Annotated in this window: 90 protein-coding genes, 4 tRNA genes and 3 riboswitches (2 of these 97 only partly in view); of the genes, 59 read left to right on the top strand and 35 right to left on the bottom strand. The window is 48.0% G+C overall.

Annotated features, from left to right (window positions below):
- Nucleotides 1-917 carry the 3' portion of a glycosyltransferase gene (locus FMS18_RS01190; protein ID WP_163291908.1) on the top strand. It extends 730 nt beyond the left edge of the window, so the window shows 917 of its 1,647 coding nt (coding positions 731-1,647); its start codon lies off the left edge, out of view; its stop codon occupies nt 915-917.
- 55 nt (nt 918-972) lie between these two features.
- Here FMS18_RS01190 and FMS18_RS01185 read toward each other — a convergent pair whose 3' ends face one another.
- From FMS18_RS01185 to FMS18_RS01155, 7 genes are all read right to left on the bottom strand, one after another.
- Complete coding sequence (locus FMS18_RS01185; RefSeq protein WP_163291907.1) at nt 973-2,970, bottom strand: methyl-accepting chemotaxis protein; 1,998 nt, start codon at nt 2,968-2,970, stop codon at nt 973-975.
- Nucleotides 2,971-3,236: 266 nt separating this feature from the next.
- Nucleotides 3,237-3,857, bottom strand: coding sequence for a flavodoxin family protein (locus tag FMS18_RS01180; RefSeq protein WP_163291906.1), 621 nt, complete (start codon nt 3,855-3,857; stop codon nt 3,237-3,239).
- Between the two features lie 177 nt (nt 3,858-4,034).
- On the bottom strand, nt 4,035-5,510 hold the full coding sequence (locus FMS18_RS01175; RefSeq protein WP_203544478.1) for an adenylate/guanylate cyclase domain-containing protein: 1,476 nt from the start codon (nt 5,508-5,510) through the stop codon (nt 4,035-4,037).
- A gap of 106 nt (nt 5,511-5,616) precedes the next feature.
- Complete coding sequence (locus FMS18_RS01170) at nt 5,617-8,757, bottom strand: S8 family serine peptidase (protein ID WP_239060914.1); 3,141 nt, start codon at nt 8,755-8,757, stop codon at nt 5,617-5,619.
- 621 nt (nt 8,758-9,378) lie between these two features.
- Entirely contained in the window at nt 9,379-9,621 is a 243-nt protein-coding gene (locus FMS18_RS01165) for a hypothetical protein (RefSeq protein WP_163291904.1), read from the bottom strand.
- A gap of 418 nt (nt 9,622-10,039) precedes the next feature.
- Nucleotides 10,040-10,115: transfer RNA gene (locus tag FMS18_RS01160), tRNA-Ala, on the bottom strand.
- A 106-nt stretch (nt 10,116-10,221) separates the two neighbouring features.
- Nucleotides 10,222-12,237: a molybdopterin-dependent oxidoreductase gene (locus tag FMS18_RS01155; RefSeq protein WP_163291903.1), complete on the bottom strand. Its 2,016-nt coding sequence runs from the start codon at nt 12,235-12,237 to the stop codon at nt 10,222-10,224.
- 330 nt (nt 12,238-12,567) lie between these two features.
- Here FMS18_RS01155 and FMS18_RS01150 point away from each other — a divergent pair, with 330 nt between their 5' ends.
- Nucleotides 12,568-13,656, top strand: coding sequence for an ABC transporter substrate-binding protein (locus FMS18_RS01150; protein ID WP_163291902.1), 1,089 nt, complete (start codon nt 12,568-12,570; stop codon nt 13,654-13,656).
- 35 nt (nt 13,657-13,691) lie between these two features.
- Nucleotides 13,692-16,298, top strand: coding sequence for a PAS domain S-box protein (locus FMS18_RS01145; protein WP_163291901.1), 2,607 nt, complete (start codon nt 13,692-13,694; stop codon nt 16,296-16,298).
- Nucleotides 16,299-16,361: 63 nt separating this feature from the next.
- Here the strand turns inward: FMS18_RS01145 and FMS18_RS01140 are convergent, their stop codons facing one another.
- Complete coding sequence (locus FMS18_RS01140) at nt 16,362-17,162, bottom strand: EFR1 family ferrodoxin (protein ID WP_163291900.1); 801 nt, start codon at nt 17,160-17,162, stop codon at nt 16,362-16,364.
- Nucleotides 17,163-17,296: 134 nt separating this feature from the next.
- On the opposite strand from FMS18_RS01140, the gene FMS18_RS01135 reads away from it, so the two are divergent.
- Nucleotides 17,297-17,872, top strand: coding sequence for a TetR/AcrR family transcriptional regulator (locus tag FMS18_RS01135; RefSeq protein WP_163291899.1), 576 nt, complete (start codon nt 17,297-17,299; stop codon nt 17,870-17,872).
- A gap of 222 nt (nt 17,873-18,094) precedes the next feature.
- Here FMS18_RS01135 and FMS18_RS01130 read toward each other — a convergent pair whose 3' ends face one another.
- The gene (locus FMS18_RS01130; RefSeq protein WP_163291898.1) at nt 18,095-20,185 is read right to left on the bottom strand and encodes a methyl-accepting chemotaxis protein; all 2,091 of its coding nucleotides are present in this window, start codon (nt 20,183-20,185) and stop codon (nt 18,095-18,097) included.
- Nucleotides 20,186-20,496: 311 nt separating this feature from the next.
- Between FMS18_RS01130 and FMS18_RS01125 the strand changes: the two genes are divergently transcribed.
- Nucleotides 20,497-20,766, top strand: coding sequence for a hypothetical protein (locus FMS18_RS01125; RefSeq protein WP_163291897.1), 270 nt, complete (start codon nt 20,497-20,499; stop codon nt 20,764-20,766).
- Between the two features lie 84 nt (nt 20,767-20,850).
- Complete coding sequence (locus FMS18_RS01120; RefSeq protein WP_163291896.1) at nt 20,851-21,513, top strand: YaaA family protein; 663 nt, start codon at nt 20,851-20,853, stop codon at nt 21,511-21,513.
- 86 nt (nt 21,514-21,599) lie between these two features.
- Here the strand turns inward: FMS18_RS01120 and FMS18_RS01115 are convergent.
- Nucleotides 21,600-21,675 (bottom strand) — tRNA-Ala (locus FMS18_RS01115).
- A 250-nt stretch (nt 21,676-21,925) separates the two neighbouring features.
- On the opposite strand from FMS18_RS01115, the gene FMS18_RS01110 reads away from it, so the two are divergent.
- The 18 genes from FMS18_RS01110 (at nt 21,926) to FMS18_RS01025 (ending at nt 40,099) form a co-directional block, all read left to right on the top strand.
- Complete coding sequence (locus tag FMS18_RS01110) at nt 21,926-22,918, top strand: ABC transporter permease (protein WP_163291895.1); 993 nt, start codon at nt 21,926-21,928, stop codon at nt 22,916-22,918.
- Nucleotides 22,918-23,763: an ABC transporter permease gene (locus FMS18_RS01105; RefSeq protein ID WP_163291894.1), complete on the top strand. Its 846-nt coding sequence runs from the start codon at nt 22,918-22,920 to the stop codon at nt 23,761-23,763. The genes FMS18_RS01110 and FMS18_RS01105 overlap by 1 nt, the downstream gene beginning before the upstream one ends.
- 10 nt (nt 23,764-23,773) lie before the next feature.
- Nucleotides 23,774-25,333 (top strand): AAA family ATPase, encoded by a 1,560-nt coding sequence (locus FMS18_RS01100; RefSeq protein WP_163291893.1) that lies wholly within the window; start codon nt 23,774-23,776, stop codon nt 25,331-25,333.
- A gap of 66 nt (nt 25,334-25,399) precedes the next feature.
- Nucleotides 25,400-25,500: riboswitch (SAM riboswitch) on the top strand.
- A gap of 327 nt (nt 25,501-25,827) precedes the next feature.
- Nucleotides 25,828-26,100, top strand: coding sequence for a hypothetical protein (locus tag FMS18_RS01095; protein ID WP_239060912.1), 273 nt, complete (start codon nt 25,828-25,830; stop codon nt 26,098-26,100).
- A gap of 127 nt (nt 26,101-26,227) precedes the next feature.
- On the top strand, nt 26,228-26,818 hold the full coding sequence (locus FMS18_RS01090) for a hypothetical protein (protein ID WP_163291891.1): 591 nt from the start codon (nt 26,228-26,230) through the stop codon (nt 26,816-26,818).
- A gap of 14 nt (nt 26,819-26,832) precedes the next feature.
- Nucleotides 26,833-27,351, top strand: coding sequence for a nitroreductase (locus FMS18_RS01085; protein ID WP_163291890.1), 519 nt, complete (start codon nt 26,833-26,835; stop codon nt 27,349-27,351).
- Nucleotides 27,351-27,977 carry an MBL fold metallo-hydrolase gene (locus tag FMS18_RS01080; protein ID WP_163291889.1) on the top strand — a complete coding sequence of 209 codons (627 nt, stop codon included), beginning with the start codon at nt 27,351-27,353 and terminating at the stop codon, nt 27,975-27,977. Before FMS18_RS01085 ends, FMS18_RS01080 begins: the two co-directional genes overlap by 1 nt.
- 257 nt (nt 27,978-28,234) lie before the next feature.
- On the top strand, nt 28,235-28,840 hold the full coding sequence (locus FMS18_RS01075; protein ID WP_163291888.1) for a flavodoxin family protein: 606 nt from the start codon (nt 28,235-28,237) through the stop codon (nt 28,838-28,840).
- Nucleotides 28,833-29,216 carry a response regulator gene (locus tag FMS18_RS01070; RefSeq protein ID WP_163291887.1) on the top strand — a complete coding sequence of 128 codons (384 nt, stop codon included), beginning with the start codon at nt 28,833-28,835 and terminating at the stop codon, nt 29,214-29,216. The genes FMS18_RS01075 and FMS18_RS01070 overlap by 8 nt, the downstream gene beginning before the upstream one ends.
- Before the next feature lie 3 nt (nt 29,217-29,219).
- Nucleotides 29,220-29,963, top strand: coding sequence for a ComF family protein (locus FMS18_RS01065; protein ID WP_163291886.1), 744 nt, complete (start codon nt 29,220-29,222; stop codon nt 29,961-29,963).
- Nucleotides 29,964-30,037: 74 nt separating this feature from the next.
- Nucleotides 30,038-33,124 carry a DUF5714 domain-containing protein gene (locus tag FMS18_RS01060; RefSeq protein WP_163291885.1) on the top strand — a complete coding sequence of 1,029 codons (3,087 nt, stop codon included), beginning with the start codon at nt 30,038-30,040 and terminating at the stop codon, nt 33,122-33,124.
- Nucleotides 33,125-33,193: 69 nt separating this feature from the next.
- Nucleotides 33,194-33,505, top strand: coding sequence for a 50S ribosomal protein L21 (gene rplU, locus FMS18_RS01055; protein ID WP_163291884.1), 312 nt, complete (start codon nt 33,194-33,196; stop codon nt 33,503-33,505).
- Nucleotides 33,506-33,538: 33 nt separating this feature from the next.
- Nucleotides 33,539-33,808, top strand: a complete 270-nt coding sequence (gene rpmA, locus FMS18_RS01050) for a 50S ribosomal protein L27 (RefSeq protein WP_163291883.1) — start codon at nt 33,539-33,541, stop codon at nt 33,806-33,808.
- Nucleotides 33,809-34,030: 222 nt separating this feature from the next.
- Nucleotides 34,031-35,080, top strand: a complete 1,050-nt coding sequence (obgE, locus tag FMS18_RS01045) for a GTPase ObgE (protein WP_163291882.1) — start codon at nt 34,031-34,033, stop codon at nt 35,078-35,080.
- On the top strand, nt 35,055-36,197 hold the full coding sequence (gene proB / locus FMS18_RS01040) for a glutamate 5-kinase (RefSeq protein WP_163291881.1): 1,143 nt from the start codon (nt 35,055-35,057) through the stop codon (nt 36,195-36,197). Before obgE ends, proB begins: the two co-directional genes overlap by 26 nt.
- 288 nt (nt 36,198-36,485) lie before the next feature.
- Nucleotides 36,486-37,724: a hypothetical protein gene (locus tag FMS18_RS01035; RefSeq protein ID WP_163291880.1), complete on the top strand. Its 1,239-nt coding sequence runs from the start codon at nt 36,486-36,488 to the stop codon at nt 37,722-37,724.
- A gap of 2 nt (nt 37,725-37,726) precedes the next feature.
- On the top strand, nt 37,727-38,872 hold the full coding sequence (locus FMS18_RS01030; RefSeq protein ID WP_163291879.1) for a hypothetical protein: 1,146 nt from the start codon (nt 37,727-37,729) through the stop codon (nt 38,870-38,872).
- A 12-nt stretch (nt 38,873-38,884) separates the two neighbouring features.
- On the top strand, nt 38,885-40,099 hold the full coding sequence (locus FMS18_RS01025; protein ID WP_163291878.1) for a hypothetical protein: 1,215 nt from the start codon (nt 38,885-38,887) through the stop codon (nt 40,097-40,099).
- Here FMS18_RS01025 and FMS18_RS01020 read toward each other — a convergent pair.
- Complete coding sequence (locus FMS18_RS01020) at nt 40,096-40,878, bottom strand: potassium channel family protein (RefSeq protein WP_163291877.1); 783 nt, start codon at nt 40,876-40,878, stop codon at nt 40,096-40,098. The two genes, FMS18_RS01025 and FMS18_RS01020, sit on opposite strands and share 4 nt — an antisense overlap.
- A gap of 139 nt (nt 40,879-41,017) precedes the next feature.
- On the opposite strand from FMS18_RS01020, the gene FMS18_RS01015 reads away from it, so the two are divergent.
- A complete protein-coding gene (locus FMS18_RS01015; RefSeq protein ID WP_163291876.1) occupies nt 41,018-42,196 on the top strand; it encodes an MFS transporter in 1,179 nt (392 codons plus the stop codon).
- A 257-nt stretch (nt 42,197-42,453) separates the two neighbouring features.
- Here FMS18_RS01015 and FMS18_RS01010 read toward each other — a convergent pair whose 3' ends face one another.
- Nucleotides 42,454-42,810, bottom strand: a complete 357-nt coding sequence (locus FMS18_RS01010) for a PilZ domain-containing protein (protein ID WP_163291875.1) — start codon at nt 42,808-42,810, stop codon at nt 42,454-42,456.
- 103 nt (nt 42,811-42,913) lie between these two features.
- The gene (locus FMS18_RS01005) at nt 42,914-44,125 is read right to left on the bottom strand and encodes a cation:proton antiporter (RefSeq protein ID WP_163291874.1); all 1,212 of its coding nucleotides are present in this window, start codon (nt 44,123-44,125) and stop codon (nt 42,914-42,916) included.
- Between the two features lie 388 nt (nt 44,126-44,513).
- Between FMS18_RS01005 and satP the strand changes: the two genes are divergently transcribed.
- From satP to FMS18_RS00960, 10 genes are all read left to right on the top strand, one after another.
- A complete protein-coding gene (gene satP, locus FMS18_RS01000; protein WP_163291873.1) occupies nt 44,514-45,071 on the top strand; it encodes an acetate uptake transporter in 558 nt (185 codons plus the stop codon).
- A gap of 203 nt (nt 45,072-45,274) precedes the next feature.
- Complete coding sequence (argB, locus tag FMS18_RS00995) at nt 45,275-46,153, top strand: acetylglutamate kinase (protein WP_163292253.1); 879 nt, start codon at nt 45,275-45,277, stop codon at nt 46,151-46,153.
- Between the two features lie 29 nt (nt 46,154-46,182).
- On the top strand, nt 46,183-46,887 hold the full coding sequence (locus FMS18_RS00990; RefSeq protein WP_163291872.1) for a molybdopterin-guanine dinucleotide biosynthesis protein MobB: 705 nt from the start codon (nt 46,183-46,185) through the stop codon (nt 46,885-46,887).
- A 34-nt stretch (nt 46,888-46,921) separates the two neighbouring features.
- On the top strand, nt 46,922-48,166 hold the full coding sequence (gene glp / locus FMS18_RS00985) for a gephyrin-like molybdotransferase Glp (RefSeq protein ID WP_163291871.1): 1,245 nt from the start codon (nt 46,922-46,924) through the stop codon (nt 48,164-48,166).
- Between the two features lie 127 nt (nt 48,167-48,293).
- Nucleotides 48,294-50,225 carry a molybdopterin biosynthesis protein gene (locus tag FMS18_RS00980; RefSeq protein ID WP_163291870.1) on the top strand — a complete coding sequence of 644 codons (1,932 nt, stop codon included), beginning with the start codon at nt 48,294-48,296 and terminating at the stop codon, nt 50,223-50,225.
- Between the two features lie 26 nt (nt 50,226-50,251).
- Entirely contained in the window at nt 50,252-50,734 is a 483-nt protein-coding gene (locus FMS18_RS00975) for a hypothetical protein (RefSeq protein ID WP_163291869.1), read from the top strand.
- Between the two features lie 29 nt (nt 50,735-50,763).
- The gene (locus tag FMS18_RS00970; protein WP_163291868.1) at nt 50,764-50,964 is read left to right on the top strand and encodes a 2-hydroxymuconate tautomerase; all 201 of its coding nucleotides are present in this window, start codon (nt 50,764-50,766) and stop codon (nt 50,962-50,964) included.
- A gap of 88 nt (nt 50,965-51,052) precedes the next feature.
- Nucleotides 51,053-52,162: an amidohydrolase family protein gene (locus FMS18_RS00965; protein WP_163291867.1), complete on the top strand. Its 1,110-nt coding sequence runs from the start codon at nt 51,053-51,055 to the stop codon at nt 52,160-52,162.
- Nucleotides 52,163-52,487: 325 nt separating this feature from the next.
- Nucleotides 52,488-52,766 (top strand): methyltransferase domain-containing protein, encoded by a 279-nt coding sequence (locus FMS18_RS20610; protein WP_239060909.1) that lies wholly within the window; start codon nt 52,488-52,490, stop codon nt 52,764-52,766.
- Nucleotides 52,767-52,819: 53 nt separating this feature from the next.
- Complete coding sequence (locus FMS18_RS00960; RefSeq protein ID WP_239060908.1) at nt 52,820-53,518, top strand: hypothetical protein; 699 nt, start codon at nt 52,820-52,822, stop codon at nt 53,516-53,518.
- Between the two features lie 99 nt (nt 53,519-53,617).
- Here the strand turns inward: FMS18_RS00960 and FMS18_RS00955 are convergent, their stop codons facing one another.
- Together FMS18_RS00955 and FMS18_RS00950 are read right to left on the bottom strand one after the other, a co-directional pair.
- Nucleotides 53,618-54,082: an iron-sulfur cluster-binding protein gene (locus FMS18_RS00955; protein ID WP_163291866.1), complete on the bottom strand. Its 465-nt coding sequence runs from the start codon at nt 54,080-54,082 to the stop codon at nt 53,618-53,620.
- Nucleotides 54,075-55,061, bottom strand: a complete 987-nt coding sequence (locus FMS18_RS00950; protein ID WP_163291865.1) for a 4Fe-4S dicluster domain-containing protein — start codon at nt 55,059-55,061, stop codon at nt 54,075-54,077. Before FMS18_RS00950 ends, FMS18_RS00955 begins: the two co-directional genes overlap by 8 nt.
- Before the next feature lie 256 nt (nt 55,062-55,317).
- Here FMS18_RS00950 and FMS18_RS00945 point away from each other — a divergent pair, with 256 nt between their 5' ends.
- From FMS18_RS00945 to FMS18_RS00910, 8 genes are all read left to right on the top strand, one after another.
- Nucleotides 55,318-56,691 (top strand): sigma-54-dependent Fis family transcriptional regulator, encoded by a 1,374-nt coding sequence (locus FMS18_RS00945; RefSeq protein WP_163291864.1) that lies wholly within the window; start codon nt 55,318-55,320, stop codon nt 56,689-56,691.
- A 415-nt stretch (nt 56,692-57,106) separates the two neighbouring features.
- Nucleotides 57,107-58,396, top strand: coding sequence for a citrate synthase (locus FMS18_RS00940; protein ID WP_163291863.1), 1,290 nt, complete (start codon nt 57,107-57,109; stop codon nt 58,394-58,396).
- 212 nt (nt 58,397-58,608) lie between these two features.
- Nucleotides 58,609-58,695: transfer RNA gene (locus FMS18_RS00935), tRNA-Leu, on the top strand.
- Between the two features lie 152 nt (nt 58,696-58,847).
- Nucleotides 58,848-58,982: riboswitch (cobalamin riboswitch) on the top strand.
- 288 nt (nt 58,983-59,270) lie between these two features.
- Nucleotides 59,271-61,955: a ribonucleoside-diphosphate reductase gene (locus FMS18_RS00930; RefSeq protein ID WP_163291862.1), complete on the top strand. Its 2,685-nt coding sequence runs from the start codon at nt 59,271-59,273 to the stop codon at nt 61,953-61,955.
- Between the two features lie 190 nt (nt 61,956-62,145).
- Nucleotides 62,146-63,093, top strand: coding sequence for an alpha/beta hydrolase (locus FMS18_RS00925; RefSeq protein ID WP_163291861.1), 948 nt, complete (start codon nt 62,146-62,148; stop codon nt 63,091-63,093).
- 146 nt (nt 63,094-63,239) lie between these two features.
- Nucleotides 63,240-63,953, top strand: a complete 714-nt coding sequence (locus FMS18_RS00920; RefSeq protein ID WP_163291860.1) for a hypothetical protein — start codon at nt 63,240-63,242, stop codon at nt 63,951-63,953.
- A gap of 14 nt (nt 63,954-63,967) precedes the next feature.
- Entirely contained in the window at nt 63,968-65,581 is a 1,614-nt protein-coding gene (locus FMS18_RS00915; protein WP_203544477.1) for a hypothetical protein, read from the top strand.
- 584 nt (nt 65,582-66,165) lie between these two features.
- On the top strand, nt 66,166-67,737 hold the full coding sequence (locus FMS18_RS00910; RefSeq protein ID WP_163291859.1) for a DEAD/DEAH box helicase: 1,572 nt from the start codon (nt 66,166-66,168) through the stop codon (nt 67,735-67,737).
- 56 nt (nt 67,738-67,793) lie between these two features.
- Here FMS18_RS00910 and FMS18_RS00905 read toward each other — a convergent pair whose 3' ends face one another.
- Both FMS18_RS00905 and FMS18_RS00900 read right to left on the bottom strand, forming a co-directional pair.
- Nucleotides 67,794-70,259, bottom strand: a complete 2,466-nt coding sequence (locus tag FMS18_RS00905) for a cytochrome ubiquinol oxidase subunit I (RefSeq protein WP_163291858.1) — start codon at nt 70,257-70,259, stop codon at nt 67,794-67,796.
- A 2-nt stretch (nt 70,260-70,261) separates the two neighbouring features.
- Nucleotides 70,262-71,302, bottom strand: a complete 1,041-nt coding sequence (locus FMS18_RS00900; RefSeq protein WP_163291857.1) for a hypothetical protein — start codon at nt 71,300-71,302, stop codon at nt 70,262-70,264.
- Nucleotides 71,303-71,536: 234 nt separating this feature from the next.
- On the opposite strand from FMS18_RS00900, the gene FMS18_RS00895 reads away from it, so the two are divergent.
- The 4 genes from FMS18_RS00895 to FMS18_RS00880 all read left to right on the top strand — a co-directional run bounded on the left by FMS18_RS00895 (nt 71,537) and on the right by FMS18_RS00880 (nt 75,121).
- Nucleotides 71,537-71,623, top strand: a tRNA-Leu gene (locus tag FMS18_RS00895).
- A gap of 370 nt (nt 71,624-71,993) precedes the next feature.
- Nucleotides 71,994-73,190, top strand: coding sequence for a glycine betaine/L-proline ABC transporter ATP-binding protein (locus FMS18_RS00890; RefSeq protein WP_163291856.1), 1,197 nt, complete (start codon nt 71,994-71,996; stop codon nt 73,188-73,190).
- Between the two features lie 21 nt (nt 73,191-73,211).
- Entirely contained in the window at nt 73,212-74,222 is a 1,011-nt protein-coding gene (locus FMS18_RS00885) for an ABC transporter substrate-binding protein (protein ID WP_163291855.1), read from the top strand.
- Nucleotides 74,223-74,260: 38 nt separating this feature from the next.
- On the top strand, nt 74,261-75,121 hold the full coding sequence (locus tag FMS18_RS00880) for a proline/glycine betaine ABC transporter permease (RefSeq protein WP_163291854.1): 861 nt from the start codon (nt 74,261-74,263) through the stop codon (nt 75,119-75,121).
- A gap of 63 nt (nt 75,122-75,184) precedes the next feature.
- Here FMS18_RS00880 and FMS18_RS00875 read toward each other — a convergent pair whose 3' ends face one another.
- Nucleotides 75,185-75,865: an ABC transporter substrate-binding protein gene (locus FMS18_RS00875; protein ID WP_163291853.1), complete on the bottom strand. Its 681-nt coding sequence runs from the start codon at nt 75,863-75,865 to the stop codon at nt 75,185-75,187.
- Between the two features lie 218 nt (nt 75,866-76,083).
- Between FMS18_RS00875 and FMS18_RS00870 the strand changes: the two genes are divergently transcribed.
- Complete coding sequence (locus FMS18_RS00870) at nt 76,084-76,743, top strand: hypothetical protein (protein WP_163291852.1); 660 nt, start codon at nt 76,084-76,086, stop codon at nt 76,741-76,743.
- A gap of 97 nt (nt 76,744-76,840) precedes the next feature.
- Here the strand turns inward: FMS18_RS00870 and FMS18_RS00865 are convergent, their stop codons facing one another.
- The 4 genes from FMS18_RS00865 to FMS18_RS00850 all read right to left on the bottom strand — a co-directional run bounded on the left by FMS18_RS00865 (nt 76,841) and on the right by FMS18_RS00850 (nt 82,480).
- On the bottom strand, nt 76,841-77,722 hold the full coding sequence (locus FMS18_RS00865) for a methylenetetrahydrofolate reductase (RefSeq protein ID WP_163291851.1): 882 nt from the start codon (nt 77,720-77,722) through the stop codon (nt 76,841-76,843).
- Nucleotides 77,723-77,787: 65 nt separating this feature from the next.
- Nucleotides 77,788-80,061 (bottom strand): 5-methyltetrahydropteroyltriglutamate--homocysteine S-methyltransferase, encoded by a 2,274-nt coding sequence (gene metE / locus FMS18_RS00860; protein ID WP_163291850.1) that lies wholly within the window; start codon nt 80,059-80,061, stop codon nt 77,788-77,790.
- A gap of 64 nt (nt 80,062-80,125) precedes the next feature.
- Nucleotides 80,126-80,316: riboswitch (cobalamin riboswitch) on the bottom strand.
- A 143-nt stretch (nt 80,317-80,459) separates the two neighbouring features.
- Complete coding sequence (locus tag FMS18_RS00855; protein ID WP_163291849.1) at nt 80,460-81,032, bottom strand: DUF4136 domain-containing protein; 573 nt, start codon at nt 81,030-81,032, stop codon at nt 80,460-80,462.
- A 158-nt stretch (nt 81,033-81,190) separates the two neighbouring features.
- Complete coding sequence (locus tag FMS18_RS00850; protein ID WP_163291848.1) at nt 81,191-82,480, bottom strand: diguanylate cyclase; 1,290 nt, start codon at nt 82,478-82,480, stop codon at nt 81,191-81,193.
- A 278-nt stretch (nt 82,481-82,758) separates the two neighbouring features.
- Between FMS18_RS00850 and FMS18_RS00845 the strand changes: the two genes are divergently transcribed.
- Together FMS18_RS00845 and FMS18_RS00840 are read left to right on the top strand one after the other, a co-directional pair.
- Nucleotides 82,759-83,106, top strand: coding sequence for a pilus assembly protein PilZ (locus FMS18_RS00845; RefSeq protein WP_163291847.1), 348 nt, complete (start codon nt 82,759-82,761; stop codon nt 83,104-83,106).
- A 57-nt stretch (nt 83,107-83,163) separates the two neighbouring features.
- Complete coding sequence (locus tag FMS18_RS00840) at nt 83,164-84,159, top strand: glycosyltransferase (RefSeq protein WP_368854136.1); 996 nt, start codon at nt 83,164-83,166, stop codon at nt 84,157-84,159.
- Nucleotides 84,160-84,312: 153 nt separating this feature from the next.
- On the opposite strand, the gene metC is transcribed toward FMS18_RS00840, so the two are convergent.
- The 3 genes from metC to FMS18_RS00825 form a co-directional block, all read right to left on the bottom strand.
- Complete coding sequence (gene metC, locus FMS18_RS00835) at nt 84,313-85,476, bottom strand: cystathionine beta-lyase (RefSeq protein WP_163291846.1); 1,164 nt, start codon at nt 85,474-85,476, stop codon at nt 84,313-84,315.
- A 177-nt stretch (nt 85,477-85,653) separates the two neighbouring features.
- Complete coding sequence (aroB, locus tag FMS18_RS00830) at nt 85,654-86,742, bottom strand: 3-dehydroquinate synthase (protein WP_163291845.1); 1,089 nt, start codon at nt 86,740-86,742, stop codon at nt 85,654-85,656.
- On the bottom strand, nt 86,742-87,833 hold the full coding sequence (locus tag FMS18_RS00825) for a bifunctional 3-deoxy-7-phosphoheptulonate synthase/chorismate mutase type II (protein ID WP_163291844.1): 1,092 nt from the start codon (nt 87,831-87,833) through the stop codon (nt 86,742-86,744). Before FMS18_RS00825 ends, aroB begins: the two co-directional genes overlap by 1 nt.
- 462 nt (nt 87,834-88,295) lie before the next feature.
- Between FMS18_RS00825 and FMS18_RS00820 the strand changes: the two genes are divergently transcribed.
- Nucleotides 88,296-88,736, top strand: coding sequence for a flavodoxin (locus tag FMS18_RS00820; RefSeq protein ID WP_163291843.1), 441 nt, complete (start codon nt 88,296-88,298; stop codon nt 88,734-88,736).
- Nucleotides 88,737-88,818: 82 nt separating this feature from the next.
- Here FMS18_RS00820 and FMS18_RS00815 read toward each other — a convergent pair whose 3' ends face one another.
- Nucleotides 88,819-89,220: an Hpt domain-containing protein gene (locus FMS18_RS00815; RefSeq protein ID WP_163291842.1), complete on the bottom strand. Its 402-nt coding sequence runs from the start codon at nt 89,218-89,220 to the stop codon at nt 88,819-88,821.
- Nucleotides 89,221-89,499: 279 nt separating this feature from the next.
- On the opposite strand from FMS18_RS00815, the gene FMS18_RS00810 reads away from it, so the two are divergent.
- Genes FMS18_RS00810 through FMS18_RS00800 form a run of 3 tightly spaced genes read left to right on the top strand, consistent with a single transcriptional unit; the run spans nt 89,500 to nt 93,496 of the window.
- A complete protein-coding gene (locus FMS18_RS00810; RefSeq protein ID WP_163291841.1) occupies nt 89,500-91,422 on the top strand; it encodes an ATP-binding cassette domain-containing protein in 1,923 nt (640 codons plus the stop codon).
- A 41-nt stretch (nt 91,423-91,463) separates the two neighbouring features.
- A complete protein-coding gene (locus FMS18_RS00805; protein WP_163291840.1) occupies nt 91,464-92,825 on the top strand; it encodes a TrkH family potassium uptake protein in 1,362 nt (453 codons plus the stop codon).
- A gap of 14 nt (nt 92,826-92,839) precedes the next feature.
- Nucleotides 92,840-93,496 carry a TrkA family potassium uptake protein gene (locus tag FMS18_RS00800; protein ID WP_163291839.1) on the top strand — a complete coding sequence of 219 codons (657 nt, stop codon included), beginning with the start codon at nt 92,840-92,842 and terminating at the stop codon, nt 93,494-93,496.
- 3 nt (nt 93,497-93,499) lie between these two features.
- On the opposite strand, the gene FMS18_RS00795 is transcribed toward FMS18_RS00800, so the two are convergent.
- The gene (locus tag FMS18_RS00795; RefSeq protein WP_163291838.1) at nt 93,500-94,483 is read right to left on the bottom strand and encodes a tetratricopeptide repeat protein; all 984 of its coding nucleotides are present in this window, start codon (nt 94,481-94,483) and stop codon (nt 93,500-93,502) included.
- A gap of 175 nt (nt 94,484-94,658) precedes the next feature.
- On the opposite strand from FMS18_RS00795, the gene FMS18_RS00790 reads away from it, so the two are divergent.
- The 4 genes from FMS18_RS00790 (at nt 94,659) to traT (ending at nt 102,776) form a co-directional block, all read left to right on the top strand.
- Nucleotides 94,659-95,447, top strand: coding sequence for a glutaminyl-peptide cyclotransferase (locus FMS18_RS00790; RefSeq protein ID WP_163291837.1), 789 nt, complete (start codon nt 94,659-94,661; stop codon nt 95,445-95,447).
- Nucleotides 95,448-95,466: 19 nt separating this feature from the next.
- Nucleotides 95,467-99,693 carry an acyl-CoA dehydratase activase gene (locus FMS18_RS00785; RefSeq protein WP_163291836.1) on the top strand — a complete coding sequence of 1,409 codons (4,227 nt, stop codon included), beginning with the start codon at nt 95,467-95,469 and terminating at the stop codon, nt 99,691-99,693.
- A gap of 306 nt (nt 99,694-99,999) precedes the next feature.
- Complete coding sequence (locus FMS18_RS00780; RefSeq protein WP_239060907.1) at nt 100,000-102,021, top strand: S1C family serine protease; 2,022 nt, start codon at nt 100,000-100,002, stop codon at nt 102,019-102,021.
- An 11-nt stretch (nt 102,022-102,032) separates the two neighbouring features.
- Nucleotides 102,033-102,776 carry a complement resistance protein TraT gene (traT, locus tag FMS18_RS00775; protein WP_239060906.1) on the top strand — a complete coding sequence of 248 codons (744 nt, stop codon included), beginning with the start codon at nt 102,033-102,035 and terminating at the stop codon, nt 102,774-102,776.
- Between the two features lie 102 nt (nt 102,777-102,878).
- Here the strand turns inward: traT and FMS18_RS00770 are convergent, their stop codons facing one another.
- From FMS18_RS00770 to lgt, 4 genes are all read right to left on the bottom strand, one after another.
- Nucleotides 102,879-103,460 (bottom strand): hypothetical protein, encoded by a 582-nt coding sequence (locus tag FMS18_RS00770; RefSeq protein ID WP_163291835.1) that lies wholly within the window; start codon nt 103,458-103,460, stop codon nt 102,879-102,881.
- A 178-nt stretch (nt 103,461-103,638) separates the two neighbouring features.
- Entirely contained in the window at nt 103,639-105,735 is a 2,097-nt protein-coding gene (locus tag FMS18_RS00765) for a FecR domain-containing protein (RefSeq protein ID WP_163291834.1), read from the bottom strand.
- Between the two features lie 260 nt (nt 105,736-105,995).
- Nucleotides 105,996-109,655 (bottom strand): FecR domain-containing protein, encoded by a 3,660-nt coding sequence (locus FMS18_RS00760; protein WP_163291833.1) that lies wholly within the window; start codon nt 109,653-109,655, stop codon nt 105,996-105,998.
- Nucleotides 109,656-109,907: 252 nt separating this feature from the next.
- Nucleotides 109,908-110,720: a prolipoprotein diacylglyceryl transferase gene (gene lgt / locus FMS18_RS00755; protein WP_163291832.1), complete on the bottom strand. Its 813-nt coding sequence runs from the start codon at nt 110,718-110,720 to the stop codon at nt 109,908-109,910.
- 109 nt (nt 110,721-110,829) lie between these two features.
- Between lgt and FMS18_RS00750 the strand changes: the two genes are divergently transcribed.
- On the top strand, nt 110,830-111,576 hold the full coding sequence (locus FMS18_RS00750) for a hypothetical protein (RefSeq protein WP_163291831.1): 747 nt from the start codon (nt 110,830-110,832) through the stop codon (nt 111,574-111,576).
- 180 nt (nt 111,577-111,756) lie between these two features.
- On the opposite strand, the gene FMS18_RS00745 is transcribed toward FMS18_RS00750, so the two are convergent.
- The 4 genes from FMS18_RS00745 to dsrA all read right to left on the bottom strand — a co-directional run.
- A complete protein-coding gene (locus FMS18_RS00745) occupies nt 111,757-113,202 on the bottom strand; it encodes a cobyrinate a,c-diamide synthase (RefSeq protein WP_163291830.1) in 1,446 nt (481 codons plus the stop codon).
- 181 nt (nt 113,203-113,383) lie between these two features.
- On the bottom strand, nt 113,384-113,620 hold the full coding sequence (locus FMS18_RS00740) for a dissimilatory sulfite reductase D family protein (protein WP_203544492.1): 237 nt from the start codon (nt 113,618-113,620) through the stop codon (nt 113,384-113,386).
- Nucleotides 113,621-113,696: 76 nt separating this feature from the next.
- Entirely contained in the window at nt 113,697-114,842 is a 1,146-nt protein-coding gene (gene dsrB, locus FMS18_RS00735) for a dissimilatory-type sulfite reductase subunit beta (RefSeq protein WP_163291828.1), read from the bottom strand.
- 15 nt (nt 114,843-114,857) lie between these two features.
- Nucleotides 114,858-115,343: the final stretch of a dissimilatory-type sulfite reductase subunit alpha gene (gene dsrA, locus FMS18_RS00730; protein ID WP_163291827.1), read on the bottom strand. The gene runs 828 nt beyond the window's last position; only the last 486 of its 1,314 coding nucleotides appear in the window; its start codon lies beyond the right edge, outside the window; the stop codon is at nt 114,858-114,860.

The following is a 115,343-nucleotide window of genomic DNA, read 5'->3' as shown; positions in this document are numbered from 1 at the left end:
CTTTCGACCTGATAAGCGAAACCGATCTGCAAAATAGCTTTCCTCCGGGAAAAGTGGCTATTCTTATTTACAGCTACAACAAAGCAGATGAACTGGACGCCACCCTCGAGGCAGTATTCGAAACCAAGTACGAAAACGCATTTCTGGCTGTGCTGGATAATGGCAGCAGTGACGGAACTTCGTCAGTCATCGATAAATGGGAAGCTGTTGCAAAAGGGCGCGCAGACCTGCCCATGGTAAGGTTCGACCTGCATGTGAATATAGGTGCACCAGCGGCCCGCAACTGGCTGCTGTTTCATCCTAAAATTGCAGAAGCGGACTTTGCCGCCTTTCTTGATGATGACGCCCTGCCTCCGCAGGACTGGCTGCTCAAACTGGGGGCGGCTATCAAAAGATATCCTCATGCCGGGGTCTGGGGCTGCAAGGTTGTGGACGCGCCAAATCCGCGCAAGTTGCAAAGCATAGACCTGCACATCAAAAATGAAAGCAGTCAGGACGGTCCCAGACTACGCACCACAGACATCCAGCTCCAGACCATGGATTATGGACAATTTGATTATATGCGACCCTGTGGATCTGTAACAGGATGCTGCCACATCATGCGTATTGCCGACCTTGAAAAAACAGGCGGATTCGATATCCGCTTCTCCCCCTCCCAGTTCGATGACCTTGACCGAGATTTAAGACTCTGCCTGCAAAAAAAAGCTCCTGTCTATCAGGGTCATTTGCGGGTAAGGCACCTTAAACGCACCGGAAGTGTCGGAGCCACGAGCAAGAAGGCAGCAGCCATACAAATCGGCAATCTGGCCCGGCTGGATATGAAATATTCCGCCCTTGAAGCCCGCGATATCAATAGTGCTGATTTTGAAGCTACTCTTTCCGATGTATTGGAAAAGATCAAAATATTAAGCAATTAAAAAGGTCTCCGAAAACAATTCCGAAGACCTTTTTTAGATTATCTGAAATCAAACTTTAGAACTTTTCAAAGTCACTGTCATCAGCTTCCATATCCAGACTGAGACCACCCATATCTGAAGATTCGGATTTTACAGGCCTGGGAGCAGGCCTGGCCGGAGCAGCAGGGACTGCTGCGACAGGAGTGGACCGAACATTACTGACAGGCAATGCTTTGGGCTGTGAATACGCTGAGCTTCCGTAACCGCTGACCTTGAAGAATGACATGGTATTTTCCAGCAATGCACTCTGAGAGGACAGTTCTTCACTGGTGGAGGCCATTTCCTCGGAAGCGGAAGCATTCTGCTGAATCACTGAATCGAGCTGGGTAATGGCCTTGCTGATCTGTTCCGCACCGGAATTCTGCTCAGTGCTGGCGGAAGAAATCTCCTGTACCAGCTCTGCGGTTTTCTGGATATTGGGAACCAGATTATCAAGCATATCCCCGGCCTTTTCCGCCACCGAAACCGTGGAAGTGGAAAGCTCGCTGATTTCTCCGGCGGCATTACCGCTTCGCTCAGCCAGTTTGCGTACTTCAGCTGCAACAACGGCAAATCCTTTACCGTGTTCACCGGCGCGGGCGGCCTCAATAGCGGCGTTAAGGGCCAGAAGGTTAGTCTGGCGGGCGATTTCTTCAATGATGGATATCTTTTCGGCAATATTCTTCATTGCTGTCACCGCTTCTGAAACAGCACTACCACTCTCTTGAGCATCTGACGCAGATTTAAGGGCTATGTCCTCAGTAGTCTGGGCATTGAGGGTATTCTGTTTGATATTACTGGCCATCTCCTCAATAGAGGCGGAAACCTCCTCAATGGAAGCAGCCTGTTCAGTAGCCCCTTGAGAAAGACCTTCAGCAGAAGCTGAAAGTTCAGTACTTCCGGAAGCAACATTACCGGCTCCGGCACGTACATCCGAGACCACCTGAGTAAGCTGCGCAGCCATATTACGCATATTTCCATAAACACCTATGGCAGGCTCAACGAATTTAAGATCCAGATCACCACCGGCAATACGCTGGGCCACTTCGGCAATTTCAGCCGGATCGCTACCAAGCTGCCTGTTCACGGTCCTGATGATGAATCCGGCAGTAAGAACACCCACGACAAGGGCAATTACGCTGATCATTACCGCCATCATAATAGCCTGATCATTAGCAGCCTGAAGCTTAGGTCCAAGCACATCCTGATCTGCCATGACAGAAAGTTTCACGTCTTCAACATTCCTAGCGATTGAAGGTCCGATCTTATCAAGATGATTTGCGATTACATCATTGCGGGTAAAAATAACCTTGGTCAGACCGCTGAAGGCAGTCACGTACTTACCTTTCAGGTCAATAATTTCCGCAAGCAAGCGACGTCTTTCAGGATTTTGCAGACTGCGGTCCAGATCTTCAAGAAGCTTATTAAAATCTTCCATCTCACTGTGAACTCTATCCACAGAAGCCTGCGCGTTGTCATCCAGAAATTTTATAACATAAAGTCTGGCCAATAGCAGGTTGCGCATGGCATGCCCGCTTAAAACTGCCGCATCCATATCGTTGTCCCGCTCTGCGGTTTCCAAAATGCGGGTCAACTTCTGCTCCATCAGCGGGCCGTTTGCATTAAGGACACCATTTACATAATTATTCCGCTCGACCCTAAATTTCTTAACTTTATCAAAATACTCACCATATTCCCTGACCTCTGCGTCAGCCTTTGCAATTAAGCTGGCACGTTCAGGTTTCTGAATCTCGCTAATAGCTTCGTCCATAAAACTACGCATTTTAGCAAAATAATCATCATACTGCTTAAGATCCTGATCGCTGCCGGTAATTATGAAATCCTTAACATTCATGCGCACCATAAGCATGTTGGCCTGTAGCCGCCCACTTAGATTTGTATCCCTTGCCAGCCCCCGGTATTGAGTAAAGCCTTCACTGGAATTTTCAAGTGCCCAAAAAGAAATCACCGCCAATACAAGCAGCAAACCAAGTACAGAACCAAAACCGAGCATCAATTTTGCCGACAACTTCATATAGTCCCCCAAAAGTAGTAAATAGAAACCAGCTTAAAAAGCCAAAAAAGCTAACCCATACTTTTTTAGAAATTTCATACTATATTAAATGTTGCTTAATTTGAAATAAAAATATGCTTTTTATTTATCACCTTCAAAACAGTTTAAGCATACTGCATTCTTAAGCAATCACTCACTCTCATCTATACACCTCTCTCCCCCCAAAAAAAAGACCGACTGAAAAAAACAGCCGGTCTGCAATTCGCAAAAAGGGTAAGCTACTTTTATTATCCTTCCCCATGTGCTGGGTCAGCCTTGGGAAAGGAGCCCAGATGGGGCTGAATAGCCTTGCCCAGCCAATCAATTGAGCGTCCGAGGTTCACCATATTTGCAATACCCTCAGCGTCTTCAAGCACTTCTCCCTTGTTCAGACCGTAGCCCATGTTCCAATAGGTAGCACCGGGAATAATCATACCGTTGATTTGGTAAAGATGGTTGATGGTATCAAATACATGCGTTGCACCGCCACGGCGAACCGCAACAACCGCCGCGCCGATTTTGCCCTCGAACTGACGGTCATTGGCAAGGGCCACAAAACCGGAACGGTCGATCAGGGCTTTGATCTCGGCAGTTACATCAGTGAAATATGTGGGGGAGCCGATGATAATAGCATCAGCACGGACCATCTTTTCGTAAACTTCATTAAACTTGTCATTATCAACGACACATTTGTTATCTTTATTTTCCCAGCACTTCATACAGGCCATGCAGCCACGTATTTTTTTTCCGCCCAGCTGGTACAATTCGGTTTCCCAACCTTCATTTTCCAGTGGTTCAAGAGTCTTTTTAAGCAGACATTCGGTATTTCCGCCCTTACGCGGGCTGCCGTTGATTGCAAGTACGTACATTGTTCTCTCCCTCTATTTGTTCTGAGTTAAGCAAATGGAATCCTGTTTAGCGAAGCCATTCTTATATACTATGAAAACACAAAAAGTGCGTATTTAGAATACAACCGCAGATAACAGAATTGCACATCATACTTTTGGTTGATTATCCATACGCAATTAAACTGAGAAGAGAAAAATTTATGAACCTGAATTCAAAATTCCCTGCATCAGGCAACGGACTGAAACCAGACCGATAAATTCCCCATTTCTGGTCACGGCAATGGGATCGAAAGTATAACTTCCTTCACGGGCAAGTGCGCTTTTGGCAACCTCATCCAAATGGGATTCAGCAGAAAGGACAAGCAGTTCCATATCCATAACCGCTGAAACAGGCCGATCCAGAAACAACGCTTTGTCGGTTTCCCCGCGAACAATCTCATCCATGCGTCCTTTAGTGACCATCCCCACCGGTGAAAGTCCATCCAGAACCACTAGACAAGCCCATTCACCACTGTCGCGCAGCCTCATAAGGGCATCGGAAACTTTGCTGTCAATGGAAATAGTCTGGGCGGGCCAGGCCATTTCCCCCAGTGATCCCGCTAACTCCTGCTCAATGACATCAGCCTTACCGACAACCTGATAAGTACGGATGGAATGCTGGATGCCTTTTACGGAAATAGGAGCCCGCCCCAGACACCGGAAATCATCCTTCACCAATGCCCAGGTCTCGTGTGAAATAAGAATCTGATCCGGCGGTGCATTTTGTTCCAGCCGGGCGGCAACATTCACCTGCCCGCCGATGATGGTATAGTCCATGAGCTGCTTGGAACCGAAATTACCTACTGTGCAAAATCCGGTATTAATCCCCATGCGAACCTTGAAAGGAGTGGAAATACCCAGCTCAAACCACTCCTGCTGCATTTCCTTTAAGGCATCGCGCATATCAATAGCCATATTCAAACAGGCTACAGCGTCCTCTTTTTGCCCTTGGGAGACCGGATCGCCAAAAAAGATAAGCACGGCATCACCGATGTATTTATCGATGGTCCCGCCATGCTTGAGGGCAATAGAGGACATACGGTCGAGATAATTGTTAAGCAGCGCGGTCATGTCTTCCGGTTCCATACGCTCTGTGGTGGAAGTAAAGCCGACAATGTCTGAAAAAAAGATGGTCAGCTTCTTACGCTTGGCCCCGATAAGCGTATCCTGTGTGCCTTCAAAAATAGATTCGTACACCTGAGGGGAAAGGTATCTGCCCAGTTTGTCGGAAAGTTCGGCAAGCCTGTCGGCCTGCTCTTTCTGAACCAATGCGGAGGCAACGCGGCGCATAATCATGGGAGGACTCAAAGGACGGTAGATAAAATCAACTACGCCGGACTCAAAACAGCCCATCTCTTCGTCAGGAGTGGTCTCCCCTGAAATCATGACCACCGGGATATTGCGGGTTACTTCGGTGAGCTTAAGTTTCCTGACCAAATCCCGACAATCAATTCCCGGTATATCCGCATCCAGAAGGATAAGGTCGGGGTGTTCTTTGACTGCAAGTTCAAAAGCATGCGAGCCGCTCATGGCCATCAGCAGAGCATAATCATCGCGCAGGATTTTCGCGAAAACGTCCATCTCCGGTTTGATTGCATCGACAATAAATATTTTTGGACGACTACTTTTATGCACGACAACTCTCCTTTTCCGGCCAGCCTTTTATGACAACGTACTTAACTGTGAAGTATATTAAAACAAAAACATTTTGGGTGAAGTCTTTCTTATCCAACCAAGGACTTCATCCGTTCTTTCTTCGTAATAACAAAGAAATCAATGCAATCGCCAGTAAAAGAAGCAGACTATACTCGTCATTCATTCCCACAGTGCATCCTGTTCCGTTACTCCCTGCTCCGTTCATGCCAAGTATCTGAGGATCATCCACCACCCCTGCTTCTGGGTTTTCATCATAAAGACCGTTATCTTTAATGACTGAGATCACATAATATGAACTGGTTGCATTCAGTATATTGACCGGATCAATAAATTTTCCCGAAACATCTGTAAGCCACCAATTTCCATCCGTATAATCCTCTAAATTAGCGTAATTAAAATTCTTATTGGTGCCGTTATTGAAAAGTTTTGCGAGGGTTAATTCATTTGCTTTAACAGAAGGCAGTCCGGTTGCAGCATAGCGAACACTGACGGCACTATTTTCTTCCGTCTGTATGCTGAATGCAGACTGATCGCTATACACGGTCTCAAGCGCAGTTCCATATACACTGTTTACATTTTCAACTGTACGGGAAGAATGGGTTTTGCTCAAAAAAGTTGATTTCGGCGCATTAGGCTGGTCAGTATTAAGTTCAAGACTACCCGCTGTCGGAGTATCACCAACCATTGCGCTCATCACTAATGCATACGGCTGTGGCCCAACAGGAATGTTATTCGCCGTAACTTCCGCCTTATATGTGCCCACCTGCGGTTTATCGATAGTCACAGATACAGTGTTATTCAAACGATCAAAATTTGTTGCTGCAACCTTTGTCCTGAAAGAAACTCCCATAGCCGGAGTGACTGTAGCCTCCTGCCAAACATCCCCAACTTTAATCAAACTGCGGGTAGTCGGATTTCCATCCTGATAATAAAGACCGTATGAAGCGCCGCTCTGCTCAACAGCGACCACAACACTACCTTCGGCAATAGTCAGCCCAATGGGTAATGCCTGTTCTCCCCCCGGGATATATGCAAACGATTTTCTATAAACTTCATCCCCGACCCCACCATCATATCGATATATAACAATGGAAACCTCTTCAGTCATACTACTGCCTTGGGCAAAGAAAAGAACGACCGATTCAAGGGTGCTGGGATAGGAAGGCGGAGTAACTCGAAGACCAATTACGTCATCCTCATAAATACCATTAACACCGGTAACATATACATATTTAGTCAAAGGACTGAGGCTGATGGCATTATCAGGATAAACCCATGTTCCGTCAGGCTGCTGAACCCTTAAATCCAAATCATTAACCAGACCGCCCGAAACAGCGGTCGATCCCGGATAATCAGTCCAGCCAAGTGTTGCCTTAAATGGCTTTTCATCATTTTCAACATCAAAGGTAAAATTTTTCAAATAAGTATCATCAGCAGGAGGTGAATCCTTTATGTCGTGGTACTCAACCTCATACCGACCATCGGAATTAATGGATGCTTCAAGGTTCACCCGTCCCCAGCCCTGCACATCATCAGGAGCATCGTGAACTTCCTGTGCTGCTCCTGTTCCATACTGACCGGGAGCAAGTGAGATTGCCCCATGAATAAGACTTGTTTTAATCAGAGCTGCACTTGGAGCAGTTAATTCTTCTTCCCTGATCAGATATTCACGAAAAACAGCCGCTGTACCGGAAACCAGCGGGGTTGCCATGCTGGTTCCCCCGGACCAGTAATAATAATCATTGAAAGCACCCCACCCATTACCGGACTGCTTCGAAGACCGGGTTGAAAGAATATTTGTGCCCGGAGCGATCACCTCCGGTTTGTAACGACCATCGAGAGTTGGACCTCGACTGGAAAAAGCGGCTACGCCGTACGGCTCATCAGAAGTCAGGTCAGGACCGACAGGATCAGCATAGGACCTGAATGAATCCCAGCGTCTGGCAGCAAAACCCTCACTGATTCCAGTGCGGTATGACTCGGAAGCACCTACAGTGAGGCAATTCTTGGCTGTGGATGGAGTATCAATGCAGTAAAGATCAACAATACCGTCTTGATCTTTGTCATATCCGGCATTACCTGCTGCAAAAAGAATCAAAAAATCTTTATTACTCCACATGAATTGATCAACGCTGACGCATTCACTATTATAATCCCCGGCCCCGGAGGTCCCCCAACTATTACTGTGAATACGGGCTCCGGCATCAAAGGCGGGTTGAAAGAGCTTTGACAAATCCGAGGGAATACCCGGCAAACTGGAACCGCCTCCTACAGCCCCCACGCTCTGGACATAAAGTTGGGACTTAGGAGCAATCCCGGCATAGCAATTAGCGGAGAAAGAATTTTCAACAGGTGAAGATCCTGACTTCATACCATTTCCAGCAATAATCCCAGCCACATGAGTTCCATGCCCACTGCAATCTTCAGTACTAGAAGCCGAAAATACAGTATTGTTTATGACCCTGCTTGCCCCTTGTCCGTCGCTGAAATCAGCATGAAGATTATCAACATCTCCAGTATCAATTCCACTATCACAAACAGCGACAATCTGCCCCTCACCAAAAAGATTGCTGCCTGAAACAGGCCACTTTTTATCCTGCACTGAACGGGCTTCGATTATGCCCACTGCAATATTATTATCCGTGCGATGCTCAGGTGCTTTTTCAATCCATTTCACACCCTTTATGTCTTTAAGACCACCAACATTTTGAATGGAAATTTTAACTTCAAGCTGAACATTCCATTCAGAGGAAGAACTCGAGAGGACAGACCCTCCTGCCGAACGGATTTTGCTTGCCAGTGAATCCACATCTTCACCGGGAAAAGCAATCACCCGAACATTTAAAAGGCTGCCCTGCGCCTGAAGTTTTCCGGCAGTGATGTCATACACAGCACTGGACAACCTTAAATCAGTAGCATATTTGCCAATCCAGCGAACGAAACTAAGTCCTTCAACAGCACTGACCTTTGCCGTACCAAGCTTGATGATGAACGCATACTGCGGAATATAGTCATAAAAGACAGCACCCTGCTTTGATAAAGAGGTCTTCCATGCAGATTGCACAGGACCGGAAAATTGCACGACATAGTAATCATATTCTTCCACTGCAATTGGGGCGGAAAAGAACAACCGTTTCGAAAAGGCTTCTTTCGAAGCCGGCTTAGAATCATCAGATTTTACAGAGGATGGATGAAGAGTATTTGATCGCAGAATGGAAGAACCCAAAGCGGACTCCAAAGGATCTACCTGCTGGTTCTGAAAAAAAAGTTTAGGCGTGGATGCAGCACTATCTTCAGCAATAACGAAGCAAGGCAACAGCAAAAAAGCGATAGTAAAAGACAAAAACAATTGTAAAATTGCAGCAAAGCGAGATGAGCGCACTATATATTTCCTTAGTAATGATTGTCATGCTGCAATATTCAACAACAGACTACCATGTCAAGGGATATAGGTTTTAGACTTACAAAGACACAATCAATCAATACTGCAATAATTGGATAATTTATGAGATATGGGCGGTTCGAATTGTTAGGAACATTGTATTGCGTGTAGAGCCTCTCACCAATTCAACAAATCGAGCTATAGCGACCAAACGAGATGAAGGAAGACTAGAAATATTCATAATATATTTTAATCGTTGAAAAACTAAACAACAGTCAGAAATATAGTTAGCTGGGCTGCCGCCCCTTTAATGGAATGGACCCCGTGTTTTGTACGTAAGGCACAAAAAGAGGACTTACAATTTGCATTGTAAATCCTTGAAATATACGGTGGAGTTGGAGGAAACTGAACCCACTGAACCCCTTACAATTTATGAACTAATCGAAAGACAAGTTCTGGATGAAATTAGAGGTACTGCCAGACTTTACCGATTTTGTCCTCCATAACGGTAACAGCGCAAAGATCGCCGCTGAAGAAGGCGATTTCGACAACCTCAGCCCGCAAACTACCTTCACCCTGCTTTTTGTTGAATGCGTCCATAATCGCAATGGAATCGCTACGGCTGCGTGATTGTGGAGAGCTGCCGTCATGCGCCCGAGGGTGGTAGCCTATATAAATGCTTTTAAGTTCTTCATGTTCTTTGTTCATTTCCTGTCCTCGTTGTTTTGTATTCCATTATTTCAGAAACTTCATTATCAGCAAGAGCTTGAATTATTGCCCCTCTCTGTTGTTCTTAACAAAGAAATTCTGCCTTTTAAAGCATATTAACAAAAGAAGAATTGGAATTGAATTTACAGGGTTTTATTCACCCTCTTACACTAAAATAAGTTGTACTCTGGTTGTATGGCAATCGATCTGAAAAACTTTTCGGGAGGCATGTATCAAGGCTGGTTACGGTAAATCCTTCATATCCTACGACGGCTCTACCTACCTCCTTATAGGGGGCAGACCACACCCAGCCCCCCCCAACAAATGTTGACGACCAATTGACCGACAGATTCACCACAACGAAAAAAGCCTAGTTATCAAAATACTGATAACTAGGCTTAATTCTTAGAAAAAATCTTGGTGGAGCTGGAGGGAATTGAACCCACGGCCTCTTGAATGCCATTCAAGCGCTCTCCCAACTGAGCTACAGCCCCACTTGTGTTGGGTGAAGATGTGTTTATAGAATCCTGCGCTGGCTGTCAACACCCTTCATCCAATTAAATCAAAAAACTTCAACCCAAACACTACCTTCAATATGATCTAAGGCTTTAATTCACGCCGAATATCGACAGTATTATCATTTAGCGTGGTTGCCTCACCAATATCCGAAAGCCGTTCGTGATGCAGAGTATTGACCAGATTACCGTTGGCGGACTGGCGGGCCATGAAGATGCCCGCAGCAGCGACAGCCCCTTTTGCCACATGCGCAGTGACTCTGGCTGTGAATGTAACCTCGCCCAGATCATTATAGGCAACAATGCTATCGCCGTCGTTAATTGACCGGGCTGCAGCATCATCAGGATGAATATCCAAAAACATGTCTCCCCGGCTTTCAACAAGTTCCTCTCGCTCAAGAAAAACAGAATTGAGTGTCTCGGTACTGGGTACCGCAATCAACCGTAGCGGAAAAGATCCTCCGTGACACTCTTGATAATACGGGACAGGTTCGTCCAGCTCTTTACTTATGATATTTATCCTGCCTGAAGTAGTCTGCCAGTCTGTGTGATCGGCAAAAGGCAAAGATATCATGCCCCCGGTTTTCAGCCTATCCCGCTGATCAGCAGTTATACCTTGCAATCCTTCCATGGGATTATCCAAAAGCTCCTCAAGCAATTCATCTTCACTGCGCTCAAAATGGCTGTCATCGTACCCCATAGCTTTGGCGAGAAGACAAAAGATATCCCAGTTACTTTTACACTCTCCGGGGGTGGGAACAATTTTATATGCCGCGCCGAATGAGCAATACCCGTATGAACTGTAACAATCAGACTGCTCAACAGAAAAGGTCGCCGGAAGAATGATATCCGCATAACGTGCGGTGTCGGTCATGAACCGTTCATGGACCACAGTGAAAAGATCAGGATTAAGCAGCCCCTGCTGAATGCCAAGCTGATTGGAAACAGAACCCACCGGATTGCTGCCGTAAATATGCAGACAACGAATTGGCTTCTGACCCTCTTCCTCTTTTAAGGCCATGGCAAGCTGATTGATATTTACTTTGCGCCCTTCCCTTTCACGGAAATCAGGATGGGTAATGCGCGCAGCATCCACACACGTTCTACTTCCCGGATGACAACCGCAAAGCCCTCCGCCGGGCTGTTTCCATGCTCCTGTAAAAGCAGAAAGAATGGTTATCAAACGAACAGTCATACCGCCGTTCCGGTAACGGGAATTGCCGCTGCCGAGAATTATTGCCGGGGCCGAAGCTGCTGCGTATTCACGGGCAAGTTCAACGATCACCTGTGCCGGGACGCCGGTCACTGATTCGGCCCATTCCGGGGTATATTGATCTAACGTGGCCTTGAATTCAGCATACCCAACGGCCTCAGCTTGTAAAAATTCCGCATCATCCAGCTCTTCCTTCGCCAGCACATGCATTATGCCGAGAGCCAAGGCTCCGTCTGTTCCGGGCTTAACGAGCAACACCTGATCGCAATATTCAGCCATCTCCCCGGCAAAAGATTCAATGAGTACAACCCGCTTGCCCTGCTTACGTCCTTTGACCAGATCGGGCATACTCTGCAAACGGGTAGCCTTCATGTTGCTGCCCCAGACAATATACAAATCACTGTCCGCAAGTTCGCGGGGGTCAAGCCCTCCGGTATTCCCCATCACGGCCCCATATCCGGCACTCTTGGCTGAAGAGCAAAGAGTCTTGATCAGCTGACATGATCCCATCTTATTAAATAAGGCATCACCGCAATTACGCTGAATCATACTCATTACCCCGGAATAATAAAACGGCAGGATGGAATCCGGGCCATGTTCATTCAAGGCCTGTTTCCATTTTCCGGTAATGGTATCAATGGCCTCATCCCATGAAATTGGTTCAAAAGTCCCTTCCCCATTATTTCCAGTACGTTTCAGGGGCGTGAGTATACGATCCGGAGAATGGATGGATTTTTCGTACCGCTGCATCTTACGGCAGATCAGTCCGCCGCAGATAGGGTCAGCAGGATCGCCTTTCACTTTGGTAATTTGTATCCCGTCACTCTCCACAAGGAGTCCGCAAGTTGTTGGACAGTCGTAGGGGCAGATGGATTTATATATCGACATGAAATTAACCTCTAGATAAGATATGAAAAATCAAAGGAAAAGACTCCTTCAATGTCATCAGATAAATCAATTTATACCAGAACCTGCGCTTAATCCAGCTGGCATTATTGCCCGGTAAAATTTCGACAGGTAAAAGCAAAATGTACATTATGCGAGATTTTTATCAATAGTTATGGTATTTAAATGGAGTACAGATTAAAAATAAATCATATGTTTCAATCTACTCAATTGTCCCTGCCCGAGAGTGATATCCCGGCGGCAGCCTGCAACAAACAAGAGAGAATTATGGAAAAATCTATCCGCAATATCATATTTCCACGGTGCGCCATAATGTTAACTCTTTTACTGATATTAACATCATGCTCAGACACTTCTCCTATTAAAATCGGCTTTGTAGGCAGCATAACAGGACGTTTTTCAGAACTGGGAGTAACAGCCAGAAACACCCTGCAACTGATGACAGATGAACAAAACAAAGCAGGGGGAATAAATGGTAGGAAAATCGAACTGGTGATCCGGGATGACAAAAGCTCCCCGGAAGAAGCCAAGGCTGCCATAATAGACCTAGTCCAAAACAACGTCCGCCTGATCTTAGGCCCAATCACCAGTGCCATGGCCCAAGCCACCACCGAAGCCATAGCAGGACGAGATGTATTGGTCATGAGCCCGACCATGAGCACGGACTTCCTTGCCGATAAGGATGACAACCTGCTGCGTACGGCAACCTCCAGCACCGGACAGGCGAGCACCCTCGCAGACCGTGCTATTTCTCTGGGGCTGGGTAAAACTGCCATTATCGGTGACATGGAAAACAAAAAATATGCTACTGCCATTGCCAATCGATTTAAAAGCATAATGAAGAAAGCCGGTAAGGAAATCCCTGTTGAAATTGCTTTCCTCAGTAGTCAAAACCCGGATTTCACTTCTATAGCCGAAAAGATATCCGCCAAAAATCCAGATTCCATTCTCTTCATTACTAACGGCTTTGACGCTGCCATGCTTTCACAGGCCCTGCGCAAGACCAAACTGAAAAAAGAGCCTTTTTTCGGGGTCAGCTGGGCCCAGTCAAATGATATTATCACCCATGGCGGAAGGGCCGTAGAAGGCATGCGGCTTATCGGACTGCACGACTATGATAATGTCGCCCCGGAAATAATTGCTTTAAAAAAACAATACATCTCCAGATACAATAAAGAGCCGTCATTTATTTATACCTGCTATGCCAAAATATTTAAGATTGCTGTTTACGGCCTTGAAAAGGCAAAGTCAGACAACTCCGCTCAAATAAAACACAGCATTCTGGACAAAAAAACATTCCATGTTGTCGGTACAGAAATAGTATTTAATAAATATGGCGATGTTAAAGAAGAGTTCAACATCCTCGTCATCAAAAACGGTAAATTTGTTAACGATATCTAATTCGTATGAAAAATAAAAAATCATTAAGGAAAATAATGTCGGTACATTTCATAGTATCGACATCAATTCCTTTTCTGCTTTTTGCAGCACTGGTATATTTTTATACTTTGGATCAATTTAAAGATAATATTGAAGCCATAAACAATTCTTCTACAAAACTCATTGTAAATATTGTTGAAGAAGAAATGCATAATATTCAAAGCACCCTGCAAGGCTGTGCAGCAGCTATAGAGAAGAACAAAAGCACACCGGCACAAACCGATATGTATTTGCAAGCCATCACTGTCGCCAGCAGGGCAATACATCAAGTCCGACTGCTTGACAGCAACGGGATTGTCTATGCCCTTTCACCTTTTTCCAAGGATGTTCTAGGCTTGGACATGTCCAACTATCCTTCTTTCAAAAATGCACATTCAAAAGGTACAACCTATTGGTCCCCGGCTATAATTTCAGACACTCACAGAACCCCTGTGTTTCAGATCTCCATTCCTGTCCAAAATGAAGTGCTCATTGCCAACGTAACATTTCCCAACCTCAACTCGCTGATAAAAGAACTGAACATAGAAAAAAACAGCATTTTTGCAATTACAGACCAGACCGGGACCTACATTGCCCACACAGATGAAACTCAGGTGCAACAAAGAAATGAAGACCCGCATTTTAAACTTATTAAAGATATTTCCGGCTCAACAGTCAAAAAAATACAAATCAAAGACGACAGACTTTATGACACAGCCTACGCAGCGTCTATCGGCCCATCCCGCTGGATAGCTTCGATTTACCAGAATTCGCAGGATGTATACCGCAATCTGGTTGTCTACACGATCGCCTTCATCACTCTTGCCCTGCTGATACTTTTTCTGGGCATGCTTTTTCTAATTTTTAAACTTAAGACAATAACCTCCCACTTTGATGAACTTGTGGCTCTTGCAGCGCAGGTCTCACGAGGGGATTACACTCCATCCCCCACCCCGAAAGAGATCAAAGAATTTGACAAAATAGCATCAGCTTTCGAAAAAATGTCATCCAGTATCCAACTGAGAGAAAAAGAAATTAACAACCTCAATCGTGATCTTGCACAAAAACTCCATGAAATAACAACGTTGCACAACATGAATGAAATGGTACTTTCCTCGGCCGCCGAAGCTATCTTCGGATTAAATCACGAGGGAAACATTATTTTCATCAACACCGCAGCCTGCAAAATGCTGGGATACAACAAGGAAGAACTCATTCACCGAAACCATCACGAAATGTGTCATTCCACTAAAAAAGACGGTAGTCCTTATTCTATAGATGAATGTCCGCTGCACTCTACGCTCAGGGATGGACAACCACAGCGGGGTACCGATGCATTCATTAAAAAGGATGGAACATTCGTCCCGGTCGATTATTACTCAATGCCCGTCTTTGACGATGGTGACCTGCAAGGTATTGTTGTTTCCGCCATCGATATCAGCGAACGGTTAAAATCAGAACAGGAAATGCAAAAACTGCGCAGCCTGTTAAGCAATATCATCAACTCCATGCCTTCCGTACTCATCGCGGTGGATAGCTCAGCGAAGGTAATCCAGTGGAACGCACAAGCAGAACTTGAATCAGGGATCAAGAGCGAAAAAGTATCCGGGCGTGACCTTGAAGAAGTCTACCCAAAGCTCTCTCCAAAAATAGCGGACATCCATACAGCCATGCAAAGCTCAACCCCTCGCAGTGAAAGTAGACTTACCTATCAGCAGGACGGCAGAACACTCTACGAGGATATCACCATATACCCCCTTAAAAGCAATGAAATTGAAGGAGCCGTTATCCGTCTGGATGATGTAACTGACAAGGTGCATCTGGAGCAGATCATGGTCCAATCCGAAAAGATGATGTCACTTGGAGGACTTGCGGCAGGAATGGCCCATGAAATAAACAACCCGCTGGCCGGTATTTCCGGCAACATATACAATATGCACAAGCGTATTTTCGGAGACCTTCCAGCCAATCGAACAGCTGCCGAACACTGCGGAGTATCTCTTGAAAAAATACGCAGCTATCTGGATCAACGCGACATACCTAAAATGCTGGAAGCCATTAAGTCTTCCACTGAACGAGCCTCCACCATTGTCCGCAATATGCTAAGTTTCAGCCGCAAAAGTGAACAGAACATGGGGCTGCACAACATGGCGGAATTACTTGACGAAACAATCGATATTGCTGCCAGTGACTATGACCTGAAAAAACAGTTTGATTTTAAAAAAATCAAAATCACACGTGATTACGGTGCAAACATTTCCAAAGCCTATTGCGAGAGAAGCGAGGTTCAGCAGGTATTTTTCAATCTCTTGAAAAACGGGGCTGAAGCCATGAAAGAAAAGCAATATATTAAATCTTCCCCCGAATTATCCTTAAAAACATTTCAGGAAGGGCAGGAAGTTGTAATCCAAATAGAAGACAACGGACCTGGGATGGACGCAGAAACCAGATTACGAATATTTGAACCTTTTTATACTACCAAACCAGTTGGCAAAGGAACCGGCCTTGGTCTTTCGGTTTCCTATTTTATTATCACCGAACAGCACGGAGGCTCCATGACCATTGACTCGGAGCCGGGCAACTGGACCCGTTTCACCATCAAACTCCCGGTCAATCGAAAATAACAAAAGAGACGGGCGTGTCCCATTCGTTTCCCGCCCCCCTGATATCTTTCAATCACCGCACAGCTATAAAAACAACTCCGGTTTTTTAGGCTCCGCAAAAAGCTTATTCAGCCTTTTGCGGGCATCTTTTACCGGGCTGTCCTTCATTGTTCTGGCCTGCTGGGGACATTTTTTAAGACATGCACAACAGGTAATACATTTAACCTGATCAATAGCCGCGCTGTCTTCATCATCTATCGCTCCTGTGGGGCAGATATCCACGCAAAGCCCGCATTGAACGCAAGTATCGCTTACTGCGATAAAATCGACATTCCACAATTCAGTAATCCCCCGATACGGAAATTCACCGGGAACATCCGGCACATTGGTTTCGGAAAGTTCTGCGATTGAATCAAGTTTTTCTCGAATATCTATTCCGAACATTTCAGCATGCTTCAGATCACTTGGATCAGGGCGATCCTGTGCAGTGGGAATTTCCTCATTTGAAAAAGAATGCTCACCAATATATGCCGCACAGGCCACCGGAACAGCCCCCTGCTGCTGCATGATATTTTTGAGTTCAAGCAAGGCATCATCGTAGACACGGTTTCCGTAAACCACAACACAGACCACCGGATTACCGTGGGTCTTAATTTTACCAAACCAGCCTTGCAATAGACCGGGTACCCGGCCCATATACACAGGGACTCCAATAACAAGAAGTTCGTCTTTAAAAATTTCAAACGGCTGATCTCTTAGGGCCGGCTTGGTAATATCTACCAAATCTGAATCTTCAACCCCAATCCCCGTAGCAATAGCCTGAATCACTTTTTCGGTTGTTCCTGTTGGGGAAAAACAGGCCAGTTTTGCTGATTTTATCTTCATCTCGCTCCTCCATTTGCAGTATTTTTTAATAGCTAGGCTTCGAACTATTACGTTACGCTACGTAACGTAATTAAACTTGTCAATAAACATCGAGCATGGCACAAGACAACTTCAGATAAAATCAAGGTGAAAACATGACCAAGACAAAAGCCGGACGCCCCAGAAGCGAGAAAGCGAAACAGGCAGTACTAAGCGCAACTTATGAACTTCTAAATGAAGACAGTGATAAAAAGCTAACCATTGAAGCAATTGCCAAAAAGGCAGGAGTAGGCAAACCGACCATCTATCGCTGGTGGCCCTCATTGGCGGATATTGTGCTGGAAGCGGTGCTCACTCAGGCGGATAGCAAAATTCCTGTCCCGCATTATGAATCATTACAGACAACTCTGGGCCAATTCCTGCGCCGCTCCATGAAATCAATAAATGAAGGTGATGGCGAAAACTTGCGTTATCTAATGGCACTGGCCCAGAATGACGATTCATTCCGAACCAGATTCAAGGATAATTTCGTGTCTAAACGTCAGGAAACCCTTAAGTCCATCCTTCAGCAGGCCGTTGACTCAAATGAAATTTCCCCTACCCAAGATCTGGACATACTAGTGGACGTGGTCTTCGGGGCCATGTGGTACAGGTTGCTTATCGGTCATGGGAAGATGGATGAATCTTTTGCTGTCGAACTTACCGAGACAGTAATTAGACTTGGAAAGTAACACCGGACAAGAAATGATCCCGAACTGCTGATGATGCTCGTTGCTTATGACAGGATTTCCCTGCTTGCCATTGAACAGGCCGAATTCAAGGCCACCTGTGTTGCCGGGTACGGAAGAGATGGGAGCGGGAGAGAATTTTTTTTGAAGAATAATTTTTAATCTTTTCTATCTGCAATACAAAAAAAGAGGGGCGGTGCCATAAAAACACCGCCCCCTTTCTAATTAAGAATTCAATCTCTCAAGCATGGACCGCAAATCCTGAGCAAGGGAGTTCAACTCTTGCACAGCGCGGGAAGACTCAATCATTCCCTCTGAAGTCTCATTCACAATCCTGTGAACCTCATCCACAGCAGAATGAATCTCTTCTGACGTTGCGGATTGCTCTTCCGCAGCCGCCGCGATACTGCTGATCAGGGCGGAACTTTCACCGGAAACTGTCACAATATCCGCCAGCACAACACCGGAGTCATTGGCCTGAGTGGTTGCAGCGGCAATCTGGTCCACTGCCGACTCCACCTGTCTGATATTACGCTCCGATGATTTCTGAATGGCCTTAATGCTGTCGCCTACTTCACTTGTAGCGGTCATGGTCTTTTCCGCCAGCTTACGAACTTCATCAGCAACCACCGCAAATCCGCGTCCGGCTTCACCTGCACGGGCTGCTTCAATTGCGGCATTAAGAGCAAGCAGGTTTGTCTGGTCTGCAATATCAAGAATTACTGTCATTATGCCGCCAATGGAATCGGCCTGTTTGCCCAACTCGAGCATGTTGCCCTGCAACTCCCCGGCAATGCCATTAACCTGATTGATGGAGGTGACAACCTCTCCCACAAGCCCGGCACCATCCTGCGCCTTTTCTGCGGCCTGCTCAGACTGTAAGGTAGCATCTGCGGCATTGCGTGCTACTTCAAGTACAGTTGCATTCATTTCCTCAATGGCAGTTGCGGTCTCACCAACACGCTGCTGCTGGATCTCCGCCCCCCTGCCGACCTGCTCAATCTGGGCCGCAAGCTCTTCAGAAGAAGTGGCAAGGCGAGTGGAAATCTGATCCGCAGCATTAGCGACTTCAACAATCCTATTCTGCACCGCTTTAATCTCGGTCTGATTAATAATGATTTCAAGCGCGCCCACAGTTTGACCATTGCGGTCTAAAATTGGTGATGCTGAACTGCTGACTTCATAAGTTCCCGTTGAAGTCTGTGCGGTTGTTTCAAAATTCTGCTTAGCACCGTTATCCATACATTTCTCGGGTATGCAACGACCTTCGCGGCAGGCTTTGGTTCCCAGCACGTCATCGCACTGCTTACCATTAAAAGAATTAATCCCTCCGATGTCCATTCCGGCTTTGTTGAGAAAAAGGATTTCCCTGTCCTTACCTCTGGTCAGTATCCCCACAGGCAATGAGTTAAGCAGTTCGCAATAGAGGGTTACAAGAGTGTTCACACCCTCAATCATAGTTGCAAATCCGCCTTCATATTTGGATACATCGCCTTTGCGCTCAAGTTCACCTTTTTCAATGGCAGTGATAATCGCGTCTGTATCGTTCTGGAAACCTTTCAGTGAGTCCACCAGACTGAGAATTTGACGATAGACCCCGCGAGCCTTGTCATCACTTTCAAATTCAAAATGACCTTTGACAACTTTAGACACAACCTGTTCAAGCTCAGCCGGGTCTTTACCGAGGGCGCGATGAACAGAGCGCAAAATCCAGAGCGCAATAACAATGGAAAATACAAAAGCCAGCCCGACCATTGCCCGCAAAATATTACCCGTCTGCGCAACACTTTCCGCCGCATCAGCATTGAAAGACGCAGCAGTCTCTTCGGCAGAAGCAATAAACTTTTCCATGCCCGTTTCAAGTTCTTTATGCAGCTTGGCCTCTTTATCCCTTTCCGCTTTAATCACACTGCGCAAGGCCCCTTTTTCATGGGTATCAATGAGATTCTGCTGCAAAGTGCTCATACGGCTATAGACCTTGGTCAACCCGGAAAGACTACTCCTATCTTCAGGGGACCGCTGAGCGACAAGTTCAAAATCATTCATAATTTCAGCATCATAGTCATCAATATTCTTTCGATGTTTGGCAATTCTAAGTTTATCATATGATGTAATAATCTGAGACATTTCGTTCTGGATACGCATCAGATTCACATCAATGCGCAGCATGGCAGTACTGACCGCATAAGGACGTTTGTACAAAGAATCTGTAAGTGCGCCCACACTTTCCAGCTTGGTAGCAGAAAACATACCCAATACTGCGATAAGTATTGAGATAACCCCGAATGCGATTATCATTCTTGATCGTAAAGTCATAACTTTCTCCCCTGTCTTTATTTTGCTGAACTCATGCAAGCACCTGAATGCTTAAATAAAATAATTTGATTGCAATACAAAATCTCTCACTTGAAAATGTCGACATTCGACATAAAATTTTGTGATTTTTACTTTGTCAGGAGAGGGATGTCAATGTTGTCGTGAGGATAAGAATTGAATGATGTGTGTAGTTCATAAAAATGCAGGCTCAGCCTGTATTTTTTTATGTGAAATAAACATGAAACAAGAAAATATACTATTCTCGGATGGATATTAAACAACTTCTTGTATGGAGCAAAGAGACAATAACGATGAAGACATTTCCATTTCTGACCGCTGCGCTGATCGGGTTGATTCTCTTTTGCAATGCGCTGGCAAACGAATATCGGGTTGCAATCATCAATAGTTACCACCCGGACTTCAACTGGGTCAGGATGCATAATGGCGTGCTGCGGCGCGGGCTGACAGGACAGGCTGATGTTTCTCAATATTATCTTGATTTCAAAAGATCTACACCGCAGCAGAGTGCCGCCAACGGCTTCCCCGGATCTCCAAACAAGGAGGCTCTATTTTTATTTTAGGTAAATAAATTGTCTTTGACTGATCAGTCTCTTTTTTTATAGATAAATGCCATTTCTTTTAACATACGAAACTCCAAATTTTTTATGAAAACTATCATCTTAATTCCACCATCTGAAGGTAAAGCCGACGGAGGAAATAAAACTCCTTTAAAGTCTGTATCAGTTATTGCTGCTGACTTGATTGAAGCGATTAAAAAAGCTGACCCTAAAAAGTTATATGGGCTTAAGGAAAAGGCACTCGAGAAAGCGGTTACTGTAAATAAGGAAGTCTTAAACTCAAAAACAATGCCAGCAATTAAACGGTATACAGGTGTTGTTTATGACGCAATTGATTATCAAACTTTGAAAAACAAGTCTGACTTCGATAAAAAAGTGTTAATTGTCTCAGGGCTATTTGGTCTTGTCATCCCTACTGATTTGATTCCTAATTATCGTTTGAAGATTGATAAATTAAAGGCTGCCAAGTTATGGGTGAATTCCAATTCAGAGCAATTAAAAGATAAATTTGTTATTGATTTGTTACCGCAAGCACACAAGAAAGCTGTGAAATATGATAATGGAATTGAGATTGAGTTTGTCCTGAAAAAAGCAGGAAAAAAGATGCCGGCAGGTCATCAGGGAAAGCACATTAAAGGTCGATTTGTCAGGTGGCTTATCGAGAATAACATCACTGACCCAAAGTATTTTAAAGATTTTAAAGAAGAAGGCTATAAGTGGACCGGTGAAATCTTCTTAAAGGAAGTTTAGGCTTGGCAACCACCGAAATGTTCCCCGCCCGGTTCCCCCAAAAGAAAAAAGGACTTACAACTGTTGTCGTAAGTCCTTGAAATATCTGGTGGAGCTGGAGGGAATTGAACCCACGGCCTCTTGAATGCCATTCAAGCGCTCTCCCAACTGAGCTACAGCCCCACTTGTGTTGGGTGAAAAAGGATTTATAAAAACCAGCACCTGCTGTCAACTCTCTTTTTCAATTATTTTAATATAAATCGATTTCCCTAGCCGTCCGCTTCGGTTAAGCTGGGCTTCATATCATCATCTGTAAACAAAACAAAACATTCGTTTACTTTTTATAAACATTAACTATTGCCTCAAGCTTCGACTTGCAGTATCCTCTCTTCAGATTGACGCTGTCTAACCTGCTATTTTTAAACGAGGTACCATGCTGGACATTGCCTTAAAGATACTTTCGAAATTCGCATGGGTTTCCGTGGTCTTCATCGGCATCACGGTAATCAGCTTCTGGGTAATCCATCTTGCACCCGGATCACCCACCGACATGCAGACCACTTTGAATCCAACTGCGACAGTTGAAACCCGCCAAAAGCTGGAAAAACTGTACGGACTGGATAAACCCATCCACGAGCAATACATCAGTTGGGTCACCCGTCTGGCGAAATTCGATTTCGGACTGTCCATGTCCGGCGACCGCCGCCCGGTCTGGGATCGCATCAAAGAACGGTTGCCGCTGACTTTCGGCATGAACATGGCCTCATTATTTCTGACTTTAATGATAGCTGTACCCATCGGCATGTACTCGGCATGGAAACAGGACGGCTGGTTTGACCGAAGTATGACCGTGCTGGTCTTCATCGGCTTCGCGGTTCCGGGATTCTGGCTGGCCCTGCTGCTCATGCTCTGGTTGGGCATTTACTATCCAATTTTCCCCATATCCGGACTGACTTCCCTTGATTATGAATTCCTCTCACCGTGGGGTAAATTTGTTGATCTGGCCCGCCATCTGGCTTTACCTATCTTTATCTATACTTTCGGAAGCTTAGCTGGAATGTCCCGCTTCATGCGTTCTTCCATGCTTGAGGTGCTGCGGCAGGATTACATCACCACCGCCAAAGCCAAAGGGCTGCCCATGCGCAAAGTTCTTTTCAAGCATGCCCTGCGTAATGGCCTGCTTCCGGTGATCACCATCCTCGGTCTGTCCATTCCCGGACTCATCGGCGGCAGTGTGATCATTGAATCCATCTTTGCCCTGCCCGGACTGGGCCAGCTTTTTTACGGAGCGGTCATGGCCCGCGACTATTCACTGATCATGGGTTCACTGGTCTTGGGTGCCATGCTGACCCTTGCAGGAAACCTGCTGGCCGACATGGCCTACGGGCTGGCTGATCCCCGCATCCGCGCAGGAGGGCAGGATTAATGAGTAACAAGAAACCACTCACCCCGCCCTCAAAACTGCAAAAATACGGACTACTCTACCTCGGACTTTTCCTTGTGGGAACAGTCTCGCTGGCGGCTATTTTCGCGCCCTTGCTGACTCCCTATGATCCCAATTCCCTGAACGTCGATCATCTGCTGCAAAGCCCCAGCGCAACACATTTTTTCGGCACAGACGCTCTAGGTCGCGATGTGTTCGCCCGCATGCTCTACGGTGGACGGGTCTCTCTTTGGGTCGGCTTTGTGGCGGTAGGAATTTCCACAGCTATCGGGCTGGCACTTGGGCTTGCTGCCGGATATTTCGGCGGACTGGTGGATGAAATCATCATGCGGGGGGTGGATGTCATGCTCTGCTTCCCATCTTTTTTCCTCATTCTCGCGGTCATTGCCTTTCTTGAACCGGGGCTGACCAACATCATGATCGTCATCGGCTTTACTTCATGGATGGGCGTGGCGCGGCTGGTGCGTGCAGAGACTCTATCCCTGCGCAAGCGCGATTTCGTACAGGCCTCACGTCTGGCCGGGGCGGGACCGATCCGCATCATGCTGACCCACATCCTGCCCAACGCCATTACCCCGGTGCTGGTGTCGGCAACACTTGGCGTGGCTGGAGCTATCCTTGTGGAGTCCTCACTCAGTTTCCTCGGCCTTGGAGTACAGCCGCCCGATCCGTCATGGGGCAACCTGCTTATGGACGGCAAGGAAGTACTGGAAATTGCGCCGTGGCTGTCCATCTTTCCCGGCATGGCAATCCTGCTGACCGTACTCGGCTACAACCTTCTCGGTGAAGCCCTGCGTGACATCCTCGACCCCAGACTGAAACAATAACGGTAATATTATGCTGGAACTGCTTAGAATACGCGACCTTGCTCTTATCGAAGATGCCGAAATCGAATTTTCACCGGGCATGAATGTACTCACCGGGGAAACCGGAGCCGGTAAATCATTCATCCTGCGAGCCATTGATTTCCTGACCGGACAAAAAATGCGTCCGGACATGGTTCGCCCCGGCAAGGAGCAGGCTTTTGTGGAAGCTCTATTCATTCACCCGGACGGGACAGAGTCCATTGTACGGCGGGTACTTTCCGCCGAAACAGGCCGCAGCCGTGTTTACGTGGATGACAAACTCAGCTCTCAAAATACCATCCGCGAAATGGGCGCATCCATGATCCTGCACACCAGCCAGCACGCCCAGCAGAAGCTTCTCCAACCTGCCTATCAATGCCGCATGCTGGACACATTTCTGGATGACATTTCCCTGCCGATCAAAAAGGATGACATCCTAACTGAGCTACGCACATTGCTGACCAAAAAAGAAGAACTTAAAGAACGTTCCTCTTCCCTGCTGGAGAAAAAAGATTTCCTTGAATTTCAGCGAACTGAAATTGAAAAAGTAGCCCCCTACCCCGATGAAGAAAATGAATTGCTCGAAAAGAAGAACGCACTCCGCGCGCAGGAAGATGCCGGGAAATGTATTGAAAACGCCATGGATATCATGCGCGGCCCACTTGATGTTTCCGGCGGGGTTTCAGCACTAGGCATGGAGATGGAACGTATCTGCGAACTTTTTCCTGATTTTGGTCAGGACCGGGAAGCGGTTATTGAATTCAAGCATTTTCTTGATGAACTGGCAGGTAAGCTGCGCGCCCAGCCTCTTGATTTTGATTCAAATGAATCCATCGACGACATTGAATCCCGGCTCTACGAACTTTCCAAACTTAAAAGAAAATTAGGCCGGACTCTTGATCAGATTGTTGATCTGCAACAGGAAATTCAAGACAATTTAGACTTCTTAGATTCCTGCGCTCTTGAGCTTGCCCAGATCGAAAAAAAGGAAAAAGAACTGGTCGAGCAGCTTTCCGAGGCACTGATAAAACTGTCCACAGCCCGCGAAATTGCCGCAAAAAAGCTTACTGACCGTGTTGTGGCAGAGCTAAAAGGACTGGGATTTTCCGAACATGTGCAGGTTAAGTTTGAATTTCAGCCCCACGAACTTTATCCTGGGCTCAATGAAATGCGCGGGCGTTTGATGTGGATTCCAAACCCCGGTCAAGCCGCCCAGCCGCTGGACAAAATAGCATCCGGAGGTGAGCTTTCCCGTTTCCTGCTGGCAATAACCGGACTGCAAGGCGAATCCGAAAAGCCGACCCTCATTTTTGATGAAGTAGATTCCGGCATCGGCGGGCATACCCTGAACCGGGTAGGCGAAAAAATGCAGGACCTCGCCGACCGCCAGCAGCTAATTGTAATCACCCACTGGCCGCAGCTCGCAAAACTGGCTGAACGCCATTTCCTGATCCATAAAGGTGTGGTTAACAAAGAGACTTTTACCACCTGTCGGCAATTGGATTCTGTTGAAGTTGAGGTTGAATTGGCTCGGATGGCCGGGGAGGAGTAAAAAACCACTTGACGCCATCCCATCACCTGAATATCTTATCACTACGTTCTTTGAACCGAAAATATTTACTCATGAAGAGGATGTGAGGGACTTAGGCCCGTTGACCATCCGGCAACCTGCTCCAACAGCAAGGTGCCAATGCCTGCCCTATACGGGGTCCATGAGAGGGATTTAATACATTGAATTTCTTGAAGGCATTTCCGATTGGGAATGCCTTTTTTCGTTTCTGGAGACCCGGAACGCTAACTAAGTACGCCAAAAAACAACTAGAGTTGTTTGAGCAAGATTTAAATCAAATCCTACAGTTAGCATTAACCGGGAAATCCGGTGGGAGGATTTATGGATACTTGCGCTCCCACCTAAAAAACAGATGCCGCTAAAATGCCCGAATGAGGAAAGTTTTGCTTGGCACATGAACTGCAACGCAAAACATCAGGCGTCAAATGCTTCAGGGCATTCTTTTGGAAGCAAGACGCAAACATGGAGACAATCCAATGACCGACATCGTAAAAAAAGCCACCGGTAATTTCCACTCAGGAACAATCTGTTTCTTCTGTAGAGACAATGAAAGTGAGCCCTTTCCCGCTGATTACACTGACCCTCTGGCTCTGCTGGGCGACATCAGTGAACTGCATCTGGGCAAAGTCCAGCAGGAAGAACTTCGCAAAATTCTGAGCCGTGAAATTGAAGAAGACGGCGCAGAGTCCGTTTGGAAAAACCGCACTTACCGTAAGAACATCATCCTGTCCTTCGGCAAGCTGGTCTAACCTCCCCGGCTTAAGCCGAAAGTGACTTGCAAAGCCCTCCCGGATTAATCCGGGAGGGCTTTTTTCTGTCCTTGCAATTAGGGTCATGTATGTTTAAAAAAAAACAACATCACAATCCGGGGGAAATATGAATATCAAAGGCTTCTTGAAAACCGCAATCCTGCCCGCAGCTCTGCTGGCTATGACCGTTACATCCGCAGCAGCTGAAGAAAAAATCTTCACCGTCATCAACCATACCGATAACGTTATCCGGGTCTGGGGTAAGTCCAATGATTTTAAATTCGGGCGCATCAAGCCGAAAACCATTGCCGACTGCACCTGCAATGCATTGTATAATAAAGACTGCTTTGATAAAAAAGGCGGCAAGGCCAAGGTTAAACTTGCCCTAGAAGCCAGCAACGGCAAGGATCTCTATTCCGGCGATACCTGCACCAAGCTTTACGTTGACCCCGGAACTTTCATTGATGTGACTATCGATACAGATGGAAGACACATCAAGTGCGCTATTATCGATAAGTACGAGATCAGACAGCCTATCCCATCCTTTGAAAAAGCAGATACAAACAATGACGGTAAAATTGACGAGCAGGAAGCCGAGGCTATCCAGCTGAAAGGCAATTTTAAAGATTTTGACCATGACCTGAACAGGGAACTCAACCCCAAAGAGTTTGACCGGGCCATCAATAAAATCAATATTTTTCGCGGCGTACCTTTTTAGTGACGGAGACTTTTATGAATACAACCAACCCTGTACTTGAAGCCCTTTACGGACGCCGTTCCATTAGAAAATTTACAGACCAGCCGGTATCACACGATGAGCTGACCGCTATTCTGGAAGCCGGACGCTGGGCACCCAGCGGACTGAACAACCAGCCCTACCGTTTTCTGGTGATCCATGAGGATGACGCACGAGTCGCCCCCCTTGCGGAGTGTACCAAGTACGGGCACATAGTTAAGGCAGCCAAAGTACTGATCTGCATTTTTCTGGACAAACAGGCCATGTACAGCGAAATGAAAGATCATCAAGGCGCGGGTGCCTGCACCCAAAACATGATGCTTGCGGCCCACTCCCTCGGATTGGGAACCGTCTGGCTCGGTGAAATCATCAATCAGCAGGATCAGGCCTTGGAAGCGCTAAGCCTTCCTGCTGAAAAATACGAACTTCAGGTTGTCCTCGCTCTCGGGCACCCGGATCAGAGCGGCAACTCAAAACGAAACGAACTCTCAGAATATATGCTGGAGGATTTTTAATGGAAATCAAGATTTTTCCCCTCGGTCCCCTTGAGACCAACTGCTTTGTAATTATTAATGAAAACAAGGCTCTGGTCATTGATCCGGGCGGCGATCCGACCCCGGTACTCTCCTATCTTAAAAAGACCGGAGTGGAACTGGAACGCATCCTGAACACCCATCTTCACTTTGACCATATTCTCGGTAACCGGGCACTGGCTGATGCCAGCGGAAAAACCATCTACGCCTCAAACGATGACCTCGTACTCATGGAGACACAGGTCGGGCGCGGCGGCCTGATGGGCTTCCCGGAAGTTCCCCATTTTGAAACCGAACATATCGGTGAAGGCGAGACCGAACTGATCGGGCTGGAATGTAAAATTTACTCCACCCCCGGTCATACTCCGGGCAGCTTGACCTTCCACTTCCCGGCTTTGAAGGCAGCTATTGTGGGTGATCTCATTTTCCGCCGCTCCATCGGCAGGACGGATTTTCCGTATGGAGATACCGAACAATTGCTGAACTCGGTTAAAGAGAAGATATTCTCCCTCCCGGCAGAAACTGAACTCTTTGCCGGACACGGCCCTTCAACCACTGTGGGTGACGAGATGAATCACAATCCCTATTTCAGCGGAGTTCAAATTTAAGCGGAGACAGGTATGAGCAAACAAAAAATTGTCGATGCCCGCAACAAATGCTGAGGCGTAGGACTGGAGGTAGGTTGGTATCTCCGTTTTGCACGAACCGATGAAATAACAGCCCTTGTGGACAAAGGAACGGTAGAGCAGCTCTACCATCAGCTGGAAATTCTGCCCGAGTGGACTCTGAAAACATTCGAAGAGGAAGACCACATCCGCGCGATTTTCAGCAGCAAAGTGCCACGGGCAAAAAAGAACGATAAAAAATGACACAGCTTCCGGTTATATTCAAATGCAGCCATCACCGAAAAGGAAACAGCGACCTTGCTGCCGACCTTTTCCTGAAAGGAATTCGCAAAGCCGGAGGCGACGCGGAAACCGTCATCCTTGGCGATATGGATTTCGAACATTGTATCGGCTGCCTGAAATGCCGTACAGCAGCTGAGAACCGCTGCATTTTTGCTGATAAAGACGGGGCGCAGGAGTTATACAATAAAATAATTTCCGCCCCTTTCACTTTCTTTGCCTCTCCTATATACTTCTACCATCTGCCCTCCCGGCTGAAGACCTTCATTGACCGGGGCCAATGGGCATTTGAAGCCGCAACCGGAGACTCCCCGCTCATGAATGGACTGGGCCAGCGGCCCGCCTATGCCTGCTTGCTGGCAGGAAGGCCAAAAGGCGAAAAATTGTTTGAGGGTGCGGAACTCTCGCTCAAATTTTTTCTAAGATTTTTCAAAGCGGAACTTGTTCCGGCTATGACTTTCCGGGGAATTGATGAGCCGCTTGACTTGGCGGGTGATACTGAGAAATGCGCACTCATCAGCGGGTATGGAGAAAAAGCATGGCAAAGGAATATAAATAATGGATGATGTTATTTTTCCCGATATGAAACTGCTGGTAGCTGAAGATTCAGCCCCGGTGCGCCTAGTACTCAAGACCTATCTCGGCAAGCTGGGTATTACCCCTAAGTTTGCAGAGGACGGTCGCGAGGCTATGGAAATGCTCACCTCAAACAACTTCGACATAATAATTATGGACGTACACATGCCCGAGTTAGGCGGGCGCGAAGTAGTTACCAAGGCACGTGAAAAGGGAATAAAGACTCCAATTATTGCCATGACTACCGGGGACGACCCGGAGCTGCTCTCCAGTTGCATTGAATCCGGTTACAACGGCTTCCTGCTCAAGCCGATCTTAAAAGAAGACGTCATTAATACAATTAAAAAATATCAGCCAACCGCGTAAGCGATGTTTGCCAAATTCCTGCAATATATCTTCCCTGTAACCAAGCTTACGGGATTGAAAAAAGCATTCAGAGAAAAACGCTGCCCGGCCTGTCTGAACATTCACACGGAAAAAGGATTATGCGAATCCTGCCTCAGCACCATCAAGCCTAAGCCGGAAAATATATGTATTGTTTGCGGCAATAAACTAAATTCACCGGACGCCATTTCCCTTCCCTGTATTACCTGCCAGACTGTTCCCCGCAACTTCAGCAGACTATACTTCCTTGGCCTGCATGAAGGCTTGCTACGCGATATGCTTCTAGGCTGGAAATTCAACAATCAATACGGTTATGACACCGTCTTCCAGCAATTCATCAGCAGGAGTTGTGCGGACATACCGGAAACAAACCGCCCGGATCTAACTATCCCGGTCCCGCTGCATCCTTCAAGGCTGCGGGAACGCGGCTTCAACCAATCACTTATTCTTGCCCGTTTTGCATCCTCAGCCACCGGGGCAAAATTGTCAGCCAAAGCTCTTATCCGTACCCGTAAAACCATTCCCCAAACCAAACTCAGCGGCTCTGCAAGACGCAAGAATCTGCACACCGCCTTTGTCGCCGCCCCTTCCCTTGTTAAGAATAAAAAGATTCTGCTCGTAGATGATGTTTACACCACCGGTTCTACCGTTGATGAATGCGCCCGCACATTGCTTGAAGCCGGGGCAGAGCGCGTTGAAGTGCTTACCCTTTCACGGGCCTTGATCTAACCCTTACTTATAGGTAAATTTGATTTTTTACCCAAAATTTTACAAATACATATTTTCTTCCAAGGAGACTGACCTTGTCCTTCAATATCTCAGAGTGGACCCGGATTACCCATAACGACACTCCCGTATATCTCAGACCTAATTCCCCGGACTGGTTTGTCCCCACTTCTTCCGGAGATAACCTGCTGAATTTCATCCAGAAGAATCCCGACGCAAAACTCTCCATTGAAGACAAACGATTTCTCATGCGGTTGCCTGATGCGGACAAGTCAATCTATCCCGGAAGATACGAATTACTGAAGACCGATAATCTGCGAGAACTCTGGTTCCACATTACCGACAATTGCAACATGGCCTGCACCCACTGCCTGTTCTCCTCTTCACCGCAAGCCAAACGAGAACTGAAAACAGAAAGAGTGCTTGAACTTACTGCCCAAGCTGAACAACTGGGCTGCAAAATGTTCGCCGTTACAGGCGGAGAGCCGCTGGTACACAAGGGACTGGATAAAATCCTGACCCGCATGCTGCACATTGAATCCAGTCATGTGGCGATACTGACCAACGGGCTGACCGTTAAAAATTTCTTTTCAAAACATCACTACGACTTCAACCGTTTGCATTTGCAGATCAGTGTGGACGGCATAGGCAGAACCCACGACAAACTACGTGGCGAAGGCATGTTCAAGGCTCTTGTAAAATCCCTGAACTGGCTTTCAGACGAAGGAATCCCCTTCACCCTTTCCATGTGCGTAACCAATGCAAATGTACACGAAATGAAGGATGTGGTGGAATTTGCGGCCCGTACCGGGGCTTCAAATGTACATTTCATGTGGTATTTCGTGCGCGGTCGTGGTGAATCAAATGAATTCGTCAAACCCGATAAAATCTATCCCCACCTTCTGGAAGCATGGGAAACCGGAGAGCGAACCGGAGTGACCATCGACAATGTTGAAGCAGTCAAAAGTATGATTTTCGCCCCCTGCGGAACGATACACGACGGTTCAACTGCCGGGTGGGAATCTTTAGCTGTCGGCCCGGATGAAAATTTATACCCTTCTGCTGCTACAGTCGGCATTGAAGAACTATCCACCTGTATTAATGATAACTTAGATCAAGCATGGAAAGAAAGTGCCTGTCTTGAAAAGCTGCGCAAAAGCAGTGGTAAAGATCTCAATACACCTTTTAAATTGCTCCTTGGCGGCGGCGATACCGACCACAGCTACATGCACAAAGAAAGCTTCATGGGCGACGATCCATACAGTCCGCTTTATGAAAAGTTAGCTCTTGAGCTGATCACCCGAAAGGCTACTGAATCTCGAAAATTCGACGCACCGCACCTGCTCCTTAAAATGGGAGACAAGCTGGACCGCTGTTCCGGACATGGCCCGGTGGCCCTGACCCACACAAACTGCCTGCTGGCCGTTGCCGGAAACAACAGTCTTGCAGTGGTCAAAGATTTTTACACTGAAGCTGCCGGCATAGCCAATGAAGATATTATCAATCCAGCAGGATACACAGCGGACCTGATGGCCCATATTCCCGCAAAATACAGATTCCGGGGCTACGGATGCGGTTCCCCGATCATGGATGCCGGAATTTCAGAGGATGAACACGTGGTAGACCTCGGCTGCGGACGGGGTATTGAATGCTTTATTGCCGCCAAGATGGTCGGACCTAAAGGCAAAGTGACCGGAATCGACATGCTTGATCCCATGCTGGACCATGCCCGTGAAGGTCAGGCAGCGGTTGCAGAATCACTGGGCTACGACAACATGGATTTCCGCAAGGGCTACCTTGAATCCCTACCCCTTGATGAAGGTACCGCCGATCTGCTGCTCTCCAACTGCGTACTCAACCTTTCCACCGACAAACGACGCACCTTTGCCGAGATGTTCCGGGTACTCAAACCCGGAGGCAGACTGACCATTTCAGACGTGGTCTGCGAAACCGAACCGGGGCCGGAAATCCGCAATGATGACACCCTGCACGGAGAATGCATTGCCGGAGCGCAGACTCAGAAGAATCTCTGCGGCCTGCTCGAAGAATCTGGTTTTGAATCCCTGATCATGATCAAGCGTTTTCCTTACCGCACCGTAGGCGGACACCAGTTCTTCTCCCTGACTTTTTCAGCCCGCAAGCCGGATGAAGGGAATACGGTCAAGGCAGTTTACCGTGGTCCATTGGCTACCGCTGTCACATCCGGCGGGACCATGCTCAGCCCCGGTAATGTGGCGGAAATCCCGGAACAGGAAGCAAATCTCCTGGGTGAACAATTATTCATTATAAATAATGAAGGTGCGGTAGATAATATTTTCATCGGCGAATCCTGCTGCTGCCCCACCCCGGATTCCTTTGACAACCCCAAGCCGGAAAAAGAAAACAATTCAGTAGCCCCCTCCTTGAAAAACATGGAAGGGTGCATGGTCTGCAGTGCGGAGCTTGAGTACCTGACCGAGTACCGAAAAATGGTCTGTTGTTTCTGCGGGGAAGAACATGAAGCCAACGCACACTGCGTGGACGGTCATTTTGTCTGCGATAAATGCCACAGCAAAGACGCTATGGAAGTACTGCCCCATCTGCTGAAATCCAGCACGGAAACCGATATGATTGAGCTGCTTAAAAAAGTACGCAGCCATCCGGCAATTCCCATGCACGGACCTGAACACCATGCCCTTGTTCCGGGCATAATTGCCGCTGCCTATAAAAACAGCGGCGGGGGTATTGACGAAAAGGTCATTGATACGGCAGTATCACGCGGCGCAAAAGTTGCCGGAGGGTTCTGCGGATTCATGGGAGTCTGTGGAGCAGCCATCGGCGTAGGTACGGCCATGAGTGCCATTCTGGAAGCAACCCCCCTTACAGCGTCTGAACGCTCCATTGCCCAGAAGGGAACTCTCGCTGCCTTGAAACTGATTGCGGACATAGAAGCTGCACGCTGCTGCCAGCGAGACTGCTGGCTGGCCCTGAAGGCTGCGGCGCAGGTTTCAGAAGATGTTCTGGGCTTGCGCCTTAAGGCAGATGCGCATATACTATGCGATCAAATGAAAACAAATAAAGAGTGTATGGGGCGCAATTGCCCGGTGATTAGAAACAGTAAGGGTAATCAACCGCCTGTCACTCAACTTCTGGGTAAGATAACAAATTCTGAAAAAAAAGTTTAATTCCTACTTGACTTTTCCATCTAGATACGAATATCTTCCCCTCTCTTACGTGACGGAGGTAAGCAAAAAATGTATGCAATAATTGAGACTGGCGGCAAGCAGTTCCGCGTTGAAGAAGGTCTGGAACTCAATGTCCAGAAAATGGACGCTGAAGCAGGCACTAAAGTCGATCTGGATAAAATTCTTCTTATCGGTCAGGGCGAAGACGTCAAAATCGGTGCTCCTTATGTTGAAGGTGCGAAAGTATCTTGCTCTATCGTAGAACATGGTCGTGATAAAAAGATCATCGTTTTCAAAAAAAGACGCAGGAAAGACTCTCAGACCAAACAGGGTCATCGTCAGGACTACACAAGAATCAAAGTGGAAGCCATTCAGGCTTAAGCTTGACGACAGAACCTACTAAGGAGGCTAATAATGGCTCATAAGAAAGCGGGCGGTAGCTCGAAAAACGGTCGCGATAGTAATGCCCAAAGACGTGGTGTAAAACGTTTTGGTGGTCAGGAAGTACTGGCTGGCAACATCCTTGTTCGCCAGGTTGGTAGTAAAGTCCACGCAGGTACAAACGTTGGCACCGGTAAAGACTGGACCTTGTTTGCACTGGTTGACGGTGTTGTGAAGTACGAAAAGTACGTTCGCAAAAACCGCGTTAAAACCAGAGTACACATCGTTCCTGCCGAAGCCTAGACATCAGGCGAAAGCTTTTTTTCAGGCAGGGGTCGCATTACACAATGCGTCCCCTGCCTTTTCGTGTCTTTTCGGCAGCATTTCTTTATAGTAGATAAACCTTATTTTTCGATTTCACTCCCCTTCCCCCCTCAAGGATTCTAAAAGAAAATTATTTCCTTTGGCAGCCGGAGGAGAAATCACCCAACAAAGCGCGAAGCGCATCCTAATCAGGTATTTGTTATGAAATTCATAGATGAAGCAACTATCACGGTACGTTCCGGCAAGGGCGGCAACGGATGCGTGGCATTCCGCAGGGAAAGATTTATCCCCAAGGGCGGCCCCAGCGGCGGTGACGGCGGTAAAGGTGGAGACCTCATTTTCAGGGGCAGCTCCAAACTTCTGACCCTCTACGACTTCAGACTTAAAAGAGTCTACGAAGCCAAGAGCGGACAACAGGGCATGGGCCGTGATAAGTACGGTAAAGCTGCTGATGATACCATCATCGATCTTCCTCTCGGTACACTTGTATATGAAGTGAACACTGAAGACGGCTCTGAAAAACTCATCGCCGATCTCACTCAGGAAGGACGCGAAGAAGTAATCTGCAAGGGCGGTGACGGTGGTCGTGGTAACATCCACTTCAAATCTTCCACCAACCAGGCACCGCGTCAGTCTGAAGACGGTTTTCCCGGTGAAGAAAAACGCATTCGCTTGCAACTCAAGATCATTGCGGACGTTGGCCTGCTCGGTCTGCCGAATGCCGGTAAATCGACCTTCATTTCTAAAATTTCCGCTGCGAAACCCAAAATCGCGGCCTACCCTTTCACCACCCTCGTGCCCAACCTCGGCGTGGTGGATGATGACATGGGCAGCAAACTGGTCATCGCTGACATTCCCGGACTCATTGAAGGGGCCAGCGAAGGACTGGGACTGGGACACCGTTTCCTCAAACATGTGGAACGGACCAGATTCCTCGTCCATATCCTCAGTGCAGAAGACCTGAGCCTTGAAGATCCGCTGGACGGATTCAATATGCTCGACGAAGAGCTGCGCATTTTTGATGAAGAAATGGCCGCTAAAACCCAGCTGCGGGTCATCAACAAAATTGACCTTCTTTCCGAGGAAGACCTTGAATCAATCAAGGCCAAAGCCGACGAAGCCGGTCAGAAAATTTATTTCATATCCGCCCTCCACAGTGACGGGGTTCAGGAACTCCTCAAAGATATGTGGGACAGATTCAAAGCCATGAATCAAGAGGAAGAAGATGAGCAGGACGAACAACAGGATTGAGACATTACAGGAAGCTAAACGCATTGTTGTAAAAATCGGCAGCGCGGTTCTGACCACGGCAGAGGGCATCAACCTCGGCCTGATCTGCCGTCTTGCCGACCAACTGGCGACCCTGCACGAACGCGGGGTCGATATAGTTCTGGTATCGTCCGGTGCTGTTGCTGCCGGACGAAATTCAATTCCTTCCGGCGCAAAGCTGGATGACCTGCCCGCGCGGCAGGCAGCTTCGGCCATCGGCCAGTCCCGGCTCATGCATGAGTATGACGAGACCTTCCGCCGCTTCGGCCTTGTGACCTCTCAGGTCCTGCTCACTCGCGACGACCTCAAACATCGCGACCGTTTTCTAAATGCCCGCAACACCCTTTCAAGACTGCTTGAATGGCGGGTAATCCCCATCATCAATGAAAACGACACCGTGGCTGTTCAGGAACTTGAATTCGGGGATAACGATACCCTCGCCAGCCTGATCCTCAACGTGGTTGAAGCCGATCTTTTTATCAACCTCACTTCCGCTGACGGCGTATTTGACAAGAACCCGGACAAGAATCCCGATGCCAAGCCGCTGGCCTGCATTGAGAATGTACACGATCTCGATCTTGATGCCATGTGCGACGGCAAAACCGCCGTGGGTTCAGGAGGGATGTTTTCCAAGATGCGTGCGGCCAACCGTGCTGCCCAACTCGGTGTTCCTACACTTATCCTCGCTGGCAAAGAGCGCATGATTATCGAGCGCGTTTTTAATGGTGAAGAGTGCGGAACATGGATTGTTCCTGATGAAAAATCCGTATCCAGGCGCAAGTACTGGCTGGCTTACCATTGCGATCCCGCCGGTGATCTGATTATCGATTCCGGGGCTGAAAAAGCGTTGCTTTCCGGGGGTAAAAGTTTATTACCAGCCGGAATATCCGAAGTTGAGGGAAAATTTAAAGCCGGAGAACTTGTCCGCGTGGTCAACACTTCAGGCAAGTCCCTTGCTGTGGGATTGTCCTGTTATAGCTCCGCAGACATGCTCAAAATCATGGGCTGCAAATCCTGCAATATCGAATCGATCCTCGGTAAATGCCCCTACCCCGAAGCCATTCACCGGGATAATCTACTGTTGGACGCTGCTTTGTAAGAAACCTCCGGCGGCCCTTCGGGGACCAAAGAACCCTTTGGAAAGGGTTCTCTGGACTCTCCTAAACTTTTCATCAGGGCTTCGCCGCTGAGCGTGTTAAATCCATCATGTTTATCACTTAGGACAGGTTCTAAGACCTGTCCTTTTTTTTGCCCTATAATTATGCCGTGAACGGATTAATTATTTTTATGTATATTTTTATCATATAAACATAAAGTTTTCTCAAGAACAGCCGATTATTAACGCAATACAAGATTCACTTAAGCCTAAGTTAGAGAGGCAAAGATCATGCGTATCTCATCATTCGGACAATCCACAACTTCCACTTTCGACATCAATACAATTACCGATAATTTCAAAAAGAAAAACGCGGACAAAATTGCTGCTGAAAAGAAGAAAATAGAAGAGGGCATCAAAACCGAAAAAGATATATCGCAAAGCGACCTTGGTTTTACAATCGAAATGGCCATAAACGAATCATGCAAGTTCCTGCATGAAGGAATATCCAAAATATTCATAGGTGGAGAGTCCACTCTGGCCGGCAGAAGCAGTAACGAATACGACAAACACATTGATGCCCTATCCGAAGCAATACAACTACAGGACTACAAAAAAGCAGAAAAACTTATAGACAAGTTCTTCGGTGGAAGCACCGATAAGATTGTTGGCAAAATTAAAATGCTGGCTGAAGCAACTGAAGACAAATTCTGGAATGAGATAGAAGATGGAATCGCTGATTTGCCGGGAGGAGGAGCTCAATATAATTTTAGATACGATGGTAAGACGTATGAAAAAATTACAATGAAAGAGATGACCGTGCTGGCTTTGAGGCTGTCGAGAGAAGAAGTTAACCCTTTTTCTGATCAGGATTTTTCAGGAATTACCGATTCCATCCGCAAAGCCGCAGTCGACAACGCCAAAGTTAAACTCGAACATGCCGGGCGTAACAAATACTCTGAGGACGCAACCAGCGTCACAGCTTCAGCGGCCGAATTTTCTCGCAACAAGATTTTTAATACCAATGATGTCGTCATCAAGGAAGACAAAGAGAAATTATCCGACATTTATGCCCTTGAACCCGGCGAGAAAATCAATCAGGAACAACTCGACAGACTTAAACATCGCAATAAACGTAAGACAGATAATTTCTACGATTACGCACGGGAACGGGTTAAACGCTTCCACTCAATTTACGGAACCCTGAAAAGCACTGCCATGCTTGTTAAAAAAGGTGAAGAAGAGCAGGAGACACCAGATAAAACATCTGGAGTCGTAACAGCGGATGGTGCCTCGGGGCAGCAGACACCGTTAACAGAATCAGGGAAGACGTCACTTACGGCACCAGTGCAACCGTTGGTCAAAGCGCAACAAAATCAAATAGAATTACAAAAAAATATCAGTGACATTATTCTGGACGACCATTCAGAAAGAAATAATGTAAACGAAACCGATGCCATAAATAAATATAAGACCCAACAGAACAAATGGGACGAATATTTAACCGATTCTGATCAGGAAGGAAAATAACCATGCGTATACAGGGTTTTAATCAGTCCAACCAGATGCAAGTCGGCTCTTTCAAGTCTAGTAATACCAAGGATGAAAATTCCACTCGTCCCGAGGAGATTACAACTTCAGCAGCAGACATGCCGCCGCGCAAAATTTCCCAGAACAGCATTGAATTCCAGCTTGAAAGAGTTATGCGCAAATCTGCCGACTTCCTGAAAAAAGGTTTGGAGAAAATCTTTGACAATGGAGAACAGCTGCTAGCCGGACGCAACAGCGAAGAATACCGGGAACATATAGATGAATTGGGCAAAGCAATTCAAGGACAGGACTTCAAACGGGCAGAAAAGCTGATCGACAAATTTTACAATGGAGACACCGACAAAATCATTACCCGTCTTCAAAATCTAGCCAAGGCTGCTGAGGACAACTTTTGGGACAATATAGAGGATGGCCTCGACTTTCTGAAAAAAGACGGCCTGAAATGGACTATGTACATTGACGGTAAGGAGCGCGACGACCTTTCCACCTTCGACCTCGCCAAAATGGCCATTGAAAAATCACGCAATGAAGTTGAAAAATTCTCTTCCGAAGATTTAAGCGATTTAGTTAATGCCACCCGTAACAGTGCGGCAGCCCATGCCAAAGGCAAGCTCAAAAATGCTGGGCAGAATAAATATTCTGAAGATGCCCGAAGCGTAACTCATGCAGCAACTGAGTTTGCCAAAAGCAAGATATTCAACACCGATGACTCCAACTACGAAGAAGATCAAAAAATCCTCAAGGATATAGACGAACTTTATTACAACGAAGGTGTGACCGAAGAGCAGCTGAATCGGCTGCGGCACCAAAATACCCGCAAGGCTGATAAATTCACCAAATTCATGCGCGGCAGAACGGATTCTTTTGTCAAAGAATTAGACAAGCTCAAGCTGGCCGCCAGCCCCAGAGTTGTCGAGAAACCGGACAATTCCCAAGAACAGGTCCAATCCACATTATCACCCATGGAGCAGCAATTAAAAAACGGTGTTGATCCGCAACTGCTGTCTTTGAACGTAGAGGGCATGCTTGAATCATCACAGCAAAATGAAAATACCGAGAAGCAAGCTGCTCAATACATAAACACATATAGTGAAGATATTTACCCTTCAATCGACTGGGAAATTTAACCGAGGTAAACCATGCAGATCAATTCCACCAACCAAAGTAACGTAGGCAGCTTCAATTTCCGCACAAGTCAGGAAACATCTTCACGTAAAATAGAAGAGGATTCCGCAAAAGCATCCACTGCCAAATCAGTTAACGGTAAGGAAGAACTGAAGGTTATTAAACCGGTGGATTGGGAAACAATTGAATTTCATATTGCCGAAATAGTTGATCAAAAATCCAATGAACTTCAAGAAGGGCTGGAGAAGATATTTAAGGAGGGCAACGAAAATTTCCTTTCTGGTAAATCCGGGCTTGAGTACGACAAACACATCAAGGAACTGACCGCGGCGATTGAAGGGCAAGATTTCAAGGGTGCCAGAAATATCATCGACAAATTCTTCACCGGGGACAAAGAAGAAGTTATTGAACGGGTTCAGAGTCTGGCGAAATCAGTCAAGGACAGCTTCTGGAACAAAGTTCGTGATAGATTTAAAGACATGTATGTTGCCGAGCACCGCACCACCTACGCAAAAGGGGAAGAACCTGAAAGTGCCCTGCCCTACGTGCAGCGGGCTATTGAACGGGCCAAGACCGCAACTGCTGAATACGATATCTCCGACAAAGAACTTGCCCAACGGGTCAGTTCCTCCCTCGAAACAGGACGAGAGCAATCTAAAAGCAAACTCAAAAATGCGGGCCGCAACCGCTACTCCGAAAGCTCAGAAAGCGTGACCCATGCCACCGCCCAATTTGCCAGAGACAATATTTTCGGTGGGGATGCCAACTCCAGAGCGGAAGATAAAATCAACAGAAGCAATGCCTACAAAAGGCAAAACTCGGAAATTGGCGCCCTCTCGCAGAAATCTGTAGATAAGCTGAATGAAGCCAACAAAGGCAAAGATGATGATTTTTCAAAATACCTGTTCAAAGGCGGTGAAGCATACTTTGAAGCCCTAAAATCAGAACTGGGAGTAATGAAGCTTTCCAGAATATCATACACCACTGTTGAAGAAGAACAGGCCTATCAGGATTATCAGAAATCTCAACAGGGGCAGGAAGCAGGTCCGATGAACATTCAACTGGGTCCCATAAGGGATGTGCCGATGACTCTGGCTCTTCAGGAGAGCTCAACTCAGCAGGCTTTTTACTCTCCGGTAAAAGTCACCGAGCTATACGGTAACGAAGAAAAGGAACAATTCGGCAGTAACCAGAAAAGACAGTTAAGCGACTTCAACGGCTGGACTTAAGGTCCTCCTGCTTCATGCCGCTCATTCTCCGGTTCATCACCTAGCCCTCCCGGCTTTTCACCGGCAGAGCCCAAATGCTGCTGAGAAAGGAACGCCCCGAGGATTCCTGCAATGAATACTGCCAGATACATCTGCCCGAAAAGGCCTTGCAGGATCGAGAGAGAACGAGCCATGAACGACACCGGCAGGATATCCCCGTAGCCCACGGTAAGCATTGTCACGTAGCTGAAATAAGTTAAAGCCCCGCGCACAGCGAAAACATTCTCAGTAATATCAATTCCGGAAAATGATCCGTCTTTTAAAATCTCGCACAGACTGTAAGCATCGGACCAAGCCAGTCCGGCCAGCATGTAAATGCATATGGCCCCGGAAATCAAATCGCGGGTAACTCTTTTCTGCCGCCACATGAACTGCTGTATGCCCCAGATGGTGATAAGCAACATGAGCATATCAGCCACTTCACTACCCGCCAACCAGAGCATGGACCTCGTCTTAAAAAACAGGATAGAACTGACCAGCGAAACCCCATAAAGTCCGAAATAAGCATAAAGTTTGGCTTTATTGACCACTATTGCCGAAACAGCGGAAAGCAAGACCAGATAGGTATAAAAATACAATACCTGCTGTAAAAACAAGGAATCCCCGGCAATGGGGCTAATAAATATCTGCCCCACCAGAAATCCAAGCAGGACCGTGAATTTCGACGGGCTGTTCTTAAAAAAATGGTAGAGTCTAAACAGGAACGGGCTGTATCTGAGTTCTTTATTTGATTCGGGCATGCCCCATTATTACCCGACAACAGTACGTAATTCCATATTTTTGTAGCATTAGCTTTTTTCAGTCCTTTCCGGCTGTTGCTAAGAGGTTCATTTGGGAGTAGCTTTCGTGATTCACTTTACCCCAAAGGACTGACCGCAGATGGACGCTTTATATAAAAACAAGAACTTACAAATCGTTTTCTCAGTTACGCTCATGGCGATCATGGGTGTTTCAAGCATCATTCCGGCCCTGCCGGAAATGATCCGCGAATTCGGTATTTCCGCATCAACAATCGGGCTTATATTCACTATTTTTACTCTGCCGGGCATCATATTCGCCCCCTTAGCCGGGATCTTTGCAGACCGACTGGGTCGTAAAAAAATACTTGTGCCTTCATTAATTTTATTCGGGATCGCCGGGACAGCCTGTTTCTTTGCCCCGGATTTCCATTCCCTGCTGTTACTCCGCTTTATTCAAGGAATCGGTGCCGCTGCCATCGGGGTTATCAACCTGACCATTATCGGGGACCTTTTCAGCGGTAAGGAGAGAATCAAAGCCATGGGACTCAATGCCGGGGTCTTGAGTATGGGAACCGCTATCTTCCCTGCGATTGGGGGAATACTGGCCCAGATCTGTTGGGAAGCACCTTTTCTGCTATCGCTAACAGCCCTTCCACTGGCATGGCTGGTGGCTTTCCGGCTGGACAACCCGGAACCGTCTGCTGATGGAAATTTTAAAAAATACATGAAGGACGCTCTTGCCGGCATGCGCTGCAAGGAAGTCTTAAGCCTGTTCGCAATATCCCTGCTGACTTTTATTATTCTCTACGGACCAATTGTGACCTACCTGCCCCTGCTGCTCAATTCGCGGTTCGAGGCTTCTCCGCTCATGATCGGGCTGGTTATTTCAAGTGCATCTTTTATTACTGCACTGGCAGCCTCTCAGATGGGCAGACTGGCTCACTTCATGTCCCAGCCGCTCATGATTTCCATATCCGCCTTTGCCTACGGAGCGTCCATGATCATGCTCCCGGCTGCGGATTCGGCTTTGTGGTGTATTCTTCCGGTCTGCGTTTTCGGGCTGGGACAAGGGCTGAACCTGCCCAACTCCATGTCCATGCTCACGGCAATAGCCCCCATGGAACAGAGAGCGGTATTCATGTCCGTAAACGGAATGCTGCTCCGCGCGGGCCAGACAATTGCCCCTATTTTAATGGGATTGATATACTCCGGCTTCAACCTGCAAGCAGTATTCTATGCCGGAGCTGTGGTAGCCGCAATGATGCTGGTAATTTCCACTATGTTTTTGCGAGGATTTGAAGCTGAGACAGCGCAATAGCACTATGACATGTGCAATAATTGACTGAAAACAAAATTTTGTTCATTTTCGAGCTCCTCCTGCCGGGGATCAATTTAAACAGGGATTGTTCGAAAAAATGAAAGTTGGATTTATCGCCTTTATGGAGCACATCTTCAATCCACTCCACATATATTGCAGACTCGTGGACTGCGGCCTGCCTTCTACAAAGGCGAAAAAAATGGCCCGGGCTTACGAACTATGCCTCTTCAAACCCGCCAGCCTGTGCATACCGACGATCAAGCATCAAAAGCGGGTGAAGTAAGCTCGTTGTCTATTGAGTCCGCGTCTTCAGCGTTGAACTGAATCAAACGACGCAAATGAGTAAAACTATTCTCATCCATATGATGAAAATCCGCAGCCAGACCGGTCTCATCAGAGCGGACAATCTTTGCGTTGACTCTGATTATGGCTTCCTCGGAGAGCGGAATGGAAATTTCGCATTCATCCCCCACAAAGAACCCCCTCACCGGATCACAAAGAATTCCTTTCAAGCTAAGGTTGTGTGATTCCACAAAAGCATCAATGTCTTCTTTATGCAGCACAACCCTGAAGCCTGCATTAACTCGGATTCTGCGTCTTTTATTCTGATCCATGAGAACTCCATCAAGTGATAAAAACTAACTATCTTTGATTACTTTTAATAGATTTTGCTTTGTTATTCAACATAATTAAAACTTATACATCAAACTTTTCAAGTTAAAACGAACAACCTTCGCGATTGATCTTCCGTTTTTCCCCAGGGGTTATATCTCCCACTTTGTTCAAGGCAAAACGAGTACATATGGGGCCCGCGATCTCGAAAAAAACCGTCGTAGCCGCAATAACAGAAACCACAGACTGAAACTCCTCAAACCTGTGCGCAGCTGTGAGAGCCATCCCTAGGGCAATCCCGGCCTGCGGCATCAGGGCCATGCTCATCCACTTGCCGAAAAACAGACTTTCCCCCCCTTTTCTCGCTCCAAGAAGACCTCCCACAAAACGACTGCCTATGCGCAGCAGAATATAAAACATGATCAGCTTCTGGTTAACGTAAATATGTTCAACCTCGATATTTACTCCGGCAAATAAAAAGAAAAGCACTACAATGGGCCATTCAATAGACCGTATTGAATAAAAAGAACAATCCATGCGTTTGGCAAGATTGACCACCACCATCCCCATGGTCATAGCCGCCAGCAAAAAGGAAACATCCAGCCACATGGCAACGCCGCCGCAGATACAGACCATGCCCAAAGCTTCAAGCAAAGTATGCTCCCCGGACTTCAAATATCCGGTCAAATAACTCATGGGTGCACCAAGCACAGCCCCCACAAAAATTGCATACACAATATCCTTACCGCCGTGCACAAGAGTCTCAAAGCTGCCACCGCCACCGCTGGCCAACATCTGAGCCGCTGCCAGCATAAGACTGAAAACTATTAGGCCGAGAGCATCATCAAGGGCAATAATTTTAAGTAGGACTTCAGTGAAACGTCCCTTGGCATTGACCTCATGAACCACATCCACGGTAGCAGCAGGAGCGGTTGCCGGGGCTATGCCGCCATAAATCAAGGCTAACGGCAAAGGGATACCTGCCAACCAGAGCCCGCCTCCAACGATCACCGCCGTAGCCCCCACCACCCCGAGAGTTATCCAGAGCACCAGCATACCTGAACGGCGCAAAGACGCATATTGCAACGAACTGCCCAGCAGAAATCCGATCATAACCAAGGCCATATCTGCAACAACAGGCATCCAGCTCCGAGTGGAAACCGGAAGCAGATCGAATCCGGACGGACCAATCAGAAATCCCGCAACCATGAGGATCGAAACTCGTGGTATAGGGGTATTCCTGCCGATGGTGTCAGCTAAAAAACCGACCATGAACAGCATTCCGAGAGTGATTAAAGTCATGGCGGATACAGTCATCTGTGCTTCCTTCCCACTATTTCAGATTTAGTCAGGACAATGTTGTAACCGGGAAATACGCACCATATTATCCCGGTAATTTATGTCATAAACATCATAAACCATTTTCTTCGAAGAAAAAAGATTATCCGGCAGTAAAAGCAACGCAAGCACTGATTAGGCATTCATTTTTTATAATTACGACAACCATTAATTCAGCTCAATACTGGTGTCTGCCTAATTTATCACTTGCAATTAAACTCATTTTAATTTAGCTGAATGAGCGTTCACTACCCACAAAACACACCCACATTCCACCAAACACCACCACTCACATTTCCGCTGTAACCCACCGACGGCGGGAGCCCGGATCAGGTGTGTTTTGAAAGAATTATTTTAGGAGAGACAAATGGACTCAAAACTCGCAAACCCCGCCCCGCTCGGCCTGATGGGATTCGGCATGACCACCATCCTGCTGAACATCCACAACGCAGGATTTTTCCCCATCAGTTCCATGATTTTGGCCATGGGAATTTTCTATGGCGGTATCGCACAGATCATCGCCGGAATAATGGAATTCAAGAAAGGCAACACCTTCGGGACCACCGCCTTCACTTCCTACGGTCTGTTCTGGCTGACCCTGGTTGCCCTGATCGTCATGCCCAAGATGGGGATTGCCGATCCCACCCCGCACGCATACATGGGCTGGTACCTACTTATGTGGGGACTCTTCACCATGTTCATGTTCCTCGGAACTCTAAAGAGCAACAAAGTACTTCAGTTCATCTTCTTTTCCCTGACAGTGCTCTTCTTCCTGCTGGCGGTAAGAGATTTCTCCGGCAGCCACTTCATCGGGACAATTGCCGGATGGGAAGGAATAATCTGCGGAGCTTCCGCATGCTATCTTGCCATGGCTGAAGTCATCAATGAACAGTACGGACGCACTGTCCTGCCCATCGGCGAATAAAAACAGTCAACTTCTTCATGTCAGTATGAAGGCCGCGCTACCTGAATGGTAGTGCGGCTTTTTTAATTATAATCATGCCAATCCAAGCCCAACAAACGCACCCCTTCCCCTCACCAGACTTTTAAATTATAGATAGCTGACGATGCGGAACCGCTATCCGCTCACTCACAGCAAAAGCTTCAGGAGAACAAATCGACATGGACATGGAACAAGATATTATACGGGCTAAATTTCTGATTGAATCTCTGCCGTACATCAAAGAATTTTACGGAGAAACAATTGTCATCAAGTACGGCGGAAATGCCATGATCGATGAAAACCTGAAGCGAGCATTCGCCCTGAACATCATCCTGCTCAAATACATCGGCATCAACCCGGTGGTAGTGCATGGCGGCGGCCCCCAGATCCAGAAGATGCTCAGCGCGCTGAATATCGACAGCCAGTTCAAGAGCGGCTACCGGGTCACCGATGAAGCCACCATGGACGTTGTTGAAATGGTCCTCGTGGGGCAGGTCAACAAACAGATTGTCAACCTGATCAACCTGCAAGGCGGCAAGGCGGTAGGACTTTCCGGCAAGGACGGGATGCTTATCAAGGCCGAGCAGAAAGAACTGGTCATCGAATCCGAAACAAAATCCCCTGAGATCATCGACCTCGGCAAGGTGGGCGAAGTGACCGAGGTCAACACCACCCTGATCGAATCTCTGCAAAAAGACGGATTCATCCCGGTTATTGCACCAGTAGGAGTTGACGACGAAGGTTCAACATACAACATTAACGCTGATTCCGTAGCCGGGGCTGTTGCAGCTGCCATGAACGCCAAACGCTTGCATCTGCTGACCGATATTCAGGGATTGCTGGATGCGGACAAGAATCTTGTCTCCTCCATGACCTGCCGAGAAGCAGCCGAAGCAATCGACTCCGGTGTGGCGCAAGGCGGCATGATTCCCAAACTGAGCTGCTGCCTTGAAGCGGTTCACAGCGGCGTTGAAAAAGCGCACATCATTGATGGACGGGTTGAAAACTGCGTGCTGCTCGAACTTTTCACCAAAAGTGGTATCGGCACTGAAATTGTCGGCTAACAGGCTGTATTTATACGGAGAAAATTCACATGAAAGCTATTGCCATTGTTGGAAAAAAGAAAACAGGTAAGACCACTATGGGCCTTGCTCTGGTCAAAAAGCTCACTGAAAAAGGCTACAAAGTCGGAGTGCTCAAGCATTCCCACCATGGCTTTGACGGGGCCGAAGGCGTGGACACCGAAGAGTACAAAAAAATAGCATCCTGTGTGGCGGCATACTCTCCCAGCGAATCCTTTGTTTCCTGGAAGCAGGAACGCACAGTACAGGACCTTGTCCCGCTCATGGATGCAGATGTCATAGTCATGGAAGGCGGCAACAAAATCGGCTGGCTGCCTCGGGTGATCATGGTTCGCGAAGACAACGACGACAAAGAATTTTACCCCGAACTGGCCCTGAAACAAATTCCGGCCTGTTCACCGGACACCCCGCCCTCTGATGAACTTCTGGAAGAGCTGGCTGATCTGGTCATGGATAAAGGATTTATCCTGCCGGGTCTCAACTGCGGGGCCTGCGGACGCGAATTCTGTATGGATTTTGTGGCTGACATCGTAGCTGGCAAAGCCCGTGTTTCCGGATGTCAGGCCATGAAAACCCAGATGGAAGTTACCTGCAACGGGGCCGAACTGGGTTTCAACCCCTTTGTGGCCGACATGCTTTCAGCCGGGATCACCGCCATGCTCAAGCAGCTTAAAGGCTACGTTCCCGGAGATATTGAGATTAAGATTAAGAATTAAAGAAGGCCCCCGGCAGGGCCGTCGGAGACATCCATTGAATAATCATGAATTTTTTGAAATTATCAGCAGGGTTGAATTTGAAGCCCTGCTGAATTCTTTTGCAGCGGTGGAAACTGAAAAGGTTTCCATTTCTGATGCCTGCGGGCTGGTGCTTGGTGAGGATATCGTTTCACCGGAAGACCTGCCCCCGGCTAACCGTTCCTGTATGGACGGCTACGCGGTCAATGCCCGTGACGCCTTCGGCGCAACTGAGGGCAACCCGACCTATCTGGAATGCTCCGCTACTCTCAAAGTAGATGAAAATCCTGACTTTGAACTCCTGCCCGGCGAATGTGCGGCCATCCCCACCGGAGGAACCCTGCCGGACGGAGCCGATGCCGTGGTTATGGTTGAGCACACACAGGAACTTGGCTCCGGGACCATTGAGATCCGCAAATCTTCTGCTCCCGGCGAGCACACCATGCTCAAGGGTGAGGATGTTGCCAAGAATGACACTGTTTTTAAAGCCGGACATAAGGTCCGCTTTCAAGATGTAGGACTGCTGGCCGCGCTGGGCATAAAGAAAGTCGCCATCCATCGCAAACCGCGTGTGGGCATTATCTCCACCGGGGATGAACTGGTTGAAATCGACTCTCCGCAAAAAGTCGGAACTATCCGTGATGTGAACTCCCACACCCTGCGCTGCCTTGTAAACGATGCGGGCGCAAGGGCTGTTAATTACGGCATTGTACGCGATGAACTGGACAAACTGGAATCAACACTTGCACAGGCTATTGCCGAGAACGATCTAGTACTCCTATCAGGCGGCAGTTCGGTAGGCATGCGCGATCTGACCGTGCAGGCCATTGAATCAATGGACGATTCCGAGATCCTCGCCCACGGGGTGGCAATCAGCCCCGGAAAGCCGACCATCCTCGGGCGCGCCGGAAGCAAGCCAGTGCTGGGACTCCCCGGTCAGGTAACCTCGGTGCAGGTGGTCATGCTTTCGCTGGTTGTACCTTTTATCCGCCAACTCATGGGCCAGAAGGATGCATTCTCAGACACAGAACGAACCCTCGTTCAGGCTGAACTGGGCCGCAACACTGTATCCAAACCGGGCCGCGAAGATTACGTGCGCATGAAACTGACCAGCCGTGAAGGCCAATTGCCACTAGCCAAACCCATTTACGGTAAATCCGGCCTGCTCAAGACCATGATTCAGGCTGACGGGTTGATGATCATCCCCGCCGACACCGAAGGTTTTTACGCCGGAAACACGGTAAGTATCTGGAAGATTTAATATAAAAAGACATACTTGCATTAAACAACTGCCAACTAATAGGGATTCCAAAGGGGCTTAGTCCCTTTGGTCCCCCTGAAAGGGCCCTCGGAGAGCCGCCGGAGGCCATTCAATAAGGAAAGAAGTCGTGAGTGACCGCAATATCTACCTGAAAACCATCCCCGTTCCCGAAGCCGTAAAAACAGCCATGGCTGCCCTTGACCGCGAAACTCTGGTCCAGACCGAAACCATCCCGGTCCATGAAGCACTTGGGCGGGTGACCGCCGAAGCTGTTATCGCACGCTGCTCATCCCCCACTTATCATTCCGCAGCCATGGACGGTTATGCCGTAAAAAGCGACACAACTTTCACCGCTCGTGAAGGCCAGCCGCTGCTGCTGAAAAAAGACGAAGGCTGCATTGCAGTCAATACCGGAAATCCCCTGCCGGACGGAATGGATGCCATCATCATGATTGAACATGTGGTGGATGAAGGCGACAACATTTACATCGAAGCTCCGGCCTTCCCGTGGCAGCATGTGCGCCGCATCGGTGAAGATATTGTTGCCACTGAAATGCTGCTTCCGCGCAAACATACCATTTCTGCTTTCGACATGGGTGCGCTGCTCTCCGCCGGGATTTACGAACTCAAAGTTTACGAAAAAATCCGCATGACCTTCATTCCCACCGGGGACGAGGTTTTACCCTTTGCGGACCGTCCCACCCCCAGACCGGGTGAGGTTATCGAGTCCAACTCTCAGGTTTTCAAATCCTTAGCCGCCGGACTGGATGTGGAATTCACTTATACTGATCCGGTTAAAGACCGCGAGGAAAAACTCACTGCCGCAGTCGAAGAAGCACTTAAGACATCGCACATAGTGGTGGTCGGCGCCGGGTCCTCGGCTGGCAGTAAGGATTTCACACGCATTGTTTTTGAAAAACTGGGACAGCTGCTGGTCCACGGTATCGCGGTCATGCCCGGCAAACCCACAGTGCTGGGTACGGCTCAAAACAAGCTGCTGGTGGGCGCACCGGGTTATCCGGTCAGCGCGGTGGTCTGCTTTGAAGATGTGCTGACCCCGATAATTTCATGGCTGGCCGGAAAACATGAATCGCAACGAGACAAAGTGCAGGTCCGCCTTGCCCGGCGCACCCCATCCAAACCCGGACAGGAAGAAATTGTCCGCCTAGCAGTAGGCCAAGTTGGCGGTGAATACATCGGTGTGCCCCTTTCACGCGGGGCTGGCATGATCACGACCCTGACCAAAGCGCAAGGATTCACCCGTGTGCCAGCGGAAAGTGAAGGAGTGGAACTGAACACCAGCGTGGACGTGGAACTTTTCTCCAGCCGAGCAGAGCTGGACAAGGTCCTCATGCATGTGGGCAGCCATGACAACACCATCGATATGCTGGCCGATATGCTCATGGGCGGTGACAATCCGCTGCGCCTCGTTTCGACCCATGCCGGGTCCATGGGCGGCCTGACTGCACTTAAAAACGACATGGCCCTATTTGCCGGGGCGCACCTCTTTGACCCGGAAACCAATGATTTCAACTTCCCATTCATTGAAAGATACCTGCCCGGAATGGAAGTGACGGTAATCAACCTAGCTATCCGCCATCAAGGGTTCATCGTTCCCAAGGGAAATCCGAAAGAGATTGAGGGAATTGAATCTTTGGGTGGTCTGAGAGTAAACTTCATCAACCGCCAGCGCGGAGCCGGGACCAGAATACTTTTTGACTACCACATGAAAAAAGCAGGACTGAAACCAACGGATATCCTAGGTTATGACCGCGAAGAATTCACTCACATGGCAGTGGCCGCCAACGTGCTCACCGGGGCCGCGGATTGCGGTCTGGGCATCTTTGCTGCTGCCAAGGCACTGGACCTCGATTTTATACCGTTGGCCCACGAAAGATACGATCTGGTCATCCCCCAGAAACACATGGATGACAGCAGGATAAAAACCCTGCTAGAACTCATAAAATCTGATAAAGTCAAAACCGCAATTAACAAACTTGGCGGCTATGAAACTGACCTCAGCGGACAGGAAATGAAGCCGGGAGTCGGGTTGGGATAAAATATTAGAATCTTGCCGGAGGGGTTATGAATAAGGACAAAGAACACATCATCAGGCAGAAATGCCGCGAAAATGTGATTGGTTTTGCTCCATTCCGCTACCGCTTCGGCAAGGGCAGCTTCATTCGTGAAGGTCTGCTCAATATCGGAAAATTTGAGGACGGCGAGGGCAGTCACTTAGTGCTGACCTTCATCTTTGATTCCGACAGTATCGAAACAGATAACAACATCCTCGACCGTATGGGACGTCTGGATTTCAGTCCCATGACAAGAAAGGGATTACTCACCGCATTACGCAATTCAGCTGAATTCGAGCAGAACGAAAATTTCGCCATGCACGAGTTCAGCTTCTATTTTGATGAAATGCCAGCCGACATCCCCAAGCTGATAAAAAATGGTTTCATCCCTTTCTTTCTGGACCACCTGTACATGCGTATCGGAGAAGTGGAGTGGATGGAAAAGGATGCAGGCAGGGGATGGCTTTGCCGGTTAAAAGATAGTTTTCGATAAATATTAACTTTATTAAAATTGAGAAAGAAATGCCCATAATAAAAGTTGAAATGTTTGAAGGTCGAACTATTGAGCAGAAAAGAGAACTTGTTGAAGTCTTCTCAAAAGAAATGGCCAGAATCACCGGATGCAGTGTGGAATCAATCTATGTTGTTCTCGATGAGGTGAAAAAGGAAAACTGGGGAGCAGGCGGGGAGCTTTGTTCGGATAAGTACCCGGATAAGAGCTAGCAAAAAACGCCCCGTCTTCAGAGATTGGGCGTTTTTTATTTTCTTCATGTATATACGAATTTAAGATTCCAAACAGGAGGCAAATTATATGGATCGTAGAAAATTCCTCAAACTGACTTCCGCCGGGGCTGTAGCTGTTTCCGCACAGGGAATCTTTACCTTAAGCGGCTGCACTAAACAGAAGAAACCAAAAGTTTCCCAAAAAGCCGGATGGTTTATGTCCGGGCCTCCCAAATACACAGTGGCAGATGCCCATTTCCATTATGTGGACTTCCTGCAACAAACCAAAGGAACCGCTGAATTAATTAAGGCTATGAACGTTAACGGCGTGGAACACATAATGTTTTCCGGTATGCCGCTGGTCAAGAAATGGGATAAAGATGAACCTGTAGCCCCGAAGTATTACATGGAAGACAATTCCCGAGCCTATTGGTATTCAGCCACGGATTTCCTTGTAGCCCGCGCTGTTCTGAAATTACCTGAAAATGAACGCTACCGCTTCCACCCTTACATCTGCGCCTTCAACCCCACGGATAAATACGCAGTAGACCACATCAAGCGCATGATTGATGAGTACGGAGACCTCTGGGAAGGAATCGGTGAAATTTTCGGTCATCGCGATGACCTTACGAACCTGACTTACGGCGAGACAGCACGGGCCAACCATGTCGCCTTAGACCCTGTTTACGATCTGGCTGCGGAAAAAGACCTGCCCGTATCACTGCACAACAACTGCACCTCAAGGGTCAAACTGGACAACCCACTTTATATTTATGAAGTGGAAGATGCACTGGCTAAACATCCTGACACCCGCATCGTCTGGGCTCATGCCGGGCTGAGTCGTTACCTGAACGTTGACCCCGTAAAATATACCGACCTGCTCGGGGAAATGATGGTCCGCTACGATAACCTCTGGATAGATATTTCATGGCTCGTCTATGAGGAGAATATCACCTCCGGTAAGCCACAATATGATGTGAAAGATTGTTGGTTGAAACTGATCAAAGCCTTTCCGGATCGGTTCATGATCGGCTCTGACGCCGTGGGTAAATACGAGAACTACGGTTTCAATATCAGAAAATACTACACCCTGCTTGATGAACTGCCTGAACAGGACGCCCGAAAAGTTGGGAAAGAAAACTTCATCTCGGTACTCCCGAAACGGGTGCGCGATAAAATTGCTGCGAGGCCTGCGTAGGTTATTTCTTTCAGGCCCATAAAACGAGACAGTCTGTTAGACAACTCTTATAGGGCCGCGCAGATGCGCGGCCCGTTTCTTTTTCATTCAACTCAATTTATCATCAGGGAACTTCTTCTCAGCCGGATAACATTGCCGCGATGTGTGCGGTTATATTATACCACCGCACGCCTTAAAAGCATACTTACGCGCTCTACCTATACAATTAACACTAGATAGCTACATATTTTTGTGATAATCACGCCATCATTATCTTTCTTAATATAAATATACTTTTGATATCAATATCTCTACCTGATGTTTAAGAATTATTTTTGGAGAAAAAATGACGGGTTATCAGACATTTCCCTACCAACCGGGAGCTTCAGATTCACTCAGCAAGCTTGCACAATTAAAAATCCCTCCTCTTACAGCTAGAACATTTCTTGATGTAGGCTGCAATGAAGGTTTCTTTTGCGGTTACGCTTTGTTTGACGGAGCAAGGAAAGTTCTCGGTATTGATATTAATGAGCAGGCTATCAACAGCGCGAAGAGAAACTTTCCCGGTTGTGATTTTTCAGTACAAAGCTGGAATGACCTCTCACTAGAAAAAAATGGGATGTAATACTTTGCTCCTCTGCACTGCATTATGCAGACGATCAAGAAAATTTAATACATATGCTTGCAGAACTACTTTCTTCTAAAGGAACGCTTGTACTAGAAATAGGGATTGCTTCGGGTGACGATTCTGAGTGGGTAAAGGTAAAACGAAGCATTGATACACGACTCTTCCCGACCCAAAGAACAATCAATAGAATTCTATCACGCTATGCCTACAAATATTTAGGTGAAAGTACACCGCAAATAGGCGACCCAATTCCTCGTCATGTCTATCATATCAAGAAAAAAAAGCCGTATGCATTTATGCTTATGCAGAATCCGGGAGCGGGCAAAACCACTATTCGCAATGCCTTGTTCCATGAACACAAAATTATTTCAGGCGACAGGCTTATCTTGGATATTGGCACTGAAAAACAACCCTGCGACCCGGAATTTCAGAAATTCATAGCGCAAGGTTTAAATCCATCTAAGATAGATGTGACAGTCCGAGCACTCTTTTCCAGCCAATGGTGGCAAGATTATCTGGATACAATACTCAGCATCTCCAATGCTGATAGTTTTGTATATGATGGCTATGTACCACCCGCTTATCATGAACTTATTTCCGACTACCTTAAATCCAACGGTTACTTTCCGGTAAATCTTTGCTGGGACAACCCTGACGCTTTAAGCGATCTGGGAGTCAGAACCAAGGCAGAAGCAAGAAAATATGCTCTGTATCTCGCAGCCATGCGAAACAAGATGCGCAACAGATAACTAAATTTAAATCATTGTTTAATCAAAATAGACCCCGGCAGGACACACAATCCTGCCGGGGTTCTTCATATTTATTCTTCAACCGGAAACTTTCCTCTTTTACAATCGCATCCCCACTCCCTTTTCCAGATAAGGCTTGCGCCCCCGAAAAAAAGCATACATGGCAGCCACGCCCAACAGCATTGCAAATCCCAGATGGGTCCAGTCGATAAGCATGACCGTAAAAGGATCAAAGGTTACCGAATGCAGATTTTTGATCACCCGCAAAGCTCCGGTGCCGATCACTGCCCCATAAAGAACAACACGCAGCAGACCGGAAGAAGATAGCCTGAAATACTTCTTCCCGGCCAGAATGAACATAATCAGCAGGTACAGAGCCATGAACATGAGCACGGCCCCGAAAATGTAATGAATCTTATTGGTCAGGTAGAAATCCGCCAGCCAGCCCAGCCCCGGGATATCCGCGATGTAATAACGCTTGAAAATGGGCATCTGGGCCGCTCCGGTCAGGGCCATTATGAAAATAGTCCACTTGAAAAGACGCGCAAACAGGGGGCTAGTCATTGTCCTTTCCTCCTGCTGCGGATGCAAGGAACTTTCCGGCCTTGATGACTCCGGCTGCGATCCCGGCAAAAGGAGCGATGCCGACTGCATAAGCCAGCTTTTCTTCATCGGCCATAGAATCCTCCACCGGAGAAAGTCCGGGCTTACCGGGTCCCTTTTCCACTGCTTTGTTGAGCAATTCGAAAGGAACCGGGGAAAGATAGACAGTGTTGGTTCCACCGTTTTCTTCCTCACCGTAGATGAACCAATTGTTCTTTTCCGCCAATTCATGAGCCTTCTTGAGAATCTCACTGCGCGGACCAATAGTCTGCACATTCTCCGGGCAGGCTTCGATGCAGGCCGGGAGCTTACCTTCGTCAATGCGGTTGTAACAGCGATCACATTTGTACATGACTCCATTCCCGGCCAAATTGGGCATGAGCCGCAGATACAGCCCCACCCCGGTCTGACGCTGGGGAATATGCCACGGGCAGACCGTACGGCACTTGGCCCCGCCAAGACAGACATCATCATTAATGCGCACAATACCGTTTTTCTGTTTTCCGGCCGCACCCCACGGGCAGAGGTTGGCGCAAGGAGCATTGCGGCAATGCAGGCAACGGCGTGGGATATTAACTTCGTGGGTCTCGCCCTGATATTCCACCTCCGTACTCTGGATGTAAAGCCAGTTGTAGGGAGTGAGGCGGTCATCTACTTCCTGCCGGTCCGACCAGTCTTCGACCTTGACCCGTGAAGTGGGATACATTTCAGGGTAAGGCTTCTTGGGCTTGGGAAACTTGGGTTCGTTTACTTCGCGGCAGGCTGAGACGCACTCGCCGCATGCGATGCACTTGGAAAGATCCAGCAGGGTACAAAGTTCTTCATCACTCTTGCCTGCTGCCGCTGCAACCTCACGGGCAGGCAGGAGCATGGCACCGCTTGCCACACCCAGCCCCTTTAAAAAATTCCTTCGGGAAATTCCATTCTTCTTGTCTGTCATATTAATTCCTTTATGAACTGCCATATTTTCAGCTTCATCATGAAACAGGTTGCCTAAGGCAAAGCAGAATCCGTACCTATTTTTACTATCCTTTTATTAATTACCACATTTACTGAATCCATGGCTAATCTCCCATTGAATTCTGCTCTGTTTTTCCCTCTACAGACAGTCTCTACTTGAACATATGTCTAAACACATGTACAAATTTAAACATAAACCGGAAAAATTGAACACTTTTTAGACACTGAGCAAATTCATGACCGAACAGGACATTAATCTTTATCTGCGGGAAGTAATCGATACGATGAATGACGGACTGATCATCGTCCGCCCAAACGGAACAATTATGATGGTCAATGATGCTCTGCTTCGCATGACCGGATTTTCCAAAGATGATTTGCTCAACAAGCCATGCTCTGTACTGGGCTGCGATGCATGTCGCATTGTACGAGAACAGGCCGACGGACATTGGTGCGGATTGTTTGAAAAGAAAAAAGAAAGCCGCAAGAACTGTCACATCATCAGTAAAAGCGGAAATTACCTGCATGTGCTGAAAAACGCTTCCCTGCTAAAGGACGAAGAAGGCAACATCCTTGGCGCAGTAGAGACTGTCACTGATATCAGTGAGTTGGACCGCAAGGAACTCAAGATCCGCGAACTTTCCCGGAAGCTGCAACATGAAGAAAACGGATTTTGTGGATTTGTGGGTAATTCCCCGGCCATGCAGAAGGTCTATACCCTGCTGCGCAAAGCCGCCCGCTCAGATGCACCGGTCATCATTTACGGAGAATCCGGAACGGGTAAAGAACTGGCTGCACAGGCCATTCATAAAATGAGTCTGCGCAATGATAAGCCGTTTGTGCAGCTCAATTGCGCCGCGCTCAATGAATCCCTGCTGGAAAGTGAACTTTTCGGGCACATAAAGGGGGCCTTCACAGGGGCCTACCGCCATCGACAGGGCCGCTTCGAAGAAGCTGCGGGCGGTTCCATTTTTCTTGATGAAATCGGCGATGTGCCGTTGCCCATTCAGGTTAAACTTCTGCGGGTACTGGAAACCCGTTCCTTTGAACGGGTGGGTGAGAATATCAACCTGTCCATGGATGCAAGACTGATTACCGCCACCAATCAGGACCTGCGCCAACTGGTGCAAGACAAACAATTTCGCGAAGATTTCTTCTTCCGCATCAATGTAATTCCGGTTCACCTGCCGCCTTTGCGAGAACGCAAGGAAGATCTGCCTCTACTTGTTGATCACTTTATCCACCTGAACGATCATATCCATGAAGGAGAAGGCCCGGCCCCGGAAACCATGCGTAAAATGATGAGCTATGAATGGCCCGGAAACGTGCGGGAGCTAAAAAGCGCACTGGAATACGCCGCAGTGGTTAAAGACAACGGCCCGATCATGCCCGAACACCTGCCACCTCAGATAATGGAATCCGGCAATATAACTCCCTGCCCGGAGCCAATACTTCCTACTATAGAGCCGGATGAAAAACAGGCTCTCATTAATGCTCTCAAACAGGCCGGAGGCAATAAAAGTAAAGCGGCAAAAGTCCTCGGGGTCAGCCGGGGAACCATTCATAACCGCATGCGCAAATATTCGGTTCAGTATCGGTTGGATGAGTAACCACATATCAGAAAAACCGCATCATTACTGAACATTATACGGACAGCACGTCCTTTATAGAAAGATTATACAGCCGCCACCACTGGACTTTTCAGCTGTTTTTGAGTAAATACTTTCTCAACATCGGGAAAAAGCATCCGCTGTTTCCCCACAAGTCGCCGTAAAACCATTTACACTGGAGCAGCAGGTTCTAAAGCCCTGCCCAGTCCGAAAGAAATCACATTTCTGCCCGCTAAATATCCGGAACTCCGCAAGGCATCAGACCTTGCACCCGGACCGCAAGACCCGGCATCAAGCAGGTCTGCGCAAAACTGGAAAGCCAGTGCGCATGCTTTGCCTTTGAGTGCTGTGGTTTATTGCCCGAAAACAGAGACATGATACAGCGCGCACAGACAATTAACCGGAGGTTAAGAACATGAGTGATAAAGACATCGCGATCTTGAAGTATGACGGCAAAGAATACGAACTGCCTGTAATCCATGGAACAGAAGGCGAAACAGGCGTAGACATCACTAAACTCCGAGCGCAGAGCGGCCTCATCACCTACGATCCCGGCTACGGCAATACCGGCTCCTGCACCAGCAACATCACCTTTGTGGATGGCGAAAAAGGAATCCTGCGCTATCGCGGTTATCCCATTGAAGATCTTGCCAAACACGGTAAGTTTATTGAAACAGCATGGCTGCTCATCTTCGGTGAACTGCCCCTTAAGGAAGACCTGACCCGCTTCTCCGCCCTGCTCACCGCCGAGGAACTTATTCACGAGGACCTGCGTCACCACTTCGAAGGTTTCCCTGCCCACCGCAACCAGCCGATGGCAATCCTTTCCGCGGTAATCAACGCGCTGGGAAGCCATAACCCGGACCTTTACGACATCAACGACAAGTCCGAATTTTTCCTTGCTGTGGGCAAAATCATCTCCAAAGTGCGCACCATTGCGGCATTTTCCTACCGCAAATCCATAGGGCGTCCCTTTGTATACCCGGACCCGGAGCTGAGCTACTGCCACAACTTCCTGCATATGATGTTCTCAATCCCCTACAAACAGTATGATCCGCCCATTGAAGCTGTAAAAGCACTCTCGCTCATCTTCCAGCTCCACGCGGACCACGAGCAGAACTGCTCCACCTCCACTGTAAGGATGGTCGGCTCCACTCAGGCGAACATTTTCGCCTCCGTGTCATCCGGCATCTGCGCTCTCTGGGGCCGGTTGCATGGCGGAGCTAATGCCGCAGTCATCGACATGCTCGAAACCATCCAGAACGGCGACTATACCATCGATGAGTACATTGAGAAGGTCAAAAAGAAAGAGTGCCGACTCATGGGCTTCGGGCACCGCATTTACAAAAGCTTTGACCCGCGCGCAAAAATTCTCAAAAAAGCCACCCACGACCTCTTGCAGCACGGCTTCAGTGATGAACTGCTGGATATCGCCATGAAGCTGGAAGAACGCGCTCTTTCCGATGAATACTTTACCGAGCGAAAACTCTACCCCAACGTGGACTTCTATTCCGGCATCATTCTGCGCGCACTGGGAATCCCGGTAACCATGTTCCCGGTAATGTTCGCCATCGGGCGCATGCCCGGTTGGATTGCCCACTGGTACGAAGATTACACCAACCCGGCAGCAAGAATTAATCGCCCGCGCCAGATTTACACTGGCGAAACTCCCAGAAATTACGTACCTATAGATTTCAGGAAGTAAATCTAGTCAGTATCGGTCCTGGGCTTATCCGGCCCCGGAGCGATGGATATACCTACCCGGATATGCCCGTAATCCCGCCCCGTACAAGGGATGAGATTACGGGCAATACTTTTTTGAGCAGTTCGAAATTTTAATTATTTTCAAAAAAATCAAAATTAATTAAAAAAAAGCTTGCAATTTACACACGATATTTATAAACAATTCTTCGCCGTGCCGAAGTGGTGGAATTGGTAGACACGCTAGGTTCAGGGTCTAGTGGAGGTTTCTCCGTGGAAGTTCGAGTCTTCTCTTCGGCACCATATTTCAGAAAAAGCCGCAACAAATGTTGCGGCTTTTTTGTGTTCTTGGCCCTGACAACAAGTCAGCCCTACTGCCCATTGGGCTAAGGATCTTTCTGCTGAAAAACAGCTAAAAATTATTGACCGCAGATGAAGTTTTGTTAAACTTTTGCTCGTTGTTTTTCACTTCAGGATTTTTTGAAAATAAGGGAACCCGTTTAAAATGCGGGGCGGTTCTGCCGCTGTGATTCCTGTCCTTTTAAGGAACAGGAAAAGCCAGCACCCCGGCCTGAAGCTATCTGCTGTATGCAGAAAATTACCACCTCCCGGACGCTCCTTTTCAGGCATGCTCTCCGGCTTCAAAAAACAGGTTATGCCTTCTGGGCCTCCTGCACCACAAATCAAAATTCTATCCCCACTATGGGATTATTGTTGCCGGCAAATGTTTTTCGTTTATGAATTTTCATTCGCCTCAAGACTATGGTTTGCTTTGTAAATTTCACAGCATCCAAGAATACTCATGCGCCCTTGCTTTTAAAAGCAGCTAATTTTGACCTCAGGGCCCAAAAAAAGCCCTTTATAGGATATTCATCATAATGACCGAACAATCTGTAATCACCCGCGAATCAGCGAAAATGGCTCTTGAAGAACACACCCGTTTTCAGGAAACCGTCAGTTCCAAGAAATACCAGATACGCGACCGCAAAGGACGTCTTCAGGAACACTCATTTACTGACGTTAAAAACAGACTCTGCCGTGAATTTTTAAAACATTCCCGTTTCGAAAATCAGGAAAATGAACAGGTTTGCGAAATGCTCCAATCCGGGCGTTTCATTCCTGCCGGTTCCATACTTTCCGGCCTTGGCAATGAACATGCGAAATGTTCGCTGAGCAACTGCTATCTGGCCAAGATTGAATCTGATTCCCTTGAAGGAATTTTCGAAGCCCAGAAAAAACTGGCCCGCACATATTCCTATAGAGGCGGCAGCGGCATCGACATCACCATCCTGCGCCCTTCCGGTGATCCGGTAAACAACGCTGCGGTGACTTCTTCCGGGGCTGTAAGTTTCATGCCCCTTTTCAGTGAGCTGACCAATACCATCGGGCAGAACGGCAGACGCGGCGCGCTGATGATCTCTCTGGACATCCGCCACCCGGAAACCCGCCGTTTCATCTGGTGCAAGAGCAAGCCTGAAGAAATTTTCGGAGTTGATTCCCTGACAGGTAAAATTCAGGACGTTTTCGGTGCCAACATCAGCCTTAAAGTTACCGATGACTTCATGCGGGCTGTTGAAGAAGATAAGGACTGGACTTTTATTTTCCCCGACAGATTTAAAATCAGCGGTAAGATTTGCGATGAATCCACCCTGCAACTGCTGCCGGAAGTATACAAGGCCCTTGATCCGCAGGTCGGGGACCGTCTTGAGGCTGAAATTATCTACAAAGTCATCGGCACAGACCCCAAAAAGCAGCTGGTCAAAGTACAACCGGATCTTCCGGTCAACGATGAGAACACTCGCCTTGCCGACGAAACCCTGACCTTTTCCCTTTCCAGAAAACGCAACGAAACATCGGACATATTCGATCCGGTAAAATCCGTTTACAACGAACTCTGGGACGGTGATTACAGCCGCTGGCAGGAACTGAAACTTCCGCTTAAAGAATACGACACCGTCAAAGCTCGCGACCTGCTTGAAGAAGTCAGTGAATCCGCATGGAAATCCGGTGATCCGGGAATCCTTTATCAGGACACCACCCAGCGCAACACCCCCGGCACATACATAGATCCCCTGCGTCTCAAGCCCATGTCCACCAATCCCTGCGGCGAGCAGGCACTCGGCTACTGGAGCAACTGTTTGCTCGGAGCCATGGTTTTGTACCGGTACGTGGTTAACCCGTACACCAAGGAAGCACGTTTCGACACCGATCTTTTCCATGACGACCTGACCCGGACAATGTCTTTCATGGACACCATGTCTGATCTCAACCAGAACAAGCACCCGCTTCAGAAGCACCGCGATGCTGATAAATACGGTAAACGCATCGGCATAGAATTCACAGGACTGGGCGATATGCTCGCCATGCTGGGCATGCGTTACGGAAGCGACGAATCCATTGATTTCATCAAAGAAATCATGCGCGACAAAGCCATCACTGAGATATCTGTCAGTGCGGATATTGCCGAGCGATTCGGTGAAGTTGAAGCCTTGAAAGATAAGGAAGCGCGCAGCCGCTTTCTGGAATGCCCATACATCAGCAACCTTGATCTGCCCAAGAAGCTGCGCAAGAAAATACTCAAAACCGGCCTGCGCCACACAGCCTTTAACACTGTCGGCCCTTCCGGTTCCATTTCCATCATGTCCGACAACTGCACTTCAGGAATCGAACCGGCATTCCTGTTCAGCTACGCCCGTGAAACAAGACTTGAAGCCGGAAAGGTTTTTGAGTTTATTCACATGCCCCCGCTGAAATGGATGCTTGAAACCAATCAGGAACACCTGTTCGGAAAATACACCGCCCAGCAGCTCAAAGAAAAACTGAATTACGTGCAGGCCGATGAACTGGACTACATGGACCGCATCCGCATGCAGTCCGCAATCCAGCAGTACACCGACAGTTCCATTTCTTCGACCATCAACCTCTCCGAGGAGACCCCCAAGGAAACCATCTTCGAGATCTACCTTGAATCTTGGAAACAGGGACTCAAGGGAGTAACGGTCTTCCGCAACGGTTGCAAAAAAGGTGTATTGAGTAAAAAAGAAGAAACCAAAGAAGCCGATCCGACCATGCTGGGCCAGAATCCAACCCTGATCGAAAGGGAACTCGGCGACATAGAAAGGGCCGAACGGCACCGGGTTATGTGGAAAGGTTCCAAGATGTACATCATCGTATCTCTGGATGATTCCGGCAACCCCATTGAAATATTCGTCAAACTTCCCAAGGAAGCCGGGATGACCGGAGACGGGTTCTACAATGAACAGGTTTTTCAGGAAAAATACTCTCTCTGGGAAACCATCACCCGCTTAACCAGCATGCTGCTGCGCGTGGGAATGCCCATTGACCGCATCCTCACCCAGCTGGACCGCTCCAGCTACAACATCATTGACGCGGCTGCGATCATCTCGCGCATCCTGCGCCAATACATCTCCCTGGATATGGATGATCAGACCATCGTCTCCAAAGGGCTTGGAGACCGCTGTCCCGAATGCAGCCAAAAAGCATACGTCCCCGAAGGCGGTTGCAAAATTTGCAAGGCTTGCGGGTATACTACCTGCGGGTAAATATTGGGACCGGGATTTCCGGCAGGATTGAAAAATGGAAAAGCCGCGACGGGAGTTGCGGCTTTTTTTGTATCCACAGAGGAATTACATTTAATACGGACAAAACAACTAGACATAAAATCAAAACCCTGTTTACAAAAAACCACCCATCATCTATATTCTTATCCAAATAATCTTTAAGGGGGATAGGATGACTGATTTAAGCAACATTTATTTCATTACCAACAGGGTATTAAGCGGATCAGATGAAAACAAAAAATTTAAAAAGAGTAACCTCTGCTCCCCGGACCTGTCCTTCTGCAAGACCGGTCCAGACCGCAGCATTGAGTTGCTCAAGAGCGGAGCCATGTTCAAAGAACTTAAAGACGAGCATGGTTACGATGAATTCCTCATCTACATTCACGGCTTCAACAACCAGCCATGGGAGGATATTTTTCCAAACACAGCCCGCATGCAGAAACAACTCAATGAAGCGGGATGCAGCAAAGTAAAAGTGCTGCCTCTGGTCTGGCCCTGCGATAATGATTTCGGAGTATTAAAAGATTACTGGGATGATCAGGAGTCCGCGGAATTCAGCGGAAAATTCTTTGCCCGTGCCATAGGCAAACTCATGGAATGGCAGATGGTTAACCGGGAAGATCCGTGCCGCAAACGAATACACATAATGGCCCACTCCATGGGCGGACGTGTTATGCTGAAATCACTTCCCTTTTTTGCGAAAAACATAGCAAGGGCCGATGTGCCTTTCCTGTTCACCAACACCTTCCTCATGGCCTCCGACATCCCCAATGAATGCCTCGGCAAGGGCGAAGAAGGCCACTACATTTGCAGCGCGTCCCGAAACATCGTTTGCTATTACGCCAACGACGATATTGCCATGCCCGCCAGCAAAGCTGCCAACGTAAAAAATTTGGTATTCAGCAGGCGCATGGGCCACACCGGACCGGAAGAATGGGATGAAGTATTGAAGAAAAAGGTAATCGCCGCCAATTGCGACAGCTTCAACAACAAGCTGGACCTCAAAGGACACACCTACTTCATGGACAGTGACGAAATGCAGAGTCCTGCTTTTCAGCACATGATATCGCTGATCAAGAATCCCGGATCATTTAAGGCTAATCAGCAATTGATTTTGTAGGGTTTGGGGAATTGGAGGAAATTGGAAAGCCGCGATGGGAGTCGCGGCTTATTTTTGTAACTCAAAAAAACAACTATTCATTGCATAACAATAGAACTAGATGTATACATTACCCCGAACACAAACTTCAACATAGCATAACCATTATGGATATCGAAGAATATTTAAATAAAGTTAACTCCAATCTGCAAATCAATTTTCATAAATCAATTGAAAAAACAGACTATTTCAGCAGAGTTCACCATATCGCTTCTATGATAAACGAGTTTTCGACTCATCTTTCAGATCAAGACGAAAGGGAAATGTTGAACATGGTATCCTCTCAACTTGAACATTCATCAATCAACCTAGCTTTTGGAATGTACCGTCAAGCTTTTGCTGCACTCCGGCTCAGCTTTGAGCTAGCCCTTGGGACTGTATATTTTTCTGTTAATAAACTAGAACATGCTGAATGGAAAAATGGGACTAAAAGCGGTGATATTGTCTGGTCAAAACTAATTGACCCAGACAACGGCGTGCTTTCTTCTAGAATGGCTACAGCTTTTTTTAAAAAACTTTCACCAAAGATGAAAGACTACAGATTCAAAGCCAAAGAAGTTTATCGACAGTTATCAGAGTATGTTCATGGCAACAGTGAAACATGGACTGCAGAAAACTTTACAATAAACTACGAAAAATCATCTTTCGAAAAATATTTTATACTGCTTGAAGAAGTATCAGAAGTAATTCTATTCGCTCTTTGTTGTAGATACTTAAAGTCATTACCAGAACACGAACTGGATACTATAGACTTCATTCATAGTGAACTATCATTTGTCGGTCCAATTCGCGAAGAATTTGGTGGCCCAAAAGATATTTAAAGCGGAGATTAATAATGTCTGAATACCATTTAAGAACTGAAAGCATAAAACCTGCTGAATTATTGGAACTTTCCGTAATAAACTCTAATGACAAAAAAATAATGTCAGCACTAAAATCTCTTGAACCATGCATAATTGAAGGTTCGCGTGGAACAGGAAAATCATTCCTTATGAGAATGGCTGAACTAGAGCTTGAACAATCTGAAACCAAACTAATTACTGTTTTTGTAACGTTCAATATCAGCTCACTAGTTGATACAAACGACCCCCTACAATTTTATCATTGGATGTTAGCAAAGACACTCAAACTACTGCTTAACAAACTAAGAAAAAAAGGTCTTACTGTATCTGATTATGCAGCAAGTCTCTTGAGTAATGACAATACAGATTCTCAAGAAACAGTTGAAGAAACTCTTAGACAAATAGTAAAAAAATATGAAATTTCATATAAAGAAAAAGCAAAAATAGACATCAGTTCTTTACCAGACATAGAGGACGTGAAAGATGCAATTGAAACCCTATGTGAAATCCATTCCTTAGAACGAGTATATTTCTTTTTCGACGAAGCAGCCCATGTCTTTAGACCAGAACAACAACGCCAGTTCTTCAACTTTTACAAAGACCTAAGATCACCATATATAACATGTAATGCTGCAATTTATCCTGGGGTCACATACTTTGGTGACTCTTTTGAACCAACCCATGATTGCACCCTCATGAAGCTCGAAAGAAACATGAAGGACTCCGATTACTTAAGCTATTTTTATGAAATTGTTGACAAACAAGCAGACACCAAGACGAAGGAAGCAATTAACGGAAATATAGAACTATTCAATACCCTTGCATTATCGTGTGGGGGAACTCCTCGTATGCTTCTGAAAACACTGCAAGATATTGACAAATATAACAAGTCAAACATCGACAAGGTGTTAAAGACATTTTACAGAGCGCAAGTATGGGCTGAGCATTCTGAGCTTGGTGATAAGTTCAAAGGACACAAACCCTTAATTGACTGGGGCCGTGATTTTTTAGAAAATAATGTAATCCCAGCAATTGAAAGCTATAACGGCCATAACCAAGATGACGACAAAAGCAAATCTACGATTAATTTTTGGATACAAAAAGATGCTCCTGAAGCTGTAAAAGAATCTTTAAGGCTTCTTTCGTACACTGGAATAATACGAAAAATAGATTCAACCATACGCGCCACGCGAGGCAAGTTAGGGGCTAGATATGAAGTCAAATATGGATGTATTCTCTCACTAGACAAACACCCGGCTTCAGCTTCAAAAGACTTTTTTAATTCTCTCCAAATGAAAAATTGCCCAGAATTTGGCAATAATCATAGCTCATACGATGGCATCAAAGACCTTCAATCTGTTATTCAAGATGACAAACAATACCAAAACTCTCTAAAAGAAATACTCAAAAAATCTATTCATGTGCTTCCACTTTTGACAGATTGGCAAAAATCAAAACTCAAGGAAGCAAACATCCTAACAATAGGTCAACTATTGGAAGCAGAAGAAAAATATCTTATAGATAACATTTATTACATTGGGCCGTATAAAGCTCGATATATGAAAAATGCAGCTGACGCAGAATTGCTTGAATACTTATCTGGGTAAAGAAAACCCTTGACCCAACACCCATTCGGTGCTTAAGGCTTCTCGCGTCCGTCCATATCCGGTTGTTTTGGGTCCAGAGAGACCCGAGTTTTTAATTGCAAGGGCAGTGTACCTGTTTCGTACATCGTCCTTATGTGACGATTCCCCTGAAACCTAATTAGAAGATTGGGACCAGTGATGCAGGCAATTCGCCTTGCTGTTTCAGGAGAAAGTACGATCTGCCCTTGATGAGTTTTACCCCTCCTTAAGTAGATCGAGATAACCGGACGGTCCCTCCAAAAATACCGGACATTTATTACGGTAGCTACAAACCTCCCCTGCATATAAGGGGCAGGTATTGCTTTGTTTTTCACCCTTTTTCCGCCTGACCGGAATATCCCGAACAGACCGCGAATTTCGCGCTCTGCTTTGCATTGCTGTACTTTTGCCAGCGATCACGAATATACGAAAAGATTTTATAAATCCGGAATAGCTGAAATGGGAATCAAACACGCGCCCAGCTGAGAACTGGGACGCGCTGCTCTGTTTTTTTGCCCTTTTTAATACAACTTTTATATTTACCGCATTTAGAGAGATAAAATATCATGGAAAAATTTAGAAATTTAGGCCTTTCCGACGCCACTATCGAAGCCCTTGAAAAGAAAGGTTTTACCGCTCCCACTCCCATTCAGGAAAAGACCATCCCCATGCTCCTTTCCGGCGAGAAAGACATTGTGGGTCAGGCCCAGACCGGAACAGGTAAGACTGCTGCTTTCGGCCTGCCTATCATTGAAAATATCCGCGAAGGTGCCGGACACGTTCAGGCTATTATCCTGACCCCGACCCGCGAGCTTGCACTTCAGGTTGCGGACGAAATCATGTCTTTCCGTGGCAAGCGCAAAATTTTCGTTGCCACAGTCTACGGCGGACAGCCCATGCTTCCGCAGCTCAAAGCACTCAAACGCGGCGCGGACATCGTTGTCGGTACCCCCGGTCGTGTACTGGATCACATCCGCCGCAAGACCCTCAACCTTTCCCAGATCAACAACTTCGTACTCGATGAAGCTGACGAAATGTGCAACATGGGCTTCCTCGAAGAAGTTTCCGAGATCATGGAAAATGCCGGCGAAGACCGCCGCACCCTGCTCTTCTCCGCTACCATGCCTCCTGAAGTCATGCGTATCGCCAAGAAATTCATGGGTGATTACGATGTCATCGCAGTTAAACGCGAAAAAGACGAAGCACAGCTCACCGAACTCCTTTTTCACGAAGTTAATGAGCGTGACCGCTTTGAAGCTCTCTGCCGCGTTGTTGATGCACAGAACGAATTTTACGGACTGGTTTTCTGCCGCACCCGCGCAGATGCCGACCGTGTAGCTGGTGCCCTTGGCGAACGCGGTTACCCTGCCGAACCTATCCATGGTGATCTTTCACAGGCCCGCCGCGAAGATATTCTCATGCGTTTCCGTAAACGCCGCTGTAAAATCCTCGTGGCTACTGATGTTGCTGCCCGTGGTATCGACGTGCCGGACCTCTCCCACGTTGTGAACTTCGCCCTTCCGCAGGACCCGCAGAGCTTTGTTCACCGTGTAGGCCGTACCGGTCGTGCTGGTAAAAAAGGCGTGGCAGTAACCCTGATTTCACCCCGCGAATTCGGCAAGCTGCGTTACATCACCAAAGTAACCAAGCTCCGCGTAGACAAAAAGCCCCTGCCGACTATCGATCAGGTTATTGATGTCAAGAAATCCCGCATGGGCGCTGAACTGAGCGAAATCGTTGATGCAGGAAAACATCTTTCCTACCTCGACCTTGCTCACGAACTTCTCGAAGGCGTTGACCCTGTTGAAGCCGTTGCCGCACTGCTCAAGCATTCTCAGGGTGGCGTTCTCGACAAACGCAGCTACCGTAAAATTGAAGAATGCGGCGGTCCCAACTCAAACGGACCCCGTGGTCGCGTACGCTTCACCGCAGGTGTAGGCCGCTCCCACGGCATGACCCCGCGCAAACTGGTAGACATGATCTGCCGCCGCGCACGCATCAATCCCGTACGCATCCAGCACGTGAAGATTCAGGGCCGTCAGTCCACCTTCACCGTGCCCGCAGGCGACTCCGATAACGTAATGCGCGCCGTAAACAGGGCTTCCCAGAACGAAAGACCTTTGCTCAGAAAAGGTTAATTCAAGATAATTTAAAAGCCCGGTTCGAACCTTGTTCGAACCGGGCTTTTTTTGTTCTACTCTTCCAACCCCATGCCGGGATGGTGAGCCGGGTCGCTCATTTCATCTTCATGGCAGACCGTGCAGGTCCCGGCCGCCCCTATGGGCTGTGCTTCTCCCATGTATTGCAGCGGGCGCAGATTGTCGCGCTCATCAGCTGCCGGGAAGACGGCATGAGCCGCATTGTGGCAGGCCGCGCACATAACCGCATCCATCTCGTCCTTGCGATTACGGAACAAACCTTCCTTATCTTCGGTCCATTCATTGAAGGCTGAATCGGAATCAGGATCAGCAAACTCAACATGGCAGGTCAGACAATCGGGCTGCTGCTGCCACGGCTGACGTGCGTTGATTTCATCCAGATCGTAATCAACCGGGACAATCAACTTCATAAGCTGCTTAGCCGCAGGCTTCTGCTCCTCGCCTTTAAGCAAGGCAAGGGAATGGTTCTCCATGCTACCGTGACAATTCACGCACTCCATTCCGGCATCAACATGCACCCCGCGCAGACTTTCCTGCGGATGGCACATCATGCAGGCATCGTTTTCCCTGCCAGCTAGATAAACCGCATGGAAACCGTGCAGGGCCGTGGACAGGTTGAGTTGCATCTCGCCATCATGACAGCCCATGCAATCTATGATCTCGCTATCCTTGAGCCGTTGTTTGAAGTTTGTCTTGTTCTCCCGATCATGCACACCTGCTATATCCGCTGCGGTCTGAGCTGAAAATCCGCCCTGCTCCGATATATCCCAGCCGCCACCGTGGCAGTTATTGCAACCCGGACGGGTGGAAACAGGAAGCACAATGGTCGTGGAGGCAAGAACATTGCCTTCAGCATCAAGAGCCTGCACTTCCACCGGAGGCAGGGGCTGGTAGGCGTCCTTGGCGTAAGGCAGAATATCAATAGGCGCAGACTGGAAATAACCGTCTTCCACGCTCAATTCAAAGCTCTGATCCATCCCCTGCGGAATGCAGACAATCTTTACATCGTCAGTGATAATTTCCGGAGAATCACCGCGCAGGATGAGCTGCGCACGGACAATGCTGCCCTTGTCCGTAATGGACATGGTCCGCTCTTTATCAATAATTAAGCGCAGCCCTTCCAACGGCCAAGCCATAAGCACATATTCCTGATCAGCCTCAAAAGGCGCGGGGGTCAGCTCTGCTTCTTCGGGTTCCGGCAAGGCGGGATTATAGCCCGGCCCCACGGAATGTATATATTCAGCAAGAACCTTACGCTCTTCAGCTATGCCCAAAAATTCCGGCATATACTTACTAACTTTGCCCATGCCGGAGATGAAGGCATCCAATCCGGCAACAGTATATTTTGAGGTACGGGGCACAATGTCATTCATGGGACCGTTAACGGCGTGGCAGGGAGCACACTGCATCTGGTAGAGCCATTCCCCGGCTCTGAGTCGATTCTCACCGTTGATCTCACGCAGATCCTGCGGAACCCATTTTGCGTTTTGCAGGATGGATTTTCCTTTCAATTTTTTTGCCTGCTCCACGGTAATATTGGTGGAATAAACCTCGCCCCAGACCACGTAAGGTTTGCGGCCTGCCTCACGCATGAATTCAAACGATCCGTAGAAAAGCAGGGCCACAACCAGCATAATCATAGCCGAACTGAAACTGACCTTGCGCGGGGCGCAAATAGCCATAAACAATCCGCCAAAGAGAATCACCGGGGCGGTGTATTTAAAAACTTGCATGAAGAAAGCCACCCGGTGCGACTTATGGACCACCAGCATGGCCTGCTCCGCAGGTATATTAGCGAGATACCAATACCCGGAGAAAATGGTCAGAACCAGCCCGGTCAGGGTCCATGTTCCGCAGAAGCGGACCAGCATACAGCGCAGACTCTGATCCTTGATCCGCGCCGCAGTAACAAAGCCGAACAGCCCGGCCAGCATGCCGCAAAGAGCGGTACGGAAAAACAGCGCAGGCCAGAAAGTGGGATTGAAAATGGCATCCCAGAAATCACGAGTTTCAGGCCAGATTCCGGGGGTGAGCATGAAAGAGATCACCCCGTTGATGGTGAACAGGGATAGAAAAGCGAAAAGAAAATAAAACCAGCCGATGATCAGGTGGTCGCGGCGGTTCATCTTCTCCCAATAGTAATAGTAGATAAGCAGGGCAATGATCTCGCCAACGAACCAAACCCATTCTGTAGCCCATGCGAACAAAAATTCGCGGACCAGCACAAGGGTCCCCTGCGGACTGAGCAAAGCCATGGTAAACCAGAGGGCCACCCCGGTCCCGCCGCCGAAAACCATGGTCAGCAGCAGAAAAAATTTGGAATGTTTTTTTACATAATCAAGCAGCTCATTGGAACCGGTCTTGTAAGCCAGTTTCTCGGTCACCACCAGAAACAGCCCGCCGCCAACGGCAAACTGGGCCACAAAAACGTGTATGGTCGCAATGAAAGCAATCCAGAAACCGCCACCGAAAGTCGTCAGATGCCAAATGGGATATTCCATCATTAACTCCTTTCAGCCTTGAGCATGAGTTTCAGCATGTAGACGATGCAGACCCCACCCGCGATAAACGAAACCACAAAAAGAATAAACGGGTCCCATTGACCGGAGACAGGGGCGGTATTGAGAGTGAAGTACGGCTCCAGATACTTCTGACGCACAAGATGGCGCATGACCGCCATGACCGGAACAATAAAAACAGTTGCCGCAGTGGCGAAGTATACATTCTTAGTAAATCCGGCATGGAGCATGGCAAAGGTGGCAACCAGCCCCACACAGAATAGCGCGGTAGCCAGCATGTCCCCACCCATAAATATGAGCATGACTTCCTTGGGCAGAGCCAGCAGAAACCAGAACCCCATACCCACATTGATCACTGTCGAACGGGAGAACCATTTCATACCTGTGCTAACAAAATCATGATACCCCTTGCGTTTACCCACAAGAGCCACAAAAAGACCGCCCACAGCCAGTGCGGAAATGGCAAAATGCATGAACCGCGGATAAAGAACCGGATCACTCAGATTGAGATTGAACCCGTGTGGATCGGAAAAATATTCGGGCCAGACATCCGGGCGCAGCATCAGGGTCATCTTATTGGAAAGCATGAAGCCGATGTAGACAATCATACTCAGCACAGCCAGCATGGTCAGCCTGCGTCCTGAAACGCCTAACTTTTCATATCGATAATTATGGAAATACAGACCGTAGTAACCGCTGATCAGGGCCGCGATAACCGCCAGCCAGAATACAGCCATAAGAATGGAAGAGACATAGCTGAACTGCCCGTACACCGCCTGCAAAAACAAAAGCGGCGGCACCCCGGCATTAATAGCCAAGGCCAGCAGGGTCGGCAGTTTACCGGAGATATTTCGCGAAACATCTGTTCCCCCGGAAAGGGAATGAACAAAAACTATAGCTGCTCCCCCGAAGACTGCATTCATGAGCAACAGGTGAACGGAAAAGGTGATAATTGAAAGAGTAACCGGCCAGATAGGATGAACTGAAATACCAATGGCGGCCGGAACCAATGCGGACGGGTCCATGCGCTTTCCCCCTTATTAAATTTCGAGCTCGGCTTTATATATCAGGAGAAAACAGGCTTCACAATTAGAAACCCCTTACTATTTGACTGACACTTCTTTCCCCTGAAGCATTTAATGGTACACTGAAAAAGACTCCAGACGGCTTTTTTCTACTTATTTAGAACTTATTTACTATTTAACAAAAAAAGTCCTTGCCAAAGCGAGCCGAAGTCAATAGACACTCTCTTACCGAGTGCCGAAGTGGTGGAATTGGTAGACACGCTAGGTTCAGGGTCTAGTGGAGGTTTCTCCGTGGAAGTTCGAGTCTTCTCTTCGGCACCACTCGTAAATGACGAAAGCCGCAACGCAAGTTGCGGCTTTTTTCGTTTTTACAACTTTGCTCCCTTCAAGCTTGCGCATATGCCTCCCCGCCCTCCTGATTTTTCTTTTCTTCATTGTTAATCAGGCAACAACAGCACATTTTCGATGCATTTTACAAATCATACATCAAAAAACATGTTGTATTTTTTATTTTTCTACTCTGACTAAAATACAACTTCACAACACACCAGCGCAACTTCAAAAACAGTACAAACAACATAAGAAAGTACATCATTCATACTATTAAAGCTCAATTTGACATATAACACTCCTGTGTTACCCTTTTCACTTCTTTATAAATTCAGACAAGGCCTACGGGCATCGTTATTAAATGAAAAAATTAGTTGTCGAGAACGTTACAAAAATATTCGGAACAAATCCGCAGAAGGGTTTAAAGTTAGTCCGCGAAGGACTGGATAAAGAAACAATTTTCAATCAGACAGGACTCAGTGTGGGAGTCAATCAGGCTTCCTTCTCTGCCAACGAGGGTGAACTCCTTGTCATTATGGGCCTCTCAGGCAGCGGCAAATCAACACTTGTTCGCTGCATTAACCGTCTCATTGAGCCTACCGACGGCAAAGTACTAGTGGACGGTGTGGACGTAACCACACTGGACGCACCGGCCATGCGCGAACTCAGCCAGAAAAAACTGGGCATGGTTTTTCAGAACTTTGCACTCCTGCCGCATAAGACCATTTATGAAAATGTTGAATTCGGGCTTGACCTGATGGGTAAACCTGCTGCTGAGAAACGCGAGGTTTCCGAAAAAATGCTGGCTCAGGTAGGACTTGATGGCTGGGGAGACAGTTATCCCTCGCAACTGTCCGGCGGCATGCAGCAGCGTGTCGGGTTGGCGCGCGCCCTTGCCCTTGACCCGGATATCCTGCTCATGGACGAAGCGTTTTCCGCCCTTGACCCGCTCATCCGCCGCGATATGCAGGATGAACTGATCAAATTGCAGAAACGCATGCACAAGACCATCATCTTCATCAGTCATGATCTGGACGAAGCCTTGAAACTTGGTGACCGCATCGTACTCATGAAGGACGGAGTCATCGTGCAGACAGGCACTCCCGAAGAAATTCTCACCGAACCCGCCAACGACTATGTCAGACGCTTTGTGGAAGATGTGGACGCCACCAAGGTACTCACAGCTGAAAACGTTATGAAAAAAGCGGAAGCAGTCGTCTACGTTGCTGCGGACGGACCGCGCGCCGCGCTGCGGAAAATGCGCAAAAACAGTATTTCATCCATTTTTGCTCTCAATTCAAGCGACCATGTACTCGGCATCGTCCATGCTGCTGACGCGGCAAAAGCTGTTGAAGCCGGAGACAAAAAGCTTGAAGACATAATTAAACCTGCCCGCAGCGTCTCTGCTGAGACTCCTGCGCTGGAACTATATCCCATGAGGTCCGAATCCGGTTGGCCCCTTGCCGTCGTAGATACAAACAATGAATTCATCGGCGTTGTGGTCAGCGGCAACCTTATAGCCGCAGTAGCAGAATACGGACCGGACCCGTCAATTTAATAATCCTGGAGGATTCTTTTTATGAGTAAAGCCAAATCCCACACAATACTTTGGATTACATCCATTGTTTTCGCAGCAATGCTGAGCATTCTGCCTGTTAACTCCGCTCAGGCGGCAGACCAGCCGGTCATTTTCGCTGACCTGAACTGGGACAGCATCCAGATTCACAACCGCATTGCCGGATTCATCATTGAAAACGGCTACGGTACAGACGTAGAATATATCCCCGCCGGAACCGCCATTGCATATGAAGCAATCATGCGTGGCGACATGGACGTGGACATGGAATCCTGGACCTCAAACTCACAGCATCTCTACGATAAAGGTATCAAAGCCGGTACCCTGTTTGACCTCGGCGCAAACTTCAAGGATGCCCGTGAGGGGTTGATGGTCCCCACCTACATGATCAAAGGCGATCCCAAACGCGGCATCAAGCCTATGACACCGGGACTCAAAACAGTTGCAGACCTTGCCAAGTACCCTGAATTTTTTAAAGATCCTGAAGATCCTTCCATGGGACTCATTTATTCCGGCGTGACCGGATGGACCGCCACCCAGAAGACCGAGCAGAAACTTACCAACTACGGTCTGGATGATAAATTTAACTTTCTTGCTCCCGGTTCAGATGCCGCACTGGCAGGCTCCATGGTTTCCGCATACAAACGCGGCAAAGGCTGGGTTGGATATTACTGGGGCCCCACCTGGGTAATGGGCATGATCGATATGACTTTCCTTGAAGAAGCACCTTACGATGCGAAAGTATGGAACGATACCAGACTCTGCGATTACCCCAACTCCGATGTTAACATTCTCGTCGGCAAATCCCTGATGGATAGAGCCCCCGAAATCATCGAGATGTTCAAGAAATACGAAACCACCATGGCCATAACCAACGAGTGTCTCGCCTACATGAAAAATGAAAAGGCAAGCCTTGAAGAGGTCGCCGAGTGGTTCCTTAAGAACAATCAGGATGTCTGGACCAAATGGGTTCCCGCAGACAAAGCTGCCAAAATCAAGGCCGCGCTTAACTAGCCTACAACCGCAAAAACATAACAACCGGATTTTTTACAATGTATAAATTTCCAAAAACTCTGGAAATACCACTGGATGACTGGGTAAACGCAGGCATGTCATGGGTCATGGATAACTGGGGGCAATTTTTTGATGCCCTCGGCAGTGTCCTTTTACAAATGCTTATTGCATTGCAGCAGTTCTTCCTTATGATCCCTTGGTTTGTAATAATCATCGGAGTAGGAGTGGCTGGCTGGTGGCTGCTTGGCAGCTGGAAAAGAGGACTGGGCATGTCAGCCATGCTTTTTGTAATCGGCTGCTTCGGCTACTGGAAGCTGACCATGATGACTTTGGCACTGGTCACCGGTGCGGTGGCCATATCACTTGCAGTAGGGATTCCCGTAGGCATCTGGATGGCAAGAAGTGATCGTGTGGAAACCATCATCAAGCCGATCCTTGATGCCATGCAGACCATGCCGAGCTTTGTTTACCTCATTCCGGTAATGATGCTCTTCGGCCTTGGAAAGGTGCCCGCACTTTTTGCAACCATCATCTACTCCATGCCGCCGATCATCCGTCTGACCAATGTGGGAATCCGCGAGGTTCCCAAAGATGTGATTGAAGCAGCCCGAGCCTTTGGTGCGACTCCCATGCAGACCTTGTTCAAGGTGCAACTGCCACTGGCCCGTCCGACCATCGTTGTCGGCATCAACCAGACAACAATGATGGCTCTGGCTATGGTTGTTGTGGCCTCCATGATCGGGGCCAAAGGGCTGGGAATGGAAGTACTGGTAGCCATTAACCGTATCGACATCGGCATGGGCTTTGAAGCCGGACTCTCCATCGTGTTTCTGGCGATCATCATCGACCGTTTGACCCACGCCATGGCCGTGCGCAACACCCACGACGCCAAAGAATAACCAGCAGCATTCAAAGACAAAAAGGCTGCAACATTTTAAGATGTTGCGGCCTTTTTTTTACGCCTAGTGTTTGAAGCGAGATTCATCCACCGAACCAAAAAACTTTTCTTCAGCTTCTTTTATCAGCTTATCAAGCTCTCCACTTTCCTTCATCTTTTTAATCACATCCCCGACCTTTTCCGCCAACCGCGCATGGCGTTTATCCAGATAATGATACAAAGGCAGTTTCTGCAAAGGCGGCCCAGCTGGGACAATATCATCGAAATCCATTTTGGTAAGCAGGTATTTCCAATTCAATGAGTTGGCCAGAGCAACATCAGCCCGACCGCACTCCAGATATTTAACCATCTGCTCAGGACTGTCCAAATTGTAAACACTGTCCAAATTGTAAACACTGTCCAAATTGTAAACACTGTCCATCATCGCGGTGACTTTTTCAGTATGTTTAACACCCCGAATTTTAACGACCTTATATTTCAGCAAATCATCGACTGAATCAATTTTTATCCCACTGCCCTTTCGCGCATAGGGGGTGGTATCAAGGTAAAAATAAGCAGGCTCTACGCGTATAACACCGGGAACTTCTCCGCCATAGGAATAAATACGCATGACCTCACCATCAACCAGACCGGTTTCAACAGATCGTTGGGCACGCTTGCCGGGCATGGGAAAAATCTTAATATCCATGTTGAGATGCTTGTATACATGCGGAAGGATATATGTGCCGATTTCTTGTTCAACCAATCCTTTTATGCAGGAAAACTTCAAATCCTGCGCACTGCACGGGCGGTACGAACAAAAAAGCAATATTAATATCAGCAATATTTTTAAGCGCAAAACACACCCCACATTTTCCATTGATTAACATAAAGAAACACAAGGTTAAAGAGCTCAGCTTTCTAATGGCAAATTTCCACCATTCAAGTATACTGCACTTCTAACTTAAAAATGGAGATAGCAAGATGAAAAACAACCGTTCCCTTATGATAGCCCTTTCCCTGCTGGCAGTATGCATGCTTTTTCAAACACCGGCAGCTCAGGCATTCAGTCTGAACGACCTGTCTTCCTCCGCTGAAACAGCCAAGAGTGCGGCAGAAGGTGCCAGCCTGCTCGACCGGGCTAAAAATGTTTACAACGGCTTTTACGATTCCACGGAAAACCTCGTTGATGCCCAGACCGCGACCATGAGCCTGCTCAACCCGGACGAAGGCGCAGCCCTGACTTCAAAACTAGGCGACATCGGCTCCGGTTCAGCAATGACCAGACTTGCCAAGCTGGTCGGATTTTCTGAAAGCATGGATTCCGGCACAACTGATTCCTCACTGACTTCAAAATTGACCAAGATAATCACTACTCCCGGAAGTATTGAGAAAGCCCAAAAAGTCTACGGTCATGCCTCCACAGCCTATACTTCCGGCAATGATTCCGTAAGCGAAGCCAAGACCCTGTACACTGAAATCAAGAACTTTATCGCCTCACCTTCAGCCAAGGGACTGAGCGAAACCCTTCTTTCCGGGCTGGGCAGTTACTCTGATAAGATTCTGCCCTTTATCATCGAACACGGGCCGGAGCGGGTAAAGACCGCTGCCCAGATCGCCGATACATTTAAAGGTTTTTTGTAGAAGGGACTAAATCCCCTTGGAATCCCTGTTAGCAAAAATCCCTTCGACCCGATTGGGTTGAAGGGATTTTTTACGTAGCAATGAAACATTGAAAAAGTTAATTAAAATATCCGTCACTCTTCAAGTCAGTAATCAACCTTTCACACATGGCTGCGCGGTTCAAACTGTAAATATGCACTCCGGGTGCGCCCTTATCAAGCAGGTCCGCGATCTGTTTGCGTGCAAAGTCAAAACCGAACTCCATAACAGCCTCATCGCCGCCCTTATCAAAGGCCTTTTCCACTCCGCAATAAAGATCGCCGGGAATGGCTGCACCGCACAGGGACATAATCCGACGCAGGGAACTTAAAGATTGAATGGGCAATACACCGGGGATTACCGGGGTAGTACTGCTGAGTTCCGCCAGCCTGTCCACATAATCGAAGTAGAGCCTGTTATCGAAAAACAACTGGGTCATGGTGAAGTCCGCACCTTTGGCAAGCTTGGAATTGTGGATCTCAATATCCGTGGCAATAGACGGAGACTCCGGATGTCCGCCGGGATATCCGGCCACAGCCATGCCCACTTCGGAAAATTTACCATTCACATACTCCACAAGATCTGAAGCATGCATGAAACGGCTTTGCCCTTCTCCATTGGCGTCTTTCACTCCATCCCCGCCAAGGGCCAGAATATCCGAGACCCCTGCCTCACCAAGACGGCTGACAAATTCATCAATGGACTGCTCGCTGGCACCGACACAAGTCAGATGGGCAAGAATATCAATACCCATATCCTTTTTCAGCCGGGAACATATTTCAAGGGAATTGTCGTGGCTGGTTCCGCCCGCTCCGTAAGTTACTGATGCGAAAAGAGGCTTCAAAGCGGCCAGCCTTGCGGCCCTTTCCATAAACACGGGCCATGTGGATTTATCCTTGGGCGGAAAAAATTCAAAGGAAAAAAATTGTCCAGCCTTATTGATATTCTGTGCCACCTGCATTTAATTCTCCATTTTATCTGCTTGGTTCCCGGACCGCAGGTACGGTCCGGGAAGTTTATTTATCTTTATTGAATCTCACGGCGTACTTTCTTAGCCGCCTGAACCATATTTTTAAGAGCCGGGACAACCTCATCCCATTTGCGGGTCTTGAGTCCGCAATCCGGATTTACCCAAAGCCGTTCTGCGGGAATGACTTCCAGAGCTTTTTCCAGCAGCAGGGCCATATCATCTTCAGCCGGAATTGCCGGACTATGGATATCGTAAACACCGGGACCGACTTCATTGGGATAGCTGAACCGATTGAAGCTACCTAAGAGTTCCATGCGACTGCGACTGGCCTCGATGCTGATGACATCGGCATCAAGGGCGGCAATGGAATCCATGATTTCATCGAATTCGCAGTAACACATGTGGGTATGAATCTGGGTGGCATCCTCAACGCAGGAAGCGGAGAGACGAAAGCACTCCTCTGCCCACTTCAAATATTCTGGTTGTTCTGCCTTACGCAGAGGCAGACCTTCACGCAGGGCGGGTTCGTCAATCTGAATAACTTTAACCCCGCTCTTTTCAAGATCAGCCACCTCATCACGCACGGCCAGTGCGATCTGACGGCAGGTTTCACTGCGGGGCTGGTCATCACGAACAAAACTCCAGCACAGGATGGTTACCGGTCCGGTGAGCATACCCTTGACTTCACGCTCTGAAAGGGAGCGGGCATAATTGATCCAATCCACGGTAATGGGACCGGGACGGGACACATCACCGAAAATCACCGGAGGTTTCACGCAACGGGAACCGTAACTCTGCACCCAGCCGTTGGACGTAAAGCAGTAGCCGTCAAAATTTTCGCCGAAATATTCAACCATGTCGTTGCGTTCAGGTTCACCGTGAACCAGCACATCAAGCCCGATTTCCTCCTGACGACGGATGCAGTCTTCGATGTATCCGTGCATAAAGCTTTCGTAATCAGCCCGCTCAATACGACCGTTCTTAAAACCGCTTCTGGTGGAACGCACTTCCGGAGTCTGGGGAAAAGAACCGATAGTGGTTGTGGGCAAAAGAGGAAAACCGAGCCCGCGCTGAATTTCAGCACGCTTGGTATAAGTGGATTTACGCTGGTAATCTTCAGGTTTTAGTTCAGCCAGTCTCCGGGCAACCTGTAGATTGTTAACCCTCGGACTTTTCTTCCGGGAGCCAAGAATGCCGCGGTTATCAACCAGAAAAGCTTCAACATCCTTACCTGCTGCTGCATCAGCGATGGTCCTGATTTCTACACACTTCTGGCGGGCAAACGCCATCCAAGATTTAATTTCCACGTCCAGCTTTGTTTCCAGCTCAAGATCAAAAGGGACATGCAGAAGTGAACATGAAGGAGCTACCAAGACCCGTTCTTCGCCAAGCACAGTCTTTGCGGACTTCACAGCAGCAACACCCTTATCAAGATCAGCCCGCCAGATATTCCTGCCGTCTACTACACCGAGGGAAAGGCTTAAATTATCCGCCAGATTTACAAGCAGCGGTTCAAGGTCCTGTGAACCGCGTACGAGGTCAACATGCAAAGCATCGACAGGCAAAGAGGTAGCAGTTTCAAGATTATCACCCAGACCTCCAAAATAGGAGGCAACAAGAATTTTGGAATTTAAGGCTGCTTCTTTAAAGGTGCGGTAAACAGGGTTGAAAAGCTTACGCACCGACTCGTCGAGATCGAGGGCCAGAATAGGCTCATCAAATTGAATCCACTCGCATTTGGCGGAGAGCTTCTCAATTAGTTCCACGTAAGCTGGCAGCAGGTTTTCCAACAAATCCAAACGATCAAATTCCTGATCCGCGCACTTACCCAACAGCAAAAAGGTCAATGGTCCGGGCAGGACGGCCTTGATTCTGTGCCCAAGCAAAGCCGCTTCATCAACCTGTTCAAGCAAAGATGTATCGGCAAGAAAAAACTTCTGGTCACTTTTAAATTCAGGCACGAGGTAATGGTAGTTGGTATCAAACCACTTTGTCATTTCCATGGCCGCCACGCCGTTCTCTCCAGCTTCACCACGGGCCATCCTGAAATAATCATCAAGGGAAATTTTGTTTCCTTCCACATTATATCTGCCGGGGATAACACCGAACCTGACTGCATTATCAAGCATGTGGTCATAGTAGGAAAAATCACCTACCGGTATCAGATCAACTCCAGCCTGCTTCTGGTCATCCCAATGCAGTTCACGCAATTTTCTGGAAGTAAGTGCGAGATCATCCGCCCCGGCTTCACCTCTCCAGTATGATTCAAGTTTACGTTTGAGTTCGCGGTTACTGCCCATTCTGGGATAACCTAAAGTGTGCGTCAGCATAATAATTCTCCGTGTTTCAAGTGACCGAGATATTTATCCCTGTTTCACAGACCTGTTCGCGAGGTCCGGCACTCACTCCCGCAGGACGTCTTCTGGCTTCCGGACAGTTTGACGCACAGTATCGATCCTTCCCGTTCTCAAAACAGTGAATCGACACCATCACCCTGAATTATGCCCGGTTACAGCAGCGCGCCTGCGACGGATTTTCACCATCTTCCGTTTCCTGCGGGCGCATACAAATCAAATTCAATATATAAAAATATTGTTATATAGTGATCAAGGAATGCCATTCATCTTCATCGAAGTCAAGTACCCACGAAAATTTTCCACCAGACCAAAAAAGAAGCCCCCGGAGTTGTCCGGGGGCTTCTTTTTTAGCAACTATTTAAAATGATCGTTTATTCGCAATCCCTTACATTCAACTTCTCACGAAACTTTCCATCAACTGCGGGAAATTTCAGCAACGCGCCTTTGACCAGACATTTACCGACAATATCCAGACCTTCACGGTCCTGACTGGTGGCCTTTCCGCGCCAGAGGTATGTTTTCAAACCCTCATCATGGGGAGTCATCAGATAGATCCGCACGGTGTTATCCACACGGGGGGCATCAGCGGTCTTGACCACACCTATTTCAGAGTTGGTCTTGCTGATATAATCGTACTCGTAAGCTTCCCTTTTGTAGGTAACTCCCCTTTCCATGAATGCCTTGGAACCGAAATTAACCACTACCACGAAATCGGGTGAATTCGGGTCATATTTAAAACCCTTGGCTTCCAGTTCCAGCTTGGCAGTATTGAGCAGAATAGCTTCAAGATCCTTCTTGGATTCGCTTTTCTGCTTAAAAGAAAAAGTTTTAAAATCGCTGAAATCAGTGCCCGGAACAGGTTTATTCTCGACATCCATATTAACGTACACGCACCCGGAAAGCATCATTCCGATCAATGCGAAAACAACAAGTAACTTCCTCACCACTTTCTCCTGACTTTATTAGTTACGACCATCCCCTGAAATTCAGGCCGCATTAAATACTTTATTACAACTTCCTATAGCATAATCATTTAACTTTTTTAGCGGCTTTAGCCAAGAGTTAAAACAAATTCAATGGGCGGAATGAGACATTAAAAAAATCAATCATAAAAACAGACCAGATTTCGACCGGACTCCTTTGCGTCGTACAAGGCCATATCCGCCATGCGCAACAACCTGTTCGTATCGAGCCTGCGCGAATTCATGGAGGCTACCCCGATGCTTGCAGTACACTTAATAATCCCAGACTGTATGGAAATTTCACTCGCTGCAAATTTCCGGCACAACCTTTCTCCCACAGCAATACCTCCGGCAAGGTCTGTTCCGGGCAGAAAAACTGCAAACTCTTCCCCGCCCATGCGGGCAAAAACATCATCATCCCTGATCACACTGCGACAGATATCAGCAAAATGACGCAGCACTGCATCCCCAGCCTCATGCCCATGGGCGTCATTTATCTTTTTAAAATTATCAAGATCAACCATCAACATAGACGGACCAGCTGGATTACGTTTATCTCCCTGCATAAACAATTCAACCTGCCGAAAAAATTCCCTGCGATTGTAGGCCCCGGTAAGACTGTCTGTGGTTGCCAGCAACAACAGCCGCTTCTCTTCCGCCTTGCGCTGAGAAATATCATTCACAACCCAAAGCACCCCGCGATTCAAGTCAGCAGGAACATTCACATCCACGGCCTGACCGGACAGAGAACACCACACAAATTTTCCGTCCTTACGCTTCAGCTGATATTCAATATTTACCTGAGCTTTATTTACGAGGGTGTAGTAATATAACTTACCAAATTCATGAAATTTTTCTTCGGTAAGGTGCAGATCAATCATACCCAAGCCGACCATATCAGCAGGCGACTCATAACCCAGAATATCGGCAAGAGCCTGATTTGCCCTTTTCAGGATTCGCCCACCCTTCAAGAACATCATCCCGGCTTTGCTACTTTCAAAAATAATTTTCAACTCATGCAGGGTTTCGCGCAATTCCATTTCAGTTGCTTTCAGATAAGAAATGTCACGTATAGCTGAAATGCGGTAGGTCTTATCCCGAAGCTGCACTGTACGCCCCCGGATTTCAGCAGGAAAAGTAGAACCGTCCTTACGTCTACCCATGACAAAATAAGGCTGCTCGTACCTGCTGGAAATGTTTTCCCGCACCAATTCGCGATACTCTTCAGCTACAAGATCCAACCCGCCCATGCCAATGACTTCATCATGGGTATAGCCCAGAACTTCCAGCACTTCCCTGTTCACAGCCACACAACGCACCTTCTCATCAAACACGCCGATAGCTTCAGAGGAAGAATCCGCCAGCAAGGTCTGTAGCTCCAGCTGCTCTTTCAACTCCGATATATACTTATGAAGCTTCTCTGCTCCCATAATTTTCCCCGTACTCCTGATCTCGCCCTGTTTATAATCAGTCTATGTGTGAAACAACTCAACCGTCAATAACTCATCAAATAGCTAAAACAATGATTTTTCAATAATCCTGCAAATCTTGTATGCAAGACTGATCTAACCCGCCGAGCAGTAAACATTTGAAAAGACGAAACAGAGTAATAAGGTATGATTTAAAATGATAATTCTCAAATAACATAAAAAATAATTCACTTGAATTTTATTGAATCATAGTGTTCTTTCCCCTTGGGGAGGTAAATATGAATACATTATCAGACCGACGCAAACAGACAAGGATAGAGCTGGAATCCATCAACGGTTTTTTTCGGCAATGCGACGTTGCCGCGTCAACAGGTGGAAACCTTGATATAACCATACTCAATATTTCCACGGAAGGAATGAAGTTCATGACCAATTCAAGCTGCGATTCCAATAGGATAAAGCGGGACGACGTTCTTTTTTTCCGGGGTTGCATATTTAATGACAGAATTGGATTTCTCAGCAGCCAGAAGGCCGTCGCTGTCTGGCAGGAAGACACTGTCTTCGGGGTAAAATTTATCCCATCCCTCGATCTTGATGAACCCTCCCTGATCGATATGCTCAAGTAAAAAGCACACCCGAGACCGCCTCTTTCAAATAATAAGATTAATTGGTATCTTCTCTTCGTGAACAAGCAAGAAACCAAAATCATAGCATGGGTCGGAAATACCTTTTTCCGCACCGGAATGGATGAACTGGGCTACAAAACAGTCCACATCCCCATCCAGGGGCAGCAGGTATTCACTTGGCAGGATATTCTGGAAAAGACCGGAACTAAGCCTTATGCCGTGGTCTATGCCGACCGCTCTATCGCTCCGCCCCTTGCAGGCGTGGAAAACTTCCCCTGCCTGACCATTTTTCACTGCATCGATACCCACATCCACAGCTGGTACCCCTTTTACGCCCAAGGATTCGATATCTGTCTGGTCAGCCTGAAGGATCATCTGGACCGTTTTGCTCCCCGTTTAAAGGAATCACGGCTGCTCTGGTTTCCGCCCATTGTCATGGACCATCATGTTCCATCCGAAACACAAAAAGAATGGGACCTGCTCTTTGTAGGTAATGTCAGCGCGGAATTGACCCCGGAAAGAAAAATTTTTCTCGATAAAGTAGCTGAACATGTGCCCGGTCTGCACATTACTAAAGGCGATTTCAGCAAACTTTTTCCCAGAGCAAAAGTAGTGCTCAACATTGCCGAACGCGGCGACCTCAATTTCCGGGTATTTGAAGCCCTCGCCTGCGCTGCATGTCTACTGACTCCCAAAATCGAAAACGGATTCTTTGATATTTTTGAGGATGGAGTTCATCTGCTGACCTATGAACCCAACAACGTTGAAGACCTGCTTGGAAAGTATAATCTTCTAATAAATGATGAAGAATTACGGGAACGCCTTGCTCGGCAGGGTAATAAATTGATCGAAAGCTCACATCGCATCATCCACCGCGCGCAGACCCTGCATAATGTAATTGAAGAGATGGATGTGGAAGCGGCCATAAAAAACCGCATTAAAGCTGCACCGGAGCTGCGCCGCAATTTTCTAAAGTCACTCTACCTGCACTGGGCTGAAGAAGTGGGCATACCGGAATTTCAGAAGATTTATTTGCAGGCGGCTAAGAATTAGTTGATGCGCTACGCGCTTTAATTAAAATATTTTCGCCTCCGGCGACCGGGGAAGGAAAACTTTTGCAAAAGTTTTCCTTCCCCGGACCCCATCCTTTCAAAACCTTTTAGTATGCTTCGCACTTAGCGCGGACAGACAGGATGGGAAGAAATATTAGCCCTTCAACTGCTCAAGCCCCTGCTTCAGATCAACCTTCAAATCTTCCACATCTTCCAGACCTATATTTAAGCGGAAAAGTGTTTTCCCCTCGTATCCAAAATGGTTGGTGCGCCGGAACTTGCCTCCGGTGATCAGACTTTTGTAGCCGCCCCAGCTGTAGCCGAGACCGAAGAGTTCGAGGTTGTCCACAAATGGCGAGTGATCGATATCTTCGTATTGTTCCTTGAGGGTGAAAGCGAAAAGCCCGCTGGAACCTTTGAAGTAACGTTCCCAGAGATCATGCTGGGGATGGCTTTCAAGGGCCGGATGGATCACAGATTCGACCATTTCATGATTCGCCAGCCACTTAGCAACTTCAAGAGCAGCCTGCTCATGAGCCTTGAGCCGAACTTTCAGAGTCCGCAGACCGCGCAAGCCTTGGTAACAATCTTCCTGCGCGGCATAAACTTCAAAAAGACCGCAGCATTTATTAAAAGTATCCCAACTCTGCTCATTGGTGGAAACAGTGCCCAGCAAAATATCAGAATGCCCGGTGATATATTTGGTGCAGGACTGAATGGAAACATCAATGCCATGCTCAAAGGGATTGAAATATAAGGGAGTAGCCCATGTGTTATCGATGACTGTAACTACACTTTTTGTGCGGCAGACTTCGGTGATGGCGGAAATATCCTGAATCTCAAATGTATTTGAGCCGGGAGATTCCATGAACAACAACTTTGTATTTTCGCGAATGTAATCAACTACTCCTGCGCCGGCATCAGAGGGCAGATATTCGGTTTCAACACCGTACTTTGCGAGGAATCCATCACAGAAATGGCGGGTCGGGCCGTAAACATTATCGCAAATCAGAATATGATCACTCTGCTTTGTATAAGCCATAAGCACCATGGCAATAGCAGCAATACCGGACTGAAAAGACTTACAGCCATACGCACCCTCAAGCTCAACCATGGCAGCTTCAAAAGCTTTCTGAGCACCAAGACCGCAGGTTCCGTAATCAATGCCTTCATACTCACCCTTATTCGCCTTGAGCATATCGGCGTAGGAATCAAAAAGGACAGTTGAAGCGCGATGCAAAGGCGGATTAATGGTATCTATAACTTGCAGGGCCTCGTCTTTGCCCGCATTGACCAGCTTGGTGGAAATATCTTTCATGGGAACTCCTTGTTGTTTCTGGCCCAAAATATAAAGCGGGAAACTGGAAAAACAACCAGTTCCCCGCAATTTATTTAATTTTTCAATAGACTTTAAAGCTAGGTAGCGAAGCTTAATAAAAAGTTTTAAGATTCTTAAACCCTTTTCCCAAAAGGGTTTAAGCCGCCGGAGGCATTCTTACGCCATCTTTTCAAGCTCAGCTTCAATCAACTCAAGCGAAAAATCTTCGCAAACCACTGCATTGCCCAACCTATCAAGGCCGACAATTACCACCGCGCCCTGCTTGACCTTCTTATCCTTCTGCATAAGCTGCATGATCTTGGCAGGCTCAATGTCGAGCTTTCCGGTGGCAAGACCAAGCTTATCCATAAGTTCTTCATGCAACTTAAGATCTTCAGCGGAAAGCATCCCACCCTTGTGGCAGGCACGGGCTACGATACGCATCCCCCATGCCACGCACTCACCGTGAGAGATCTCATATCCGGCAAATGTTTCAATGGCATGCCCAACAGTGTGACCATAGTTGAGGATACGGCGCACCCCGCCCTCTTTTTCATCGCGAATGACCACATCGGCTTTGATTTCACAGCAGCGAGCCACAACCTTGGCCATAACTTCGCTATCAAGAGAACGGACTTTTTCCGCATTGGCGGACAGATAATCCACCAAATCACGGTCGGCAATGAAAGCGGTCTTAACCACTTCGCCCAGCCCGCTGAGAATTTCCCGTTCAGGCAGAGACTCAAGAGCTGAAATGTTCGTATAAACACGCTTGGGCTGATAGAACATGCCGCAATAGTTTTTCCAATGCTTGATATTCACCGCAACCTTGCCGCCCACAGAGGAATCCACCTGTGACAGCAATGTTGTGGGTACCTGCACGAAATTAATGCCGCGCATGTAGCTACCCGCAACATAACCGGAGAGATCACCGACCACGCCTCCACCAAGGGCTACGACCACATCCTGACGGGTAATCCCGGCCTCAAGCATGGCTTCCAGCAGAGAACCGAATACATCAAGGGACTTGCTGTTCTCCCCGGCAGGTACAGTGAGCATCAACGGATCAACATCTTCAAGCGCGAGCTTTTCGACCAAAGTATGGCCGAAAAGCTCACGGGTATTTTCATCACAGATAACTACCGGGGTATGTCCGTACTTCCTAGCCTTGAGGTCCGCGACAAGTTCATCCATGACGGAGTAGTCAACGCTGATCTCATAGGAATTATCGAACTCACCGCGCAGCTCAACATTGACCTTGTCCATTATTCTTCCCCGGCCAACACACATTCCTGCTGACGCAGAGACTCTTCATGGATGTACTGGAAAATACGGAGCATGAAGTGTTCATCCATACCGCGGGCAACACCTTCGCGGGTACGCTTCTCAACAGTTTTCTTCCACTGCGCAGGCTGCAAGAGGGCAATATTGCGCTCACATTTCATCTTACCGATCTTGCGGCCAAGTGCCATGCGCTCGGCAAGAAGTTCAACAATGGCATCATCAATTTCAACAAGGCGGTTACGCTTGCTTTCCATGCGCAGAGCAAATTCTTCATCTTCCGCAGCTGCATGTTTCACTTCAAGATCAGCCAGAACCTTGCCGAGATCTTCAGGGGTGAACTGCTGCTTGCTGTCGCTGAGAGCCACATCAGGATTGATGTGGGATTCGATCATCAGACCGTCAAAAAGGAGATCGAGGGATTTCTGGGCCACTGCAGGGATAAGTTCACGCTTACCGCAAAGATGGCTGGGGTCGCAGATTATGGGCATGCCTTCGGTGCGGCGACGCAGCTCAATAAAAATTCTCCAGTTGGGAGCATTGCGGTACTCGCTGGCACGGGCGGAAGAAAAACCGCGATGGATAGCACCGAGTTTTTTGACCCCGGCCTTATTGATACGCTCAAGAGCACCAAGCCAGAGTTCCACATCAGGGTTGATGGGGTTTTTTACCAGCACGGGAATGTCAGTTCCCTTAAGAGCATCCGCCAGAGCCTGTACGGCAAAGGGGTTTACGGTAGTCCGTGCGCCGACCCAAATCATATCTACACCGTACTTAAGACAGAGTTCCACATGTTCGGGAGTAGCGGTTTCACAAGAAATGGGAAGTCCGGTTTCTTCCTTGGCTTCAACCAGCCATTTGAGACCTTCTTCGCCCATACCTTCAAAGCAGCCGGGACGTGTACGCGGTTTCCAAATACCTGCACGCAACAGGTGAACACCCTTGTCTTTAATGCCGCGGGCGGTTTCCAAAAGCTGCTCGCGGGATTCCGCACTACAGGGACCGGCGATAATCAGCGGCCCGTCGTTATTGAAACCCCAAGAATCCAAACCGGTTACATCAAGTTGAACACTCATAATAATGACCTCCGTATTATTTGAAGTTGAAAAGAAATCCGGGCCGGTTTGATGGCGCTAAATAAAAAAATACTGCAAGGATGAAATCTGAATATAACAGACTATGCAGAAAACAGCAGGAAAAATCGGCCGGAATAATAGGGTAGCATTGAACGCTGAGATTCAGAAAATCTCACGCAATCTATACAAGTTGTAAATGAAGTTGGACCTTACACCCTGCCGGGGAGGCAGAGTCCGGTAAGACACGGCAGGCCTATTTCAGGCGCAGACCATGCCGGATTCACCGATCAGTCTTAAGTACCCCATAACACCACTGAGGTGCGGCGTAAACACTCAATCAGCCCTTGCCCGATATTTTAACCTATTCTTAATTATTTTATAAAATGATATTGACTTTGAATTTCAACATCACTACAAAGCAAGTTAAGTTATCAACCCGATCACAGAATAAAGGAGGACATCATGTCCAAATCACTGATCGTTTACGGCTCAACTACCGGTAATACTGAAACAGCCGCTGAATATGTGGCTGAAGCTTTTGAAAACAAAGAAATCGAAGTAGAACTGAAAAACGTTACTGATGTAAGTGTTGCCGACCTCGGCAACGGCTACGACATTGTACTCTTCGGCTGCTCCACCTGGGGTGAAGAAGAGATCGAATTGCAGGATGACTTTATTCCTCTCTATGATGCCCTTGAAGAAGCTGACTTAAAAGGCAAAAAAGTCTCCGTATTCGGCTGCGGGGATTCCGACTACACTTATTTTTGCGGCGCAGTGGATGCCATTGAAGAAAAACTCGAAAAAATGGGTGCTGTGGTCATAGGCGACAGCCTAAAAGTGGACGGTGACCCGGAGCGGAATGCCATCACTGAATGGGGCAAAGAAATAGCAGAAAAAGTTTAAGCTGAATACTCAGGAATCCTAAACAAAGCCCCCGCACTGATCTCAGTACGGGGGCTTTAAAATTTCCATACAAAATTTATATCTAACTCTCACCCGCCAAAGCACGCTGTACTGAAACCTCCAACATGGTTTTCTGCAAGCGAATACTCTTGGTGTTGCTGTTAAGTACGTCTTCGGTCAGAGAGCGCAGCTTATCCACGGATTCCAGAGAAGCGGTGATAATAAGTTCAGTAGGGATCAACCCTTCGGAACGAACCATCTCTAAAACATTCTCCAGCTTATGGGAAAGCTCCTCAATAACGGTCAGCTTAAGCAGGTTGGACCCGGCCTTGATGGAATGGGCATCCCTGAAAATGGAATTAATCAGCTCCGGAGTAAGATCCGCAGGGCTGTTCTCCAACTGCAAAAGCCCGGTTTCGATATTATCGAGCCGTTCAAGTGTTTCGTCCTGAAAGATGTCCAGTAATCTGTCGCCGGTACTCATTTTATGTATGTCCCACCCGCCATTATGACAGGGGTTGAAAAATATTATTCATCCAAATGCTCTCTCAGGAGCAGTATTAGGGGTTATCTGCCCTAAGCTCAGGCTTTCGTCAACAAATTGCAACCTGAAAGACACCCTTTCAACACAATTTAACAGACTTTCCTTTTTGGCGACAAAATTCTACACTGCCGCCCTCAAGTTTGAGATACTATTAAAAACAATCACCCCTGTCTTTAATTATATTATATTTTTAATCAAGTATAGTGCGGAGTTAAACTAATGGCTTTGATGAGTGTAAGTGATCTTTCCATGACCTTCGGCGGCCCGCAGTTGCTGGACAAAGTTTCCTTTCAAGTGGAAGAGGGGCAGCGGATCTGTATTGTCGGGCGTAACGGTGAAGGCAAGTCCACCCTGCTCCGGCTCATGAGCGGAGACCTCGTAGCTGACGGCGGTAACATTTCTTTTCAGAAAGGGGTCAGCGTGGCTCGCCTTTCCCAGAAAGTGCCTGAAGTGCTGGAAGGAACTATCTTCGAAGTTGTTGCCGGGGGCCTCGGCGATCTGGGTAAAGCACTGACCCGCTACCACACCGTAAGTCTCGAAGTTGCTAACGGCGGCGATGTAACCAAGCTTTCCGAAGTAGAAGAAATCATGGAGAAGCACGGCGGCTGGGAAGCCCTGACCACCATTGAAATGGTCATCTCCCGTCTGTCACTCAGTCCTGAGATGCGCTTTGAAACCCTTTCCGGTGGACTTAAGAGACGCGCCCTGCTGGCCCGCTCACTGGCAAGCAAGCCGGATATCCTTCTGCTTGACGAACCAACCAACCATCTGGATATCGACTCCATTGCCTGGCTTGAAGAATTTCTGGTCAAGAACATCCGCACCCTGATTTTCATCACTCATGATCGCATGTTTCTGCGCAAAATCGCCACCCGGATCATTGAACTGGACCGCGGCAACCTCGCGGATTGGTCCTGCGATTACGACACCTTCCTCAAGCGTAAAGAAGAACTCCTCTCTGCCGAGGAAAAGAACTGGTCCGAATTCGACAAAAAACTGGCCCGCGAAGAAGTATGGATCAGGCAGGGTATCAAGGCCCGCCGCACCCGTAATGAAGGGCGCGTGCGCGCACTCAAAAAACTGCGGGACGAACGCAAACAGCGTCGCGAACGGACTGGAAAAGCCACTATTGAAATTCAGGAGGCAGCACGTTCCGGTAAAGTGGTTGCCGAGACCGTTAATGCCTCCTACTCATGGGATCACAATCCTATCTTCAAGGACCTGTCCACCTCCATCATGCGCGGGGATCGCATCGGTATCATCGGGCCCAACGGGGCGGGAAAGACAACCCTCATCCAAGTGCTGCTGGGTAATCTCAAACCGAATTCAGGCAGCGTTAAGCTGGGAACCAAGCTTGAAATTTCATATTTCGACCAGCACCGCGAACAGCTCGACCCCAACAAATCCGTGCGCGACTCTGTGGCTGACGGAAACGATACCGTAACCATCAATGGTCGCAACAAGCATGTCATGGGTTACCTGAAGGATTTCCTGTTTTCCCCGGACCGGGCTAATTCCCCGGTAAGTGTACTTTCCGGCGGTGAGCGCAACCGTTTACTTTTGGCGCGCCTTTTCACCCGCCCATCCAATCTGCTGATAATGGATGAACCGACAAACGACCTTGACGCCGAAACCCTTGAACTGCTGGAAGACCGCATCATGGAATATCCCGGCACAGTCATCATCGTCAGCCATGACCGTGCGTTCCTGAACAACGTGGTTACCGGGACACTGGCTTTTGACGGAAATGCAAAGGTAAACGACTACGTTGGCGGTTACGACGACTGGGTACGCCAGCGTCCGCAGCTGGAAATGGAAGGCAAGCCCAAAGCCGCCAAGCCCAAACCGAAAAAATCCCCGGACGCACGCCCGGAAAAACTCAGTTATAAGGAACAGCGCGAATTCGAAGCTCTCGAAGTGGAAATCGTCGAGCTTCCCGGAAAAATCGAAGAGCTTGAAGGGTCCATCGAAGAGATACAGACTCTCATGGCCGACCCGGAGTTCTACAAAAAATCCGGCGGAGAAATGGCTGCAACCCAATCTAAACTCGAAAAACTTGAAGAAGAACACGAAACCACCTTCATGCGCTGGGAAGAAGTGGAAGAAAAGCTTGCTGAGTATCGAAAACGGACGGGGAAATAGGCAAACTTGCTATCTTCATAACTCAAGCGTAAATTATCTTGATGAAATCCAAAGCGACTTCTCCTTTCTGGATGCCCATTTATGCATTTCTCGCCACTATTTTGATTGGTGGAATGCTGCTCAAGCTGGACATTTGCCATCCGGGAAAGGAGCTTTCATTTCTTGATGCTGTTTTCACGGCAACCTCAGCAGTCTGCGTAACCGGGCTTGCGGTGGTGGACACCGGGACATTCTTCAGCCGCACCGGGCAGAGTGTCATTCTCTTCCTGATCCAGCTGGGCGGGCTGGGTATTATGACTTATGCCAGTCTGGTAATCTACCTGCTGGGCAAAAAAGTCAGTGCCTCGGACCGTATTGCGGTCAGTCAGACGCTAATTCATGATCCGTCATTTAATATCGGTAAATTCATTGTGGGTGTGGTCACGGCGGTACTTTCCATAGAAGCAATCGGTGCCCTGATGCTTAATAGCATGGACCCGGTAGGATTTTACGGATTCTCAGCGATTTTCCATTCCATTTCGGCCTTCTGTAATGCTGGATTCTCGCTCTATTCGGACAGCCTAACCACATGGAAGGACCACCTTGGAATCAACACGGTCTTCATGGCCCTGATTATTATGGGCGGTCTGGGTTTTTACGTGATGACAGAATTGTGGCAGAAGCTCATGAATTTCATCCGCAGACGCAAAACCGAAATTTCAGCCCATGCCTTAAGCTGGCACACGCGCATTGTACTGGAGACAAGCGTTTTCCTGATTATCGGCGGCGCGCTGGCCATATTTTTTGCTGAAAGCTTCAAAGTCCACAAAGTTGAAGGATCTATGGTCAATGAAATTACAGCCCTGTTCCAGTCTGTGACCTGCCGAACCGCAGGATTCAATAGCATAGACATTTCCGGGCTGACCAATATTTCCCTGCTGATCATGATCGGACTCATGCTCATCGGCGGTTCACCGGGATCATGCGCCGGGGGCTTGAAAACAACTACCTTCCGCACCTGGCTGGGCTTCATCATTTCCAAGATCAAAGGCCATTCGCAGGTGAAAGTAGGCTGGTATGCACTCACAGAAGAAAGCGTTAACCGCGCCCTGACCCTTTTGACCATCGCCAGCGTAATCCTCGGTTCAGCCATCATTCTTCTGAGCATTACCGAAGGAAGCCACCTGCCGCACAGCGAAGTGCGCGGACATTTCATTGAAATCACTTTCGAAGCCATATCCGCCTTTGCAACAGTCGGCCTATCAACCGGAGTAACCCCGGACTTGAGCGGACCCGGAAAATCCATCATAATATTTTTAATGTTCGTAGGAAGACTCGGACCTGTCTGGCTTTTAACAGCCATTAACAGCTGGCAGAAAGAACCACGTTACAGATTACCGGAAGACGATTTACCATTAGGATAGAGAGGCATCTAAATATGACAGAAAAAAAAATAGAAGTAGGCGTTATCGGCCTTGGTAAATTTGGTCTGGAACTGGCCTTGAACCTGCGCAGGCTGGGTCATAACGTTGTGGGCGTGGACACCAGCGAAGAACGGGTCAAGGCTGCCAAGCCATACCTTGCACAGGTTTTTCAGGCCGATGGAACAGACCCCCAAACTCTGGAGCAATTAAGCTTTCAGGATTTCAATTATGTTGTGGTTTCCACTGGCGATTCGCTGGAAGCAAGCGTGCTGGTGGTCCTCAACCTTCAGGAAATCGGGGTCAACAAAATATGGGTCAAGGCTATCAGCGTGGCGCATAAAAAAGTTCTGAGCAAGATGGGTGTGGATTACGTTGTTTTCCCGGAACATTTTGCTGCCAAACAGCTGGCCCATAAACTTTCCACACCGGGCATGGTCGAGTACCTTTCCATGGGTAACGATATCCTGATCAAAGAACGAGAGGCCGCGGACTGGGCCGGAAAAACACTTATCGACCTTGACCTGACCAACAATTATCAGGTGCAGGTCATCGCTATCCGCAAAAATGGATCTGAAGAACTGAATTTCGTGCCCAAGGCCAATAAGCCGCTGGGCGAAAATGATGTGCTGATTATGATCGGAGCGCGGGAAAATCTGCTGAAACTGCCCTAGCAGTTAGAAATCGCCATCAACTTTGTAGAGGTCTTTTTCAATTTCCTTCATCTGCATGTCCTCCTCTTCAAGGGCGATCATGCGGTCCCTGATTTCGTGTGTCTTTTCAATGGCATCGTCAAGCTCCACCCCGGCTGCAACCTGCATCTTGCGAAACAGATTCAGGATGTCACTGCGCAAGGTCTTGCCTTTATCCCCTGCTCCCATTTCACGAAGCATGGTTTCATCTTCTTCGGTTTTTTTGATCAGGTAATGGCAAAACTTCTGGGCTTCCTGAATGCCCCGATTCTTTTCAAGACACATGGTCAGGTGGCGGAAACAATTTTCCCAGTCTCCGGATTCATAATAGGTGCGGGCAATATTGAAAAAAAGATTTTCATCGGCACTGTCGAGATCAACACCCCGATTGTAGTATTGCAGGGCTTCGCGATACATGCCGTTCTTGCGCATGGATATGCCGAAATCATTGAACATGTGTTTATGTTCGGTAGTAAAAGCGGACTTTAGTTGCAGGACTTTTGCAAAAACTTCCTGCGCCCTTTCCACGTCACCTTTCTCGAGATAGGTCAGACCAAGTCCGAAAGTTGCGCGGACATTCTCTTCGTCCACTGCCAGCGCGTCGGCGTACTCCATCTCCGCACTGTAGAACTCGCCCTGCTCACGATGAGCCTCCCCCCTGCTGAGCCGCCCATCCTGCTGTTCCATAGCCGGACGCACATGCTGCTGGTAATAGTCCAGCTCAAGGGAGTAATGGGCTGCAAATTCTCCACTGCTGATTATTTCAGGATCACCTGCCGGAACCCTGTTCTCATTCAGAAGCAGCAGTTCAAAACGTTCATCATCAAGCTTACTGGCCAGCCAGTATTTCTTGCCTTTTGGTTTATGGGAATCCGAACGCAACGACACCACCGTTACGAATTCGGTTTCCTCTTCAACTACCTGATCGGCAGGAGGAGTATAGTCGAATAATGAGGTTCCAGTACTCATTGCATTAGACTCCGGCGACCAAAAAAAAGGTCGGGCTTGAGATTGTTGCAAACCCCTCATCTACACTCACTTGATCGGCATTTAATCCATTTCCATTTAGAGTTCCAGCTACTAAATAAAAAATAAGCTTTCTGTATCTGGAACATCAAAAAGAAATCAGCTAGGCTTCAGCCCGATGCAAAAATACCGTCCAATTTTAATATTAATTACCGCCATCTTTATATTGCACTTTTTCGGGCTAAAAAGCTATGCCCGCAAAACAAATGGTGTCCCGGTTATCCGCTGCAAGCTGGTTACCCAGTTCCCGCATGATGATTCGGCATTCACGCAGGGTTTTTTCTATCACGACGGCTACTTATACGAGAGTACAGGCAAGCGAGGACGCTCCTCACTGCGTAAGATAGAGCTGGAAAGCGGCATTGTGCGTACCATGGTCAAAAATGATGAAAATATTTTCAGTGAAGGTATCTGTTACTGGAACAACAAAATATTCCAGCTAACATGGCGTTCGGGCAAATGTTATATATATGACTCCGCTTCTCTTGCCCGCAAAGGATTCTTCAAATACAAAGGGCAAGGATGGGGCCTGACCACGGATGGACAATTCATATACCAGAGCAATGGTTCTTCAGTGATCACCTTCAGGGACCCCTACGATTTCGCCCGTATCAAAAGATTACGGGTCACCGATGGTATTGCCAATATCCATCGGCTCAATGAACTTGAATATATAAACGGCCTGATTTTCAGCAATATCTGGAAAAAAGACCGCATCGCAGCCATTGATCCCATAAATGGCAAAGTAAAATTCTGGCTTGATATATCCTCCTTACGCCCCCTTGCCGGGGAAAAGGCCGAAGCCGCCAACGGCATTGCCTGGGATGCAGCCGGAAAACGGCTTTTCGTGACCGGAAAATTCTGGAACAAGGTTTTTGAAATTGAACTACCCGCACTTAAAAATTAGCCAGCCCTCAACTGATCAAATGACAATTTCACTGGGAATTTGCGCCGGAGCTTCCTCAGTCAGCATGGTCCTGACCGGGAACGATAACGGCAAAATTGAAATCCTCAAATCAATTTCACTGAACCACGAAGGTAATCCCGCGCAAGCCGTGATTAAAGGATTACAGGAACTGGAATTGCCGCAAGACATCCCGGCTGCCGTAACCGGACGTAAATTCCGCCATCTGCTGGACCTGCCCACCATTTCCGAACCGCAGGCCCTTGAGACTGCCCTTACATATCAAAAGTTCATAGAAGATGGTTACCGCACAGTGCTCAGCGCAGGCGGCGAAACCTTCATGGCCTACCTGCTTGATGCCGACGGTAAGGTGGAAACCGTGCACACCGGTAATAAATGCGCATCCGGTACCGGAGAATTTCTTGTCCAGCAATTGGGACGCATGGGCCTGAACATAGATGACATGTCCACCATGGAAATGAGTGAACCGCATAAGGTTTCCGGGCGCTGTTCGGTATTCTGCAAAAGCGATTGCACCCACGCCCTGAACAAGGGAGTGGAAAAGGAAGCTGTAGTTGCAGGACTGGCCCGCATGATGGCTGGAAAATGCATTGAACTGCTCCGCAAACTGCCTTCGAAAAAAGTAGCCCTGATCGGTAATTGTTCACAGAACAAATTCATGGTCAATGAACTGCGCCGGGAAATCCCGGACCTGCTGCTGCCGGAACACGGGCACTGCTTTGAGGCTCTTGGCGCGGCAATCTGGGCTTCCGAGAACGGCAACCTGCTGCCTGAAGATTGCAACTCTCTCATTCATAGCGGTGATACCGCATTCACCTTTTTGCCACCGCTTAAAAACTTCACTGATTCCGTAAAATTTCATGAGAGTACACAGGCTGAATTCATCCCCGGAAACAAGCTGGCCATAGGTCTTGATGTAGGCTCAACCACAACTAAAGGCGTGCTGCTTGATCTGGAGAGGACCGAAATTATAGGTTCATGCTACCTGCGCACGGACGGCGATCCCATCGGGGCCTCGCGCAAGGTATATGCAAATCTGGCTGCACAAGTGCCTGCCGGAACCACAGCCGAAGTAATGGGCGTAACGGGATCAGGCCGCAACATTGCCGGACTGCATGCGGGAACTGACGGAATCATCAATGAGATCACCGCCCACGCCACTGCTGCTGTGCATTACGATCCAGAGGTGGACACAATTTTCGAAATCGGCGGGCAGGATGCCAAATATACATGGCTAAAAAACTCAGTGCCCTGCGACTACGCCATGAACGAAGCATGCAGTGCCGGAACCGGATCATTTCTGGAAGAAAGTGCCAAAGAAACTTTGGGCATTGATGTAACCGACATTGCCGGGGTGGCCTTTAAAGGACAGAATCCGCCCAACTTCAATGACCAGTGCGCGGCTTTCATTGGATCTGATCTCAAGCTTGCGGCGCAAGAGGGTGTTCCGCTCGAGGATATGGTTGCCGGTCTGGTCTACTCCATCTGTATCAACTACTCCAACCGGGTTAAAGGCAACCGCACTGTCGGGCAGAAAATTTTCATGCAGGGCGGTGTCTGCTATAACAAGGCCGTGCCCACCGCCATGGCTGCGTTAACCGGACAGGAAATCATTGTTCCTCCCCATCCGGGACTTACCGGAGCCTTCGGAGTAGCTCTTGAAGCGGCAAAACGGGCCGAACTGGGCAGCATTGCCAGCGGAAACTTCAACCCCGCCGAACTAGCCAAACGCGAAGTCACTTACAAATCTCCCTTCATCTGCAACGGGGCCGGAAGAGATTGCGACCTCGGCTGTTCCATTGCCCGCATTGAAGTGAAAGGGAAGACCTTCCCGTTTGGCGGTATCTGCAACCGCTTTGATAATTCCAAAGTAGCCAAGGACGCCAAGCCGGAAGAAGACCTCGTGCTCTGGCGGGAAAAACGGGTCTTCCGCGATTTAACTGAACCAGTGGAGGGCCAGCCGGTCATAGGCATGAACCGCTCCCTGCTCATGAATACGTGGTTCCCGCTCTTCAACACTTTTTTCACTAAAATGGGCTTCGGAATCAGGATGCCTGAGAAAATTGATTCTGACGGAATCGAGCAGAAAGGTGCGCCCTTCTGCCATCCGGTGGAACTGGCCCATGGCGGGCTGGGCGAGCTGCTTAAGCTTGAGACGAATCATATTTTCCTGCCCCACCTACGCTCCATGCCGCTCAAAAGCGGTGACCGTTCCTGCACCTGCGTACTGGTTCAGGGAGAACCTTACTATCTGAAATCCGCCTTCCCGGAACTGGAAAATCGCTCCCTGCTAGCCCCGGTCATCCACATGCAGGAAGGTAAAGAGCAATTACGCAAAGCCCTGCTCCACACAGCAGCCAAACTTAAAGTGGACCTTAAACAAGCTTTGGACGCTCTTGAAGCAGCCATCGCCGAACAGGAACAATTCTTTGCCGACCTACGCAACAAGGGCGAAGAGTTCATGTCCGGGCTGGATAAAAACGACAAACAATCCATGGTTCTTTTCGGCAGGCCGTATAATGCATTCAGCTCATGGGCCAACAAATCAATCCCCGCCAAATTTGCCACTCGCGGCGTGAATATCATCCCTTGCGACATGCTTCCTCGCAGTGAAAAATGTGGTGAAGAGCTAAATATGTACTGGGCCACCGGGGAACAGATCATGGACGCCGCAAAACGGGTAGCTGCACATCCCAAGCTATTCGGCACCTACATTACTAATTTTTCCTGCGGACCGGATTCCTTTCTGCTAGGCCATTTCCGCAAAGTCATGGGCCGTAAGCCCTCACTGACTCTTGAACTGGACAGCCACACTGCTGATGCCGGAATTGAAACCCGCATTGAAGCATTTCTTGATATTGTGGACGGTTTTAAACGCTTGGAAGCACCACAGAAATCAACAGAAGATCCATTCCGCCCTGCACGTTGTGAAGCGCAAGACGGAATTACCGGGATAACCGATTCCAAGGGCGAATGGCATGCGGTAAACGATCCGAAAGTAACCCTGCTTATCCCCAGCCTTGGCGAGATCAGCACAGACTTTTTAGCTGCATCCATGCAACGGGACAACATTCGCTACAAAGTGCTGCCCCATGCCGACGAAGCCGCCCTGAAAATGGGCCGCAACAATTCATCCTGCAAGGAATGTCTGCCCCTGCAACTGACTGCCGGGGCTTTGCTGGAATATCTGGAAAATCGAGCAGAAGATGAACTGACCCTCTTTCTGATGCCCAAGGCCAAAGGCCCCTGCCGCTTCGGGCAATATTCAGTGTTCATGAATGACCTCATCGAACGGCTGGAAATCCCGGATCTGGCCATCTTCGCCCCCAGCTCAACTGACGGCTACGGAGGCCTCAGCACCGGGGTGACTCTCGGCATGTGGCAGGGCATTGTTACCGGGTCCATTCTTGAGGACATCCACGCCACCATCGCAACTGCTGCAGTGGATAAAGATGCTGCCCTAAAACTTTTCTGGGAAGTCCGCCAAGACCTGCTGGGTGCAATGAAAAGCTGGAAGGAATTCTCCAAAGCCTTGCGCAAAGCGGCAAATGCTCTTTCCAAAATCAAACTGGCAAAACCAGTTCAGGAATACCCGGTCATTTCCCTGCTGGGTGAAATATACGTGCGCCATGATCCGCTGGCTCGGCGCAGCCTGCCGGAAAAATTGACTGAGCAGGGCTTTATTGTACGAGTAGCCCCGGTGCTGGAATGGATGAAATACACTGACTGGCTGAACCGCAAAAGCATTGAGGGCAAGGCCGAACTCAAAACCCTGATCACACAGGGTGTGAAATCATATTTTGAACGACGCATCCGCCATATTCTTGGGAAAAGCGGCATGCTCTTCTATCCCGGACCAAACGTGCGCGAAGTGGTCAGCCACGGTAAACCGCATATTTCTGAACAACTTACCGGGGAAGCAATCCTCACCGTTGGCACATCTTTGCATGAGATAATGTCCCCCTCCTGCGGGGTTATCTCCATCGGTCCCTTCGGATGCATGCCCTCGCGGGTGGCCGAGGCAGTACTCAATGAAAAATTCCGGGCCGGATCAGCCGGCAGAAAAGCAACTTCAGTACTTGAGACAGACTCACGACTACCCTTCTTAGCCATTGAAACAGATGGTAATCCCTTTCCTCAGCTCATTGAGGCCCGCTTGGAAGCTTTCTGCCTGCAAGCCAGAAGGTTGCATGAACGGATGACCGCATCCATAAACAAAGATTCGTAGCCCCTTAGTTCTTCTTGATATAGCACAAGCTATTATGATACCACCTCTCAGGACAAAATGAAGCGGAAACGCTTTTCCGGGGAGGAATACGTTGAATAGAAAAATCGTAGGCGTGGGCCTGTTAATCCTGCTTATTACAATATGCGGATGCAGAGCAGCGCGATCTATAAAAACAAATATCAAAGAAACTGTAATTTCCTCCGATCCCGAGGATAAATTTTCTCAGGCACTGGACCGCAATAAATTTCCGAAGCTGAAAAGATCTGGCTCGATAACCGGAATTATTTCCTTGAAAATCCGGAAGCCATGGAAGAAATCACCAAAGCAGCTTCCAATCTAAAAAACCGTTATCGCCCCAAAATTTCCGCAGCCACCACAAATATCCTTTCCATCCACTGGCCTGAAAAATCCGGCAAGTGGACCCTGATCCGCCTAAAACTCGACAATGCCCGTGACCTCATTGAGGAAATCGAATCCAGCACAATCTTAAGTGATCTGGGCCAGACTCCCCCCAAGCTGTCCAAGTTGAAAAAGAAATTTCACGAAAAAGAATCTAAAATCAGGGCCAATGCGTTAGCCCAGTTTAAGAAATATCCACTGAAAACCGGACCGAATTTTTTTTCCATCTACCCCGTACAGCTGGATGAGAAGAAATTTCTCAAATCGCAAGCCGCTCTGCTTGAGCGCACTGTAGGTTCCGCACATGGAAACGGCGTACCGCACATGATCAAAGAGTACGGCGACGTTATCCCGGCGAAAACCCTGCGTAATCTGGAAGGCAATTACTTCCGCGACCTGCTCAAAAAGGAAGCCAATGGCAAAAAGCCATCTTTCCGTACGGTCATCAAAACCATGAAGGAAGCCCAAAAACGCGGTTTCCCGGTCACCGAAGTGCCGGACTGCAAGATCGCTTTTGTACGCGTGACCAGTAAAACCTTGATGAAAGAACACGGCATTGAGTTCGGCTTAGGATTTGATGTGGACCTGCCCATGGAAACCGAAACACTGGCCAAGACCCACATGTTCAACTCCAAGACCGCCAAAGACGCAGACGTGGTCATCCTCATCAACGAAGTGGTATCCAAAATTGATCGCAAAACTTTTCGTCCCAAATCATACCGCAGCAAATGGATCACTGGATATCAGGAAGGCTACAACCATGCTTACGATCAAGCCCAGCTACGACTGGAGCAATTGAAACTGAAACGGCAAGAGCTTAACGAACGCAACAACTCCCACATTCTGGGCTGGTTCGGAGCAAACGATATAACTTCTGCTGCACACATGGCGGCAATTGAGGAAAAAAAATACAACGAAGCCGTAGCCAACGCCACTAACATTCCAAAAGTAATAGATAAGCCCATCTACGTTAATTACAGCTTCCGGGTTGTACCGCTGCGGACAACTAAAGTCGCTTCGGTGCAATATGTGATAATCGACCGCAAGTCCCGCACCTACTTCACTGACTTTTTTGATATTGTTAAGGAAAGAAATTTCAAAGTAGCCTACGGTATCCAGCCGGATGATCCGGACACGAACGCCCATAAAAACCGCTTCAATACAGAAAAAGAAGTGCGTAATTGGGAAAAGCAAGCTGTCCCGGTACGTCTTTCCGACATGCTCAACTTTTATCTGGATCACGAAGAAAAAGACAAAAAGTACCGCAGCATGGCCCGGGTTCAAAACACGATACTCAATAATCGCAACAAGGCTTTGGCAGAATTCTATAGCGATGAATACGATTCCGATACTGGAAATGATCCGCGCTTTGATTCCACTGTTATGGTTTTAGGGCCGGATGCTTGGAGTCTTGGAAGCGGCTTTTTTGTAACCGACAACATTATTCTGACCAATCATCATGTTGTCGAGGGGCATGATCTTGTAGAAATTAAACTGCATAACAACATGGAAGCCTTCGGCAAAGTTATGGCTGTAGATCTGTATCGAGACCTCGCTCTGGTCAAAATCAATGCTCACGGCAAACCTGTACGCTTTTACACCAAAAACAAACTACCCAGCGGTGTAACTCTTGAAGCTATCGGTCACCCAAAAGGGTTTCCTTTCACTATAACCAGAGGTGTTTTCGGGGCTTACCGGAACATGCTGACTAAAAATCTGCCCTCTCGCCGCGTCAAAGTTCGCTACATCCAAACTGATACAGCTATTAACAAAGGCAACTCCGGCGGTCCGTTATTTTACAAAAACAAAGTAGTCGGTGTTAACACTTGGAAAAGAATTGACCAGGATGTCGACAATCTAGCTTTCGCTGTACATTACTCTGAAATAATAAATTTTTTGAAACAATACGGCATTAAATACCGCAAATAAGGAGCCTTGAATTGAATAAAAAACGAATTATCCTCATCATGTCAGTGGCAATGATCATGGCTCTGGTACTCATGACCGGCTGCCGCAGCAAGCAACGCATGGGTATGGTTCGCGATCAAAAGACCGGACTCCTCTATGGCTCCGTGACCAACAGCAATTTTGTTATCGACCCGTCCCAGTTTGATACCCCGGTCTTAAAGCTGACCATTCGCAACACTTCCGGCGATCCGGCGATAAACATCAAAGCTCTGCGCAAAACCATTGAAGCTGCATATATTGATAAAGGTTACAAAATAGCTAAAAAGGGAAAATATTCCATGCACTTGGATATCAACCTGCGCTATTCCGGGCAAATTTCACAGAACATGGTTGATGAGATCAGCCTCTGGGGTGGAACAGGCGGGGCTTATATGGGAGCCAGTTTAGGCCAGAATCTTGACTCTCTAGTGCTAGGTTCCGCATCTGGTGCGGCCATCGGAGCAATCATAGGACAGTACACAACACAGGACACCTATATCATGGTGGCAGATGTGGTGCTCGGTATTGTAGATAAATACGCAAAAAAACGTAGGTATGTGGTCCAATTCGAAGATACCCAGATTAAATGGGATGACGAAGATGACGGGTTCACTTCCTACCGTTCCCGCGAACGCATACAGCTGGCCGTTTATGCCGGAGGAGACAACACCCCGCAAAGCAAAATCGTGCGCGGGGTGACCTTGCGGTTTAAGAGAATTTTGCAGGATATTATTTAAAGAATCCCAAAACTTTTTATTATGCTATCGCAGACAGCTCGGTAAACTGTCTTTCACATAAAAAAGGCAGCAATAGGCTTGATACTATTGCTGCCTTCTTTTTTATACATCATCAAACCGAGTACGCACGTCATTCAGCCCCTCGCGATACCCTTTGGCATCACCGTAAGGAAAGAAATGACGATAACGACTGTGTACGGACTTTACCGGACGGGCATGCCTGATCGGGCACCAGTACTGCTCAGTACGGGCTGCGACCTCGCGCACAAAACCGATCAAGCCGTTAAAATATCCACAATAGTAACAGTTCACCTTTTCGATCAGGTTCAGGTACTTCAGACTATGACGGTCAATAACAACATAATCGCGACGTTTCACACGGGGAATGCCGTACACCGGGAAACACATCAGCTGATAAAGCCAGACAGCCACATCAATCATCAGGGCCGGGATAAGCGGCATAAAAATAAAGGGCAGCGTGAGCATAACCCAAACCCCGGAATCATAAACATAATCGCTCCACTTGGCAGCCAGTTCACGGTGCGCTGCGCGCACTTCCTCGCTGAAGCGGACCTTTTTCTCCTGCACGGTGTATAGGAACTCGCTTTTAATATCGCGCAGTTCAACGCGCAGTTCCTTTTCCAGCACATCTATCCTGCCGAGGATTTCATCGATTCTGCTCATGCGGCACCTTCCTTTTTTCAGTCACAGGTTCAGATACAGTATCCGGGATGAGGCCCGGTTTCAGGTGTCATTGAGTATAGTTAGATAAGAAAATTGTGGGATTGGCAAGAGAATTTGGCGGAAGGCAATAGAAAAGCCGCATGAAACAATATGTTTCAAACGGCTTTTCATGACTTACTTAAACGTAAACCGCAATATCACCAGGATTAGTATTATCTACAGCAGAGATTGCGTCACTATCTGCATCAAGAGTCGCGATAAGCACACCGGAACTGGATGATCCACTTCCATCTGCATCGTAATAAAGTTCTTTATCTGAAGTATCGTAAATGAACTGCGCTCCGGCACCAGTTCCAGTTGATCCATCGTAACCGTTCACCGTGCCAAAAGTCCAAGTGGAATTAAATCCTCCGTTACCGGAAAAATAAAACTTATCGACACCACTTTCAAAGCCGTAAACAGTATCGCCGCCTTCACTTGGAGCAGTTGTAGTATAGTTAAAAACATCATTTCCTGCACCACCGTACAGATGGTCTGAAGCCTCACCGCCTGTTAAGGTATCATCGCCCTGCCCACCCATTAGGGTGTTGCTGGCAGCATTACCGGTAATTGTATCAGCAGAGTTGGTCCCAATAAAATGGTTGATTTCATGCAAGGTGTCTTTGTCGCTGGTCCCAAGCTTAGTCAGATTGTCTGAAGAACTATCCAATTTAACAGAAACGCCATTACTCCCCTCTGCATAAGAAGCCCAGTTTTCCTGTCCGGAAAAACCAGTCAAGACATCACTGCCGCTACTACCATAAAAAGTAGTAGGTGCTGCCATATTCCCGGAAAGCGTATCGTTGTAACTGGAGCCTTTCAAGGCTTCAATTCCAACGAAAAAATCTGTTTCACCATCACTTACTGCGGTTCCGGCACTGATATAGGCATCAACACCGGCACTGGCATCTTCAAAGGAAAGTATATCAATCCCGTCTCCACCGGTTATGGTATCTAAACCATGCCCACCGCTGATGGTATCATCTCCGGCACCGCCGGAAATGGTATCGTTACCGCAATTACCATAAATAGTATCATTACCGGTGTTACCATGGAGCACATCGTTAGCTTCCTGACCACTTATGTAATCATTTCCGGCCAGACCGTCGTAGTAATCAACGGCATCGGTTCCAACCCATGAATCATCACCGCTGGTGCCGTAAATCCAATTATTACCGTCACTGTCAGTAACAGTCTGTCCTTCGGCTTCAGGGGGAACTTCAGGATTAATAAGATCATCAATCAGGTCTTCGGCAAGGCTTTGCAGATTATGCAAAAGATGCTGAGCTGCGGCCAGATTCCCAGTCTCTAAAGCACCAAAAATCTGCCCGGCAAGCTGCTGAAGTTCTCCTTGAATAACAGCCACGGGAACGTCTCCGCCCAATATTGCCCCGGCTTCAATTGCTGTCTGTAAACCGGTCTGATGCGCGGCAAGTGCACCGGCAGGATCAATAACACCGATACCCGGATCAAGCACACCCTGACCGGGTATTGCCGGACCTCCGGTTTCGCCGCCTTCGGAATCGCCCTGCGGATCTCCATCTTCGCCCTGTGCTTCCTGTCCCTGATCATCAGGATTCTGATCCTGCGGATCATCCTGCTGCTGCTCTTCCTGACGCTGCTGCTGGATTTCCTGCTCCTGACGGATAGCAGAAGGCGCAATTTCACGGAAAGAACTCAGTTCGCGTGCGGTCATGGGGCGAACACTGCCCAGCTGACCGGACATGGCGATATCAACCAACTCACGGGCATTGGAGATCATCCTGATCTCGCCGCTTATGGACTGGACCAGCAAAGCCTTACCGGCATGAATCTCTTCCACACCGATCTTCTGCCCGCCGCCGGGGGTAATTTCACTGACAATGGTGGTACCGCGAATACCGATGGTGGCAAGCGGAGTACCGACTTGGAAACGGTCAGGATTCTGCTCGGCAATCTTACCGGTCACCAAACGGAAAGTACCCTGACTCATTTTGAAGAGCAGCTCCGCATCTGAAGCGGAATCATCAAAAACATAATCGTCGAGGGAAATCACGGAATCCGCGCCCTGAGAGAGCAGGGTATCATCTACAAAACGGATTTCCGCAGTACTGCCAGCCCCGGTAACAAGCTCCTCACCCCTGAAAACCTCAGCACCGGACTCGACCTGACGGATGCCCGATTCTGAACGCAGGAAAACTTCACCCTCAGCGGCGAGAACTACACCGATTGAATTTTGATCTACTTCGGCAGGCATAACACCCTCTACTTTTTATAAGTACTCCACCTTTATCAAATATTAATACATTTTAAGCATGGAAGTCAACAAACAGTCATTTCGTTACACTAATTATCGCATTCAAAAACAAACTCACACAACACAAACTACAACTAAACAAACGCAAACCACTTCAAACACTAACAACAATAAACCAAAAATCGCATCATAATACCAAAAATCACTACCACACACCTCTACTTTACATACATCCATGCAAATTTACACATTAGTAGCAATCAACTCATCTCACCACTTTCAACATATATATCTCCTACTACAACAGCATCACCAACCACAGTAGCGATCAATGCGTGATCGGAACTGATAAAGCTTCCATCAGGGTCATACCAGAGCTGACCATTGTCCGAATCAAAAACAAAATAAGCAGTTCCGTCAGCCGGACCGGTCTGACCGTCATAAGAAACCCCGCTTCCGGGAGTGACATCAATAAAAGTAAAACTTGAGTCGAAAGATGAAGAGAAATGAAAACCATCATCCGCACTTACAAATCCGGTAATGGTATCCCCGCCTTCTACTGCGGAAGCATAGGAAAAAGTATCATTTCCGGTGCCACCGGAAAGATAGTCAGCACCTCCGGCACCGGTAAGGGTATCGTCCCCGGCACCGCCAGTCAGCGAATTGGAAGCACTACATCCGTTGAGCACATCGTTGTTATCAGTACCGATGACATTTTCTATACTGATAACAGTGTCAGTATTGGAACCGCCCGAGACAGTTTCTGCTGCAAGATCAACCTGCACAGCCGATCCACCTTCGTAGGAAACAGTGTCATTACCAGCTCCACCATTCATGATATCGCCATTCTGGCCGCCGAAGATAAGGTCATTCCCGTCCCCGCCATTGATGCTATCTACATTCTGTCCCCCGTAAATAGTATCATTACCACCGCCACCATCAATGGAGTCATCGCCGTTACCGCCGTAGATGGTATCGTTGCCGAGTCCGCCGAGCAAAGTATCCACACCCTGCTTACCGTCAATGGTGTCATCGCCCCCACGACCATCGTAATAATTAGTCTTGGAGTCTCCCACCCAGCTTTCACCAGTTTCAGCACCATAAATCCAACTCACTCCAGAACCAGCTATAGCTGTGCCGTCTACGGTAATATCAGCTTCTTGCACTGAATCTCCACCAACGGTGCTTATCAGGGTATGACCGCCTGCATCCACTCCGTTGGAATCATACCAGAGCTTACCGTCGATATCGAAAACAAAGGCCGGACCGCTGCTCAAACCTGCGTCGGTTCCACCATAGCTACCGCCTACAGCCAGAAAGATGGACGTTTCGCTAAAGCTATTGCTATCAAAGTCAATGGTATCATCAGCACTGGAGAAGTTCTGCAACTGCTCACCAGCCAACCCCTCTGCCTCGGTAAAATGGAAGATATCCTGTCCGCTGCCACCGTCAAGAGTGTCTGCTCCTGCTCCGCCTTCAATCAGGTCATTGCCCTCTCCACCGGTGATGGAATCATTATCAGCACCACCCAGCAACGTGTCATTACCAAGTCCACCGCTGATCAAATCCGCACCAGCTGCGCCGTCCAGATAATCGTTGCCGCCAAGCCCGGTCAGCGTATCGCTACCGCTGGTTCCGGTTACGCTCATTCCGGCTCCGGCTATGACTGCGTCGTCCACAGTAATATCCGAGGCCGTAACTGAATCGCCGCTAACGGTAGAAATCAAAGTATGCCCGCCGACAGTGGCGCCGTTGGAATCGTACCAGAGCTTGCCATCGGAATCGAAAATAAAAGCAGGTCCGCTGCCCAGAGCAGCATCGGTTCCTGTGTAGCTGCTGCTCACTGCGGCAAAGTCAGCAGACTGGCTAAAATTGCCACTGCTGAAATCAATCGTATCATCAGTACTGGAAAAGTTCTGCAATTGCTCACCAGTCAGACCTTCCGCCTCGGTAAAACGGAAAGTATCCTGACCGCTGCCACCGTCAAGAGTGTCTGCTCCTGCTCCGCCATCGAGAGTATCAGCACCGGTTCCACCATCAATGGAATCATTACCGCCTCCACCGGTGATGGAATCATTGCCATCCAGACCACTGAGAGTATTGGCTGCGCCGTCACCAGTCAGAGTGTCACCACTATTGCTTCCGACAAGATTCTCTACTCCACTTAAGGAATCATCGTAAGTGCCACCGGAAACGACTCCGGTTGCCAGATTGGCATTAACTCCACGCCCACTCACATTCACATAAGAAACAGTATCAGTCCCGATTGAACCGATAATGGTATCACCATCCTGAATAGAATAGATGTAATCATCACCAGCTCCACCATCAACAACATCACGACCTGCATCACCATAGATCCGGTCATCTCCCAGACCACCGACAATAGAATCTGCACCGCTTAACCCGGTGAGAATGTTTGCTGCATCGTCACCGGTCAGAGTGTCAGCACTATTGGTTCCGACAAGATTCTCTATTCCACTCAAGGAATCGTCGTAATCACCGCCTGAAACGGTTCCGGTTGCCAGATTGGCATTAACTCCGCGTTCAACGACATAGAGATAGGATACAGTGTCAGTCCCGGTTGAGCCGATAATGGTATCGCCGTCCTGAAGCGCAAAAATGTAATCGCTGTCAGCTCCGCCATCGATGACATCACGCCCGGCACCACCATAAATCTGGTCATTACCGGCCCCGCCTTCAATACTGTCATCACCGAGGCAACCATAGACAGTATCGTTACCGTCACCGCCCTTCAGCGTATCAGCACTTTCCTTTCCGTCTATCTCGTCATCGCCGCCGCGACCATCATAGTAATCCGTATTCTCTGTTCCGGTCCAACTATCAGCATTTTCAGTTGCGTCACCCCAGTCAATTTCATTATCTGCGGAACTGGTGTCATCGCCAGCACTGCCAGCAGTAGTATCATCAGTCGTTGCTCCTAAACCTGCATCAGCACCTTCAACGAGTTCATCAATATCTTCATCGCCCTTATCGCCGTCGCCATCAGAATCACCAACCGGATCGCCCGTAATCTCACCGCTTAATTCTTCAAGCAACTCAGCTACAACTTCCACATCCCCTTCTGCCAGAGCTTCAAAAATTTCTTCGGCAGCAGCCAGGAGAGTGGAATCTATAACATCTAAACCGGCGAAAACGCCCGCATCAGCGGAAAGCACACCTTCCCCGCCCAGAACATCCGCATCGGGATCACCCCCACCTTCACCTTGAAACTCTTCACCGCCCTGCTGTTCTTCACCGCCCTGCTGCTCTTCACCACCCTGCTGCTCTTCGTCACGTTGCTCCTGTATGATCTGCTCCTCCCGGATTGCAGCGGGAGCTATGGACTGAAACTGTTCCAATTCATTAACAGTCATAACCCGGACACTGCTCATCATCCCAGAGCTTGCAATATCCACCAAGGCACGCGGAGATGATATCTGACGAAGCGAGCCATCAATACTTTGGACCAATAAAGCCCTTCCGCTGTGAATTTCTTCCACACCGTGCTTTTCGCCTTCAGAGCCGATCTCATGAACTGTGGTGGTTCCGCGAATACCTATAGTGGCAAGAGGGGAACCGATTTTGAAACGGTCCGGGTTCTGCTCAGCAATCTTTCCGGTGACCATACGAAAAGTCCCGGTCCCCATCTTAAAGAACAGGTCCGAAGAGGATTCATCAACTTCATCATAAATATAATCATCTAGGGAGATGGCGGACTCGGCACCCTGAGAAAGGAGAGTATCATCAACAAAACGAACTTCGACCTGCCCGTCAACTCCTGTCACCAGCTCATCTCCACGAAAAACCGACGAGCCGGACTCTACCACCCTCAAGCCGTCAGAAGACTTAAGAAAAACCTCACCGCTTACCGTGAGAACAACGCCGATAGCGTCATGAATGGCAGTTTCAGGGGACATAGCAAACCCCGCAGGTAAAAATTACAGTACATAAGTATGATAATATTTTTATTTACTTTTGCAAGCACCTCAGGTAGTTTTTATAGTTTTTTTATTATATAAACTTTGACATACTTTAACTATTTCACCGCAACATATCGAGAAACAAAAGATAATCTATTAAATCACATCCAAACTCATCCACAAAAAAGTCCCGCATTTCATATCCATGAAATGCGGGACTTTCGACTTTTTTAATCAAAAAAAGATTGCTCAGCTTGTGGCAGCAGCCGGCGGAATAGGTCCTTTCTTCAATCCCCAGAGAAAAAGAGCGAGCCCTGCCAGAATCATGGGCACACAAAGCAGTTGCCCCATGGTCAGCCAGCCAAAGGCGATAAATCCAAGCTGAGGGTCGGGCTGACGGAAAAATTCAACAAAAGCGCGAAAGAAGCCGTAGCCCATAAGAAACAGCCCGGTGGTTGTACCTCTCTGGCGGGGCTTTGCAGACCAGACCCAGAGGATCAGAAAAAGAAGTACCCCCTCCAATGCGCCTTCATAAAGCTGCGAGGGGTGCCTCGGCAGGTTCCCGGCCCGCTGACTGGGAAAAACCATCCCCCAAGGAACATCAGTAACCCGCCCCCAGAGTTCTCCATTGATGAAATTACCCATACGCCCGCAAAGCAATCCCAAGGGAGCGAGCGGAGTCAGAAAGTCACCCACATCAAGAGTTGTCCTGTCAGTGGACTTTGCGAACCGCCAAGCCACAATGGCTACACCGGCGGCACCGCCGTGAAAGGACATTCCGCCCTTCCAAACCGCAAAAATATCCACCGGGTGGGCCATAAAATATGCGGGCTCGTAGATAAGACAATAGCCCAGCCGTGCTCCGACCACCAGACCGACCACAAGCCAGGTAATGAGGTCATCCACTTGCTGCGCGGTCCAGTTATTAGTCTTTTTGGAAGCCCTGTAGCGTCCCAAAGTCCACGCAATGGCAAAACCGATCATATACATCAGGCCGTACCAATTGGCCTTGAGAGGTCCTATTCTGAAAGCTGTCGTATCAAATTCCGGCAATACAATCATATTCTTTACCTGTTTATAAGATTCCTTAAACAAAAAAACGGGCCGGGCGGACTATGTTTCCCGGACAAATTCAGTTACAATCTGCGCACAGGAAATACAAGGAAATCCCATGGAAGAACAAAAAGATTTTGATATTCTGGAAATGCCCGCTGAAGGCCTTGCCGCATACTGGCTCTCCATCAAAAAGCTCATTGATGTCAAGCGCAGCAGAAAAGTGCTTGAAGAAGAGATACGCTATACCCGCGAACCTTACATCAAATTTTTGTTGGAAACTGCATTTTCTGAACTGGATGAAGCAACCGTGCGCCGACTGGCTGAAGCCAAGGCAACTACACTTGCGGAGGAATACACGCGTAAGCTTTCCACCATGCAAATAGCATTGCTGGCTATGTCGTCACAGGAAAACCCGCGCATCAGCTTTGTACGCATGGCCTCACAATATCCCATTTCCGTGATTTCCGAAAAGAAAGCATTTACCCTCGCCCACGGCCTGGTAGACGGCCTTTTCGACAAACAATCCGATCCTACCGTACTGCTGGAATTTGATCATAAGCTCCAGCCGGACCGCATGCTGGTCAAAATGCTTTTCCACATTATCCTTAGCCGCAAGGAAGGCAAGCAGCAGCTGGAACAGCTGGTGCCGCACATCAAAACTCCCTTCTACGCCAACGGCATAACACAGGTCATTGACGGATTCGATCACCGAATTCTCAAGTCGAATCTCAAAGTCCAGTCTGACCAGATTCTACGCTACTCAGAAAACAAAATGGCCATGGCTGCTGAAATGTGCCTCGGCATCAGGGCTAAGCTGAATTACGACGACATCTTCCGCATAGCTAGAGCTTTTATGCCTTAACCCTTCGGGGACCCTGCCGGGGGCCTTAAACCCTTTTGGGAAAAGGGTTTAAGAATCCCAAAACTTTTTATTGGGGCTTTGCCGCTTCACACGGCAAGTATGAGAAAAAACTAGTCGCAATATCTTATATGATATTGCGATTTTCATTTGGGAATACCCTGAACGCGCTACAAGCGAAGCCTATTGAAAGGTTTTGGGAGTGTCCAGAGAACCCTTTTGCAAAAGGGTTCTTTGGCCGCCGGAGGCATTCTTAAATTCTTCAGCAGCTTTGACGAAATTATTTGCCCAGCAAGGCATGCTCAGGGCGTGGATGTGGTTGTATCCTGCGTAAATATTATCACGGATGAGACCATCATGACCGTCGGCCATACCTTTGCCTCGCGACATGTCGAGAGCGTACTTGGGTGTGGGTTCGTTATTGTCCACGCAGAGCGAATAATGAAATTCGTGCCCGATTACATCGGTACCAACGGGGAAAAAAGGATTTTCGTGGACTATCTTGCCGGAAGTGTAGCCTAAACCCTGCGGACGCGGACAAAGACGGGTGGAAAGATCAAGCACACCGGACATGGGATATTTCTGCCCTTCGTATTCAACATCACGTCCCAGATACATAAAGCCGCCACACTCTGCAAAGATGGGCAGACCAGACTTGGCAAGAGAGCGAACATGATCACGGACATAGGTATTTCGAGAAATTTCTGCGGCAAGTGTCTCCGGAAAACCGCCACCAAGATAAAGGCCGTGGATCTCGGGCCACGGTTCGCTTGATATGAGGGAAATTTCTTTTACTTCCGCTCCGGCCCGGCGCAAAGCTTCAAGATTCTCTTCATAATAGAACCAAAGGGCCTCATCACGCACCACGCCGATAACGGGCTTTGCAGCACTGGAAAGTTCTATTCCGGCCCACGCATCCTGATCAGATTCAAGTTCTGGGGAAGACTGATTAGCGACTTCGTATATGGCATCAAGATCAATGCAATCCTGCGCCATCTTTCCAAGCGTATCTAAAGACTTGTCCACAGCTCCGTATTCAGTATTGGAAACAAGCCCCATGTGCCGCTCTGGAATAGGGTTTTCCTTCAGCTTGGGCAGCATGCCCAGCACAGGGATATCAGTGTAGGCTTCAATGGAATTTTTAAGGATGTTGCGGTGACGTTCCCCGGCGGTACGATTAAGAATAACCCCGGCAAGATTAAATCCGTCCTCGAAAGCTTTGCACCCGGCAACAATGGCCGCCACAGTGCGGGTCATTTTGGTGCAATCGATGGTCAGAATAACCGGAGCTTTAATAATACGTGCAAGCTCGGCAGTGGAGCAGGAACCGTCCACGTCCTTGCCGTCAAAAAGTCCGCGATTACCTTCGACAATGGAAATATCAGCCCCCAGCCCTTTTTCCATAAAAAGGGAAATGAGCTTATCATTGGACATGAGAAAAGGATCAAGATTGGTGGCATATTTGCCGGACGCAAGGCCCAGCCAGCGGGCATCAATATAATCAGGGCCTTTTTTAAAAGGCTTAACTTCCCGGCCCATATTATGAAAGGCCCGGCAAAGCCCCAGTGTGACAATGGTCTTACCTGTGCCGCCGCTAAGTCCGGCCAAAACAATTCTTGGAAAATTCATCTGCTGCCCACGCCCTGAAAAATTTCTTATCTTATGCTTCCTGCACAATGGATTCAGTAGTGTTTAAGCGTGAAAAAGACAAGAAAAATTAGCCCTTCATCCCAACGCAAATGCGGGAATACCCATAAAAAAATGCCTTGTCCCAAGGGACAAGGCATTTAAGAGTCGAACTAAACGAAGACTAATCCTCGTGCTCTGCTCCACCCTGCTTACCGGCACCAGTCATACCATACATAGTAGTAGAACCGGAGGACCAGTATTCAACTTTCTCTTCTTTAACAAGAGCAGTCAGAACTTTCTTAACTTCACGGCCTTTTGCATCAGGAAAAAGCTTGGTGAAATCGTTGAAGTAAAATTTACTTTTAGCGCCTGTTTTCTTTTCCAGGAACGCCATGATTTCTTCTTTTGCGGAATCCATATCGATCGGCATAGTAAGCCCCTTTATTTTTAAAAGGGCGCGGCAAAACGCCGCGCCCCTATATTCTCAATTCTAATTAGAACTTGAACTGAGTGGACTGACGCCAGGTGTAGTAAGCAGGATCACGGAAATCATCGATAAGATGGGGAGTAAACTCGATACCAGTCTTTTCGAAGAAACGTTCCCAGCCAATACGCTCAGCCCAGTCACCCAGACGTTCGTACTTGTTAGCATCAGCTTTGTAAACTTCCACAATGTTGCGGATAGTTTTAGTAAGTGTGGGCCAACGGGGAGGTTCGTTAGGAATAAACGCAACAACAACCTTAGAGAACTTAGGCATGCTGATACGGTTAGAAACCTTACCACCTACCATCAGTGCGATACCGTCACCTTCCTTATCGGAAAGGGGCAGGGAGGGGCACATGGTGTAGCAGTTACCGCAGAACATGCAGCGTTCTTCTTTAATAGCAACAGTCTTGAACTGTTTACCGTCGATTTCGACCTTAGAAGGACGAACCGCACCGGTAGGACAAGAAGCTACTGCAAGAGGAATTTCGCAGAGGTTGTCAAGGTACTCGTGGTCAATGATGGGGGGCTTGCGGTGGATACCGACAACAGCGATATCGGAGCAGTGACAAGCACCACACATGTTCAGACAACAAGCAACAGCGATGCGAACGGGAGCAGGCATGTTATGGCCGGTGAACTCGTCGAAGAGGTCATCCATGATAACTTTAACAGTACCGGAAGCATCAGTTGCAGGTGTGTGACAGTGAACCCAACCCTGAGTGTGAACGATGTTGGAAATACCAGCACCGGTACCACCTACGGGGAACTTGTAGGAACCGCCGTCGAACTTGCGGCTGAGCAGATCTTCTTTAAGGGCAAGCATTTTGTCCTTAGAGTCGGTCATGAACTCAACGTTGTTACGAGTGGTGAAACGGAGGTATCCGTCACAATGTTTGTCAGCAACTTCGCACATTTCGCGAATCAGAGTAATACTCATGAGGCGAGCGGTACCACAGCGGACTGTGTATACTTCATCTCCGGATTCTGCGACGTGAACCAGTACGCCGGGCTCAAGGATTTCGTGGTAAAGCCACTTGCCGTAGTTATTTTTGATAACCGGGGGAAGGAACTCGTTAAAATCACGAGGTCCAATGTCCGAAATCCGGTTTTCCATCGGTTTGTCTGGATTGTAGCCAGAAGAAACGAACGCCATGTCTGTCCTCCCGTATTATCTCTGGTGTCTTTTTCTGTATTCGTTAACGTCACGTTCCCAAGGACCATCAACCTCATCTGCTTTCCAGAAGATGTAGGGGTTGTGTCTAGGCTCTTGTACGTGTCTCGGATCAGCCTTGATACCGGTAACTTCGAGAAGCTTCTGGAAGCCCATGCGACGCATGGTTTCACCAAGACGCTCACGGTTTTTACCTTCTTCCATCCACCAGTCCCAAATGTTTTCAACAACTTCTTTCACTTCGTCGAAAGGCTCTTCAACCTTGATGAAGGGAACGAGGAGGGAGCTGAGCTGAGGACCGTCGAGGATCGGAGCTTTTGCACCACAAAGGATGGAAGCGCCACGATCGTTACCGATCATCAGTGCACGAGGCATGGTGTTGATACAATGCATGCAGTGCATACATTCTTTATCGTTGATTTCGAGTTTGCCGTCAGCGTACTTGATGCACTTACCGGGGCAGAGATCAACAACTTCTTTCTG

The sequence above is a fragment of the Desulfovibrio sp. JC022 genome (assembly GCF_010470665.1).
Lineage (GTDB): Bacteria > Desulfobacterota > Desulfovibrionia > Desulfovibrionales > Desulfovibrionaceae > Maridesulfovibrio.
The sequence above is the reverse complement of the archived record's forward strand: the minus strand, read 5'-3'. Positions and strand labels throughout refer to the sequence as shown.

Bases quoted from the DNA above. Each gene is read 5' to 3' on its own strand.
- FMS18_RS01125 (WP_163291897.1), top strand. From the start codon at position 20,497: ATGAAGACATTTCCATTTCTGACCGCTGCGCTGATCGGGTTGATTCTC.
- FMS18_RS00910 (WP_163291859.1), top strand. From the start codon at position 66,166: ATGGAAAAATTTAGAAATTTAGGCCTTTCCGACGCCACTATCGAAGCC.
- FMS18_RS01035 (WP_163291880.1), top strand. From the start codon at position 36,486: ATGCGTATCTCATCATTCGGACAATCCACAACTTCCACTTTCGACATC.
- FMS18_RS00745 (WP_163291830.1), bottom strand. From the start codon at position 113,202: ATGAATTTTCCAAGAATTGTTTTGGCCGGACTTAGCGGCGGCACAGGT.
- FMS18_RS00925 (WP_163291861.1), top strand. From the start codon at position 62,146: ATGACTGATTTAAGCAACATTTATTTCATTACCAACAGGGTATTAAGC.
- FMS18_RS01155 (WP_163291903.1), bottom strand. From the start codon at position 12,237: ATGTCGATATATAAATCCATCTGCCCCTACGACTGTCCAACAACTTGC.
- FMS18_RS00885 (WP_163291855.1), top strand. From the start codon at position 73,212: ATGAGTAAAGCCAAATCCCACACAATACTTTGGATTACATCCATTGTT.
- satP (WP_163291873.1), top strand. From the start codon at position 44,514: ATGGACTCAAAACTCGCAAACCCCGCCCCGCTCGGCCTGATGGGATTC.
- FMS18_RS01185 (WP_163291907.1), bottom strand. From the start codon at position 2,970: ATGAAGTTGTCGGCAAAATTGATGCTCGGTTTTGGTTCTGTACTTGGT.
- FMS18_RS00905 (WP_163291858.1), bottom strand. From the start codon at position 70,259: ATGGAATATCCCATTTGGCATCTGACGACTTTCGGTGGCGGTTTCTGG.
- FMS18_RS00960 (WP_239060908.1), top strand. From the start codon at position 52,820: ATGCTTGCAGAACTACTTTCTTCTAAAGGAACGCTTGTACTAGAAATA.
- FMS18_RS01135 (WP_163291899.1), top strand. From the start codon at position 17,297: ATGACCAAGACAAAAGCCGGACGCCCCAGAAGCGAGAAAGCGAAACAG.
- FMS18_RS01095 (WP_239060912.1), top strand. From the start codon at position 25,828: ATGACCGACATCGTAAAAAAAGCCACCGGTAATTTCCACTCAGGAACA.
- FMS18_RS01110 (WP_163291895.1), top strand. From the start codon at position 21,926: ATGCTGGACATTGCCTTAAAGATACTTTCGAAATTCGCATGGGTTTCC.
- FMS18_RS00760 (WP_163291833.1), bottom strand. From the start codon at position 109,655: ATGTCCCCTGAAACTGCCATTCATGACGCTATCGGCGTTGTTCTCACG.
- FMS18_RS01165 (WP_163291904.1), bottom strand. From the start codon at position 9,621: ATGAACAAAGAACATGAAGAACTTAAAAGCATTTATATAGGCTACCAC.
- FMS18_RS00750 (WP_163291831.1), top strand. From the start codon at position 110,830: ATGGAAGAACAAAAAGATTTTGATATTCTGGAAATGCCCGCTGAAGGC.
- FMS18_RS01065 (WP_163291886.1), top strand. From the start codon at position 29,220: ATGTTTGCCAAATTCCTGCAATATATCTTCCCTGTAACCAAGCTTACG.
- FMS18_RS01100 (WP_163291893.1), top strand. From the start codon at position 23,774: ATGCTGGAACTGCTTAGAATACGCGACCTTGCTCTTATCGAAGATGCC.
- FMS18_RS01020 (WP_163291877.1), bottom strand. From the start codon at position 40,878: ATGCCCGAATCAAATAAAGAACTCAGATACAGCCCGTTCCTGTTTAGA.
- FMS18_RS00970 (WP_163291868.1), top strand. From the start codon at position 50,764: ATGCCCATAATAAAAGTTGAAATGTTTGAAGGTCGAACTATTGAGCAG.
- FMS18_RS01105 (WP_163291894.1), top strand. From the start codon at position 22,918: ATGAGTAACAAGAAACCACTCACCCCGCCCTCAAAACTGCAAAAATAC.
- FMS18_RS00795 (WP_163291838.1), bottom strand. From the start codon at position 94,483: ATGAGTACTGGAACCTCATTATTCGACTATACTCCTCCTGCCGATCAG.
- FMS18_RS01025 (WP_163291878.1), top strand. From the start codon at position 38,885: ATGCAGATCAATTCCACCAACCAAAGTAACGTAGGCAGCTTCAATTTC.
- FMS18_RS01140 (WP_163291900.1), bottom strand. From the start codon at position 17,162: ATGAAGATAAAATCAGCAAAACTGGCCTGTTTTTCCCCAACAGGAACA.
- FMS18_RS00765 (WP_163291834.1), bottom strand. From the start codon at position 105,735: ATGCCTGCCGAAGTAGATCAAAATTCAATCGGTGTAGTTCTCGCCGCT.
- FMS18_RS00815 (WP_163291842.1), bottom strand. From the start codon at position 89,220: ATGAGTACCGGCGACAGATTACTGGACATCTTTCAGGACGAAACACTT.
- FMS18_RS00870 (WP_163291852.1), top strand. From the start codon at position 76,084: ATGAAAAACAACCGTTCCCTTATGATAGCCCTTTCCCTGCTGGCAGTA.
- FMS18_RS01130 (WP_163291898.1), bottom strand. From the start codon at position 20,185: ATGACTTTACGATCAAGAATGATAATCGCATTCGGGGTTATCTCAATA.
- FMS18_RS00920 (WP_163291860.1), top strand. From the start codon at position 63,240: ATGGATATCGAAGAATATTTAAATAAAGTTAACTCCAATCTGCAAATC.
- FMS18_RS00740 (WP_203544492.1), bottom strand. From the start codon at position 113,620: ATGGATTCCGCAAAAGAAGAAATCATGGCGTTCCTGGAAAAGAAAACA.
- FMS18_RS00940 (WP_163291863.1), top strand. From the start codon at position 57,107: ATGAGTGATAAAGACATCGCGATCTTGAAGTATGACGGCAAAGAATAC.
- FMS18_RS01090 (WP_163291891.1), top strand. From the start codon at position 26,228: ATGAATATCAAAGGCTTCTTGAAAACCGCAATCCTGCCCGCAGCTCTG.
- obgE (WP_163291882.1), top strand. From the start codon at position 34,031: ATGAAATTCATAGATGAAGCAACTATCACGGTACGTTCCGGCAAGGGC.
- FMS18_RS00950 (WP_163291865.1), bottom strand. From the start codon at position 55,061: ATGACAGACAAGAAGAATGGAATTTCCCGAAGGAATTTTTTAAAGGGG.
- FMS18_RS00900 (WP_163291857.1), bottom strand. From the start codon at position 71,302: ATGGACCCGTCCGCATTGGTTCCGGCCGCCATTGGTATTTCAGTTCAT.
- FMS18_RS01080 (WP_163291889.1), top strand. From the start codon at position 27,351: ATGGAAATCAAGATTTTTCCCCTCGGTCCCCTTGAGACCAACTGCTTT.
- FMS18_RS00785 (WP_163291836.1), top strand. From the start codon at position 95,467: ATGACAATTTCACTGGGAATTTGCGCCGGAGCTTCCTCAGTCAGCATG.
- metE (WP_163291850.1), bottom strand. From the start codon at position 80,061: ATGCTGACGCACACTTTAGGTTATCCCAGAATGGGCAGTAACCGCGAA.
- FMS18_RS00975 (WP_163291869.1), top strand. From the start codon at position 50,252: ATGAATAAGGACAAAGAACACATCATCAGGCAGAAATGCCGCGAAAAT.
- FMS18_RS00810 (WP_163291841.1), top strand. From the start codon at position 89,500: ATGGCTTTGATGAGTGTAAGTGATCTTTCCATGACCTTCGGCGGCCCG.
- FMS18_RS01030 (WP_163291879.1), top strand. From the start codon at position 37,727: ATGCGTATACAGGGTTTTAATCAGTCCAACCAGATGCAAGTCGGCTCT.
- rpmA (WP_163291883.1), top strand. From the start codon at position 33,539: ATGGCTCATAAGAAAGCGGGCGGTAGCTCGAAAAACGGTCGCGATAGT.
- FMS18_RS01010 (WP_163291875.1), bottom strand. From the start codon at position 42,810: ATGGATCAGAATAAAAGACGCAGAATCCGAGTTAATGCAGGCTTCAGG.
- FMS18_RS00865 (WP_163291851.1), bottom strand. From the start codon at position 77,722: ATGCAGGTGGCACAGAATATCAATAAGGCTGGACAATTTTTTTCCTTT.
- FMS18_RS00955 (WP_163291866.1), bottom strand. From the start codon at position 54,082: ATGACTAGCCCCCTGTTTGCGCGTCTTTTCAAGTGGACTATTTTCATA.
- FMS18_RS01120 (WP_163291896.1), top strand. From the start codon at position 20,851: ATGAAAACTATCATCTTAATTCCACCATCTGAAGGTAAAGCCGACGGA.
- aroB (WP_163291845.1), bottom strand. From the start codon at position 86,742: ATGGACAAGGTCAATGTTGAGCTGCGCGGTGAGTTCGATAATTCCTAT.
- FMS18_RS00850 (WP_163291848.1), bottom strand. From the start codon at position 82,480: ATGGGAGCAGAGAAGCTTCATAAGTATATATCGGAGTTGAAAGAGCAG.
- FMS18_RS01150 (WP_163291902.1), top strand. From the start codon at position 12,568: ATGTTAACTCTTTTACTGATATTAACATCATGCTCAGACACTTCTCCT.
- FMS18_RS00990 (WP_163291872.1), top strand. From the start codon at position 46,183: ATGAAAGCTATTGCCATTGTTGGAAAAAAGAAAACAGGTAAGACCACT.
- FMS18_RS00965 (WP_163291867.1), top strand. From the start codon at position 51,053: ATGGATCGTAGAAAATTCCTCAAACTGACTTCCGCCGGGGCTGTAGCT.
- FMS18_RS00915 (WP_203544477.1), top strand. From the start codon at position 63,968: ATGTCTGAATACCATTTAAGAACTGAAAGCATAAAACCTGCTGAATTA.
- dsrB (WP_163291828.1), bottom strand. From the start codon at position 114,842: ATGGCGTTCGTTTCTTCTGGCTACAATCCAGACAAACCGATGGAAAAC.
- FMS18_RS01085 (WP_163291890.1), top strand. From the start codon at position 26,833: ATGAATACAACCAACCCTGTACTTGAAGCCCTTTACGGACGCCGTTCC.
- FMS18_RS00845 (WP_163291847.1), top strand. From the start codon at position 82,759: ATGAATACATTATCAGACCGACGCAAACAGACAAGGATAGAGCTGGAA.
- FMS18_RS00800 (WP_163291839.1), top strand. From the start codon at position 92,840: ATGACAGAAAAAAAAATAGAAGTAGGCGTTATCGGCCTTGGTAAATTT.
- FMS18_RS00890 (WP_163291856.1), top strand. From the start codon at position 71,994: ATGAAAAAATTAGTTGTCGAGAACGTTACAAAAATATTCGGAACAAAT.
- FMS18_RS00770 (WP_163291835.1), bottom strand. From the start codon at position 103,460: ATGAGCAGAATCGATGAAATCCTCGGCAGGATAGATGTGCTGGAAAAG.
- FMS18_RS00790 (WP_163291837.1), top strand. From the start codon at position 94,659: ATGCAAAAATACCGTCCAATTTTAATATTAATTACCGCCATCTTTATA.
- FMS18_RS01075 (WP_163291888.1), top strand. From the start codon at position 28,235: ATGACACAGCTTCCGGTTATATTCAAATGCAGCCATCACCGAAAAGGA.
- FMS18_RS01180 (WP_163291906.1), bottom strand. From the start codon at position 3,857: ATGTACGTACTTGCAATCAACGGCAGCCCGCGTAAGGGCGGAAATACC.
- FMS18_RS01015 (WP_163291876.1), top strand. From the start codon at position 41,018: ATGGACGCTTTATATAAAAACAAGAACTTACAAATCGTTTTCTCAGTT.
- FMS18_RS01070 (WP_163291887.1), top strand. From the start codon at position 28,833: ATGGATGATGTTATTTTTCCCGATATGAAACTGCTGGTAGCTGAAGAT.
- FMS18_RS00930 (WP_163291862.1), top strand. From the start codon at position 59,271: ATGACCGAACAATCTGTAATCACCCGCGAATCAGCGAAAATGGCTCTT.
- FMS18_RS20610 (WP_239060909.1), top strand. From the start codon at position 52,488: ATGACGGGTTATCAGACATTTCCCTACCAACCGGGAGCTTCAGATTCA.
- FMS18_RS00825 (WP_163291844.1), bottom strand. From the start codon at position 87,833: ATGAGTGTTCAACTTGATGTAACCGGTTTGGATTCTTGGGGTTTCAAT.
- rplU (WP_163291884.1), top strand. From the start codon at position 33,194: ATGTATGCAATAATTGAGACTGGCGGCAAGCAGTTCCGCGTTGAAGAA.
- proB (WP_163291881.1), top strand. From the start codon at position 35,055: ATGAGCAGGACGAACAACAGGATTGAGACATTACAGGAAGCTAAACGC.
- FMS18_RS00945 (WP_163291864.1), top strand. From the start codon at position 55,318: ATGACCGAACAGGACATTAATCTTTATCTGCGGGAAGTAATCGATACG.
- FMS18_RS00880 (WP_163291854.1), top strand. From the start codon at position 74,261: ATGTATAAATTTCCAAAAACTCTGGAAATACCACTGGATGACTGGGTA.
- metC (WP_163291846.1), bottom strand. From the start codon at position 85,476: ATGAAAGATATTTCCACCAAGCTGGTCAATGCGGGCAAAGACGAGGCC.
- FMS18_RS00820 (WP_163291843.1), top strand. From the start codon at position 88,296: ATGTCCAAATCACTGATCGTTTACGGCTCAACTACCGGTAATACTGAA.
- FMS18_RS01005 (WP_163291874.1), bottom strand. From the start codon at position 44,125: ATGACTGTATCCGCCATGACTTTAATCACTCTCGGAATGCTGTTCATG.
- FMS18_RS01145 (WP_163291901.1), top strand. From the start codon at position 13,692: ATGTCGGTACATTTCATAGTATCGACATCAATTCCTTTTCTGCTTTTT.
- lgt (WP_163291832.1), bottom strand. From the start codon at position 110,720: ATGATTGTATTGCCGGAATTTGATACGACAGCTTTCAGAATAGGACCT.
- FMS18_RS00780 (WP_239060907.1), top strand. From the start codon at position 100,000: ATGGAAGAAATCACCAAAGCAGCTTCCAATCTAAAAAACCGTTATCGC.
- FMS18_RS00805 (WP_163291840.1), top strand. From the start codon at position 91,464: ATGAAATCCAAAGCGACTTCTCCTTTCTGGATGCCCATTTATGCATTT.
- argB (WP_163292253.1), top strand. From the start codon at position 45,275: ATGGAACAAGATATTATACGGGCTAAATTTCTGATTGAATCTCTGCCG.